This window comes from Salipiger sp. PrR003, assembly GCF_010500785.1.
Taxonomy (GTDB): domain Bacteria; phylum Pseudomonadota; class Alphaproteobacteria; order Rhodobacterales; family Rhodobacteraceae; genus Salipiger; species Salipiger pacificus_A.
In genome coordinates, this window is sequence record NZ_JAAGOV010000024.1 from 56,154 (window position 1) to 167,579 (window position 111,426).

Annotated in this window: 105 protein-coding genes (2 of these 105 running past the window's edge); 52 read left to right on the forward strand and 53 right to left on the reverse strand. The window is 67.2% G+C overall.

The window, feature by feature from the left end:
• The 9 genes from G0D83_RS02370 to G0D83_RS02410 all read right to left on the reverse strand — a co-directional run.
• Window positions 1-878, reverse strand: the 5' portion of a protein-coding gene (locus tag G0D83_RS02370; protein ID WP_164189160.1) for a phenylacetate--CoA ligase family protein. The gene continues 355 nt to the left of window position 1, outside the view; only the first 878 of its 1,233 coding nucleotides appear in the window; its start codon is at window positions 876-878; its stop codon lies beyond the left edge, outside the window.
• A 24-nt stretch (window positions 879-902) separates the two neighbouring features.
• Window positions 903-1,478 (reverse strand): RNA 2',3'-cyclic phosphodiesterase, encoded by a 576-nt coding sequence (gene thpR / locus G0D83_RS02375; RefSeq protein ID WP_164189162.1) that lies wholly within the window; start codon window positions 1,476-1,478, stop codon window positions 903-905.
• Entirely contained in the window at window positions 1,479-2,333 is an 855-nt protein-coding gene (locus tag G0D83_RS02380; RefSeq protein WP_108969896.1) for an ABC transporter ATP-binding protein, read from the reverse strand. It abuts the gene before it with no gap.
• Between the two features lie 65 nt (window positions 2,334-2,398).
• Window positions 2,399-3,691 (reverse strand): ABC transporter substrate-binding protein, encoded by a 1,293-nt coding sequence (locus tag G0D83_RS02385; RefSeq protein WP_164189164.1) that lies wholly within the window; start codon window positions 3,689-3,691, stop codon window positions 2,399-2,401.
• Between the two features lie 53 nt (window positions 3,692-3,744).
• Window positions 3,745-4,821: a branched-chain amino acid ABC transporter permease gene (locus G0D83_RS02390; RefSeq protein ID WP_108969096.1), complete on the reverse strand. Its 1,077-nt coding sequence runs from the start codon at window positions 4,819-4,821 to the stop codon at window positions 3,745-3,747.
• Between the two features lie 108 nt (window positions 4,822-4,929).
• Window positions 4,930-5,163 carry a hypothetical protein gene (locus tag G0D83_RS02395; protein WP_164189166.1) on the reverse strand — a complete coding sequence of 78 codons (234 nt, stop codon included), beginning with the start codon at window positions 5,161-5,163 and terminating at the stop codon, window positions 4,930-4,932.
• Window positions 5,164-5,264: 101 nt separating this feature from the next.
• A complete protein-coding gene (locus G0D83_RS02400) occupies window positions 5,265-6,218 on the reverse strand; it encodes a branched-chain amino acid ABC transporter permease (protein WP_108969094.1) in 954 nt (317 codons plus the stop codon).
• 13 nt (window positions 6,219-6,231) lie between these two features.
• Entirely contained in the window at window positions 6,232-6,987 is a 756-nt protein-coding gene (locus G0D83_RS02405) for an ABC transporter ATP-binding protein (protein ID WP_370457144.1), read from the reverse strand.
• A gap of 116 nt (window positions 6,988-7,103) precedes the next feature.
• On the reverse strand, window positions 7,104-9,068 hold the full coding sequence (locus tag G0D83_RS02410; RefSeq protein WP_164189358.1) for an AMP-binding protein: 1,965 nt from the start codon (window positions 9,066-9,068) through the stop codon (window positions 7,104-7,106).
• 331 nt (window positions 9,069-9,399) lie between these two features.
• Between G0D83_RS02410 and G0D83_RS02415 the strand changes: the two genes are divergently transcribed.
• Window positions 9,400-11,283 (forward strand): PAS-domain containing protein, encoded by a 1,884-nt coding sequence (locus G0D83_RS02415; protein WP_164189168.1) that lies wholly within the window; start codon window positions 9,400-9,402, stop codon window positions 11,281-11,283.
• A complete protein-coding gene (locus G0D83_RS02420; protein WP_108969089.1) occupies window positions 11,280-11,981 on the forward strand; it encodes a response regulator transcription factor in 702 nt (233 codons plus the stop codon). Before G0D83_RS02415 ends, G0D83_RS02420 begins: the two co-directional genes overlap by 4 nt.
• 19 nt (window positions 11,982-12,000) lie before the next feature.
• On the opposite strand, the gene G0D83_RS02425 is transcribed toward G0D83_RS02420, so the two are convergent.
• From G0D83_RS02425 to G0D83_RS02500, 16 genes are all read right to left on the reverse strand, one after another.
• Window positions 12,001-12,489 carry a DUF2383 domain-containing protein gene (locus G0D83_RS02425; protein ID WP_164189170.1) on the reverse strand — a complete coding sequence of 163 codons (489 nt, stop codon included), beginning with the start codon at window positions 12,487-12,489 and terminating at the stop codon, window positions 12,001-12,003.
• Between the two features lie 61 nt (window positions 12,490-12,550).
• Window positions 12,551-13,756 carry a hydantoinase/carbamoylase family amidase gene (locus G0D83_RS02430; protein ID WP_164189172.1) on the reverse strand — a complete coding sequence of 402 codons (1,206 nt, stop codon included), beginning with the start codon at window positions 13,754-13,756 and terminating at the stop codon, window positions 12,551-12,553.
• A gap of 60 nt (window positions 13,757-13,816) precedes the next feature.
• Window positions 13,817-14,254 carry a thioesterase family protein gene (locus tag G0D83_RS02435; RefSeq protein ID WP_164189174.1) on the reverse strand — a complete coding sequence of 146 codons (438 nt, stop codon included), beginning with the start codon at window positions 14,252-14,254 and terminating at the stop codon, window positions 13,817-13,819.
• Window positions 14,251-15,012 carry a TIGR02186 family protein gene (locus G0D83_RS02440; RefSeq protein ID WP_108969082.1) on the reverse strand — a complete coding sequence of 254 codons (762 nt, stop codon included), beginning with the start codon at window positions 15,010-15,012 and terminating at the stop codon, window positions 14,251-14,253. The genes G0D83_RS02435 and G0D83_RS02440 overlap by 4 nt, the downstream gene beginning before the upstream one ends.
• On the reverse strand, window positions 15,009-15,914 hold the full coding sequence (locus tag G0D83_RS02445) for a sulfite exporter TauE/SafE family protein (RefSeq protein ID WP_108969080.1): 906 nt from the start codon (window positions 15,912-15,914) through the stop codon (window positions 15,009-15,011). Before G0D83_RS02445 ends, G0D83_RS02440 begins: the two co-directional genes overlap by 4 nt.
• Before the next feature lie 259 nt (window positions 15,915-16,173).
• Entirely contained in the window at window positions 16,174-17,139 is a 966-nt protein-coding gene (locus G0D83_RS02450) for an ABC transporter permease (protein WP_164189176.1), read from the reverse strand.
• Window positions 17,139-18,233: an ABC transporter permease gene (locus tag G0D83_RS02455; protein WP_164189178.1), complete on the reverse strand. Its 1,095-nt coding sequence runs from the start codon at window positions 18,231-18,233 to the stop codon at window positions 17,139-17,141. The genes G0D83_RS02450 and G0D83_RS02455 overlap by 1 nt, the downstream gene beginning before the upstream one ends.
• An 89-nt stretch (window positions 18,234-18,322) precedes the next feature.
• Complete coding sequence (locus tag G0D83_RS02460) at window positions 18,323-19,924, reverse strand: ABC transporter ATP-binding protein (RefSeq protein ID WP_164189180.1); 1,602 nt, start codon at window positions 19,922-19,924, stop codon at window positions 18,323-18,325.
• Between the two features lie 117 nt (window positions 19,925-20,041).
• A complete protein-coding gene (locus G0D83_RS02465) occupies window positions 20,042-21,046 on the reverse strand; it encodes a BMP family protein (protein WP_108969073.1) in 1,005 nt (334 codons plus the stop codon).
• A 158-nt stretch (window positions 21,047-21,204) separates the two neighbouring features.
• The gene (gene rimI, locus G0D83_RS02470) at window positions 21,205-21,624 is read right to left on the reverse strand and encodes a ribosomal protein S18-alanine N-acetyltransferase (protein ID WP_164189182.1); all 420 of its coding nucleotides are present in this window, start codon (window positions 21,622-21,624) and stop codon (window positions 21,205-21,207) included.
• 4 nt (window positions 21,625-21,628) lie between these two features.
• Entirely contained in the window at window positions 21,629-22,192 is a 564-nt protein-coding gene (tsaB, locus tag G0D83_RS02475) for a tRNA (adenosine(37)-N6)-threonylcarbamoyltransferase complex dimerization subunit type 1 TsaB (protein ID WP_164189184.1), read from the reverse strand.
• 16 nt (window positions 22,193-22,208) lie between these two features.
• Window positions 22,209-22,769, reverse strand: a complete 561-nt coding sequence (locus tag G0D83_RS02480) for a NifU family protein (RefSeq protein WP_164189186.1) — start codon at window positions 22,767-22,769, stop codon at window positions 22,209-22,211.
• Between the two features lie 110 nt (window positions 22,770-22,879).
• Window positions 22,880-23,335 carry a universal stress protein gene (locus tag G0D83_RS02485; protein ID WP_092419857.1) on the reverse strand — a complete coding sequence of 152 codons (456 nt, stop codon included), beginning with the start codon at window positions 23,333-23,335 and terminating at the stop codon, window positions 22,880-22,882.
• Window positions 23,336-23,408: 73 nt separating this feature from the next.
• Window positions 23,409-24,620: a hypothetical protein gene (locus tag G0D83_RS02490; RefSeq protein WP_164189188.1), complete on the reverse strand. Its 1,212-nt coding sequence runs from the start codon at window positions 24,618-24,620 to the stop codon at window positions 23,409-23,411.
• Window positions 24,621-24,623: 3 nt separating this feature from the next.
• Window positions 24,624-25,487, reverse strand: a complete 864-nt coding sequence (locus G0D83_RS02495) for a branched-chain amino acid aminotransferase (RefSeq protein ID WP_164189190.1) — start codon at window positions 25,485-25,487, stop codon at window positions 24,624-24,626.
• A gap of 101 nt (window positions 25,488-25,588) precedes the next feature.
• Window positions 25,589-26,362 carry a ZIP family metal transporter gene (locus tag G0D83_RS02500; protein WP_164189192.1) on the reverse strand — a complete coding sequence of 258 codons (774 nt, stop codon included), beginning with the start codon at window positions 26,360-26,362 and terminating at the stop codon, window positions 25,589-25,591.
• A gap of 124 nt (window positions 26,363-26,486) precedes the next feature.
• Here G0D83_RS02500 and G0D83_RS02505 point away from each other — a divergent pair, with 124 nt between their 5' ends.
• On the forward strand, window positions 26,487-27,650 hold the full coding sequence (locus G0D83_RS02505) for an alpha-hydroxy acid oxidase (RefSeq protein WP_164189194.1): 1,164 nt from the start codon (window positions 26,487-26,489) through the stop codon (window positions 27,648-27,650).
• An 83-nt stretch (window positions 27,651-27,733) separates the two neighbouring features.
• Here G0D83_RS02505 and G0D83_RS02510 read toward each other — a convergent pair whose 3' ends face one another.
• On the reverse strand, window positions 27,734-28,423 hold the full coding sequence (locus G0D83_RS02510) for a fumarylacetoacetate hydrolase family protein (protein ID WP_164189196.1): 690 nt from the start codon (window positions 28,421-28,423) through the stop codon (window positions 27,734-27,736).
• 199 nt (window positions 28,424-28,622) lie between these two features.
• Here G0D83_RS02510 and G0D83_RS02515 point away from each other — a divergent pair, with 199 nt between their 5' ends.
• Both G0D83_RS02515 and G0D83_RS02520 read left to right on the forward strand, forming a co-directional pair.
• Window positions 28,623-29,951 (forward strand): replication-associated recombination protein A, encoded by a 1,329-nt coding sequence (locus G0D83_RS02515; protein ID WP_164189198.1) that lies wholly within the window; start codon window positions 28,623-28,625, stop codon window positions 29,949-29,951.
• Window positions 29,952-30,206: 255 nt separating this feature from the next.
• Window positions 30,207-32,210, forward strand: coding sequence for an acyltransferase family protein (locus G0D83_RS02520; RefSeq protein WP_164189208.1), 2,004 nt, complete (start codon window positions 30,207-30,209; stop codon window positions 32,208-32,210).
• A gap of 124 nt (window positions 32,211-32,334) precedes the next feature.
• Here G0D83_RS02520 and G0D83_RS02525 read toward each other — a convergent pair whose 3' ends face one another.
• The 6 genes from G0D83_RS02525 to G0D83_RS02550 form a co-directional block, all read right to left on the reverse strand.
• Window positions 32,335-33,462 carry a radical SAM protein gene (locus G0D83_RS02525; RefSeq protein WP_108969055.1) on the reverse strand — a complete coding sequence of 376 codons (1,128 nt, stop codon included), beginning with the start codon at window positions 33,460-33,462 and terminating at the stop codon, window positions 32,335-32,337.
• A gap of 42 nt (window positions 33,463-33,504) precedes the next feature.
• A complete protein-coding gene (locus tag G0D83_RS02530) occupies window positions 33,505-34,713 on the reverse strand; it encodes a glycosyltransferase family 4 protein (RefSeq protein ID WP_164189210.1) in 1,209 nt (402 codons plus the stop codon).
• Window positions 34,710-36,491 carry an ABC transporter ATP-binding protein gene (locus G0D83_RS02535; RefSeq protein WP_164189212.1) on the reverse strand — a complete coding sequence of 594 codons (1,782 nt, stop codon included), beginning with the start codon at window positions 36,489-36,491 and terminating at the stop codon, window positions 34,710-34,712. Before G0D83_RS02535 ends, G0D83_RS02530 begins: the two co-directional genes overlap by 4 nt.
• A 398-nt stretch (window positions 36,492-36,889) precedes the next feature.
• A complete protein-coding gene (locus tag G0D83_RS02540) occupies window positions 36,890-39,124 on the reverse strand; it encodes a xanthine dehydrogenase family protein molybdopterin-binding subunit (RefSeq protein WP_203595154.1) in 2,235 nt (744 codons plus the stop codon).
• The gene (locus G0D83_RS02545; protein ID WP_164189216.1) at window positions 39,117-40,142 is read right to left on the reverse strand and encodes a xanthine dehydrogenase family protein subunit M; all 1,026 of its coding nucleotides are present in this window, start codon (window positions 40,140-40,142) and stop codon (window positions 39,117-39,119) included. The genes G0D83_RS02540 and G0D83_RS02545 overlap by 8 nt, the downstream gene beginning before the upstream one ends.
• Window positions 40,139-40,639, reverse strand: coding sequence for a (2Fe-2S)-binding protein (locus tag G0D83_RS02550; protein WP_164189218.1), 501 nt, complete (start codon window positions 40,637-40,639; stop codon window positions 40,139-40,141). Before G0D83_RS02550 ends, G0D83_RS02545 begins: the two co-directional genes overlap by 4 nt.
• Window positions 40,640-40,793: 154 nt before the next feature.
• Between G0D83_RS02550 and G0D83_RS02555 the strand changes: the two genes are divergently transcribed.
• Complete coding sequence (locus tag G0D83_RS02555; protein WP_235940370.1) at window positions 40,794-41,288, forward strand: TetR/AcrR family transcriptional regulator; 495 nt, start codon at window positions 40,794-40,796, stop codon at window positions 41,286-41,288.
• A 118-nt stretch (window positions 41,289-41,406) separates the two neighbouring features.
• On the opposite strand, the gene G0D83_RS02560 is transcribed toward G0D83_RS02555, so the two are convergent.
• Window positions 41,407-44,196, reverse strand: a complete 2,790-nt coding sequence (locus G0D83_RS02560; protein ID WP_164189222.1) for a bifunctional aconitate hydratase 2/2-methylisocitrate dehydratase — start codon at window positions 44,194-44,196, stop codon at window positions 41,407-41,409.
• Window positions 44,197-44,600: 404 nt separating this feature from the next.
• Here G0D83_RS02560 and G0D83_RS02565 point away from each other — a divergent pair, with 404 nt between their 5' ends.
• From G0D83_RS02565 to G0D83_RS02595, 7 genes are all read left to right on the forward strand, one after another.
• Window positions 44,601-45,548 carry a TAXI family TRAP transporter solute-binding subunit gene (locus G0D83_RS02565; RefSeq protein WP_164189224.1) on the forward strand — a complete coding sequence of 316 codons (948 nt, stop codon included), beginning with the start codon at window positions 44,601-44,603 and terminating at the stop codon, window positions 45,546-45,548.
• A 57-nt stretch (window positions 45,549-45,605) separates the two neighbouring features.
• Window positions 45,606-47,702: a TRAP transporter permease gene (locus G0D83_RS02570; RefSeq protein ID WP_164189226.1), complete on the forward strand. Its 2,097-nt coding sequence runs from the start codon at window positions 45,606-45,608 to the stop codon at window positions 47,700-47,702.
• Window positions 47,699-48,070: a DUF1850 domain-containing protein gene (locus G0D83_RS02575; protein WP_164189228.1), complete on the forward strand. Its 372-nt coding sequence runs from the start codon at window positions 47,699-47,701 to the stop codon at window positions 48,068-48,070. The genes G0D83_RS02570 and G0D83_RS02575 overlap by 4 nt, the downstream gene beginning before the upstream one ends.
• Window positions 48,070-49,863: an ATP-binding protein gene (locus G0D83_RS02580; protein ID WP_164189231.1), complete on the forward strand. Its 1,794-nt coding sequence runs from the start codon at window positions 48,070-48,072 to the stop codon at window positions 49,861-49,863. The genes G0D83_RS02575 and G0D83_RS02580 overlap by 1 nt, the downstream gene beginning before the upstream one ends.
• Window positions 49,860-51,164 (forward strand): sigma-54 dependent transcriptional regulator, encoded by a 1,305-nt coding sequence (locus tag G0D83_RS02585; RefSeq protein WP_164189233.1) that lies wholly within the window; start codon window positions 49,860-49,862, stop codon window positions 51,162-51,164. The genes G0D83_RS02580 and G0D83_RS02585 overlap by 4 nt, the downstream gene beginning before the upstream one ends.
• An 89-nt stretch (window positions 51,165-51,253) precedes the next feature.
• A complete protein-coding gene (locus tag G0D83_RS02590) occupies window positions 51,254-52,207 on the forward strand; it encodes a DMT family transporter (protein WP_164189236.1) in 954 nt (317 codons plus the stop codon).
• A gap of 27 nt (window positions 52,208-52,234) precedes the next feature.
• Complete coding sequence (locus tag G0D83_RS02595) at window positions 52,235-52,975, forward strand: class I SAM-dependent methyltransferase (RefSeq protein WP_235957997.1); 741 nt, start codon at window positions 52,235-52,237, stop codon at window positions 52,973-52,975.
• 24 nt (window positions 52,976-52,999) lie between these two features.
• Here the strand turns inward: G0D83_RS02595 and G0D83_RS02600 are convergent, their stop codons facing one another.
• A complete protein-coding gene (locus tag G0D83_RS02600) occupies window positions 53,000-54,181 on the reverse strand; it encodes a M20 aminoacylase family protein (protein ID WP_370457140.1) in 1,182 nt (393 codons plus the stop codon).
• A gap of 107 nt (window positions 54,182-54,288) precedes the next feature.
• A complete protein-coding gene (locus tag G0D83_RS02605) occupies window positions 54,289-55,341 on the reverse strand; it encodes an FAD-binding oxidoreductase (protein ID WP_164189238.1) in 1,053 nt (350 codons plus the stop codon).
• A 51-nt stretch (window positions 55,342-55,392) separates the two neighbouring features.
• Here G0D83_RS02605 and mnmD point away from each other — a divergent pair, with 51 nt between their 5' ends.
• Window positions 55,393-56,061: a tRNA (5-methylaminomethyl-2-thiouridine)(34)-methyltransferase MnmD gene (gene mnmD / locus G0D83_RS02610; RefSeq protein WP_164189240.1), complete on the forward strand. Its 669-nt coding sequence runs from the start codon at window positions 55,393-55,395 to the stop codon at window positions 56,059-56,061.
• A complete protein-coding gene (locus G0D83_RS02615) occupies window positions 56,061-56,933 on the forward strand; it encodes a DMT family transporter (RefSeq protein WP_164189242.1) in 873 nt (290 codons plus the stop codon). Before mnmD ends, G0D83_RS02615 begins: the two co-directional genes overlap by 1 nt.
• A 19-nt stretch (window positions 56,934-56,952) precedes the next feature.
• Here G0D83_RS02615 and G0D83_RS02620 read toward each other — a convergent pair whose 3' ends face one another.
• The 8 genes from G0D83_RS02620 to G0D83_RS02655 form a co-directional block, all read right to left on the reverse strand.
• Window positions 56,953-58,320 (reverse strand): cytosine deaminase, encoded by a 1,368-nt coding sequence (locus G0D83_RS02620; RefSeq protein ID WP_164189244.1) that lies wholly within the window; start codon window positions 58,318-58,320, stop codon window positions 56,953-56,955.
• Window positions 58,321-58,349: 29 nt separating this feature from the next.
• Complete coding sequence (locus tag G0D83_RS02625; RefSeq protein ID WP_164189246.1) at window positions 58,350-59,246, reverse strand: LysR family transcriptional regulator; 897 nt, start codon at window positions 59,244-59,246, stop codon at window positions 58,350-58,352.
• A gap of 85 nt (window positions 59,247-59,331) precedes the next feature.
• On the reverse strand, window positions 59,332-60,333 hold the full coding sequence (locus G0D83_RS02630; protein WP_164189248.1) for an isopenicillin N synthase family oxygenase: 1,002 nt from the start codon (window positions 60,331-60,333) through the stop codon (window positions 59,332-59,334).
• Between the two features lie 134 nt (window positions 60,334-60,467).
• A complete protein-coding gene (locus G0D83_RS02635) occupies window positions 60,468-61,286 on the reverse strand; it encodes an ABC transporter permease (protein ID WP_203595155.1) in 819 nt (272 codons plus the stop codon).
• A complete protein-coding gene (locus G0D83_RS02640; protein WP_108969016.1) occupies window positions 61,286-62,062 on the reverse strand; it encodes an ABC transporter ATP-binding protein in 777 nt (258 codons plus the stop codon). The genes G0D83_RS02635 and G0D83_RS02640 overlap by 1 nt, the downstream gene beginning before the upstream one ends.
• Window positions 62,062-63,057 (reverse strand): ABC transporter substrate-binding protein, encoded by a 996-nt coding sequence (locus G0D83_RS02645; RefSeq protein WP_164189250.1) that lies wholly within the window; start codon window positions 63,055-63,057, stop codon window positions 62,062-62,064. The genes G0D83_RS02640 and G0D83_RS02645 overlap by 1 nt, the downstream gene beginning before the upstream one ends.
• Window positions 63,058-63,071: 14 nt before the next feature.
• A complete protein-coding gene (locus tag G0D83_RS02650; protein WP_164189252.1) occupies window positions 63,072-63,260 on the reverse strand; it encodes a hypothetical protein in 189 nt (62 codons plus the stop codon).
• A gap of 381 nt (window positions 63,261-63,641) precedes the next feature.
• Window positions 63,642-64,550: an AEC family transporter gene (locus tag G0D83_RS02655; RefSeq protein ID WP_164189254.1), complete on the reverse strand. Its 909-nt coding sequence runs from the start codon at window positions 64,548-64,550 to the stop codon at window positions 63,642-63,644.
• Between the two features lie 177 nt (window positions 64,551-64,727).
• On the opposite strand from G0D83_RS02655, the gene G0D83_RS02660 reads away from it, so the two are divergent.
• Window positions 64,728-65,189 (forward strand): Lrp/AsnC family transcriptional regulator, encoded by a 462-nt coding sequence (locus G0D83_RS02660; protein ID WP_108969012.1) that lies wholly within the window; start codon window positions 64,728-64,730, stop codon window positions 65,187-65,189.
• Between the two features lie 9 nt (window positions 65,190-65,198).
• Here G0D83_RS02660 and G0D83_RS02665 read toward each other — a convergent pair whose 3' ends face one another.
• On the reverse strand, window positions 65,199-66,629 hold the full coding sequence (locus G0D83_RS02665; protein ID WP_164189256.1) for an aminotransferase class V-fold PLP-dependent enzyme: 1,431 nt from the start codon (window positions 66,627-66,629) through the stop codon (window positions 65,199-65,201).
• A 306-nt stretch (window positions 66,630-66,935) separates the two neighbouring features.
• Here G0D83_RS02665 and G0D83_RS02670 point away from each other — a divergent pair, with 306 nt between their 5' ends.
• From G0D83_RS02670 to G0D83_RS02695, 6 genes are all read left to right on the forward strand, one after another.
• A complete protein-coding gene (locus G0D83_RS02670; protein ID WP_164189258.1) occupies window positions 66,936-67,850 on the forward strand; it encodes a LysR family transcriptional regulator in 915 nt (304 codons plus the stop codon).
• 247 nt (window positions 67,851-68,097) lie between these two features.
• Window positions 68,098-69,255: an ABC transporter substrate-binding protein gene (locus tag G0D83_RS02675; protein ID WP_164189260.1), complete on the forward strand. Its 1,158-nt coding sequence runs from the start codon at window positions 68,098-68,100 to the stop codon at window positions 69,253-69,255.
• A gap of 65 nt (window positions 69,256-69,320) precedes the next feature.
• Entirely contained in the window at window positions 69,321-70,319 is a 999-nt protein-coding gene (locus G0D83_RS02680; protein ID WP_164189262.1) for an ABC transporter ATP-binding protein, read from the forward strand.
• Between the two features lie 2 nt (window positions 70,320-70,321).
• Window positions 70,322-71,272 carry an ABC transporter permease gene (locus tag G0D83_RS02685; protein WP_164189264.1) on the forward strand — a complete coding sequence of 317 codons (951 nt, stop codon included), beginning with the start codon at window positions 70,322-70,324 and terminating at the stop codon, window positions 71,270-71,272.
• The gene (locus G0D83_RS02690) at window positions 71,262-72,068 is read left to right on the forward strand and encodes an ABC transporter permease (protein ID WP_164189266.1); all 807 of its coding nucleotides are present in this window, start codon (window positions 71,262-71,264) and stop codon (window positions 72,066-72,068) included. The genes G0D83_RS02685 and G0D83_RS02690 overlap by 11 nt, the downstream gene beginning before the upstream one ends.
• Window positions 72,069-72,093: 25 nt before the next feature.
• Window positions 72,094-73,518, forward strand: coding sequence for a gamma-aminobutyraldehyde dehydrogenase (locus G0D83_RS02695; RefSeq protein WP_164189268.1), 1,425 nt, complete (start codon window positions 72,094-72,096; stop codon window positions 73,516-73,518).
• A 33-nt stretch (window positions 73,519-73,551) separates the two neighbouring features.
• On the opposite strand, the gene G0D83_RS02700 is transcribed toward G0D83_RS02695, so the two are convergent.
• From G0D83_RS02700 to G0D83_RS02715, 4 genes are all read right to left on the reverse strand, one after another.
• Window positions 73,552-74,460: an MBL fold metallo-hydrolase gene (locus tag G0D83_RS02700; RefSeq protein ID WP_164189269.1), complete on the reverse strand. Its 909-nt coding sequence runs from the start codon at window positions 74,458-74,460 to the stop codon at window positions 73,552-73,554.
• A 71-nt stretch (window positions 74,461-74,531) separates the two neighbouring features.
• A complete protein-coding gene (locus G0D83_RS02705; RefSeq protein ID WP_164189272.1) occupies window positions 74,532-75,569 on the reverse strand; it encodes a YeeE/YedE family protein in 1,038 nt (345 codons plus the stop codon).
• Window positions 75,570-75,611: 42 nt separating this feature from the next.
• Complete coding sequence (locus G0D83_RS02710; protein ID WP_235940372.1) at window positions 75,612-75,959, reverse strand: helix-turn-helix transcriptional regulator; 348 nt, start codon at window positions 75,957-75,959, stop codon at window positions 75,612-75,614.
• Between the two features lie 5 nt (window positions 75,960-75,964).
• Window positions 75,965-76,270, reverse strand: coding sequence for a thioredoxin family protein (locus G0D83_RS02715; RefSeq protein WP_370457142.1), 306 nt, complete (start codon window positions 76,268-76,270; stop codon window positions 75,965-75,967).
• Window positions 76,271-76,424: 154 nt separating this feature from the next.
• On the opposite strand from G0D83_RS02715, the gene G0D83_RS02720 reads away from it, so the two are divergent.
• From G0D83_RS02720 to G0D83_RS02785, 14 genes are all read left to right on the forward strand, one after another.
• Window positions 76,425-77,159 (forward strand): cytochrome c biogenesis CcdA family protein, encoded by a 735-nt coding sequence (locus G0D83_RS02720; RefSeq protein WP_164189276.1) that lies wholly within the window; start codon window positions 76,425-76,427, stop codon window positions 77,157-77,159.
• Between the two features lie 27 nt (window positions 77,160-77,186).
• Entirely contained in the window at window positions 77,187-77,765 is a 579-nt protein-coding gene (locus G0D83_RS02725; RefSeq protein WP_164189278.1) for a thioredoxin family protein, read from the forward strand.
• A gap of 168 nt (window positions 77,766-77,933) precedes the next feature.
• Window positions 77,934-78,413: a sulfur oxidation c-type cytochrome SoxX gene (gene soxX / locus G0D83_RS02730; RefSeq protein WP_164189280.1), complete on the forward strand. Its 480-nt coding sequence runs from the start codon at window positions 77,934-77,936 to the stop codon at window positions 78,411-78,413.
• 13 nt (window positions 78,414-78,426) lie between these two features.
• Window positions 78,427-78,843 (forward strand): thiosulfate oxidation carrier protein SoxY, encoded by a 417-nt coding sequence (gene soxY, locus G0D83_RS02735; RefSeq protein WP_164189282.1) that lies wholly within the window; start codon window positions 78,427-78,429, stop codon window positions 78,841-78,843.
• Between the two features lie 15 nt (window positions 78,844-78,858).
• Window positions 78,859-79,188, forward strand: a complete 330-nt coding sequence (gene soxZ, locus G0D83_RS02740; protein ID WP_108968982.1) for a thiosulfate oxidation carrier complex protein SoxZ — start codon at window positions 78,859-78,861, stop codon at window positions 79,186-79,188.
• 90 nt (window positions 79,189-79,278) lie between these two features.
• Window positions 79,279-80,133, forward strand: coding sequence for a sulfur oxidation c-type cytochrome SoxA (gene soxA, locus G0D83_RS02745; protein ID WP_164189284.1), 855 nt, complete (start codon window positions 79,279-79,281; stop codon window positions 80,131-80,133).
• Window positions 80,134-80,215: 82 nt separating this feature from the next.
• Complete coding sequence (soxB, locus tag G0D83_RS02750) at window positions 80,216-81,913, forward strand: thiosulfohydrolase SoxB (RefSeq protein WP_164189286.1); 1,698 nt, start codon at window positions 80,216-80,218, stop codon at window positions 81,911-81,913.
• Between the two features lie 32 nt (window positions 81,914-81,945).
• A complete protein-coding gene (gene soxC / locus G0D83_RS02755) occupies window positions 81,946-83,199 on the forward strand; it encodes a sulfite dehydrogenase (protein ID WP_164189289.1) in 1,254 nt (417 codons plus the stop codon).
• A complete protein-coding gene (locus G0D83_RS02760) occupies window positions 83,183-84,409 on the forward strand; it encodes a c-type cytochrome (RefSeq protein ID WP_164189291.1) in 1,227 nt (408 codons plus the stop codon). Before soxC ends, G0D83_RS02760 begins: the two co-directional genes overlap by 17 nt.
• Window positions 84,410-84,464: 55 nt before the next feature.
• On the forward strand, window positions 84,465-84,890 hold the full coding sequence (locus tag G0D83_RS02765; protein ID WP_164189293.1) for a DUF302 domain-containing protein: 426 nt from the start codon (window positions 84,465-84,467) through the stop codon (window positions 84,888-84,890).
• Window positions 84,891-84,892: 2 nt separating this feature from the next.
• Window positions 84,893-86,107, forward strand: a complete 1,215-nt coding sequence (gene hemA / locus G0D83_RS02770) for a 5-aminolevulinate synthase (protein ID WP_164189295.1) — start codon at window positions 84,893-84,895, stop codon at window positions 86,105-86,107.
• 196 nt (window positions 86,108-86,303) lie between these two features.
• Complete coding sequence (locus tag G0D83_RS02775) at window positions 86,304-87,566, forward strand: sorbosone dehydrogenase family protein (RefSeq protein WP_164189297.1); 1,263 nt, start codon at window positions 86,304-86,306, stop codon at window positions 87,564-87,566.
• Complete coding sequence (locus G0D83_RS02780) at window positions 87,563-88,141, forward strand: cytochrome c (RefSeq protein WP_164189299.1); 579 nt, start codon at window positions 87,563-87,565, stop codon at window positions 88,139-88,141. Before G0D83_RS02775 ends, G0D83_RS02780 begins: the two co-directional genes overlap by 4 nt.
• 304 nt (window positions 88,142-88,445) lie before the next feature.
• Window positions 88,446-89,540: an AbrB family transcriptional regulator gene (locus tag G0D83_RS02785; RefSeq protein ID WP_164189301.1), complete on the forward strand. Its 1,095-nt coding sequence runs from the start codon at window positions 88,446-88,448 to the stop codon at window positions 89,538-89,540.
• Here the strand turns inward: G0D83_RS02785 and G0D83_RS02790 are convergent.
• Together G0D83_RS02790 and G0D83_RS02795 are read right to left on the reverse strand one after the other, a co-directional pair.
• A complete protein-coding gene (locus G0D83_RS02790) occupies window positions 89,537-90,676 on the reverse strand; it encodes a hypothetical protein (RefSeq protein ID WP_164189303.1) in 1,140 nt (379 codons plus the stop codon). The genes G0D83_RS02785 and G0D83_RS02790 overlap by 4 nt on opposite strands.
• A 10-nt stretch (window positions 90,677-90,686) precedes the next feature.
• The gene (locus tag G0D83_RS02795) at window positions 90,687-91,466 is read right to left on the reverse strand and encodes an SDR family oxidoreductase (RefSeq protein ID WP_164189304.1); all 780 of its coding nucleotides are present in this window, start codon (window positions 91,464-91,466) and stop codon (window positions 90,687-90,689) included.
• Window positions 91,467-91,654: 188 nt separating this feature from the next.
• On the opposite strand from G0D83_RS02795, the gene G0D83_RS02800 reads away from it, so the two are divergent.
• Window positions 91,655-92,689 (forward strand): Hint domain-containing protein, encoded by a 1,035-nt coding sequence (locus G0D83_RS02800; RefSeq protein ID WP_235940373.1) that lies wholly within the window; start codon window positions 91,655-91,657, stop codon window positions 92,687-92,689.
• A 134-nt stretch (window positions 92,690-92,823) separates the two neighbouring features.
• Here G0D83_RS02800 and G0D83_RS02805 read toward each other — a convergent pair whose 3' ends face one another.
• Window positions 92,824-93,087: a Rho termination factor N-terminal domain-containing protein gene (locus G0D83_RS02805; RefSeq protein WP_164189306.1), complete on the reverse strand. Its 264-nt coding sequence runs from the start codon at window positions 93,085-93,087 to the stop codon at window positions 92,824-92,826.
• An 88-nt stretch (window positions 93,088-93,175) separates the two neighbouring features.
• On the opposite strand from G0D83_RS02805, the gene G0D83_RS02810 reads away from it, so the two are divergent.
• From G0D83_RS02810 to G0D83_RS02830, 5 genes are all read left to right on the forward strand, one after another.
• Window positions 93,176-94,783 carry a peptide chain release factor 3 gene (locus G0D83_RS02810; protein ID WP_164189308.1) on the forward strand — a complete coding sequence of 536 codons (1,608 nt, stop codon included), beginning with the start codon at window positions 93,176-93,178 and terminating at the stop codon, window positions 94,781-94,783.
• A gap of 203 nt (window positions 94,784-94,986) precedes the next feature.
• Entirely contained in the window at window positions 94,987-95,439 is a 453-nt protein-coding gene (locus G0D83_RS02815; RefSeq protein WP_164189310.1) for a GNAT family N-acetyltransferase, read from the forward strand.
• A 3-nt stretch (window positions 95,440-95,442) separates the two neighbouring features.
• Window positions 95,443-96,813 (forward strand): DUF2927 domain-containing protein, encoded by a 1,371-nt coding sequence (locus G0D83_RS02820; protein WP_164189312.1) that lies wholly within the window; start codon window positions 95,443-95,445, stop codon window positions 96,811-96,813.
• Window positions 96,814-96,821: 8 nt separating this feature from the next.
• Window positions 96,822-96,989, forward strand: a complete 168-nt coding sequence (locus G0D83_RS02825) for an apolipoprotein acyltransferase (protein WP_108968953.1) — start codon at window positions 96,822-96,824, stop codon at window positions 96,987-96,989.
• A 109-nt stretch (window positions 96,990-97,098) separates the two neighbouring features.
• Window positions 97,099-98,283 (forward strand): VWA domain-containing protein, encoded by a 1,185-nt coding sequence (locus G0D83_RS02830; protein ID WP_164189314.1) that lies wholly within the window; start codon window positions 97,099-97,101, stop codon window positions 98,281-98,283.
• Here G0D83_RS02830 and G0D83_RS02835 read toward each other — a convergent pair.
• The gene (locus G0D83_RS02835; protein ID WP_164189316.1) at window positions 98,280-98,936 is read right to left on the reverse strand and encodes a glutathione S-transferase family protein; all 657 of its coding nucleotides are present in this window, start codon (window positions 98,934-98,936) and stop codon (window positions 98,280-98,282) included. The genes G0D83_RS02830 and G0D83_RS02835 overlap by 4 nt on opposite strands.
• 104 nt (window positions 98,937-99,040) lie before the next feature.
• Between G0D83_RS02835 and G0D83_RS02840 the strand changes: the two genes are divergently transcribed.
• From G0D83_RS02840 to G0D83_RS02855, 4 genes are all read left to right on the forward strand, one after another.
• Window positions 99,041-100,252 carry a polyhydroxyalkanoate depolymerase gene (locus G0D83_RS02840; RefSeq protein WP_370457143.1) on the forward strand — a complete coding sequence of 404 codons (1,212 nt, stop codon included), beginning with the start codon at window positions 99,041-99,043 and terminating at the stop codon, window positions 100,250-100,252.
• 101 nt (window positions 100,253-100,353) lie between these two features.
• On the forward strand, window positions 100,354-102,093 hold the full coding sequence (locus tag G0D83_RS02845) for a glycosyltransferase family 2 protein (protein ID WP_164189318.1): 1,740 nt from the start codon (window positions 100,354-100,356) through the stop codon (window positions 102,091-102,093).
• Entirely contained in the window at window positions 102,090-103,034 is a 945-nt protein-coding gene (locus G0D83_RS02850; protein ID WP_164189320.1) for a glycosyltransferase family 2 protein, read from the forward strand. Before G0D83_RS02845 ends, G0D83_RS02850 begins: the two co-directional genes overlap by 4 nt.
• Before the next feature lie 60 nt (window positions 103,035-103,094).
• Window positions 103,095-103,997 (forward strand): AEC family transporter, encoded by a 903-nt coding sequence (locus G0D83_RS02855; RefSeq protein ID WP_164189322.1) that lies wholly within the window; start codon window positions 103,095-103,097, stop codon window positions 103,995-103,997.
• Window positions 103,998-104,000: 3 nt separating this feature from the next.
• On the opposite strand, the gene G0D83_RS02860 is transcribed toward G0D83_RS02855, so the two are convergent.
• Window positions 104,001-105,080: an ABC transporter ATP-binding protein gene (locus G0D83_RS02860; protein ID WP_164189324.1), complete on the reverse strand. Its 1,080-nt coding sequence runs from the start codon at window positions 105,078-105,080 to the stop codon at window positions 104,001-104,003.
• Window positions 105,081-105,549: 469 nt separating this feature from the next.
• Between G0D83_RS02860 and G0D83_RS02865 the strand changes: the two genes are divergently transcribed.
• The 6 genes in view from G0D83_RS02865 to G0D83_RS02890 are tightly spaced (at most 3 nt apart) and all read left to right on the forward strand, a layout consistent with a single transcriptional unit that may run on beyond the window.
• Entirely contained in the window at window positions 105,550-108,405 is a 2,856-nt protein-coding gene (locus G0D83_RS02865; RefSeq protein ID WP_164189326.1) for a monovalent cation/H+ antiporter subunit A, read from the forward strand.
• Between the two features lie 3 nt (window positions 108,406-108,408).
• Entirely contained in the window at window positions 108,409-108,804 is a 396-nt protein-coding gene (locus tag G0D83_RS02870; protein WP_164189328.1) for a Na+/H+ antiporter subunit C, read from the forward strand.
• A complete protein-coding gene (locus G0D83_RS02875; protein ID WP_164189331.1) occupies window positions 108,801-110,498 on the forward strand; it encodes a monovalent cation/H+ antiporter subunit D in 1,698 nt (565 codons plus the stop codon). The genes G0D83_RS02870 and G0D83_RS02875 overlap by 4 nt, the downstream gene beginning before the upstream one ends.
• Window positions 110,498-111,001: a Na+/H+ antiporter subunit E gene (locus G0D83_RS02880; RefSeq protein ID WP_164189333.1), complete on the forward strand. Its 504-nt coding sequence runs from the start codon at window positions 110,498-110,500 to the stop codon at window positions 110,999-111,001. Before G0D83_RS02875 ends, G0D83_RS02880 begins: the two co-directional genes overlap by 1 nt.
• Window positions 110,998-111,270 carry a K+/H+ antiporter subunit F gene (locus tag G0D83_RS02885; RefSeq protein WP_203595158.1) on the forward strand — a complete coding sequence of 91 codons (273 nt, stop codon included), beginning with the start codon at window positions 110,998-111,000 and terminating at the stop codon, window positions 111,268-111,270. Before G0D83_RS02880 ends, G0D83_RS02885 begins: the two co-directional genes overlap by 4 nt.
• Window positions 111,267-111,426, forward strand: partial view of a Na+/H+ antiporter subunit G gene (locus G0D83_RS02890; protein WP_108968931.1) — the 5' end (the start) only. The gene runs 236 nt beyond the window's last position; only the first 160 of its 396 coding nucleotides appear in the window; its start codon is at window positions 111,267-111,269; the stop codon falls past the right edge of the window. Before G0D83_RS02885 ends, G0D83_RS02890 begins: the two co-directional genes overlap by 4 nt.

Below are 111,426 nucleotides of genomic sequence, written 5' to 3' on the forward strand. Positions count from 1 at the left end.
ACCGCCGACATGTCGCCGGTGGCGAAGCGGATCAGCGGGTAGTCGGGGTTGAGCGTGGTCACCACCACCTCGCCGACCTCGCCCTCGGCTACGGGATCGCCGGTGCCGGGGGTGACGATCTCGACGATCACCCGCTCGTCGACGATCATCCCCTCCATGCTCGGCGTCTCGTAGGCGATGAGGCCCAGATCGGCCGTGGCATAGCACTGCAGGCAGGCGATACCGCGCGCGGCGTAGAAGTCCCGCAGCGAGGGGAAGAGCGCCCCACCCGAGACCGCCGCCTTGGTGATCCCGAGCTCCACGCCCATGGCCTCAGCCTTGTCGAGGATGATCTTCAGATAGTCCGGCGTGCCCGCGTAGGCGGTGACCCCCACGTCCGCTGCCGCCTGCACCTGCAGCTCGGTCTGGCCGGTGCCGGCGGGCAGCACCGCCGCGCCGACCGCCCGAGCCCCGCTTTCAAAGATCATCCCGGCGGGGGTCAGGTGATAGCCGAAGCAGTTCTGCACGATGTCGCCCGTGCCGATGCCCGCCGCATGCAGGAAGCGCCCGAGCCGCCACCAGTCGTGCGCGATGCCACCCGGCTCGTAGATCGGCCCCGGCGACTGGAAGACATGCGCAAAGCCCGACACGGGCCGCGTGGTGAACCCGCCGAAGGGCGCAGCGCCCTTCTGCGCGCGGCCGAGGTCGGACTTGCGCAGCACCGGCAAGGCCGCGAGCGCCTCGCGGGTGGTGACGCTTGCCGCATCCACCCCCGCCAGCAGCTCCGCATAGCCCGGCAGCGCCTGCGCCCGGGCGATCTGCTCGGGCAGCGCCTCGGCCAGCGCCGCGGCGCGCTCCGCCGCGCTGCGCGTCTCCAGATCGTCGTAGTAACCGCTCATCCGAGCCTCCCTTCCAGCCCAGTCCTAACCTGCCCCGTCGCCGGCAGCACCGGGCGGGAGTGGCAGCGCATAGGCCGCCAATGTCTCGTAGATGGCCCCCTCGGGGGTCAGCGTCGAAGCGACGAGCCGCAGCTCCTCTGCCGCCTCTGCCCCGGTGGCGAGCGCAACCTGCCCCGCCACCGCCCGTTCAAACCGCGCCAGCGCCTCGCCGCGCAGCCCCGCACCGAAGCGCGTCAGTGTCACATGCGGCCGGAACCGCCGCCGCTCGAGTTCGATGCCCGCCGCCCGGCAGGCCCGCACGACGCGCCCTTGCAGGGCGACCAGCCCCGGCTCGCACGCGATCTCCGCTGCCAATAGCCGGGTCGCACGCCCGCCGAAACTCTCGAGCCCGGTCACCCGCAACCAGCACCCCGGCAGCGCCTGCCCCTCCAGCTCGAGGTGCAGCTCCCGCAGCTCCGCCTCCGCCACCTCGCCGAGGAAGGCCAGCGTCACATGCAGGTTCTCCTCGGGCACCGCGCGCCCCACCGGCAGAGCCTCCTGCACCGCCAGCAGCGGCGGGATCAGCGGCTCGGGCAAAGGCAGCGCGAGGAAGGCACGCATTCACGCCAGCCACCGTTTGCGGCGGCGGTAGGAGCGCACGTCGCGGAACGACTTGCGCCCCTCGTCAGACACGCCGAGGTAGAATTCCTTCACGTCCGGGTTCTCGCGCAGCGCCTGCGCCGGCCCGTCCATCACCACCCGGCCGTTCTCGAGGATGTAGCCGTAATGCGCGTAGCGCAGCGCCACGTTGGTGTTCTGCTCGGCCAGCAGGAAGGAGACGCCCTCGCCCTCGTTGACCGCTTTCACGATCTCGAAGATCTGCTCGACCAGCTGCGGCGCCAGCCCCATCGAGGGCTCGTCCAGCAGCACCATCTCTGGGCGCGACATCAGGGCACGGCCGATGGCGCACATCTGCTGCTCGCCTCCCGAGGTGTAGCCGGCCTGCGACTTCCGCCGCTCCTTGAGCCGCGGGAAATAGTCGTAGACCATCTCGAGATCGCGCAACACGGCGGCTTTCCCGTCGCGCCGTGTAAAGGCGCCGGTCATCAGGTTTTCCTCGACCGTCAGGTGCTCGAAGCAATGCCGCCCCTCCATCACCTGGATCACCCCGCGCTTGACCAGCGCCGCCGGGTCGAGGTCCTGCACCCGCTCGCCGCGATAGGAGATCGTGCCCTTGGTCACCTCGCCGCGTTCGGACTGCAGCAGGTTCGAGATCGCCTTCAGCGTGGTGGTCTTCCCCGCGCCGTTGCCGCCCAGAAGCGCGGTGATCCCGCCCTGCGGCACCGAGAGCGACACGCCCTTGAGAACGAGGATCACGTGGTTGTAGATCACCTCGATATTGTTGACCTCGAGCAGCCTGTCGCGCGCCGCGCCGTCGCGGGCCGAGGTCTGATCGCTTCGCACTCCGTCCAGCATCTTCTTCTCTTCCCAAATCCGCGAAATCCGGCGGCGACACCCGCGCCGCCGCCGGAGGTGTCAGCTCAGCCGCCGCACTCTTCGTTCACCGGCCAGGGCTGGTTGGCGTCGGCGTATTCCATTGCCGCCTTTTGCTCAAGCGGGGTGATCATGTCGCTGTCGGGCATGATCAGGTCAGACGCCTTGACGAATTTCTCGCCGTCCCATTCGAGAATCCAGCCACCCGAGTGGCCCGTGTGGTTGTCGCAGGAGGTGCTGAACGGCGGCACCATGCCGGCCATGCCCAGTTCCTCGAGCCGCTCCTCGGTGATGTCGAGGTTCTCGAGCCCCCAGCGCAGGTCCGCCGGCGTGATCTCGGGTTTGCCCGCGTGCTCCTGCGCCACCCGGATGCCCTCGCCGAGGATCATCGAGATGACCAGACCGCGCGAGTAGAAGACGCCCGACATCTCTTCGGCGTTGCTCTGGGTGTTGCCCGGCTCGACCACGTATTTCTGCAGGTCGGCCATGATCGGCGCCTCGGGATTGGGGAACGACCAGCTGACGGACTTGTAGCCCTTGCCGTCCTCGCCGACGATCTTGAGGTCGGCGTCATGCCCGGCCCACCAGACGCCCAGCATGTTCTCCATCGGGAACTTGGTCTTCACGGCCTCGGTGATTGCCCCGGCGTTCATCGCGCCCCAGCCCCACATGATCACGTAGTCCGGGCGCTCGCGGCGGATTTGCAGCCATTGCGCCGACTGGTTCTGCATTTCCTTGAGACCCACGGGGATCGGCACCAGCTCGAAGCCCTGCGCCTCTGCGGCCGCCTCGAGATAGGGCAGCGGCTCCTTGCCGAAGGGGTGATCGAGATGCAGGAAGGCGATCTTCTTGCCGCTGAGGTCGCCCTGCTCGCCCAGGTAGCGGATCAGGATCGAGGCGCCGTCCCAGTAGCTCAGCGGCGTGTTGAAGGCCCATTGGAACACCTTGCCGTCGGCCATCGGCGAGAAGCCGTAGCCCGGGGCGAGGATCGGGATCTCGTCCACGTTGGTCTTGGGCAGCACCTGCAGGGTGATGCCGGTGGACCAGGGCTGGGTCACGATCGCCTTGCCCTTGGTCTTCTCGTAGCACTCGACGCCCTTTTCGGTGGAATAACCGGTCTCGCATTCGTCGAAGTCGATGGCGATGCCGCCGATGCCGCCGTCGCGCGCGTTCATCAGCTCCATGTAGTCCTTCTGCCCGTTCATCAGCGGGATGCCGGTCGCCGCGAAAGGCCCGGTCCGATAGGCGAGGTTCGGCGCGTAAAGCCCCTCGGCCATGGCACTCCCGGCCATCAGGGCACCAAGCGCCGCGGCCCCCGCAAGTCTGGTCAACGTTTTCATCCTGTCTCCTCCCTGAGATCTTCGATGATATGGAAAGCCCGGCCCGCGTCTCCTCAGTGCGGGAAGGGCCAGATGATCAGCTTCTCCCGGATCAGCGCCCAGAGACGCGCGAGCCCGTGCGGCTCGATGATCAGGAAAAAGACGATGAGCGCGCCGACGATCATGATGTTGAGATGCTCGACCGTGGCCGAGCTGATCGGCAGCCCCAGCGCCTGCGGCACCGTGCCGAGCACGACCGGCAGGCCGACGATGAGGATCGCGCCCAGGTAGTTGCCGAGGATCGATCCCAGCCCGCCGATGATGGCGATGAAGAGGATACGGAAGCTCAGCGGAATGTCGAAGAGGTTGGGCTCGGCCGCGCCGCGCCACATGAAGACGAAGAGCGCGCCCGCCACGCCCACCACGTAGGACGAGACCGCAAAGGCTGTCAGCTTCGAACGCATCAGGTTGATGCCGATGAGCTCAGCGGCGATGTCCATGTCGCGCGTCGCCTTCCAGCTGCGCCCCAGCGTGCCGCGGGTGAGGTTGATGCAGAGCACGGTCATCAGCGTGACCACCGCCAGCACCACGTAGTACTGGGTGATCGAGCTGGCTTGCGGGCCGGCGACGTAAAGCCCGAACATGTCGAGGTTCGGCACCTGGATCGCACCCGAGGCGTTGTAGTTGTAGAGCCAGCCCCATTTCTCGAACAGCCAGACCAGGAAGAACTGCGCCGCCAGCGTGGCAATTGCGAGGTAAAACCCCTTGATCCGCAAAGAAGGAATGCCGAAGGCGACGCCCACGCCAGCGCTGAAGAAGCCCGACAGCAGGATGGCGATGATCGGGTTCATCCATGGAAATAGCGTCACCAGCTTGTAGCAGGCATAGGCGCCGACCCCCATGAAGGCCGCGGTGCCCAGCGACAGCTGCCCGGCGTAGCCGGTCAAAATGTTCAGCCCCTGCGCCGCCAGCGCGTAGATCAGGATAGGGATCAGCAATGTCTGGAAGGCGAACTCGCTGGCCGTGAGCGGAAAGACCACCCAGGCAAAGCCGAGGATCACCATCAGCAGCACCGCGTCCTGGCGGACCGGGAACAGCGCCATGTCCGACTTGTAGCTCGTCTTGAATTGCCCCGCCGTGCGATAGAGCATCGGTTTCTCCCTCTCCCGGCGCCGCTGCGCCGCTCCTTCAGGTCCGGCCGCGGGTCCGGGGCTCCTCTTCCCCGATCACGCGGTCCTCGTGTCTCTGCCGGGACGCCCTCAGGCGGGCCCGTGCGTCTCTTCCGGGTAGGCGCGCTTCGGCGGCACGGCGTAGCCGGTCGCCTCCGAGTGACGCACCAGCCAGAACCAGGCTTTGAGCCCCACCCCGGCGCCCGCCGCCGCCAGCAGCAACGCCGGCAGCACGTGCCCCTCGGTGCCGGACAGCGCGAGGTAGCCGAAGGCCCAGAAGCCCGCCCAGGCCACCACGTTCAGGATCGCCACGAGTTTTGCCATTGCGTTCTCCCCTTTGGTTTTGTCGACGCGCACCTGCATCCCACGGGAGCGCATCCGCTTTCAGCTTCTCCCGGCGCTGCGGAGCGCCGCCGGGAGACTGTCTAGACCCTTTCGATGATGCGCTCTCCGAACAGCCCCTGCGGGCGGAACAGCAGCACGATCAGCGCCAGCACAAAGGCGAACCAGGTCTCGGTATTGCCGCCCATCAGCGGCTGGCCCCAGTAGATCTCGAAGAGCTTTTCGAGCATCCCGATCATCAGCCCGCCGATGATTGCCCCGGTGATGCTCTCGAGACCACCCAGCATCAGCACCGGAAGCGCTTTGTAAGCAATGACTTCCAGCGCGAAGCTCACCCCGGCCCGGGCGCCCCAGGCGATGCCGGTGACCAGCGCGATGATGCCCGCGATGAACCAGACCAGCACCCAGATCGTCTGCAGCGAGATGCCCACCGAAAGCGCCGCCTGATGGTCGTCGCCAAGCGCGCGGATGGCGCGGCCCATGCGGGTCTTGCCGAGGAACAGCAGCAGCGCGACCACCAGAAGCCCCGCCACGACGACCGCCGTGATGTCTTTCTGTTCGAGGATCAGCAGCCCGCCCCAGGGTTCCAGCACCACCGAGTCGGTCGGGATGCCCAGCTCCTCGGTGATCATCACCTTGTTCTCTCCGCCGAAGATGATCTCGCCGAAGCCGATCAGAAAGAGCGTGATGCCGATGGTGGCCATGAAGAGGATGATGTCGGGCTGGCCGACCAGCGGCCGCAGCACGACCCGCTCGATGGTGACCGCGAGGACGAACATCACCGCCAGCGTCAGCCCCACGCTGATCCAGGCAGGCACCCCCATCGCGTGCAGCCCGACGAGCGTCAGCGCGGCAAAGACCACCATGATCCCCTGCGCGAAGTTGAAGATCCGGCTCGAGCGGAAGATCAGCACGAAACCAAGTGCGATCAGCGCGTAGAGGATGCCCGAGACGAGCCCCTCCCAGAGCACCTGCAGCAGGAAGTCCGGCGCGGAGAACATATCCACGAAGGGCTGGATGAAGATGTCGTTCAGCATGTCGCCTGCTCCTTCAATGCGCCACGCCGAGATAGGCGTCGATCACGTCCTGGTTTTGCCGCACCTCCTCGGGAGGCCCGTCACCGATCTTCTTGCCGTAGTCCATGACCACCACCCGGTCCGACAGATCCATGACCACGCCCATGTCGTGCTCGATCAGGCAGATGGTGGTGCCGAACTCGTCGTTCACGTCGAGGATGAAACGGCTCATGTCCTCCTTCTCCTCGACGTTCATCCCCGCCATCGGCTCGTCGAGCAGCAGCAGCGACGGCTCTGCGGCCAGCGCCCGCGCCAGTTCCACCCGCTTCTTCAGGCCGTAGGGCAGCCGCCCAACCGGCGTCTTGCGGATGTTCTGGATTTCAAGGAAATCAATGACCTTCTCGACGATCTCGCGGTTGGCGATTTCCTCGTCCCGCGCCTTGCCCCACCAGATCGCCTGACTGGCAATGCCCGCTTTCATGTGGGTCAGCCGTCCGGTCATGACGTTGTCGAGCACCGTCATCCCCTCGAAGAGCGCGATGTTCTGGAACGTCCGCGCCACGCCGAGCCGCGCCACCTCGTAGGGCTTCATCGGCGGGCGTTTCGAACCCTTGTACCACAGCTCGCCCTCCGACGGCGTGTAGAAGCCCGAGATGATGTTGAGCATCGAGGACTTGCCCGCCCCGTTCGGGCCGATGATCGCCCGGATCTCGCCCTCGCGGATGTCGAAGGAGATGTCCTTGATCGCGACGACCCCACCGAACTTGAGCGTGATATTCCGCAGCTCCATCAGCACGCCGCCGATCTGCCGCCCGTCCTCGGTGACATAGCCCCCGTCCTTGCTGGCATCCTTCACGGCATCCTGCCTTTCATTGTTCCCCCAAACACGCTGGTCCGACCCGTCCATCATTCCGCTGCCACCTTGATCGGTGCCACCGGCACCACCTGCGCATCGCGGATCGCCAGCGTCGCCTTGATCCGCCCCTTGCGCCCGTCCTCGTAGGTGACCTCGGTCTCGGTGTAGATGCTCTCCGAGCCGTCATAGAGGGCGGTCAGCAGATCGGCGAATTTCTCGGCGATGATATTGCGGCGCACCTTGCGGGTGCGTGTGAGCTCGCCGTCGTCAGCGTCCAGTTCCTTGTGCAGCACAAGGAAGCGGTGGATCTGGCAGCCCGAGAGCATCTCGTCCTGTGCAATCGAGGCGTTCACCTCCTCGACATGGCGCTGGATCGTGTCGAGCACCTGCGGATGCCCGGCCAGCTCCTGGTAGGAGGCATAGGCGATATTGTTGCGCTCGGCCCAGTTGCCCACCGCGGTGAGGTCGATGTTGATGAAGGCAGTGCAGCGATCGCGGCCATTGCCGAAGACCACAGCCTCGAGGATGTTGGGGTAGAACTTCAGCTTGTTCTCGACGTACTTGGGCGCGAAAAGCGCGCCACCCGCCATTTTGCCCACGTCCTTCGCCCGATCGATGATGCGCAGGTGGCCCGTCGCCTTCTCGATGAAGCCCGCGTCGCCGGTGGCGACCCAGCCCTCGGCGTCCTTGGTGCCCGCGGTACTGTCGGGATTCTGGTAGTATTCGACGAAGACACCGGGCGAGCGGTAGAAGACCTCGCCGCTCTCGGCGATGCGGATCTCGACGCCGGGCGATGGCACGCCGACGGTGTCGGGGCGCACCTCGTTGTCGGGCTGCTGGGTGATGAAGACCGAGGCCTCGGTCTGGCCGTAGAGCTGCTTGAGGTTGATCCCCAGCGCCCGGTAGAAATCGAAGATCTCGGGCCCGATCGCCTCGCCCGCGGTGTAGCCGACGCGGACCCGGCTGAAGCCAAGCGTGTTTTTCAGCGGCCCGTAGACCATGAACTCGCCAAGCGCATACTTCAGACGCTCCATCGGACCCACCGGCTTGCCGTCGAGGATCTTCGGCCCGACCACCTTGGCGTGGCTCAGGAAGTGGTGGAAGAGCTTGCGCTTGATCGAGCCCGCATCCTCCATCCGGATCATGATCTGCGTGAGCTGCGTTTCGAAAACCCTTGGCGGCGCAAAATAATAGCTTGGCGCGATCTCGCGCAGGTCGGTCATCATCGTTTCGGCGGACTCGGGGCAGTTCACGCAGAACCCGTTCCAATAGGCCTGCCCGATCGAGAAGATGAAATCGCCGACCCAGGCCATCGGCAGGTAGGCCAGAACCTCCTCGCCGGGGGTCAGGTGGTCGAATTCGGACGAAGACTTGGCGGTCTCGATGATATTGCGGTTCGACAGCACCACGCCCTTGGGCTTGCCGGTGGTGCCCGAGGTGTACAGCATCACGCAGGTGTCGTCGTAGCCCAAGCCATCGCGGCGGCGCTCGAGCTCGCCGATCAGCTCGTCCCGGGCGGCGCGGCCCTGCGCCTGCACGTGGGCGTAGTCGTGCAGGGCGCGGTGGTCGTATTTCCGCATGCCGCGCGGGTCGACGTAGATCATGTGCTCGAACTGCTTCAGGTCGTCTTGGATCTCGATGACCTTGTCGACCTGTTCCTGGTCGGCGGCGATGACGAACCGCGCGCCGCAGTGCTGCAGCACGTATTCCATCTCTTCGGCGACCGCGTCCTGGTAGAGCGGCACCGGCACGGCCCCGGCCATCTGCGCCGCGACCATCGACCAGTAGAGCGTCGGACGGTTGCGCCCGATGACCGCCACGTGGTCGCCCGGCGCCACGCCGAGGTTCAGCAGACCCAGCGCAAAGGCCTCGATCTCCTCCTGCGTCTCGGCCCAGCTCCAGCTCTGCCAGATACCGAATTCCTTCTCCCGATAGGCGGGCCTGCCTGCGAAGCGCGATGCATTGCGCTGCAACAAGGCCGGAACGGAGCGCAGACCAGCCGCGCCCTCGGACATGTAAGCCAAAGTGTCTCCTCCCTAGGCTCCCGGGATCTTGTCGTCTCCCGGACGTCACAGGCCACCTCCTCCGCGGCCTGTGACGCGCTGTTTCGCGAGTCAGCCCCATTAAGGGGTTCGGCCAGCCTGACGGTCAATGTTTTCGTGATCTTTGCCCGAATCTAACGAATTGTAACGCGCCACAGAGCGCGGAGCTGGACCGCTGCCTTTTGCCTTTCTCCGACGCCCATCGATATTTTCACCCGGAAGAAACGCCGGCGCAGCCTGCGACGTCGCGGCGCGCTTCTCTCGGCGGCGGCAGGGTGCTAGCCCTTGGGTTGGAGGAGATTTCATGGACAAGGACGCGCTCACACAGGCAGGGCTGAACCTGATCCAGCAGGCGCTCTCGATCTATGATCGCGAGCTGAAGCTGGCTGTCTGCAACCGCCCCTTCGCGCAGATGTTCGACCTGCCCGAGCGGCTCACACGGCCCGGCGCCTGCTTCGAGGACACCATCCGCCACCTCGTGAGCGCGGGCGAATATGGCACGGTGGACGATCCCGAGGATTTCATCCGGGCGCGGGTCGAGCAGGCCCGCGCCTTTGCCCCGCACTATATGGAGCGCACGCGCGCGAACGGCCGGACCATCTCGGTCGAAGGGGCACCGCTGCCGCAGGGCGGCTGGGTCACGGTTTATACCGACATCACCGCCGTGAAGGCGCAGGAGGCGCTGCTGCGCACCCGCTCCGAGCTGCTGTCCGAAGAGGTGATCCGCCGCTCCGAGGCGCTGGCGGCCAGCAACCGCCAGCTCGCGGCCACCAATGCGGCACTGGAAGAGGCGCGACGCGAGCTGACCGAGATGGAAGCGCGCACCCGCCTCACCACCGAGATGATGCCCGCCCATATCGCCCGGGTGGATGCCTCGGGGCGCTACACCTATTCCAACCGCCGCTTGTCGCAGGTGATGCCGGGGCGACCCTCGGAGATCACCGGGCTGCATATTTCCGAGGCCCTGGGGCCGGCCTACGCCAAGGTGCGCCCGCATCTCGAGCGCGCGCTCGAGGGTGCGCAGAGCATCTTCGAATTCACCGACGACGGCTCATCGCGACGCATACGCGCTGTCTTCACGCCCGATCCAGCGGAGCGCGGGGTCTATATTCTCTCGCTCGACGTGACCGAAGAGACGCAGGCCCGCGCCGCCCTGCAGCACGCCCGGCGGCGCGAGCTGGCGTCGCAGCTCACCTCGGGGCTGGCGCATGACTTTTCCAACCTTCTGACCATCATCCTCGGCATGCAATCGAAATTGGCGCGCATGGAGCTGCCGCCCGAGGCCGCGGACCTGGCGGCGGGCACGCTGCAGGCGGCGCGGCGCGGCGGCGATCTGCTGGACCGGATCGCCGGGATCACCTCGCACCGCGCCTGGACTCCCGAGCCCGTATCGCCCGCGGACTTCCTGCGCGACCTGCAGGTGCTGACGGGTCCGACCTTGCCAGAGAACGTCACGCTGGAGATCTCGCCCGCACCAGAGGGCGCCTTCCTGCTCGACCTCGGGCTGCTGCAGGATGCCGCGCTGAACCTCGTGCTCAACGCGCGGGACGCCTGCGGCGCGGCGGGCGGGCGGATCCGAATCGAGATGCGCACCGTCAAGGACACCTGGCTGGAACTGGCGGTGAGTGACAGTGGCCCGGGGTTCTCGCCCGAGGCGCTGAAACACGGGCTCGATCCCTTCTTCACCACCAAGGGCGGCTCCGGAACGGGGCTGGGGCTGGCGATGGTCTACGACATGGTCAAGCTGGCAGGCGGGACGATCAAGATCGGCAACACCGGACCAGGCGCCAGGGTCACCCTGCGCCTGCCGCTGCGCCGCGCGCCGCTTGCGCAGGACCGTCCGCGCGGGCTGGCACTGCTGGTCGAGGATGACACCGAGCTGCGCGCCCAGCTCCGCGACATGCTCACCGGCCTCGGTCACGCGGTGGTCGAGGCGAGCTCGGTCGCCGAGGCCTGCGCGCTGGCCGAGGGACTGCCGCTCGAGCTGGTGCTGTCGGACCTGATGCTCGAGGGCGACGCGCCCGGCTCGGCCCTGCCCACCGCCCTCCCCGGGCTCGACGTGCGGTTGATGACCTCGCTGCCGCCAGGCGATCCGCGCCGCGCCGCCGCCGAGGCCGCGGCCCCGGTGATCGCCAAGCCCTTCACCCAAGGCCAGCTCGCCACCTTCCTGAGCGGGGCGGAGACATGAGCGCGCCGCTGATCTCAATCCTCGACGACGAGCCTGCAATCCGCGCGATCCTGTCGGAGGCGCTGACCGAGGCCGGTTTCCGCACCATGGCCTTTGCGCGCGCTACCGAGTTCGAGGCGGCGCTGAAGCGCGCCACGCCCGACGTCTGCCTGGTCGATCTGAGCCTGCCGGATCGCGACGGCCTGAGTCTTGTGCACCGGCTGGCGCTGGAACAGGGGGCGGTGGTGATCATCGTCTCGGGGCGCGCCCAGGTGCAGGATCGGGTGACCGGGCTGGAGCTGGGCGCGGATGACTACATCATCAAACCTTTCGATCCGGCCGAGGTGGTGGCGCGGGTCCGCGCCCGGCTGCGCGGCCCACGCGCCGCGCCCTCGCGCGGCGAGACCGCCCGTTTCGCCGGATGGACCGCGCATTTCGACCGCTACGCGCTGGAAGATGCCGAGGCGCAGGAAACCCCTTTCTCCCATGCAGAGGGAGAAGTGCTCCGGCTATTTCTGGAAAGCCCGAAACGGCTGATCACCCGCGCGCACATGCAAGAGAGCCTCGGCGGCGCGGCGGGCGAGAGTTTCGACCGGGCCATGGATGTGCGCATCTCGCGGCTGCGCACGAAGCTTCGCGAAGATCCGAAGAACCCGCGCCTGATCAAAACTATCTATGGCGCGGGCTATATCTTCCTCGGAGATGTGGAGTGGGTTTGAGCGCGAGCCGAAGCCAGAGTCATTCCTCCTTCGGAGTTTCCGGAAGCGAGCGCTCTTCACCTTGGACCGCCTGCAGCAAATCCTGCAGCTCGGCCTGCATCTGAACCAGCTCGTCGCGGTAGCGCGAAGGCTCCATGGCCTTGATCACCTCTGTAAAGCCGGCGAGCACCTTTGCCTCGGACGCGCGGATCCGGTCCATCATGTCGCCATCGATGTCGCCGAAGACTGCGCGCATCGAAAGGCCTGCACGCTTCAGCGCGGCGCTCATGTTGTCAGAGGGGTCGGCATCGCCGCCGACAGCGGTGATCAGCGAGGTCAGGCGCTGGACCTGCTCGACGTGCAGACCGTGGAAGCGGACGGCAACGAAACGAAACGCGGGGTCGGACTTCTCGACCATTTCCTCGAACCATCCGCGAGCGCCGATGCTGCGGGCCTGCAGGTGGTTCAGCAAATCGAGTTGCTGCGGGCTGGCGGTGATGGCCTTGGGCTCGATAGGGGCATCCTTCATGGCGGGGTCCTCCGGTGTCTGTCACCGAACAAACGCCGCCGCCCCGCCCCGGTTCCCGCCTTCAGCCGAGCGTGCTTGCCGCGCCTGCCAATGCGCGCAGCCCGGTGACGAGGTCGGCCTCCGCCGTGTCCTCGGCGAAATCATGGCTGATCCCGCCGATCGAGGGCACGAAAAGCATCGCCACGGGCATCAGGTTCGACAGGTTCGTGGCATCGTGCAGCGCGCCCGAGGGCATCCTCTGCCAGCCACCCGGCGCCGCCGCTTCGGCACCCTGTTCCAGAGCCTTGCGCAGGCGGGCGTCCATGGTGACCGGCGCGAGCTTCAGCATCGGCGCCACCTCCAGCCCGAGGCCACGCTCGGCGCAGATCTCCTCTACCGTCTCGCGGGCAATGGCCTCCATCCGGTCGAGCCGCTCCGCCGAGCCATCACGCCATTGCAGGGTGAAGCGCACTTCTCCGGGCACGATGGCGTGAGCATTCGGGCGCAGCTCGACATGTCCGATCGTCCAGACCGTCGCCGGGGTCACAACGTTGCGAAAACGCTCGTTGAGCGCGGTGGTAAAGGCTGCGAGCCCTTGGAAGGCATCCTTGCGCAGCCGCATCGGCGTGGTGCCCGCGTGGTTTTGTGCACCCTTCAGAGTCATCGTCAGGTTGCGCAGTCCAACGATCGCCTCGACCACGCCAAGGCGGGCGCCCTCGGTGTCGAGCACCGGTCCCTGCTCGATGTGCATTTCGAGAAAGCCCGTAAAACGGTCGGGATCGAGGAAGGCCCCGGCGCGCGCGCCCAGCCTCTTGCGCGCCTCGGCAAGGGTCGTCCCGTCCGGAGCCTTCAGCGCATCCGCCTCGGCCAGAGAGATGTTGCCGCCCCAGATCGCGCTGCCGGTGGTGACGCCAAAGCGCCCCTCCTCGTCCTGGAACGACACGCAGGACACCGGCGGGCCGCCCGCCTCCTGTGCGGCGCGGGCCACCTCGAGCCCCGCGATCACCCCCAGCGCACCGTCGAGCCATCCACCCTCGACCTGGCTGTCCGAATGCGAGCCGATCAGCAGCGAGGGCCCGTCGACCAGCCCGAAGAGCGAGCCGACCGGGTCGAAATGCGCGCGCAGGCCGGCCTCTTCCATGCGCCCGGCCAGCCAATCGCGCGCCGCAAGATCGGCCTCGGAAAAGGCCGGACGGCAGACGCCCTTGCCGGTGCCGCTGGCGCCGAAGGAGCGCAGCATGTGCAGATCCGCGAGGAAGCGTTCAGGATCGACGGGAAGCGTCGTCATCGGTGTCTCCTTCTTTGTGCCGGGATTGACGCCGGCGCCATTCCGGCCCGAGACCCCGGTTCAGTCGCCGCGCATGATCGCCTCGATCACCGGACGGAAGCGGTCGGGGATCGGTTCGGGTCGGGTGTTTCCGTCCACCGACACATGCACGATGAACCCCTCTGCGCAGGCCAGGTCGTCGTCGTTGCGAAAGAACCCCACCTCGAACCGCGCCGAGCTGCGCCCCAGATGCCCGCAGCGCACCCCGGCGTGGAGCACGTCGGGGAAGCGCGCCTCGGCATGGTAAGTGCAGCCGTTCTGTGCCGCAAGAAAGCGGAGCCCGCCGGGCCGGTAGATCTCCATGCCTGCCCCGAGCTGCCAGAGCGTCACCGCCGTGTCCAGATACGACAGGTAAGCCGCGTTGTTGAGATGCCCGTAGCCGTCCATGTCCTTCCACCGCGTGGCGATGGGAAAGAAGGCACAATAGGCGGCGCGGGTTCCGGGCGGCTGGCGGCTCATCCGGACCGGATCGCCCGGAACAGCGCCGAGGCGCCCCAGCCCGCGAGCGCCGCGATGGCCAGCGACAACAGACCGTAGACCAGCGGCATCTGCCGCGACAGGGTGAAGAGCCAGCGCTCGAGACCCACCTTGCCGACCTGGATCTCGCTCTCGTGCACCGAGACGACCTTGCCCGCGCGGGTCAGGAAGACCCGGGTCAGGTAGCGCCCCTCGGAGATGTTCGCCGGCATCGAGATCGAGGTGTCGAAAAGCGTCGACTCGCGCAGCTCGACGCTCTCCTCCTCGACCCTGTAGAGCCCCTGCCTTTCGCGCACGCGGATCAGCGCCTCGGTGAACGCCTCGCTGTCCATGATGTCCATCGGCGCACCGACCGAGCGGATGGCGCGCGGGATCGAGACCTTGTGGCGCAAATCCTCCACCGCCGAGATGCTCTCGGCCCAGGGTGCCGAGGTGGCGACCGCGTAAAAGCCCGGCGCACTGTCGACGTCGACCGCCTCGGCGTTGACCCAGATGCCGAGCTTGCGCGCCTTGCGCCAGACGGTGACCGGCTCGAGCGGGCCTTCGACGGTGACGATCACCTGCAGCGGAGGGTCGGCCTGGATCGCCACCTCGCGCTTCACCGCGCCGAAAATGAGGATGTCGGAGCCGTCGAAGTCGGTTGTGATCGACACGTTCGACTGGCTCAGCCCCATCACAACCTCCTCGGCACGTGCGGGCAGCGCGGCGAGCAGCAGCAGGAGGGCCACGAGCGCCCTCATCGCGACACCAGCTCGTAGAGCTCGGAGGGGGTGATGAACAGATCGAGCGCCAGCTTGCCGCAGACCAGCAGCACCAGCGAGGCCAGCGCGATGCGCAGCTGCTCGGCCTTCAGCCGGGTGCCGAAGGCGGTGCCGATCTGTGCGCCGATGACCCCGCCGAGGATCAGCACCAGTGCGAGCATGATGTCGACCGTGTAATTGGTGGTGGCATGCAACAGGGTGGTAAAGGCGCTGACGAAGATGATCTGGAACAGCGAGGTGCCCACAACGACCTTAGTCGGCATGCCAAGCAGGTAGATCATCGCCGGCACCATGATGAAGCCGCCGCCCACGCCCATGATCGCCGCGAGCACACCCACCGAGAGCCCCACAAGCACAGGCGGGATCGCCGAAATATAGAGCCCCGAAGTGCGAAAGCGCATCTTGAAGGGCAGCCCGTGCACCCAGCCGTGGTGACGGCGCTTCGGGGCCGCGCCCTTGCGTGACTTGAAGATGGCATTGACGCTCTCGATGAACATCAGCCCGCCGATGATGCCGAGGAAGACCACGTAGCAAAGCCGGACCAGAAGATCGACCTGCCCCAGTTCCTTGAGCAGGTTGAAGATCCAAACCCCCAGCGCCGCACCGACGAGGCCGCCCGCAAGCAGCACCAGCCCCATCCGGAGATCCACCGACTTGCGCTTGAAATGCGCCAGAACGCCCGAGATCGAACTCGCCACGATCTGGTTCGCACCGGTGGCCACGGCGACCGCTGGCGGAATGCCCATGAAGAACAGCAGCGGGGTGATCAGGAAGCCTCCGCCGACCCCGAACATGCCCGACAGGATGCCAACGATCCCGCCCAGACCGAAGAGCAGGAAGACATTGACCGAAACCTCGGCGATGGGGAGGTAGATCTGCATGGCCCGACCTTGCTTGCGCGGGGGTGATTTGGCAACGGGCAGCGATGTGACACCCGCCGCATTATGCCGCGTCGCGGCGGTTTTCCCACAACCCCGGCGCCGCGACGCCGTCTCGGGCAGGGTCTGCATAGGTGTCAACGACAAGAGAGGCACCGGAACGGTGATCCGGACCGGCGGCGTTCCGGCCTTCCAGCTTCATCGCTTGCAGAAACCGCATGGCCGGGCGCCGCCGCATCGCGCGGCGCCCAGCCTGAGCGCCTCAGCGCTCCTTGACGTAGGGCTCGCCACCGGCGCGCGGCGGGATCGCCTTGCCGACGAAACCGGCCAGGATCACCACGGTCAGGATATAGGGCAGCGCGTCCATGACCTGCACCGGGATGATGAAGCCGCCGAGATCGATGTTCTGGTAACGCAGCGCCACCGCCTGCAGCAGGCCGAAGAGCAGGCAGGCGTAAAGCGCGTACCACGGCCGCCACTTGGCGAAGATCAGCGCGGCCAGCGCGATGTACCCGCGGCCCGCGGTCATCTCGCGCACGAAGCCCGCCTGCAGGCCAGTGGCGAGATAGGCGCCCGCAAGGCCGGTCAGCAGCCCACAGATGGCGATCGCGGTAAAGCGCAGCCCGACCACCGAGACGCCCGCGGTATCCACCGCCTCGGGGGCCTCCCCGACCGCGCGCAGGCGCAGACCGAACCGGGTGCGGAAGAGGATCCACCAGGTCAGCGGCACCATCAGGAAGGCGACGTAGACGAGGATCGAATGGCCCGAGATCAGCTCGTAGTAGAGCGGACCGATGACCGGCACGCCGCGCAGCGCCTCGGCGAAGGGCAACGTGATGCTCTCGAAGCGCCCGCCGCCCATCAAAGACGGCGTGCGGCCCCCCTGGCTGAACCAGTCCTGCGCGATCAGCACGGTGATGCCGGAGGCGAGGAAGTTGATCGCCACCCCCGAGATCAGCTGGTTGCCACGGAAGGTGATCGAGGCCAGCCCGTGGATGCCCGACATGACCATCGAGGCGGCGATGCCGGCCAGCAGGCCAAGCCAGACCGAGCCGGTGACCGCGGCGATGGCCGCCGAGAAGAAGGCGGCGGCGAGCATCTTGCCCTCGAGCCCGATGTCGACGATGCCCGCGCGTTCCGAGAAAAGACCCGCGAGGCAGGCCAGCAGCAGCGGCGTGGCAAGGCGCACGGTCGAGTCGAGCACCTGCAGAAGCGTCGCGTAATCCATCACGAGGACCTCCGGCGCGTGGCGAGGAAGAGTTTTTCGAGCGGCAGGCGCACCATGTTGTCGAGCGCCCCGGTGAAGAGGATCACCAGCGCCTGGATCACGGTGATCAGCTCGCGCGGGATATTGGTCCAGAGCGCCAGCTCCGCGCCGCCCTGATAGAGGAAGCCGAAGAGCAGCGCCGCGAGGAAGACCCCGACCGGGTGCGAGCGGCCCATCAGCGCCACGGCGATGCCGATGAAGCCCGCGCCCTCGGTGGCGTTGAGCACCAGCCGTTCGGCCTCGCCCATGGTGGTGTTGAGCGCCATCATCCCCGCGAGCCCGCCGGAGATCAGCATGGCGATGACGGTGATGCGGACCGGGGAAATACCGGCATAGCGCGCAGCGCTCTCGGAATGACCAAAGGCGCGAATTTCATAACCCAGCTTGGTACGCCAGATCAGGTACCAGAAGGCGACGCAGGCGAGAACGGCGAGGAAGAAGGTCACGTTGGCCGGCGAGCCCCGGAACAGCGGGTTGCCCTCGGAGGCGAACATGTCCTGGAAGGTTGGCAGGTGGGTCGCGGCGGGGAAGTTGGCCGTCGCAGGCTCCATCGCGCCGACGGGGCGCAGCAGGTTGACCAGCACATAGTTCAGCAGTGCCGCGGCGATGAAGTTGAACATGATCGTGGTGATCACGATGTGGCTGCCGCGCTTGGCCTGCAGCCAGGCCGGGATGAAGGCCCAGGCCGTGCCGAAGGCGGCCGCCGCCAGCGTTGCCACGATCAGCGCTACCGACCAGTGCGGGAACGGGATGAAGAGGCAAGCCAGCGCCACGCCAAGACCGCCGACCATCGCCTGCCCCTCGCCGCCGATGTTGAACATCTTGGCGTGGAAGGCAACGGCGACGCAGAGGCCGGTGAAGATGAAATTGGTGGTGTAATAAAGCGTGTAGCCCCAGCCGGTGCTGCGCATCAGCGCGCCGTCGACCATAAGCTTGAAGGCCTCGATCGGGTTCTCGCCGATGGCGAGGATCACCAGCGCCGACAGGATCGCCGCCAGCAGGATCGAGATCAGGGGCACGAGCACCGCGTCGGCCCAGGCGGGCATCTTATCCATTCGGAACCTCGTTCATGCTCGCCAGAGGCGCGCCCTTCGGGTGCGTCTGTCTCTGGCGATAGTATTTTCGGAAAGATGTAAGGGGGCGGTCAGTCATGCTGCTGGGCCTCGCGGGCTTCCTTTTCGTGCAGCGAGGCGTCGACCGCGTCGATCACCCGGCCCTCGGGCTTTTCGGTGACACCGGCCATCAGCAGGCCAAGCTCGGTCTGATCGGTCTGGTCCGGCAGGCGCTCGCCCATGATCTGCCCGTCGAACATCACCGCGATGCGATCCGAGAGCGAGAAGATCTCGTCAAGCTCCACCGAGACCAGCAGGATCGCCTTGCCCTTGTCGCGCAGGCGGATGATTTCCTGGTGAATGAACTCGATGGCGCCGATGTCGACGCCGCGCGTGGGCTGGCCGATCAGCAGCACGTCGGGATCGCGCTCGATCTCGCGCGCCAGCACGATCTTCTGCTGGTTGCCGCCCGAGAAGTTGCGCGCCGCGAGGTTGGGATTGGGCGGACGGACGTCGTAGCGCTGCATCTTGTCCGCCGCCTCTTCCTTGATGCGCGCGTTGTTCATCAGCATTCCCGCCTGGTAGTGCGGGTCGCGATGGTAGCCGAAGACGGTGTTCTCCCACGCGGTGTAGGGCATGATCAGCCCCTCTTCCTGGCGGTCCTCCGGCACGTGGCCGATGCCAGCCTTGCGGCGGGCACTGCCATCGGCGCCAGTCCCCGAGAGCGGCAGCGAGACGCCCTTCATGGTGACCGTACCGGTGGCATCGGCGTAGCCACCCAGCACCTCGAGCAGCTCCGACTGGCCGTTGCCGGCAACCCCGGCGATGCCCAGGACTTCGCCGGCGCGCAGCTGCAGCGACACGCCCTTGAGCCGCTCCACTCCGGCGTCGTCCACATGGCGCAGGTTCTGCACGTCAAGCAGCACCTCGCCCGGCTGCGCCGCGGTCTTGTCGACACGCAGCAGCACCTTGCGCCCGACCATCAACTCGGCGAGCTGCTCGGGCGAGGTCTCGGCGGTCTTCACCGTCGCGGTCATCTCGCCGCGCCGCATCACCGAAACCGTGTCGGTGATCTCCATGATCTCGCGCAGCTTGTGGGTGATGAGGATCACCGTCTTGCCCTCGGCCCGCAGGTGGTCAAGGATCCGGAACAGGTGGTCGGCCTCGGCCGGGGTCAGCACCCCGGTGGGCTCGTCCAGAATGAGGATGTCGGCCTGCCGGTAGAGCGCCTTCAGGATCTCGACCCGCTGCTGGTGGCCGACCGAGAGGTTCTCGACCAGCTCGTCGGGATCGACCGAAAGCTCGTATTCCTCGGCCAGTTGCTTGAGAACGCCGCGGGCGCGCGCCAGCGAGGGGCGCAGCATCGGTCCATCCTCAGCGCCGAGGATGATGTTCTCCAGCACGGTGAAGTTCTGCACCAGCTTGAAGTGCTGAAACACCATGCCGATGCCCGCCGAGATCGCGGCCTGACTGTCGGTGATGTCTTTCTTGGCGCCGTTGACCCAGATCTCACCGGCGTCGGCCTTGTAGAAGCCGTAGAGGATCGACATGAGCGTCGATTTCCCTGCGCCGTTCTCGCCGATGATGCCGTGGATGGTGCCGGGCATCACGCGGATCGAGATGTCCTTGTTGGCCTGGACGGGACCGAAGGCCTTGGAAATGCCCTTCAGCTCGATGGCGGGGGTGTCGTTCATGCGAAGCCTCGCGGCATTGGAAAGTACGGCCCGGCCTCCTGTAACCGAAGAACCGGGCCACACGAAAGAGAAAACGGGGACACGGCAGCAGCCGCCCCCCCGCTCGTCAAGTCCGGATCAGAAGTTCAGAGCCGGGCAGCTGTCATCCGCCGAGTAGTCGTGAACCTCGATCTCGCCGGCGACGATCTTCTCGCGCGCCTCGTCGACTGCGGCCTTCATCTCTTCGGTCACCAGCTCGGCATTGTTCTCGTCGAGCGCGTAACCCACGCCGTTCTCGGCAAGGCCCAGCACCTGTACGCCGGTCTCGAGATCGGGGCCGGCGGTCATCGCCTCGGCCACGGCCACGTCGACGCGCTTGAGCATCGAGGTCAGCACCTTGCCCGGGTGCAGGTAGTTCTGGTTGCTGTCGACGCCGACCGAGAGGATGCCCTCGTCCGCGGCGGTCTGCAGCACGCCGATACCGGTGCCGCCGGCGGCGGCGAAGATCACGTCGGCGCCCTGGCTGATCTGCGCCTTGGTCAGCTCCGAGCCCTTCACCGGGTCGTTCCAGGCGGCGGGGGTGGTGCCGGTCATGTTCGAGATCACGGTGACGTCTTCGCTGACGGCCTTGGCCCCCTGGGCGTAACCGCAGGCGAACTTGCGGATCAGCGGAATGTCCATGCCGCCGACGAAGCCGACGGTGCCGGACTCGGAGGCCATCGCCGCCAGCATGCCGACAAGGTACGAGCCCTCGTGTTCGGAGAAGAGGATCGACAGCACGTTCGGGTGCTCCGCCGGATCCACATAGCCGTCGATGGTGACGAACTTGGTGTCCGGGTAGTCCGCGGCGACCGAGGCGATCGGCGAGGACATCGAGAAGCCGGTGGTCACCACCGGGTTGAACCCGGCCTCGGCGAAGCGCCGGAGCGCCTGCTCGCGCTGTGCCTCGGACTGCAGTTCGATGTCCTTGTAGGAGCCGCCGGTTTCCTTGGCGTAGATCTCGGCGCCATTGTAGGCCGCCTCGTTGAAGGACTTGTCGAACTTCCCGCCGAGATCGTAGATCAGCGCCGGATCCGCCAGCGCGGCGCCGGCGGTCAGGGCCAGCGTCGCGGCGGTGCCGAGGATGGATTTCATGAACGTCATGTCTTGCTCCCGGGTCTGGAATTGCGGGCGTCTTTAAGCTGTCCCGCGAATTGGACTGCACTGTGGCAGATCATGCCCGATTAATCCCGCGCCCTACCGGAGGGTCAACAGGTTTTTGCAAGTCTGCGCACAGGGTTGGCGCATCGTGTCTTGTAACCTCAGGTCAGCGCCCGGCGCATGAGCAGTGCGTCGTCACGGGTGCCATCCGCATGACGATAATAGCCTTTCCGCCTCCCGGTCAGCGTGTAGCCGCATGCAGAATAGAACCGCTGCGCGGGAGAATTGGCCGCTGCGACCTCAAGGAACACCGTTTTCGCCCCTCTCGTGCTGGCCTCGGCCTCGAAAGCCTCCAGCAGCCGCCGTCCGACACCCTGCCGCTGCAGCGATGGGTCGGTGGCCAGAGCGAGAATCTCTGCCTCGTCCAGCACCACGAGGCCCAGAACAAAGCCACCCGGCTCGCTCACGAGCAGCGACGCGGGCTGCTCCAGCGTGCCCGCGAAGGCAGGCGCGTTCCACGGCTTCATATGGATGTAGGCGCGCGCCGAAAGCGCGGCGAGCTCTTCGGCCGAAAGGCGCATCGGCTTAGTCCAGCAGCCGCGGCGCCGCATCGCGCGACGGCGCGGCGTCGGCGGGGCGGATGTAGAGCGGCGCAGGGCGCTGGCCCGGCTCCTTTACCGCGGCGGCGCGGGCGATGCGGATCGCCAGTTCGCGCGGCTCGGGCGGCAGCACCGCCTCGGTGCCCTCGGCGGGCACCAGTTCGGGCGTCCCCCAATGGCGCTGCACGTAGATCTGCCCGCGCGGCGCGGGCACGCCGGCCAGCGCGTCGGGGGCATCGAGGTGGATCGCCTCAAAGGTGCTGATCCCCATGGCGGGCTTGCCCAGCCCCAGCGCCAGACCGCGCGCGGTCGAGACGGAAATGCGGATGCCGGTGAAATTGCCCGGCCCGATGCCCACGGCGATGCGGTCGAGATCGCCCCAGGTGGCACCGCCCTCGCCCAGCATTTCCTCGAGCAATGGCATCAGGCGTTCAGCCTGCCCCCGACCCATCTCCTCGGCGCGGGCGGCAAGCACCGCATCGCCACGCAGCAAAGCGGCCGCGCAATGCGCGGCCGATGTGTCGAAGGCAAGGATCAAAAGATCACTCATCGAGGGAGCCGATCGCTCAGACGGCGACCGGGCGCACCTCGGTGACCTCGGGAATGTAGTGGCGCAGCAGGTTCTCGATGCCCATCTTCAGGGTGAGCGTCGAGGAGGGGCAGCCCGCGCAGGCGCCCTGCATATGCAGGTAGACTACGCCGCGGTCGAAGCCGTGGAAGGTGATGTCGCCGCCATCCTGCGCCACGGCCGGGCGCACGCGGCTGTCGAGCAGTTCCTTGATCTGGCCGACGATCTCGGCATCCTCGCCGGTGAACTCCTTGTGGCCCGAGGACCGCGCCTCGCCTGCCATCACCGGCTCGCCGGACTGGAAGTGCTCCATGATCGCGCCAAGGACGGCGGGCTTCACGTGGTCCCAGTCAGCCGCCTCGTCCTTCGTCACCGTGACGAAGTCGTTGCCGAAGAACACGCCGGTGACGCCGTTCACGCCGAAAAGGCGCTTGGCGAGCGGCGAGGTTTCGGCACCCTCGGGGCTGGGGAAATCCGCGGTGCCGGCGTCGAGCACGGTCTGGCCCGGCAGGAACTTCAGCGTCGCGGGGTTCGGGGTGGATTCTGTCTGGATGAACATCTGCGAGATACCTTTCTCCGGGCTGACACCTATATGCGCCCCCACCGCCCGAACGTCAAGTTTTGGAATGGTTCTAAATTGGCGGCTCAGGCGGCGCCGAGCCCCTGCCCTCAGGTGATCGCCTCGAGGCGCTCCTTGGACATGTCTCCGGGCACAATGGTCAGCGGGATCGGCAGGCTGCCCGAACTGCGGGTCATCGAGCTGACCAGCGGCCCCGGCCCCTTCTTGTCGGCGGCCGCGCCCAGCACCAGGACGCCGATGGAGGGGTCGTCATTGACCTGCCCGAGGATCTCGGTCACCGGGTCGCCCTCGCGGATCACCAGCTCGGGATCGACTCCCTGCCGATCGCGCATCCACTTGGCAAAGACCTCGTAGTGCGCCTCGATCCGTTCACGGGCCTCTTCGCGCATGATGTCGCCGACCCCGATCCAATGGTTGAATTCATCCGGCGCGATCACCGACAGGATCGCCACCCCTCCTCCGGTCTTGGCCGCCCGCATGGCGGCGAACCGCATGGCGTTGAGGCATTCGCGGCTGTCATCCAGCACGACGAGAAACTTGCGCATCCCTTGGTCTCCTTCGTGGCGATCATGGCGCAGGGGCAGGATGCAGGCAACGCCCTTTTGGAACCGTCGGAATTCAGCGCTCGAGATGCGCCGCCACGCCGCGCGCCGCCGGGCGCAGCATCCGCGTGCCGAGCCAGCCGCCAAGCGCCGTCAGGGCCTGCGCAAAGGCCAGCCAGAGCAGCGCCGCCGCGGCAAAGGCATGGTCCGAAAGCCGCACCAGCGTGCGGAAGGTCCGCGATTTGCCCAACACCTCCATCACCCCGCGCGTTTCCGAACCCGCGACGTCCGACACCCGCGCCAGCCGCGCCGCATCCTCGGCGCTGTCGACGTGGCGCAGGAGCAGCACACCGTCGGTCATCGAGCTGTTGCGCACCACCCGGCTCACGTCGCCCGCCACCGTCTCGGCCCGCGCCAGCCGCGCGGTGTCGGCGGCCTCCCCGGCGCCCGAGACCAGCCGCCGCAGCATCGCGGGATCGGCCAGCCGCGCCAACTCGTCGAGGAAGGAGGGCGTCAGCGTGCGCAGCCTCCGGCCCATGCGCAGCGCCGTGGCCCCGGCCTTCACCGTGGCCGAGGTGCCCCCCGTCAGCGCCAGCGTGCCGGTTGCGGCGAGGCCGACCGCGGCAAGCGTCACCTCGACCTCATCCACATCGGCGCCGCTGAAATAGTTGCCCCCGGCGCGGCGCAGCGCGTTGAGATCCCCGATCGGGGTCAGCTCCAGCGGGATGCCGCAATAGGCCAGCATCTGCAGCGACGGGCAATTGGCGATGTCGGCAGCGCAGATGCCGCAGGCCTCGACCTTGCCCCAGACGCTGTCCTTTTCGTCGCGCAGCGCGGCGATCAGTTCGGCCTGCTCCACATCGGGCGAGACGCCGACCCGCGCCGCCACCGGCAGCAGCATATCGATGCGGTCGAGATCCTCTGCCTCCAGCGCGGCGCCGATCTCCTGCGCGAGCCGATCCGGCGTCAGCGTCTGCGCCAGCGCCATATCGAGCGCGCGGCGCACCTCGGCCTCGCTGGCCGAAAGGAAAGGCTGCGCAAAGGGGTTGGTGGTCAGCGCCCAGATCCCGAGCGCGAGGCTCAGCAGCAGCGGCAGGGCGCGGATGCCTCGCGCCAGCCGCCGCCGGGTCCCACGCGGCGCGGCGATGTTGTCCGCCGCCCGCCCCTGCCCAGTCTCGACGCGCGGCGCGCGCGTGCCAACCGCCGGGTCAAAATGCCGCTCGGCGCGCAGCACGGGCCGCTGCGGCGCGTCGGGACGTGTCGCGCGAAGCGGCGGCTCGCGGCGCAACGCTCAGCCTTCGGTCAGCGCCCAGTCCCAGTAGAGTTCGCGCACGCGGCGCGTCACGGGACCGATCTGGTAGCTGGTGTCCTCGAAGCCCGAGACCGGCGTCACCTTCTGAAGGTTGCCCGACAAGAAGACCTCGTCGGCGCCCTCGAAATCCTCGAAGGACAGCACGGCCTCATGCACTTCCATGCCATCGGCGCGCATGTTCTTGATGTGGCGCGCGCGGGTGATGCCCGACAGGAAGGTGCCATTGGCGACGGGGGTGAAGACCGTACCGTCCTTGACCATGAAGACATTGGCCGTGGCGCTCTCGGCCACATTGCCGAGCGCGTCGGCCACCAGCGCGTTGCCGAAGCCGCGCGCGCGCACGTCACGCAGCATGCGGGCGTTGTTGGGATAGAGGCAGCCCGCCTTTGCATTGCAAACCGAGCTCTCGAGCACCGGGCGGCGGAACTTGGTGCGTCCGAGGTGGGTCGCCGCGCCTTCGGGCGCCATGGGGATTTCCTCGAGCGAGATGGCAAAGGCGGTTCCCTCCTCACCCGGCACGATGGCTGTGGCGTCGCCCTGCGTTGCCCAGTACATCGGGCGGATGTAGATGGCCGCCTCCTTGGGATAGGCGGAGAGCCCTTCCCAGACGATCTGAACCATCTCCTCGGTGGATATGAAAGGCGTCAGCATCAGCGATGTGGCCGAGCGGTTCACCCGGGCGCAATGGGCGTAAAGGTCGGGCGCGATGCCGTTCACGTAGCGCGCGCCGTCGAAGACCGAGCTGCCGAGCCAGGCCGCGTGGTCGGCGCCGCGCATGATCATCACGTCGCCGTCGTGCCAGGTGCCCTGGAAATAGGTGCGGATGTTCTTGCCCGTTGCCATCGTCGTGTCTCCTGCGAAAGTTGCGCGGACCCTATTCCCGCCGGCGCGCGAGGTCCAGTGGCACGGCGCGCCCTTTCACGCAAGAGCGAGCGCCGGGCCAGTCACCCCAGCGTCACGTCGAGGAACATCATCAGGATAAGCCCAAAGATCAGCCCCGTCGTCGCGCGCTTCTGATGGCCATTGCGATGCGTCTCGGGGACGATCTCGTGGCTGATGATGTAGAGCATCGCGCCGGCGGCAAAGGTCAGCCCCCAGGGCAGCAGCACCGAACTGACCGACACCGCGACCACCCCCAGCAACGCCCCGACCGGTTCGACCATGCCGGTAAGTGCCGTGTAGAAGAGCGCCCGCCTCCGCGAGTACCCGAGACCCACCAGCGCGACGGCGACGGCCAGCCCCTCGGGCATGTCCTGCAACGAGATGCCGGTCATCACCGAAAGCCCGTTGGCCCGGTCCAGCCCGTAGGCGACGCCGATCGACAGTCCCTCGGGAAAGTTGTGGATCGAGATCGCCAGCACGAAGAGCCAGATCCGTGCAAAAGTCGCCTGATCCGCCCCGCCCTCCGGGCCGGTCTTGAAGTGCTCGTGCGGGATCGCGTGGTTGAGCCAGGCGACGAAGCCCGAGCCAAAAGCGATGCCAAAGGCGGCAATGGCGGCGGCGATCCAGACCGAGCCGGTCTGCTCCTGCCCCACCTCGATGCCCGGAATGATCAGCGAGAAATACGAAGCCGAGAGCATCACCCCCGCGGCGAAGCCCAGCATCATGTCCGACGTGGCCTGGGTCATCTTCCGCCCGATCAGCGCCGGGATCGCGCCGACCGTGGTCGCCAGCGCCGCGACCATGCCGCCGCCGACGCCCCAGAGAATGTCTTGCATGGTACCTCCGAACTGCTCGCGCGCACTAGACTGTCTGGGCAGACGAGATTCAAGCGCGGATTATTGCGCGAACACCCCGGAAGCGGTAAGGAAACCTGACCAGTCCAAGGAGGAACTCCGGCCCATGCCCGTGATCACCGAGATCGAAGACCTCAAGCGCCTCTACAAGCGCCGGGTGCCGAAGATGTTCTACGACTACTGCGAGTCGGGCAGCTGGACCGAGCAGACCTTCCGCGAGAACAGCTCGGATTTCGACAAGCTCTACCTGCGCCAGCGCGTCGCCATCGACATGACCGGGCGCAGCACCGCGACGCAGATGATCGGCCAGGACGTGGCGATGCCGGTGGCGCTCGCGCCGGTGGGCATGACCGGGATGCAGAACGCCGACGGCGAGATCAAGGCGGCAAAGGCGGCCGAGAAGTTCGGCGTGCCTTATTGCCTGTCGACCATGTCGATCTGCTCGATCGAGGATGTGGCCGAGAACACCTCGAAGCCGTTCTGGATGCAGGTCTACACGCTCAAGGACGACGACTACATGAAGCGGCTCTTCGACCGGGCCAAGGACGCCAAGTGCTCGGCGGCGGTGATCACGGTCGATCTGCAGATGCTCGGACAGCGTCACAAGGATCTGAAGAACGGCCTTTCGGCCCCGCCCAAGCTGACCCCGACATCGGTCGCCAACATGATGACCAAAGTGCCGTGGGGCCTCGAGATGCTGCAGACAAAGCGGCGGTTCTTCGGCAATATCGTCGGCCATGCCAAGGGCGTCACGGATCCCTCCTCGCTGACCACATGGACCGCGCAGAGCTTCGACCAGGCGCTCGACTGGGACCGCATCCGCGAGTTCCGCAAGATGTGGGACGGCCCGCTGATCATCAAGGGCATCATCGACCCGCGCGACGCTTTGGAGGCCTGCAACGTCGGCGCCGATGCCATCGTGGTGTCGAACCACGGCGGGCGGCAGCTCGACGGCGCGCTGAGCTCGATCCGCGCGCTGGCGCCGATCATGGACGCGGTGGGTGACAAGATCGAGGTCCATCTCGACAGCGGCGTGCGCTCGGGCCAGGACGTGCTGAAGGCCGTTGCCATGGGCGCGAAGGGCTGCTGGATCGGCCGCGCCTATATCTACGGGCTCGGTGCCATGGGCGAGGCGGGCGTGACCCGCGCGCTCGAGGTGATCCACAAGGAGCTCGACGTGTCGATGGCGCTCTGCGGGCGCACTGACATCAACACGGTGGACCGCGATATCCTCATGATCCCCAAGGGGTTTTCCGGCGACTGGGAATAGTGATTCCGAAGTCCTTGTGCTGAAAAGAAAAAGTCCAAAAACGACAAAGGCGCGGCCATGAGCCGCGCCTCTGCACGTCCAGCTCAGCCGATGCTGATGCTCAGCGGCGCGAGGCCGTCGATCTCGACCAGACAGGTGTCACCGCGCTCCAGCGCACTGACCCCGGCGGGCGTGCCGGTGTAGATCAAATCGCCGGCCTTCAGCTCGACCAGCCCGGACAGGTAGGAAATCACCTCGGGCACCGACCAGATCATGTCCGCAAGATCGCCGTTCTGCCGCTCTCCGCCGTTCACGCTCAGCCGCAAGCCGCCCTTATCGAGATGACCCGTTTCGGCCACCGGATGCACCGGGCCGCAGACCGCCGAGAAATCGAAGCCCTTCGCCATGGTCCAGGGCCGCCCCTTCTTCTTGGCGTCGGCCTGTACGTCGCGGCGCGTCAGGTCGATCCCGGCAGCATAGCCCCAGACACAGTCCAGCGCCGCATCCTCGGGAATATCGACGCCGCCCTTGCCGAGCGCCACCACCAGCTCACCCTCGTGGTGCAGGTCGGCGGTTGCGGGCGGGTACGGGATCGCATCGCCTTCCTCGGCGATGGTGTCGATCGGTTTGTCGAAGAAGAACGGTGGCTCGCGGTCGGGATCGTGGCCCATCTCGCGCGCGTGCTCGGCATAGTTGCGACCGACGCAGAAGATGCGGCGCAGCGGGAAGCGGGCCTCGCTGCCGGCGACGGCAACCGAGGGCTGGGGCTGCGGGGGAAAGACGTACTCACTCATGCGGGGCTCCTACCTGTGGTCTTGCCGCTGCACCCTCGGCAGGCGGTCAAGTTGCGGAAATGTCTAGCAGGCCCTGCGGCCGTGACCAGCCGGTAGAAGAAAGATTGATGTACCGATCAGCGCGCTTGCCGTCAGGGATTTGCCCGCCCCCCTGCGATCTGCTAGCGCATTGGGCAACGCCAAAACCACAGGCCCCCTCATGAGCGATCTCTTCGACGCCGCGCCCCTCAAGGGCCACGTGCCCCTCGCCGCCGCGCTGCGGCCCGAGACGTTGGACGACGTGATCGGCCAACAGGCGATCACCGCCCCGGGCTCCATCCTGCGCCGGCGGATCGCCGCAAAGGCGCTGGGGAGCATCATCCTCTACGGCCCGCCGGGCATCGGCAAGACCACCATTGCCCGCGCCGTGGGCAACATGCTGGGCAAGGAGTTCCGCCCGCTGCACGCCACCCGCGACGGCGTCAAGGAACTGCGCAAGATCGCTGACGAGGCCCGCATCCGCCCGCTGCTGATCTTCGTCGACGAGGTGCACCGCTTCTCGGCCACGCAGGCCGACGACCTCTTGTCGATCTGCGAGGAAGGCACCGCCGATTTCGTCGGCGCCACCACCGGCAACCCCTACCACGCGCTGCCGCCCGCGCTGGTCTCGCGCTCGACCATCCTCAAGCTCGAGCCGATGAGCATTGAGGACATGGAGGTGGTCGTGCGCCGCGGCATCGCGCATCTGGCGGCACAGGGTCTCGAGGTGACCATGACCCCCGAGCAGGTCCGGCTGATCGCCGGCCGCTCGGGCGGCGACGCGCGCCGCGCGCTGACCACGCTGGAAAGCCTTGCCATCGGCCATGGCGTCGGACAGGACGGCAACGCGATCGCCATCACCGAGGCGATGCTCGAAGAAGCCTATGCCTCGGCGGCGATCAACCACGACCGCTCCGGGGACCAGCATTACGACGTTGTCTCGGCCTTCGTGAAATCCATGCGCGGCTCGGATCCGGACGCGACGCTCTACTGGCTCGCCCGGCTGATCCACGCTGGCGAAGACCCGCGCTATATCGCGCGGCGCATCATGATCCACGCCTCCGAGGACGTAGGGCTGGCCGACAACACCGCCCTGCAGACCGCCGTCGCCGCCTCGCAGGCGGTCGAGAAGATCGGCTACCCGGAAAGCCAGATCATCCTCGCCCATGCGGCGCTGCACGTGGCGCGGGCGCCGAAGTCGGGATCGGTCACCCGAGGCATCGGCGCGGCGCTCGGCCATGTCGCCAGCCAGCCGCCCGCCCCGGTGCCGCTGCACCTGCGCGACGCGCACTACAAGGGCGCCGAGAAGCTGGGTCACGTCGGCTATCTCTTCCCGCACGACGACCCGCGCGGTTGGGTTGAACAGGTCTATGCCCCCGGCATCCACCGCGGCGCGTTCTACCAGAGCGACGCGCGCGAGGCAGCCACCTTCGAAAAGCGCGCCGATGCCTTCTGGGAGGGGGTCACCGGCGCCGCGCAACCGCGACGCCCCCAGCGGCAAGACAAGTAGCGCCCGTAAAACTTGCAAGCCTGGAAAGAATGCCGCGACTTTGGTCGCGCATGAGCCATTCTTGGCCGAAAAGGCCGACCTAAACCCGGGATTGCATCTCTGCGCCTAGGTAATCGTTTTGGTTGCGGTCTATTAGCGGTAAATTGACAGATGTGAGCGGCTCGGCGATTTGCCGAATTGATCCTTTTTCCAGCGTTTTACCGGCTATTATTTCGCAACTTCTTCATTTTTCTGACGTCGATCGGATTGCTCCGGATGAAGTACCGCGCCGAAATCGATGGGCTGCGCACGGTCGCGGTCCTCCCCGTCATTCTCTTCCATGCCGGATCGAAGCTGTTTGGTGGCGGCTTTGTGGGGGTCGACATCTTCTTCGTGATCAGCGGCTACCTGATCACCACCATCATCGTCGACGAGTTGAGCCGGGGCACATTCAGCCTGCTGCGCTTCTACGAGCGCCGTGCCAAGCGCATCCTCCCCGCGCTCTGCCTCGTCAGCCTCACCGCGCTCGGACTGGGCTGGCTCGTCCTGCAGGGACGCGATTTCGTCGAGTTTGTCCGCAGCCTTCTCGGGGTCGCGACCTTTTCGTCGAACATCCTTTTCTGGATGGAGGCGGATTACTTCGACACAGCCGCCGAGCTGAAACCGATGCTCCATACCTGGAGCCTCGCGGTCGAGGAACAGTTCTACATCCTCTTCCCGCTGCTGCTGATGCTGCTCTGGCGCTTCGGGCAGAAGGCGGTGCTGCCGACGCTGGTCGGCATCTTCGTGTTCAGCCTCGGGCTGGCACAATGGCAGGTGCGCACCGACCCGATGTCAGCCTTCTTCCTGCTGCCCGCCCGCGCCTGGGAACTGTGCCTCGGCGCGTTCTGCGCCGTCTACCTGCGCGCGGGTCATCCGCCGCTGGCTGGCGGCCTGCGCAACGCCCTCTCGGCGCTCGGGTTGGCGCTGGTCTGCGCGGCCGTCTTCGGCTTCGACGCCGAGACGCCCACACCAAGCCTGATCACCCTGATGCCAACGGTCGGCGCCGCGCTGATCATCCTCTTCGCCACCGGCGGCACGCTGGTGCAGCGCCTGCTCAGCACCCGGGGGATGGTCGGCATCGGGCTCATCTCATACAGCGCCTACCTCTGGCATCAACCGCTGATGGCCTTCGCCCGGCACAACTCGCTGGAGGAGCCGTCCTGGGTCATCATGGCCGGGCTGATCGCGCTGACCCTCGGACTCGCCTGGCTGAGCTGGACATACGTCGAGATCCCGGTGCGCAAGGGCCAGTACGGGCGGCTCAGGCTCTTCGGCATCAGCGCCACCGGCCTCGCCACCTTTGCCGCGCTGGGGTTCTTCATCCACACCTACGACGCGCTCGATTACCGCAGCGGCCAGTTCAATGTTCTGGGCACGCAGATCAGCCTGCTGGACTACGAGAACGACAATATGGCGCTGCTCGAAGCCAGCGCGATGCCGTTCAGCGGCTATGCCCACGACCTCGCCTGTCTCGGGAGTTGCGACAACGGCCACCAGGAGCGCGACTGGTTCGGCGCCGACACCGGGAAGCTGAAGCTCCTGCTCGTCGGCAACTCGCACTCCAAGGATGTCTTCAACATGCTCCTCTTCAGCAAGGAGGCCATGCAATGGATTCAACCCGGCCGCTATACCGCGCAAATCGGAGAGCTCGGGCCGCATAGCAAGTTCTTCGGCGCGCGGAGTTATGCGCAGGCGGATGCGGTCATGATCGTCAGCCGGTTCAAGGACTCGCGCAACGATCTTCAGGTGCTGGACGGGCTGGTGAAACACGCGCTCGACGACGGCAAGCGGGTGATCGTGGTGAAGAACATCTTCGAGTTCCCGAGATATCTCGGCGGCAAGTGGACGGTCTTCGACAAGAACGTGCACACCGCGCTCGCCGAGGGTATCAGCGACCCCGCGACCATCGTCGCACGCTCGAACCGGGAGCATTACCAGCTCTACAAGAGCGGCGCGACCGAGCCGCGGGTGATCGAAGCCAATGCCGAGATCGACCGGCTCAAGGCCAGGTATCCCGGCCTGATCGTGCTCGACCGGATGGACTATGTCTGCTCGGAAACCGAGGAGATCTGTTATTCGGCCAGCGCCACGCTGAAGAAGTATTTCCCCGACTACGGCCACCACACCCAGGCCGGGGCGGAGTTCTTCAGCAGCCGCATGGACGAGGTGGGATGGCTCGCGCCGGTGCTGGAAATGGCGCAGCACAAGCACACGGCGCAGATCACCGCGACCAAGTGAGGCGGCCCTGAGCGCCGCGCGCCGTTTCCGCGCTCGGTGTCCTCTCCCAGTGTCCGCGCCGGCCCGCGTCTCGTCGGCCCGCGGACGCGCCCGGGCCCGCCGCAAGTCCGGAGGTCCCCCTGTTCTAGCTCGGCGTGTAGAGCGCCCGCGATGGCCGGTGCAGGTTGACCCGCTTGTCGTAGCCGCAGTTGCAGTTCGGACAGTTGAGATTGAAGGCATCGCGGGAAAATCGCTTGTGTTTCTCGGTAAAGAGCATCTCGGTGAGCCGCTGCTTGTGCAAATCGCCCATCTTGAAGGTCACGAAGCAAAGCTGCACCGTGCCGTCGGGACCAATCCAGAGCATGTCGTAACTGGTGCAGGGCAGACGCATCTTCTCCTTGCGGATCAGCCAGTCGGGGATCGAGCGGATGCCGCGCTCGGTGTTGCGGATGAGGTCCGGCTCCTTCTTCTTGGCTTCGAGCAGGATGCCGCAAAGCTCGTCGAGCAGCGGGCGGTCCTCCTCCTCGAACCAGAAGGGCTGGTTGTCGCCCGCCTCATCCTTTTTCACGAAGTACGGCAGCGAGTAGTGGATCAGGTTGATGTAGACCTGCATGTCGAGATCGCGGGCGAACTGCAGCGTGTCGCGCACCGTCTCCGGCTTGCCGGTGCCGCGCATGAGCAGCCAGTCGAGACTCATCGGCAGCTTGTCGGCGCCATAGCGGCGGCGTGTCTCGGTCAGCGATGTCTTGACCAGCTCGAAAGAGCCACGGCGCTGCACGTAGTCGTCGTAGTCCTGTCCCAGACCGTAGAGCCCGACCGAGACCTTGCGCAGGCCCGCGTCGACCAGCTTGTCGATCTTCTTGTCGAGCAGCAGCCCATTGGTGGTGACATACATGTTGAGGCCGCGATCGCGGATACGGGCGACGAACTTGTCGAGGTCGCGGTGCAGCAGCGGCTCGCCGCCATAGAGCCGGATATTGCCGATGCCAAGCTCCTTGCAATCGTCGATGAGCTGCGCGCCGATCTCCCAGGGCAGCTGCGTTCCGTGCATGAAGTCCCTTCCGTAACAGCATGCGCCACAACGAAGATTGCAGTTAGACGTCAAGCTCAGGAAGACCTCGTGCGGGGCCGGGCGCACCAGCTTGTCGCTGACCTGCGCCATGGAGAAATGGGCCCGGCGCAGGCTCTCCTTGACCACCTTGGCGGGCGCGTAGAGCGGCGAGCCCTGCAGCGCCGACTTGACGCGCCTGTCGATCTTGTTGCCGTTCGGCATGGTGTCCTCTCCTCCGTGTTGGGTCTTTTTCGCGAGTCGTGTTCAATCCTCACCGGCGGGGGCAGCCGCGCGGTGCGGCGCCGGGCGGGTCTCGCCGGGGAAGTCGCCTTCGAGGGTCTTGCTGTAGAGACGGCGCAGCGCAGCGCTCCAATCCTCGACCCGGTAGCTGCGCAGCACCCGGGCCCGCCCCGCCCGCCCGAGCTTGGCGCGCAGCACCGGGTCGCCGGCAAGCTCGGTCATGGCGCGGGCCAGAGCCTCGGGATCGCCCTGCAGCACCCGCCGCCCGACGCTGCCGTCAACCACCGCAAAGGCGCTGCCCGCCGGGGTCGCGATGACCGGCAAGGCGTGGCTCATGGCCTCCAGAAGCGCAATCGACAGGCCCTCGGCGCGCGAGGCGCTGACGTAGACATCGTGGCGGCTCAGCAGCTCGGGCACATCGGCGCGGGCGCCGAGAAAGCGTACGTGATCACGCAGCGCAAGCGCCTGCGCGCAGTGCTCCAGCGCGGCGCGGCAAGCGCCCTCGCCGGCGATCGCCAGCTCGAAGGGCACGCCGCGCTGAGCAAGTCGGGCGGCGGCCCGGAGCACGGTGTCGACGTCCTTTTCCGGCGACAGCCGGCCGACGACGAGAAAGCGCGCGGGATCGCCGGGCGCGCGGCCCGAGCCGCGACGGCGCTCGATCTCGGATAGATCCGGCAGCGGCGGCGCGGGATTGGGCAGCGTCGCAAGAGGGAGCCCGCCGAGCCGCGCGCGGTTGCTGCTGGCCACGCTCTCGGAACAGGCGATGACCCCGATGGCGGCGCGGCGCAGCGCCTGCGCCTCGGCCAGCCCACGCAGCCGCGCCCGGCGACCGGGCCCCGGCGGCGGCAGGTGCAGCCCGCCCAGCACCGGCACCCCGGCCAACCGGCCGGCGGGGGGCGCCACGGTATTGGCTAGCCGCAGGTGGGCATGGGCCAGCTGCACGCCGCAGCGGCGGAACTCGGTGGCAAGGCGGTGCACCAGCCCCGGCAGCCCCCCGGCGCCGCGCCGCAGATGGGTGACCGGCACGCCGACGCGCTCCAGCCGCGCGGCATAAGGGGTGTCGACGGGCTCCGACAGCACAAAGACCCGCAGCTCCAGCCCCTCGATCCGCTGGCGCTCGGCGAGGTAGACCAGCAGCTCCTGCGTGCCGCCCCATTCGAGGTTGCCGATGACCAGCGCCACCCGCAGCGGTGTCCGCGATTGACTGGCCCCGAGACCCAGCGCGGCGCTCATGTGCCGGCCCGGTGGAAGGCGTGGAATTTCGAGTCGCGCCCGGTCAGCTCGTCGTAACGGCCCTGTTCAAGCACCCTTCCCGCCCCGATCAGGTAGATGAGGTCGCAATGGCGCACCGAGCTGAGCCGATGCGCCACGATGACCACCGTGGTGCGCCCGCGCAGCGCCTGCACGGCGGCGGTCAGCTCGGCCTCGCTGATGGTGTCCAGCGCGGAGGTCGACTCGTCGAGCACAAGCAAGGCCGGGTCGCGGTAGATCGCCCGGGCGATGCCGATGCGCTGACGCTGGCCGACCGACAGGCTCTGGCCCCGCTCTCCGAGCGGGGTGTCGTAGCCCCGCGGCAGCTCGGCAATCAGACCGTCCAGCCCGGCGAAGCACCCGGCCCGGCGCAGCGCCTCGGCAGCGTCAGTCCCGGGAGCGAAGCCAAAGCGGATGTTGTCGCCGATGCTGCCCTCGATCATGCAACTGTCCTGCGGCACATAGGCCACCGAGCGGCGCCAGCGGGCAAGGTTTTCGGGGGTGATCCTCGTGCCATCCACGTAGAGCCCGCCGCTGTCGGGACGGATCAGCCCGGTCAGCATGTCGAGGATGGTGCTCTTGCCCGCTCCGGTGGCCCCGACGAGGCCGACGATGCGCTTCGCCGGCACCCTGAGATCGAGGTCGCGGATAAGCTGGCGCTGCCCGTCGGGATAATCGTAGCCGACGCCGCGCAGCTCAAGCGCCTCTTCGAGCGGCAGTCCCTCGACCGCAAGTGCATCCGACAGGTCCACCCCCTCGACCGCCGCGAGATCGGCATGCAGCTCGTCCACCGCCGGCAGATCGCCCCTCAGCGCTGCCGCCGAGGCGTAGATGCGCTGGAGCGCCGGGAAAAGCCGTGCCGCGGCAAAGGCATAAAGCGCGACGACCGGAAGGGCGCTGCTGCCCTCACCCTGCTCGGCGAGGGTCCAGATCACGATGAGGATCATCGTGCCGAAGGTCAGCACCTCGAGCACCGACTTGGGGATATCGCGCAAGAGATCGGCGGTGGTGGTGGCCTCGGCGCGGCGGCGGAAGGCCTCTTCGAAGCGTTCGAGATAGCTCCGCTCCATGCCATAGAGCTTTACCTCTCGCGAGCCCGAGAGCGCCTCGCTGAGCAGCCGCGCGGTCTCGCGCGTGGCGCCCATGCGGGCGTCGCCGACCCGGCGCATCGGCCCGCGCACGGCGGCGAAGATCGCGCCGTAGCCGAGCCCCAGCAACAGCCCCATGGTCAGCGCGGCGCGCGGCTCGACCACCACCAGCATCACGGCCAGCGACAGCGCGGTGCTGAGCGCGGTAAGCAGTCGGACCGCGTTCATCATCACGCCGTTGACCACCCGCTCGACCTCGGACTGGATGTTGCTGACCAGTTCCGCCGAATGCCGCCGAAGCCGGGTGTCGAGCGGCGCGCGCATGTAGCGTGAGACCAGACGCGAGGCGAGGCTGACGCTCTGCCCACGCACGAAACCGCGCAGGTAGGTGAAGCCCCAGATGCGAAAGACGATGGCCGCGGTCAGCATCCCCAGCGAGGCGAGCGCCAGCAGCACCAGGAAACCGGTCTCTCCGCCAATGCCGAGCGCGTCGCGCAGCCCGGCGAGCATGGGATTTCCGAGCGCGTTCTGCGGGCTCGCCGCGACCATCAGGAAGGGCGCGATCGAAAGCACCGCGGCCATGTCGGCAAGGCCCATGCCGATGCTCACGGCAAGCACCCGCCAGAGCCGCTGGCGGGCCTGCGTGTCGAGCAGAAACAGGATGCGAGCCATCGTACCGCCCAAGACAATCCTCCATGGGCTTCGCGTCTGAAATGCAATGTCGCGCCGCACGGGGTCGGTGACCGGCGCGCGAGGCATAAAAATATCTTCTGAAAATCAGGTCTCAGGATCGCCGATCGCCCGAGAAGAGCAAGAGTTTCCTGAGCCGCCCCCATAGCGGCGCAAGAAGAGCGGCAAGAACCCGCCGATCCGCCGCACCGAGGCCGAATTCTGCTTCGGCGATAAGTCCCCAAGTTCCATTCTCGCCCGGGGGTGGCGGCGCGGCCGTGCTTTGCAAGGCGAGACGTCTTTTGGCCGCCGCCTCGTTTTTCGCTCTCGCTGCGACCCCACTGCCGGTCCTTGGCCCGGGTAGCCCCGGCGCGCGGCAAGGGCGCGCCGGGGGTGCCTTTTCAGATCAGGCTTTCGGGATGGATCGGGAAGCGCCTCGGCTGCACCCCGGTGGCGTGCCAAACCGCGTTGCCGATGGCCCCCACCGTGCCGGTGACGCCGATCTCGCCCACGCCCTTGATCCCGAGCGCGTTCACGTAGGGATCGTCCTCGTGCACGGTCATGGCCCCGATCATCGGCACGTCGGCATTGACCGGCACGTGGTAGCCTCCAAGGTCGGCATTGGTCAGCCGGCCCGTGCGCGGGTCGTGCACGGCCTCTTCCTGCAGTGCCATGCCGATGCCCCAGATCATCCCGCCCACAAGCTGGCTGCGCGCCAGCCGCGGGTTGATGATCCGCCCGGCGGCGAAGGCACCGATGAGGCGGCTGACCCGCACCTGACCGAGGTCGGGATCCACCAGCACTTCGGCAAAAACCGCCCCATGCGAGAACATTGCCCGCTCGGGCTCGCCCTCGCGCGCACCTTTGCCTTCGCCCCGGACCAACTCGAGCCCGGCTCGGGCGAGGATGTCCTCATAGGACTCCGAGCGCTCGTCATCGTTACGCCAGAGCCGCCCGGCGCGCGCCGTGACCCCGGCGTTGCCAGCCCCGAAAAGCGGCGAGGCAGGATCGGTCGTGGCCAGCTCTGCCAACTGCCGCACCGCATCCGCCCCGGCGTTGAAGAGCGCGGTCCCGGCGGTTGCGGTATGACCCGACCCCCCGGCGACCCCCGCATCGGGCAGGTCCGAATGGCCCGAGCGGAACTCGACCTTGTCGAGGTCGATCCCCAGACCATCGGCGGCGATCTGCGCCAGCGCGGTCCAGGCGCCCTGCCCCATGTCGGCGGCCGACGTCTCGATCACCGCGGTGCCGTCGGCGCGGAGTGTGGCATGGGCAGTGGCCTGGAACATCGGGCAGGGAAACTGCGCCGTGCCCATGCCCCATCCCTTCAGGAGCCGCCCCTCGCACAGGCTGCGTGGTGCGCTGGGACGCCCGGACCAGCCAAAGCGTTTCGCCGCCTCGGCATAGCATTCGCGCAGGGCCTTCGAGGAGAACTCCAGCCCGGTCGAGGGGTCACTCTCGGCGTAGTTCTTCAGGCGGAATTCCAGCGGGTCCATGCCAGCCGCCTGCGCCGCGGCGTCCATGGCGATCTCGAGCGCCGCCGAGCCCGGTGCCTCGCCCGGCGCGCGCATCGGCCCCGGGGTACCCACGTCCGCGCGCCGGCCGTGGTGCGCGGTGCGCAGGTTGGGCGCGGCGTAAAGGCTGTGCGAGGCGTTGGATGCAGCTTCGAGGAACTGGTCGAAGGTCGAGGTCAGCGTGACCGTGTCGTGCTCCAGCGCCGCGATAGCGCCGGTCTCGTCGAGGTCGATCCACAGCGACTGACGGGTGGGCGCGCGATGCCCCACCGGCCCGTACATCTGGTCGCGCCGCAGCACCAGCTTCACCGGTCGGTCCAGGTCGCGCGCCGCGAGCACCGCCAGAAGCTGCCCCCCATAGAGGATCGCCTTCGAACCGAAGCCGCCGCCGATGAAGGGGCTGCGCAGCAAGATCTGCGACGGATCGATCCCGAGGAAGGCCGCGAAGGTCTGCTTCGACAGGCCGATCGCCTGGTTGGGGGTGTCGATCTCGAGCCGCGCGCCCTCCCAGCGGGCGGTGATGGCATGGGGCTCGAGGGCGTTGTGGTATTGCGGCGCTGTCTCGACGGTGGTCTGCACATGGAGCGCCGCGCCCTCGCGGGCCGCATCGACGTCGCCCGAGCTATGCGCCGCGGGGCGACCAAAGGCGGTGGTGTCGGTGTCGAAGGGCTCTGCGTCATCCAGCGTGACCCTGTGCGGCTCGGCCCCGTAGCGCGGGGCAAGCAGCCGTGCGCCCTCGGTCGCGGCCTCGAGCGTCTCGGCCAGCACCAGCGCGATCGGCTGGCCGGCGTAGCGCACGCGATCGTCTGTCAGCGTCTCCATGCGCCAGACGAACGGGTGGATCTTCTCGTCCGGGCTGATCGCCAGCTTGGGCGCATTGCCCGGCGTGTAGACCTTCACCACCCCCGAATGCGCTTCGGCGGCGGCGACGTCGAGATGGGCGACGCACCCCTTGGCGATGCCGGCGGTGGCGAGCACCGCATGCAGCAGCCCGTGCGGGCGGTTGTCGGCGGCATAGGTGGCGGCGCCGGTGACCTTGAGCCTGCCCTCGCGCCGGGTCAGCGCCTGCCCGGCGCTGGAGCCGAGGCGGACGTGGCCCTGCATGTTCATCAGGTCATCCATTGTCATCTCCTTCAAAGACGGAGGCGGGAAGCGCGGGCAAGCGGCGGGGTGTTCCCGCCGCGGCCCGCTCCAGCGCGCGCAAGGCAATGCGCTGCGCGAGGGGAATTTTCGCGGCGTTGTCCCCCGAGGGCCGGGCGCCTTGGGTGGCGAGCTCCGCAGCCCGGGCGAAACTCTCGGCAGTCGCGGGTTGCCCCTTCAACGCCTCTTCCGCCTCGCGGCAGCGCCACGGACGGGCGGCGACGCCGCCAAGGGCCAGCCGCGCCTCGGTGATCACCCCCTGCTCGATCGCCAATGCTGCGGCGGCGGAAACGATGGCAAAGGCAAAGGAGGTCCGCTCGCGCAGCTTCACGTAGCGGGCATGGCGGGCCAGCGCACCGGGATCGGGAAGGCGGATGTGCGTGATGATCTCGCCCTGTGCCAGCGGCGCGGGACCAGCCCCTTTCGCATCCGGCAGGGGGTGGAAGTGCTCCATCGCCACCTCGCGCAGACCCTGCGGCCCGGAGATCTCGACCACCGCGTCATAGGCGGCAAGCGCCACGCACATGTCCGAGGGATGCACGGCGATACAGCCTTCGGTCCAGCCGAGCACCGCGTGGCCTCGGCTCACCCCACCAAGCGCCCCGCAGCCGCTGCCGGGTGCGCGCCGGTTGCAGGGCGAGAGCGGGTCCTGGAAGTAGCTGCATCGGGTGGACTGCATGACGTTGCCGCCGGTCGAGGCCGCGTTGCGCAGCTGCGCCGAGGCCCCCGAGAGCAGCGCCTCGGCCAGCGCCGGGTAGCGCGCCAGCACCTGCGGATCGCGGGCGATCTCCGAATTGCGCACCATGGCGCCGATGCGCAGGCCACCAGCACTTTCCTCGATCCGGTCCAGCGGCAAGCGAGAGATATCCACCAGCCGCTCCGGAGCGGCGGCGCCGATCTTCATCAGGTCGAGAAGATTGGTGCCCCCGGCGAGAAGCGCCCCCTCTGCCCCGACGGCGGCGCCGATCGTTTCAGCCCGGGTGTACTCGAAGCGGTTCATGCGGTTTTCCTTTCCTCGGTCCCCGCGCTCATCTCGCGGGTGGCCTCGAGCACGGCCTCGGTGATCCCGGCGTAGGCGGCGCAGCGGCAGAGGTTGCCGCTCATCCCCTCGCGCACCCGCTCGGGGTCGAGCCCGGCCTCACCCTCGGCGATGAGCCCGACGGCGGACATGATCTGGCCCGGTGTACAATACCCGCACTGAAAGCCGTCATGGGCGATGAAGGCGGCCTGCACCGGGTGCAGCGTCTCGCCGTCTGCCAACCCCTCGATGGTAGTGACCTCGGCGCCGTCATGCGAGAGCGCCAGCGCCAGGCAGGCATTCATCCTGCGCCCGTCGATCAGCACCGTGCAGGCGCCGCACTGGCCGCGGTCGCAGCCCTTCTTGGTTCCAGTCAGGCCGATCCGCTCGCGCAGCAGATCGAGCAGCGTGGCGCGCGGATCGTCGAGGGCGATCTGCTGCGGCACTCCATTGATTGTCAGATTGAGTGTCGGTGTCATCTTTCCCTCTCTTGCCATAAGCTGGTGGGAAGGCCGGGGCATCCGGCCATGGATGATTAAATACGGAGGCACCCTCCGTTTTCAAGTGGGTTAACCTATGGGAAGCGAAATAGGCCAAGAAAAGCCTAGACCGAGGAAGCCGCGTGCTGATCAATTGCGCAATCGCGAACGGCTGCTGGATGCCGCGCGCGAGGTTTTTGGCAAGGAAGGCGGCAGCCTCGAGGCGGTCGCCCGCGAGGCCGGGGTCGGAATCGGCACGCTTTATCGGCACTTCCCATCGCGCGAGGCGCTGTTCCAGGCGGTCTATGCGCGCGAGGTCGAGACGCTCGAGCGGCGCGCCGCCGAGGATGAGCTCGAGGACTGGATGCGCGGCGCGCTGCAACTGATGGCCACGAAAAGGGGAATGATCGCCGCGCTCGCGCCGGTCTTCGAGCCCGACTCGACCTTCTTCGGCGAGCAGTCCGAGCGCCTGCGCGGTGCCATTGCCGCGTTGCACGCCCGCGCGCTCGCCGACGGTCGGCTGCGCGGCGACGTGACCAGCGAGGATCTGCTGCGGGTGCTGATCGGGCTGAACTACGGTCCCGGCGCAGATCCGGCGCGCTCAGAGGTGCTGCTGAACGTCTTCCTCGACGGGTTGCGGGCGACATAGCCCCGCCCAACCTGTCCCCGCGGGGACAGCAATCTTTGCCATTGAAACGAAAGCGGCGGCGGGGACATCGGTCCCCGCCGCCGCGATCTTGCGCTGCCCCTCAGCGGGGCAGCCACTTTCAGAAGTGCGCGGAGCGCGAGGTCGCGGGCACCTGAACCGGCGGCGCGAACTTGGTCAGGTCGATGCCTTCCACCGCGGACTTGTACTCATCGGCGCTCGGCGTGCGGCCGAGAATGGCCGACAGCACAACCACCGGGGTCGAGGCGAGCAGCGACTCGCCCTTCTTGTCGGCGGCGTCCTCAACGACACGGCCCTGGAACAGGCGGGTCGAGGTGGCCAGGACGGTGTCGCCCTTGGCGGCCTTTTCCTGGTTGCCCATGCACAGGTTACAGCCCGGACGCTCGAGATAGAGGATGTTCTCGTACTCGGTGCGGTTCTGGGTCTTCGGGAAGAGGTCGTCGAACTCGAAGCCCGAGTACTTCTGCAGGATTTCCCAGTCGCCCTCTGCCTTCAGTTCGTCGATGATGTTGTAGGTCGGCGCGGCCACGACGAGTGGTGCCTTGAACTCAACCTTGCCCTGAGATTTCTCAATGTTTTTGAGCATCTGCGCGACGATCTTCATGTCGCCCTTGTGCACCATGCACGAGCCCACGAAACCAAGGTCCACCTTCTTTTCCGCACCGTAGTAAGAGATCGGGCGGATGGTGTCATGGGTGTAGCGGCGCGACGGGTCGGCGTTGTTGACATCCGGATCGGCGATCATCGGCTCGACGATCTGGTCGAGGTCGACGACGACTTCGGCGACATACTTGGCGTTGTCATCCGGGGTCAGCGCGGGCTTCTCGCCCGAACGGATCTCGGCGATGCGCTTGTCGGCCTTGGCGATGAGACCCGCCAGCGTGTCCGCGGCGTTGTCCATACCCTTGTCGATCATCACCTGGATGCGGTGCTTGGCCAGCTCAAGCGAGCCGATCAGCGTCTCGTCGTTGGAGATGCAGATCGAGGCCTTGGCCTTCATCTCGGCGGTCCAGTCGGTGAAGGTGAAGGCCTGGTCGGCGAGCAGCGTGCCGATGTGCACCTCGATGACGCGGCCCTGGAAGACGTTGTCGCCGTGCTGTTGCAGCATCTGCGCCTGGGTCGCGTGCACCACGTCGCGGAAGTCCATGTGATCGGCCATCTTGCCCTTGAAGGTGACCTTCACGGACTCGGGGATCGGCATGGTCGCCTCGCCGGTCGCCAGCGCCAGCGCCACGGTGCCCGAGTCTGCGCCGAAGGCGACGCCCTTGGACATGCGGGTGTGGCTGTCGCCCCCGATGATGATGTCCCAGTCATCCACGGTGATGTCGTTTAGCACCTTGTGGATCACGTCGGTCATCGCGTGGTATTCGCCCTTGGGATCGCGCGCGGTGATCAGGCCAAAGTTGTTCATGAACTTCATCAGGCGCGGGATGTTCGCCTGGGCCTTCTTGTCCCAGACCGAGGCGGTGTGGCAGCCGGACTGGTAGGCGCCGTCGACCGACGGCGAGATCACCGTTGCGGCCATCGCCTCGAGTTCCTGGCTGGTCATCAGGCCGGTGGTGTCCTGCGAACCCACGATGTTGACCTTGACGCGCACGTCCGAACCGGCGTGCAGGGTCTTGCCCGGCGTGGTGCCGCGGGCGTTGCGGTTGAAGATCTTCTCGACCGCGGTCAGGCCCTGGCCCTCGTGGCTGACTTCCTTGTTCGGTGCGAAGACCAGCGGCGCCTTCACGCCCAGGGTTTCGGCAGCGAACGTCTGCAGCATCTTGCCGAAGACCACGGCGTAGGAGCCGCCGGCCTTCATGAACTCGACCTTCTGCGGTGTGAAGGCCGAGGAGACGTCGGCCAGCTCTTCGCCGTCCTCGCTGGTCAGCTTCTTGGCCTTTGTGTCGATCTTCAGCACGGTGCCGGTCTCGACCGAATACTTCTGATCGAGGATCGGGTTGCCCTCGTTGTTGAGGATCGGCTTGCCGTTCTCGTCGAGCTTCTTGACCCAGTTCTTCAGGTCAAGGCCGATGCCGCCGGTCACGCCCACGGTGGTCAGGAAGATCGGCGAGATGCCGTTGGTGCCCGCGACGACCGGGGCGATGTTGACGAAGGGCACATAGGGGCTGGCTTGCTTGCCGGTCCAGAGCGCCACGTTGTTGACGCCCGACATCCGCGACGAGCCCACGCCCATGGTGCCCTTCTCGGCGATCAGCATCACGCGCTTGCCCGGGTGCTGCAGCTTGAGCGCCTCGATTTCCTTCTGCGCGGTCTCCGAGATCATGCACTTGCCGTGCAGTTCGCGGTCCGAGCGCGAGTGCGCCTGGTTGCCCGGCGACAGCAGGTCGGTCGAGATGTCGCCTTCGGCGGCGACGTAAGTCACCACTTCGACCACGTCGTCGAGTTCCGGCAGCTTGGTGAAGAACTCGGCCTGGACGTAGCTCTCGAGGATCTCCTTGGCCACGGCGTTGCCGGCCTTATAGGCATCGGCCAGACGGGCGGTGTCGGCCTCGTAGAGGAACACCTGGGTCTTCAGCACCTCTGCGGCCTGGGCGGCAATCACCGCGTCATCGCCAAGCGCGAGGTCGAGAAGGACCGCGACCGAGGGGCCGCCCTTCATGTGCGACAGCAGCTCGAAGGCGAAGGCGGGCGGGATTTCCGCGACCACGGCCTCGCCGAGGATGATCTTCTTGAGGAATTCTGCCTTCACGCCGGCGGCGCTGGTGGTGCCGGGCAGCGTGTTATAGATGAAGAACTCGAGCGAGTCCTTGCGGTAAGCGTTGTCCGCGTCCTCGATCTGCGCGATCAGCTCTGCGACCAGAGCGCCATCGTCGATCGGCTTCGGATGCAGACCTTCGGCTTTCCGCGTTTCGATTTCTGCCAAGTAATCGGTGTACAAGCTCATGGCGATCCCTACGGTTCAATGTTGGATTAAGCTGGAGCACCGGGCGGCGAGAGACGTCCGGCGAACGGCGGTCGGCTTATTGTATGCGGCAGTATACCAGTGACGTTTTGCTGGCAAGGGCCAATACCACATGGCTTGGCGGAGGCTGGCCGCCCGGCCTGCGCGCGCTGTTTCGGCAATCTCGAAGGGCCGCGGCATGGCAAGACGATCGCCCAGCCAAGATCTGCCCGGCCGCGGGGTGCGAGGCGGGAAACTGCCCCACCCGGGGCAGATTCCCGCGAAGAAAATTCGCGACCTGGCCTCTTCCCCGCTTGCCCGAGGCGCGCGGCTTGCTCATGGTTCCGGCACCGCGCGGCAGAAACGAAAGCTTTCCTGCCGCGAACGTATGTTTCGGGAGGACCAACATGATCAGAACTTTCGGGCTCGGCGCATTGATCGCCGGCAGCCTTGCCGTCACCGCGCCCGCCGCGATGGCAACGGAATTCGTCAACGTGCTGACCGGCGGCACCTCGGGTGTCTATTACCCGCTCGGCGTCGCGATGGCGGACATCTATGCCAAGAACATCCCCGACGCGCGCGCCCAGGTGCAGTCCACCAAGGCCTCGGTCGAGAACCTGAACCTGCTGCAGCAGGGCCGCGGCGAAATCGGCTTCGCACTCGGCGACTCCGTCAAGGACGCCTTCGAGGGCAACGCCGACGTCGGCTTCTCGAAGCCGCTCGACAAGCTGCGCGCCATTGCCGCGATTTATCCCAACTACATCCAGATCGCCGCTTCGGCAGATGCCGGCGTGACCACCGCGACCGAACTGGCGGGCAAGTCCGTCTCGGTCGGCGCAGCCAAATCCGGCACCGAGGTGAACGCCCGCAAGATCCTCGGCGCGCTCGGCATGACCTACGACGATCTGGGCAAGGTCGAGTACCTGCCCTTCGCGGAATCGGTCGAACTGATGAAGAACCGCCAACTCGACGCGACCCTGCAGAGCTCGGGCCTCGGCTCGGCTGCGCTGAAGGATCTGTCGTCGACGCAGGACGTGACCTATGTATCGATCCCCGCAGAGGTGGCAGGCACCCTTGGCGCGCCCTACGCCGCGGGCGTGATCCCGGCGGGTACCTACCCGGGCCAGGACGCGGACATCCCGACGCTGGCGATCACCAACATCCTCGTCACCAGCACCGACGTCTCGGACGAGCTGGCGTACCAGATGACCAAACTGCTGTTCGAGAACCTCGACCAGCTCAAGGCCGCGCATGCGGCAGCCGGCGCCATCGACATCAAGGACGCGATCAAGAACTCGCCGATCCCGATGCACCCGGGCGCCGAGAAGTACTACAAGGAACAGGGTCTGATGTAATCAGACTTGTGCGGCGGCCCGGCCAAGCCCGGGCTGCCTGCACGACGGGAGGACCACATGACCGGACAAACTGCGGCCGAGCACGGCCGGGCCGAGGAACTGGCCGAACTGCACGACCCGCTGGCCTCGAGCTTTCCGCCGAGCCTGACCGGGCGTTTCCTTTTCTGGCTGGCGGTGGCCTTCTCGCTCTACCAGATTTCCATTGCCGCCCATGTCATCGACCTGCCGAGCCAGGTGATGCGCGCGGTGCACGTCGGCTTCCTGATGGCGCTCGGCTTCCCGCTGCTGGCGCTCGGGCGCGGCTTCGGGGCACCGCTGCGGACCCTTTGCACGCTGTTTGCCGTCGCCGGCGTGGCCGTCGCGGCCTACCAGTGGATCGAATACACGCCGCTGCTGATGCGCGCCGGCGCTCCGACGCTGACCGATCTGGTCTTCGGCTGCATCGCCATCGTCACAGTCTTTGTCGCCGCCTGGATGCTCATGGGCCCGGCGCTGCCGATCATCTGCGGGCTCTTCCTGTGCTATGCGCTCTTCGGGCAGCACCTGCCCTCGCCGTTCAACCACCGCGGCTACGCGTTTGAACAGGTGGTCGAGCAGATCGCCTATGGCACCGAGGGGATCTACGGCATCCCCACCTATGTGTCGGCGACCTACATCTTCCTCTTCATCCTGTTCGGCTCGTTCCTCGAAAAGGCCGGGATGATCAAGCTCTTCACCGATGTCTCGCTGGGCCTCGTCGGGCACCGCATGGGCGGCGCCGCCAAGGTCTCGGTGCTGTCGTCGGGGCTGATGGGCACAATCTCGGGCTCGGGCGTGGCCAACGTCGTCACCACCGGCCAATTCACCATCCCGCTGATGAAGCGCTTTGGCTACCGCTCGGCCTTTGCCGGCGGCGTCGAGGCGACCGCCTCGATGGGCGGGCAGATCATGCCCCCCGTCATGGGCGCCGTCGCCTTCATCATGGCCGAGACCCTCGGCGTGCAATACGTCGAGGTGGTCAAGGCCGCGCTGGTGCCCGCCATCCTTTACTTCGCCGGGGCGTTCTGGATGGTCCACCTCGAGGCCGGCAAGCGCGACCTGCGCGGGCTCTCGGCCGACGAGATGCCCTCGGCCCGCAAGGCGCTGAAAGAGGGCTGGTACCTGATCCTGCCGCTGGCGGTGCTGGTCTGGCTGCTGTTCTCGGGCTACACGCCGCTGTTCGCCGGGACCATCGGGCTTGCGCTGACGGGTATGCTGATCCTCGGCGCGGCCATCGCCATGGGGTTCTCGTCGACGGCGGTGCGGGTCATCTTCTGGATCGTGCTGGGCCTCTGCGCCTCGGCCTTCTTCAAGTTCGGCATCCACGCGCTGCTGCTGGTTCTGGCGGTGCTCATCGCCGCCTGCGCCGCCTTCAAGGGCGGACGCGAGACGTTGGCGGTCTGCCGTGACAGCCTTGCCGATGGCGCCAAGACCGCGCTGCCGGTCGGCATCGCCTGCGCCCTCGTCGGGGTGATCATCGGCGTCATGACCCTGACCGGCGCGGCCAACACCTTTGGCCAGTTCATCGTCTCGGTGGGGCAGAACAGCCTGTTCCTGAGCCTCGTGCTGACGATGATCACCTGCATCATCCTCGGCATGGGTATCCCGACGATTCCCAACTACATCATCACCTCGTCCATCGCCGGCCCGGCGCTGCTCGATCTCGGGGTGCCGCTGATCGTCAGCCACATGTTCGTCTTCTACTTCGGCATTCTCGCGGACCTGACGCCCCCCGTGGCGCTGGCCTGTTTCGCCGCCGCGCCGATCGCCAAGGAAAGCGGGCTGAAGATCAGCTTCGAGGCGATCAAGGTTGCCGCAGCGGGCTTCGTCGTGCCCTTCATGGCGGTCTATACCCCGGCGCTGATGTTGCAAGACGGCGGCGCTTTGGCGGGCGCCATCGGCTACTGGCCTGCGGTCGCCTACATCGTGCTCAAGGCGCTCATCGCCCTCGCACTCTGGGGCGCCAGCGTCATCGGCTGGCTCGGCCGCCCGTTGGCAATCTGGGAGCGGCTGATCGCCGTCGCCGCCGCCTTCACCCTCGTCGCGGCGCTGCCGATCACCGACGAGATCGGCTTTGCCCTCGCCGTGGTCTTCGGACTGCTGGTCTGGCGGCGCAAGGCCCCGGTGTCGGCATGACCGGCTGCCTGATGGCGGGGGCGATGGTGATCGCCCTCGCCGAGGGCGGCAGCTTCACGCTGGAGTGGACCCATTCGGTCGAACGCGAGGACTGGCGCGAGACCTGGGAAGTCACCGAGGATCACCGCCTCCACCTGACGCAGGCGGCGGTCAAGGGCTCTGGCGCGGGCATGGAGCCCGGCGAGGGCGGCCATTTCGAAGACGGCTGGTGGGTCTGGGCGCCGGACCTGCCGCCTGTGCCCGCGCTGAGCCTCGCTGCCTCGGGCAAGACGCCCTCGGCCTGGACGCTCTGCGGCGCGGACTGCACCGAACTCGGCGCCAGCTCCGGCAAGCCGGTGCAGCTCGCCCCCTGCCCCGACGCGGACTGATGACCCGTCGCGGCGCCCTTCTGCCCCGCCTCCGCTCGGCCTGGCGGCTGCGGCTGATGCTGGTGACAATCGGTGCGCTGCTCTGCGGCGCGCTGGCCTGGCAGCTGGTCATCGCCGAATTGCGTCAGGGGCTCGAGCAAGAGCTGCTGGTCAGCCACCGCGCCCTGCAGACCGAGATCGACCGGTTCCGCTACCTGCCGCGCGTCACCGGCGAAGACGCCCGGATCCACGCCGCGCTGAATGAACCTTCCGATGCCGCCACCATCGACGCCGCCAACCGCTACTTGCAGAAGATTGCCGCGCAGACCGGCTCGGGGCGTCTCTACCTGCTGAACGCGGCGGGGGTGACCATCGCCGCCTCGAACTGGAGCGAGCCCGACAGCTACGTCGGCCACGACTATAGCTTCCGCCCCTATTTCACCGATGCACGCGCCACCGGCAACGGCGCGGTCTATGCCATCGGCGTGACCACCGGCGAGCCCGGCTACTTCATCTCGGCCCGCGTCGACGATCCCGGTCTCGGGGTGCATGGCGTCATGGTGGTGAAGATCGACCTGCGTCCGCTCGAGCAGGCCTGGGCCGAGACCGGCCAGCACATCGCCGTCACCGACAAGGACGACGTCGTCTTCCTCTCGTCGGTGCCGGCCTGGCGCTATCGCCCCCTGACCCGCCTGCCAGGCGCCACGCTCGACCGGCTCGACACCTCGCGCCTCTACGAGCGCACCGACCTTGGAAGCTCGGCACCGCTTCTGCCCAATGGCAGCGCGCTGCGGATCGAGGGTGAGGGCCGCGCCATGACCCTTCGAGGCACGCCGTTCGAGACCGGCTGGCGGCTGCTGGCGGCCAGCCCGACCTGGCCCGCCCGCGCCGCCGCTGCCGGCACCGCCGCGCTGGTTCTGCTGGCCGCGCTCCTGGGGCTCGGGCTCGCCGACATGCGGCGCCACCGCCAGCGGTTCATCGCGCTGCGGCTGCGCCAGACCGAGGTGATGGAGCGCAAGGTCCGCCAGCGCACCGCCGAGCTGGCGCGCGAGGTCGAGGCCCGCCGCCAGGTCGAGGCCGACCTGCGCGCGACGCAGGCGACGCTTGTGCAATCGGAGAAGATGGCCGCGCTTGGCCGCATGTCCGCGGCCATCGTGCACGAGGTCAGCCAGCCGCTCGCCGCGATGGAGGCGACGCTGACCGCCGCCGAGTTCGGCCTCTCGCGGGCGCCGGAGCAGACCGCCGCCCGGCTGCAGTCGGCACGCGGGCTGATCCGGCGGATGCAGCGGATGACCAAGCACCTCAAGAATTTCTCGCGCCGTGAGGCGGCCCCGCTCTCGCCCGTCTGCGCCGTCGACGTGGCGCGCTCGGCGCTGGCGCTGGCCCAGCCCCGCGCCGACGCCGCCGGGGTCCAGCTCCAGTTCGACGCCCCTGCCGATGCCCCCATGGTCGAGGCCGGCCACGCCCGGCTCGAGCAGGTCTTGATGAACCTCTTGCACAATGCCATCGAGGCCGTCGAGCCGGGCCAAGGCGAGGTGACGCTGTCGATCGAGCGTGGCGCGCAGGACGTGACCCTTCTGGTGACCGACAATGGCCCCGGCATCGCCCCCGACGTGCTGCCGCGGGTCACCGAGCCCTTTTTCTCGACCAAGATCGGCGGCGAGGGTCTGGGGCTCGGGCTTGCGATCTGCTTCGAGGTGGTCCAGCAATTCGGCGGACGGCTCGACATCCGCTCGGCCCCCGGCCGGGGCGCCGAGGCCGCGGTGATCCTGCCGTTGCTGGAAAGTGACGACGAACGAGAGGCCGCCGAATGAGCCCGCTGATCCATGTGGTCGAGGATGACCGCGACCACCGTCTCGCGCTCTGCGATCTGATCGAGGCCGCAGGCTACCGCGCCGAAGCCTTTGCCGGCGGCGCCGAGGCGCTTGCCGCCGGCAGCCGCCCCGACCTGATCCTGACCGACCTGCGGATGCCCGGCATGGACGGGCAGCAGCTGCTCGAGGCCGCCCGCGCGCGCGATCCCGACTGCCCGGTGGTGCTGATCACCGGCCATGGCGATCTGGCGCAGGCAGTTCAGGCGATGCGCGCCGGGGCCGAGGACTTCCTCGAGAAGCCTTATGACGGAATGCATCTTCTGTCGGTGATCGAGCGCGGCCTGCGCGGCCGCGCCGCGCGCGCCGAGATCGGCCGGCTGCAGGAGCGCATCACCCGCCGCGACGAGGGCGGGCTGCTCGGTCAGTCGGCGGCCATGTCCAGACTCCGCGCGCGCATCGCGGCGATCGGCCCGACCGATCTCGATGTGGTCATCACCGGCGAGACCGGCACCGGCAAGGAACTGGTCGCCCGCGCCCTGCATGAGGCCAGCGCCCGCGCCGCCGGACCCCTGGTCGCGGTGAATTGCGCCGCCCTGCCCGAGAGCCTCTTCGAGATCGAGATCTTCGGGCATGTGGCCGGTGCCTTCCCCGGGGCCCAGGACAAGCCCGGTAAGCTCGAGACCGCCTCGGGCGGCACGCTGATGCTCGACGAGATCGAGGCGATGCCCGCGGCGATACAACCCAAACTGCTGCGCGCCCTGCAGGAACGCGCCGTCGAACGGCTGGGCGAGAACCGCCTGCGGCCGCTTGACCTGCGGATCATCGCCACCTCCAAGACCGACCTGCGGCCACTGACGCTCGACGGCAGCTTCCGCGCCGACCTCTTCTACCGGCTCGCCGGGGCCGAGATCACCGTCGATCCGCTGCGTGTGCTTGGCGACGACATCGCGCTGCTGTTCAGCCATTACGCCAACCTGGCGGCGGCGCGCTACGGACAGGAGATGCCGGCGGTCGATTACACGCTGAGGCAACGGCTGTTGCGCCGGCCCTGGCCCGGCAACGTGCGCGAATTGAAGGCAATGGCGGAACGCTACGCCCTCGGGCTCGACCTGCCCGAGGAGGCCGCGGCGCCGATCGCCGAGCCCGAGAGCCTTGCCGCTCGTGTCGCCGCCTTCGAGGCCCGCGAGATCAGCCTCGCGCTCGAACGTTGCCGAGGCAATACCGAGCGCGCCGCCAAGGCGCTGGGGATGGCGCGGCGGACCCTCAACGACAAGATCAGCCGCTACGGCATCCGGGTCTGAGACCGGCACGGCACGCTCCGCTCGACCACCGTCGCGTGGCATGCACATGCCCTCTTGCCAAATCGCGGTGGCCTGCGCATGGCATGCGGATGCAAACGACAAACGCCCCCCACGCCGCGCCGACGGCCGCCCTGCACGTCGACCGCCCCCTGCTCGGGGCGCTGCTCATGCTCGGCTTCTGCGCCACGGCGCCGCTGATCGACGTCGGCTCGAAGCTCGCCACCCGCAGCCTGCCCGTTGCCGAGATCACCGTAGCGCGGTTCGTCGTACAGGGCGCGCTCATGCTGGCGCTGGCGCTGGTCCTGCGCATCCGCCTGCGGCTGACCCGGCGCGAACTGCTGCTCACGATTGCCCGCGCAGCGCTGTCGCTGGTCGCCACCATCGCCTTTGTCGGTGCGATGGTGCGCATGCCCATCGCCGATGCGCTGGCGATCGGCCAGATTGAGCCCTTCGTGCTGATGTTCCTCGGCTGGGCGCTGCTGGGAGAGAGCGTCGGGCCGCGCCGGATCCTCGCCTCCATCGTCGGCTTCGGCGGCGCGCTTCTGGTGGTCCAGCCCGGGCTGGCGAACCATGGCCTGTCGGCCATCCTGCCGCTCATCACCGCGGTGTCCTTCGCCGGCTACATGCTGGTCACGCGGCAGCTGCGGAGCCTGGCGCCGGTGGCGCAGCAGGCCACCACGGCGATTGCCGCGGTGATCCTTGGCGCGCCCTTCATGTGGCTGCTGCCCGAGAGCCTCGGCGGCGGCGCGGTCTGGCCGCAGGGCGCGGCCTGGGGCTTTCTTGGCGGCATGGGCCTTGCGGCGACCCTGGCGCATATCTTCCTGACCTACGCGCTGCGGCTCGCCCCCTCGGCGCTGATCGCGCCCTTGGGCTATCTCGAGCTGGCCTCGGCGACGCTGCTGGGATGGCTGGTGTTCGGCGACTTCCCCGCTGCTATGGTCTGGGCGGGCATCGCGCTGATCGTCGGCTCGGGGCTCTACCTGATCCACCGCGAGCGGCTGGCTCACCGGCGCCCGCAGACCCCGGCGGTGCCGCCGGCCTGACGGGCCGGGGCTGCGTGGCGGCTTGACTTGCGCCGAATTTTGGACGCAAGGGAGGCGCAGGGCGCCCTGCGCGCCGCCCCTGCTGGAACCCATCAGACCGTGTCCACCAACCCCTATGAACTGGCCGGGTTTTACGACTCCGCCATCGCCGCAGGCCGGCACCGCGCCATCGTCGGCGGCCGCTGGGATGAGACCGGGCGGATCGAGATGTCGATCCTCCAAAATGCCGGCCTGCTGCCGCATCACCACCTGCTCGATATCGGCGCCGGGGCGCTGCGGCTCGGCTGCAAGGCCGTGCCCTATCTCGAGCCCGGCCACTACTGGGCCACGGATGCCTCTCGCGAGATCCTGCTGGCGGGGCACAGGGCCGAGCTCGAGGTTCCGGCGCGGCTCGATCCGGCGCAGCTGATCGAGGATGCGCGCTTCGACTTTCCGGGGGTGCCGAGCAGCATCACCCATGCCATCGCCTTCGCGGTCTTCCCGCATCTGCCCATGGCCTATGTGCGGCGCGCGCTGACCAACTTGCGCCGGTTCGAGCGGCTTGAGAGCTTTCTCTTCACTGTCTTTCTCGCGCCGGACCCGGTGAGCGCGATGCAGCCCTACCGCCAGCCCGACGGGGTGGTGACCCATGACATCCGCGCGCCCTACCACGTCCTCGCCGAGGACGTGGAGCACCTGGCGCAGGGCAGCGGATGGAGGGTCACGCGCAGCGCGGTCATGCTGCCGCGCGGACAGGTGCTCTTCACCGCGCGCCCCCTCGGGGGCTGATGCGGCGAAGGCGCGGCGCGTCTTTCAGGCGGCCAGTTCGCGGGCGACCAGTTCAACCCAGTAGCGCATCCCCGGAAGGATCGCGTCATCGTTGAAGTCGTAGGCAGCGTTGTGCAACTCGGCGCTGTCGCCGTTGCCGTAGAGGACCATGGCCCCGGGGCGCGCCTCGAGCATGTAGGAGAAGTCCTCCGAGCCCATCGCCTGCGCGCAGTCGCCGTCGACATTCTCGGCGCCTGCGACCGCCGCCGCGGCGGCCAGCGCCACCGCCGTTTTCGCCGCGTCATTCGCTGTCACCGGGTAGCCCGGCCGCCAGTCGAGCGTGGCCTCGCAGCCGAACTGCTCGGCGCCGGACGTCAGCATGCGGCGCAGACGCGCCTCGATCTCGGCGCGGGTTGTCGAGTTCATCGTGCGGATCGTACCGCCAAAGACCGCCGTGTCGGGGATCACGTTGAGCGCGCCGGCCGAGCCCGCGTCGAGATAGGTGATCGACACCACCACCTGGTCGAAAGGATCGGAAAAGCGCGACACCAGCGTTTGTGCCGAGGCAATGAGATGCGCCGCCGCCACCACCGGGTCGATCGACTTGGTCGGCGCCGAGGCATGGCCGCCGCGCCCGGTGACGGTGACGACGAAGCGGTCGGCCCCTGCCATCATCGGGCCGGGCCGCGTGGCGAACTGGCCGACCGGCAGACCCGGATCGTTGTGCATGGCGTAGACCGCGCCGATCCCGAACCGATCAATCAGACCCTCCTCGATCATCGCGCGCGCCCCCGCGCCGCCCTCTTCGGCGGGCTGGAAGATCAGCGCGACGGTGCCGGCGAAGTCGCGTGTCTGGCAGAGGTACTGCGCAGCGGCGAGCAGCGTCGCCGTATGCCCGTCGTGGCCGCAAGCGTGCATCATGCCGGGCACCTTCGAGGCGTAGGGAAGGTTGGTCTTCTCGTCCATCGGCAGCGCATCCATGTCGGCGCGCAGACCGATCACCGGGCCGTCGCCCTTGGCGCCCTTGATCAGCGCCACGATGCCGGTCTTGGCGATGCCGGTCTCGATCTCGTCGACGCCGAAGCCCATCAGCTTCTCTTCCACGAAAGCGGCGGTCTTGTGCAGCTCGTAGAGCAGTTCCGGCTGCTGGTGGAGGTGTTGTCGCCAGTCTTTCGCGTCTCTTGCGATGCGGGCCATGTCTTCGGGCATGTCTGGTGCGTGACTCACGCGGGTCTCTCCTGTTGTGCCGATCCGGCGGCGCCCTGCGCGCTTGGCCTAGGGGAATGCCGGAGTCCGCGCCAAGCTTGCAGACGCGCGCGGCGAGTCCAAGCTGTTCAGAGCGAATCTTCGACCCGGAACCCCTCGGGGATGGCATCATGCCCGTCGAGCAGCAGATCGGCCATGACCTGCGCCACCTTGGGACCCATGCCGAAGCCGATCTTGAAGCCGCCGTTGGCGATAAAATGCCCCTCGCGCCCCGGCCAGGCACCGAGCATCGGCGCGCGGCTGCGCGCACGCGGGCGTACCCCGGCCCAGCGTTCTATCACCTCGGCGCCCTGCAGCGCGGGCACCGCCAGCGCCGCCCGGGCAATGAGCGCCTCGCATTGATCGTCCGTGGCGCTGGGATCGTCGAAGTCCCGCTCCGAGGTCGAGCCGACCGCCACGGTGCCATCCGCGTGCGGCACGACATGCAGCCCCTCGGCGTAGATCTGCGGCACCTCTCCCGCATCATAGCGCAGGCTCACCGACTGGCCCTTCACGCCGGTACCGACGTTCTTTCCGAGCGCCTCCGACAGCTCTTTCAAACCGCGCCAGCCGGTGGCCCAGAGCACCTGCCCCGCGTCCTCGGCCTCGGGCTGCACCTCGACCCCGCGCGCCGCGAGCGCCGCGACCAGCGCGGCGCAGGCCCGGCGCGGGTTCATCCGCGCGGTCAGCGTGTCGCGCACCAGCAGGCCCGAGGCGCTGACCGGCGCCCAACTTCCGGCCTCTGCCGCGGGGATCACCTCCCAGACGGCGTTGTCCTCCCAGAGCGCGCGCGCGGTGCCCTCGCGCCCGTGCGCCAGCGCCACCGCCTTGTCGTCTGCCAGCGGCTGCAGCCGCCCAAGCCGCCCGTACCCCGAGGAGACACCGCCCGCCGCCTCGACTCCGGACCAGAACTCTCCGGCCATCAGCAGGCTGTCGAACTGGAAAGCCTTCTTCGGGTTCCAGGTCTCGGGCACATGCGGGGCCAGAGCGCCGACCTGCCCTCCGCTCGATCCCGAGCCAGCGCCAAAGGGGTCCACGACCTGCACCGCCGCGCCGCGCAGCGCGCAGGCCCAGGCAATCGACAGGCCAAAAATGCCCGCCCCGCGCACCGTCACATCCACGCTCTTCTGGCTGCTTGCCATTCCGCCGACTCCGCTTCATGTAGGATCACAGTTCTAGGACAGGACCGCAGGATGAGCCAGCCCGACACCCCGGAGTGGCGCGACGGAGACGTGCCTGTCTCGCCGCGCTTCGACGATCCCTATTATTCGCTGGAAAACGGCCTGTCGGAGACCCGGCACACCTTCCACGCGGGCAACGATCTGCCGGCGCGGCTGCGGGACGGGTTCCACGTGGCCGAACTCGGCTTCGGCACAGGGCTGAACCTGCTGGCCACGCTGGCGCTCTGGCGCGCCGAGGGCATCGACGGGCAGCTTCATTTCACCACCTTCGAGGCCTTTCCGCTTGCCGCCGAGGACATGCTGCGGGCGCAGGCGGCCTTTCCCGAGCTGTCAGGGATCGCCGCCGAGCTGGCACCTTTCTGGCAACGCGATGCGCGCGAGATCACCCTGCCCGACCTGCAATTCACCATGATCGTGGGGGACGCAAGAGAAACCCTGCCCGCGTGGCAGGAGCTGGCCGACGCCTGGTTCCTCGACGGTTTCTCCCCGGCCAAGAACCCGGAGCTCTGGGGGCCCGAGCTGATGGCAGAGGTTGCTCGCCACACCGCCCCCGGCGGCAGCGCCGCCACCTATACCGCCGCGGGTCACGTGCGGCGGGCGCTGGCCGAGGCGGGCTTCGAGGTCGAGCGTCGCCCGGGCCACGGGCGCAAACGCCACATGACCGTCGCAAGGAAACCCTGATGGCCCAGCAGAACACGCGCCTCGGCATCTGGCTGATGGTGCTCACCACCTTCATCTTCGCCATGCAGGACGGGCTGTCGCGGCACCTGTCGGAGGCCACCAATGTCTACATGGTCACGATGGTGCGCTACTGGTTCTTCGCCGTCTTCGTTCTGACGCTGGCGGCGCGCAGCAAGGGCGGGCTCAAAGCCGCGGCGAAGAGCGGCCAGCCCTTCGTGCAGGCCTTCCGCGGCGTGCTGCTGGTGGTCGAGATCTGCGTCATGGTCTCGGCCTTCGTCCACCTCGGCCTGGTCGAGAGCCATGCGGTCTTCGCCTGTTACCCGCTGCTCATCGCCGCCCTTTCCGGACCGGTGCTGGGTGAGCGGGTCGGCTGGCGGCGCTGGACCGCGATCGGCATCGGCTTTGTCGGCATCCTCATCATCCTGCAACCCTCGGGCGGGGTGTTCTCGCCGCTGGCGGCAATCCCGCTGGTGGCGGCGCTGATGTTCGCCCTCTACGGGCTGCTCACCCGCCGCGTCGCCCGCAGCGACAGCGCCGCGACCTCCTTCTTCTGGACCGGTGTCGTTGGGGTGGCAACGGCGACGCTGATCGGCATGTGGTTCTGGGAGCCGATGAGCCTGCCCGACTGGGGAATGATGGCGCTGCTCTGCCTGACCGGGGCGACTGGCCATTACACATTGATCAAATGCTACGAGGTGGCCGAGGCCTCGGCGGTTCAGCCCTTCGCCTATCTTCAGCTGGTCTTCGCGGCGGCGCTGGGGATCGTGGTCTTCGGAGAGACGCTGCGGCCGAACGTGGCGCTCGGCACGGCGATCATCGTCTGCGCCGGGATCTTCACGCTGATCCGGGCGCGCAGGGCCGAGCAGCGCTGAGCCACCCGGCCCGCGCAAGTCAGGCCGGCTCTGGCTCCGCCTCGGAACGGGCCAGGTGCAGCGCTTCGTAGGATGGCGGGCGGATATCCAACACCCGCCCCTCACGCACCAGCAGCCGGTCGGACTGAGGCCGGGCGATGATCTGGTCGAGGCTCCAGGCATCAAGCACCATGAAATCGGCCCGGCGCCCGGCGCCGAGGCTGCCCGCCTCGAACCCGCAGATCGCCGCCGGAGCCCTCCCCGCCAGACCCGCACTGTCCCCGAACGGATGGTCGAGATGGCAGATCCGCACCGCCTCGCGCCAGGTGTCGAGCATGTCGTGATCGCCGTAGGCGTAGAAGGGATCGCGGCAATTGTCTCCGGCCACCGCCACCGGCACCCCGGCGGCACGCAGCTCGTGGATCGGCATCACCCCGCGCCAGCGCGGCGTGCGGCCCGGCACGCGGTCCTGAAGGTACATGTTGACCGTCGGCAGGGTGATCAGCGAGAGCCCCGCCGCCTTCACCAGCGCGATGGTGGCGTGCATCTCGGGCTCGGGCAGACGCGCGAGCGAGCAGCAATGGCCGCAGGTCACCCGCCCCTCGTAGCCATGGCGGATCGCGGCGCGGGCCACGTGCGGGAGGGCATCCGCTTCGGCGGCCTCGTCGACGTGCAGGTCAAGGTCGAGGTCGCGCTCCTTGGCCAGGGTGAAGACCCGGTCGAGAAGAGCCTCGATGTCATCAAGCGCACCATGGGTGCCGCCGGACGGGCGGGTCACCCCGCCGAGCAGCCCGCCGTGCTCGGCCACGATGTCGGCAAGGCGCACCGCGTAGTCCGTGCCCCAGGCATCGAAGGGCACCAGCGCCGAGGCTTGCAGCGCGACCCGCCCCTTCCAGGCCTCGCGGATTTCGGCAAAGGCGCCCCAGACGGTTTCGCCCTGCCCCTCGTGGCTGTCGAGATGGGTGCGGATCGCGGCGACGCCATGCGCCTCTGCGCAGGAGAGCCCGAAGTCCATGCGGTGGATCAGGTCGTCGTGCCGCCAATGGGCGATGCGGTCACGGGTCGTGGCCTCGCGCGCGCCGGGATGGGTGCCGCCGGAGCTGGGCGCGCGGCCCATCACGTGACCCTTGTCGAGATGGGTGTGGGCGTCGACCAGCATCGGCCAGACGTGCCGTCCTTCAAGGCTCAGGCGCGGCGCATCCGCAGCGATCCCGCCCGGCGCCGCGACAGCAGCGATGCGCCCGGCGCGGATCAGCAGATCGACACGCGCGGTGCCGTCGGCGTCCACCGGGGCCCCGACGGGCGCACCCTCGGTCAACAGCGCGGCGGGGCAGCGCAACTGGGTGAGCAGCAGGTCTCCGCCTGCCGCGAACGCCTCTTCGAGGCGGCGGTGCATCTTGGTGGTCATCTCAGGTCTTTCCGTAGCTTGTCGGGGGCTCAGCTTTCGCCCTGCCCGAAGTGGTCCTTGATCGCCTGCATGAAGCCGTCCGCCGCCGAGCTGACCGCCCCGCGGCTGCGGTGCACGAGGCTGAGCCGCTGCCGTCCGGCGGCGGCCATCAGCGGCAGGAAGGCAAGATCGCCGTCGCGCAACTCCTGGTCGACGTCGACGCGGTTGAGAAAGGTCACATGCGGCGGGCGGCGCACGAGGCGCTTCATCATCTCGGTCGAGTTGGTTTCCACCACCGGCCGAAGATCGGCATTGGCCGGGGCGAGGTTCTCGATCAGCGGCCGCAGCGACAGCTGCTGCGAGGCCAGCACCAGCGGGTAGATCAGGCAGTCGGCGACGCGCACGTTCGGCTTGGCCGTGAGCGGGTGACCCGGCGCCACCACCGCGCCAAGCCGGTGCTGGAAGACGGCCGAGAGCTGCATGCGGTTGTCCTCGGGCAGGTTGTAGCCAAGGCCGATCTCGGCCTCGCCCGAAGCCACCATCTCCATCAGCTCGGAACGGTTGCAGACGGTGACCTTCAGCTCGACCCGCGGATGACGCTCGCAATACTCGGCCACCACGTCGCCAAGCCGACCGGCGGCGAGCGTCGCCATGGTGGCGACGGTAACCTCGCCGTGCGACAGGCCCTTCAACGCATGGATGCGCGCCTGCAGGCGGTCGTGGCCCTTCAGCGTCTCGCGGATATGGGCAATGAGCAGCTCGCCCGGGGCGGTCAGCTTCAACCCGCGAGGCAGGCGCTCGAAGATCGGTACGCCGAAGTCGGCCTCGACCTCGAGGACCTGCCGGTTGACCGCGGAGGCGGCGACATTCAACTCGCGCGCCGCCTTGCGGATGGAGCCCTGACGGGCGACCTCGTCGATGTAGCGCAGAGCGCGTCCGTGCAGCATGGACCTTCCAAAGCTGGGTCTGGCAGGGTTCTGCGCCCTGCCCTTTGTCGTGATGGTGTCACCCGAACGGCCCATGCTCAACGCCTTACTTCTTGGCGGCCTGGCTGGCGGCGAAGTTGGCATTGATGCGCATGGTCAGGTAGTCGCCCGCGGTGATCGGCTCGTACTTGCCCAAGGGACCCTGCATGACCGCGTCGCGGTTGGCCTGGCAGAAGAACGGCAGCGACAGGCGGCGGCCCTTGTACTCGCCCTCATAGGGCATGCGCACCCGGTGCAGCGTCGACTGCAGCTGATCGTCCGACCAGCGCATCAGCATGTCGCCGATATTGCAGGTGATGTAGCCGCGGCGCGGCGGCACGTCGGTCCAGGCATTGGAGCCCGCGTCCTTGCCCGGGCAGACCTGCAGCCCGCCCTCGCCTTCCTTCTGGTGCAGGATGGTGAGGCAGTCGAAGTCCGAATGCGCCCCGGCGCGCCAGGCCTTGAAGTCCTCTGGCTTGGCGTCTTCCATCGACATGTAGTGGATGAGCCGCAGCGTCGACTGGTACTGGTCCGACTCAGGGTCATGCGCATGGGTGAAGAAATCTTCGGCAAAGCCCATCTTAAGCGCAAAGCACGACAGGATCCGCATGCCCAGCTCCCAGTTCTGGCGCTCGAACTTCAGCGCGCGTTCCTTGAATCGGGGAAGCTCTTCCTCGGTCGGCCACTTGCCCTGCATCAGCGGGCGGGTGACCTGATAGCTTTCCTTGTTGTCGGGCGTGCCGGTGGAGGGGCGCACCTGCGCCTTGAATTCCCAACCGGCGTTGGTGCCCTTCGGCATCGGGTATTGCGCCTTCACCTCGGTCGGCAGCTCGAAGAACTCCCAGGCGGTGTCGAAGGCGGCGTCGATGTCTTGCTCGGGGATGCCGTGGTTGTAGACCTGGAAGAAGCCGATGCCCGTGGCGGCGTCCCAGAGGGCGTCGGCGATCTCGTGCTTGCGGGTGTCGAAGTCGGACAGATCGATGGCAGGGACGTCACGCTCGATGGTGCTGCCCATGCCGCCGATGGTGGTTTCCTTGTTCAGCTCGGCAAGATCGTAGTTGGTGCTCATTGCGGTCTCCAAAGTAGGGTGCCGGAAGGTCCGGCAGGGTGGGGAGCAATGTCCGGGCCGTGGCCTGACTGCTTCTACTCCGGGGGAAGGCACCGGGCGGCGGGCCGCCCAATGCGAAAGAGGTGCGCGAGGTCTCAACGCTTGCGCGGCAGGCTCCAGGGGAAGAGCAGCTTCTGCGCCCAGCTCACCGCCTGGAACAAGGCCAGTGACATGGCGGCGAGGACGAAGAGCCCGGCCCAGGCCTGCGGCAGCTTGAACATCGAGGTCGAGAACTGGATGAAGTAGCCGACGCCTGCGTCCGAGGCGCAGAACTCGGCCACAACCGCGCCGATCACCGCCAGCGTCACCGAGATCTTCAGCGCCGAGAAGATGTAGGGCACGGCGAAAGGCAGCCGGATCTGGGTGATTTCTCGAAAGACCGGGGCGCGCAGGCTCCGCGACAGCTCGATGAGTTCAGGCGGCGTGGCGGCAAGCCCGGTGGCGGTGGAGACCACCATCGGGAAGAAGCAGATCAGCGTGGTGATGACGATGCGCGGCGCATCCCCGGCCCCCAGAACCACGATGATGATCGGCGCGATGGCGACGACCGGCGTGGATTGCACGATAACCAACAGCGGGTAGAGCGTGCGGTTCAGCGCCGGCGAGCGCACCAGCGCGATAGCCAGAGGAATGGCGATGGCGATGGCCAGCGCGAAGCCCAGCAGCGCGACCCGCAGCGTTGCCCAGACGTGGCCGGCCCAGCGTTCCGCGCCGATGCTGGGGAAGGTCGAGAAGATCGAGCTCGGAGCCGGCAGCAGGTAGCTGGGGATATTCAGCGAGCGCGCGGCAAGCTCCCAGAGCGCGACTGTGCCGAGGATGGTGAGGATCGCGGCGACGCCCGGCGCGGCGAGGATGCGCCGTAGATCGGGGCGTTTGCTTTCGGGCTTGGAAAAATCTGGCATCGAAAGGCTCATCAGGCGGCATCCCTTTGCAGCAGCAGGTCGCGCAGGTGGGCGGCAATCTCGGTGACCGCCGGATCCTTGATCGTCTCGCGGCCACGCGGGCGGGCAACCGGCACCGGCAGCTCGGTCAGCACCGAACCGGGGCGACCGGTCATGACCAACACGCGGTCGGCGAGGAGCGCCGCCTCGCTGACGGAATGGGTGATGAAGACCACGGTCTTCGGGCGCTCGCCGAAGATGCGCAGCAGGTCGAAGCCCATTTCCTCGCGGGTCAGCGCATCGAGCGCCGAGAAGGGCTCGTCCATCAGCAGGATATCGGGGTCCATGTGCAGCGCGCGGGCGATCCCGACGCGCTGCTGCATGCCGCCGGACAGCTCGTCTGGCAGGCGCTTGCCAAATCCCTCGAGCCCGACCATGCGCAGCAGGTCCTGCGCCCGGTCGCGGTCGTGGCGGCCCACCCGTCCACGCTTGTGGCGGACGGGGAACAGCACGTTGTCTTCAATCGTGGCCCAGGGCAGCAGCGTCGGCTTCTGGAAGACGATGCCGATGTCCTCGCGCGGGCCGGTGACCCGCCGCCCGAACACCTCGACCGTGCCCGAAGTCGGTTCGAGCAACCCGGCGATCATGCGCAGCAAGGTGGACTTGCCGCAGCCCGAGGGGCCAAGCACGGCGAGAAACTCATGCCGGGCGACCTCGAAGCTGACGTTGCGCAGGGCCTCCACCCGGCCGGAGCCGGTCTCGAAGACCTGGCCCAGCCGGTCGAAACGAATGGCGGCGGGGGTTTCCATCAGCCTTCCCCGCCGGGCAGGAAATCGCGGGTCACGAAGACCTCGGGGTTCTGTGCCGCCCCGTCCAGTCCCTGCGCCTGCGACACGCGGTTCCATGTGGCGGCAAGCCGTCCCGGCTCGAAGACGCCGAGCCCGTCGGCCTCGGTCACCTCGTTGTACACCAGCGCCAGCATGTCGTTGAGCGAGCCGAGCACGTCGCCATGCTCCAGCTCCGGCACCATGTTGACCACGGATTGCGCGGCGTCTTCCGGGTTGGTCCTGCAGAACTCGATCGACTTCTTGAAGGCGGCGACGAAGCGCGCGGCGACGTCGGGACGTTCGGCGAGGAAGGCATCGTTGGCATTCAGCGACGCGGAGTAGAGTTCCAGGCCAGCAGCCGACCAGGGCAGCGCGATGATCTCCTTGCCCGCGTCCTTGCCCTGGCCCTGATAGCGCGAGAGGTCGGTCATCCAGGCGACGATGCCGTCGACCTGCCCGGTCATCAGCATCGGCCCGAGCGCGCCGGCGTCGGCTTTGGTCAGCTCGAAGTCGGCCTCGCTCAGGCCCACGTCCTTCAGCACCAGCGGGAGGTAGACGTTGGAAGAGGTGAAGGGCGACGTGGCGATCTTCTTACCTTTTGCGTCGGCGACGCTGTCGAAGCCGCTGTCCTTGACCGTGTAGAAGGCATGCGGTCCCTTGTTGAACACCGACATCACCGAGGTCACCCCGACGCCTTCCTGTGCCTTGGCGGCCATCAGCGCGCCGATGTCGGCCATGCCGATGTCGGACGAACCCGCCGCAAGGCGCGAGATCGCATCCGACGAGCCTCGGCCCGAGGCGATGGTGACGTCGAGGCCCGCATCCGCGCAGAAGCCCTGGTCGACGCAGACGTATATGGGCGCCTTGTCGCCCCCCGGAAGCCAGTCGAGCTGGTACGTGACCGGGTCCCCGGCAAGCGCGGTGGTCGCGCTGAGCGCGAGCCCGAGGGCCGTGAGCGTGGTGGACTTGGACAACATGTGGAGGTCTCTCCCTAGTGTGCTGATTTGTTGGACAGTTGCAGGTGGTCGATCTCGGCCTTGCCGATGCCCTCGGCGCGCATCCGGTCGCGGGCACAGCGCCGCCGTTCCGGATCCGCGCACATCAGGCAGGCCCGGCATTGGTGCGTCGCGAGATCCTTTGTTTCTATTTTATCTTTTTTAGCCCGGTAGTTGCTGGTCATATCTGGCCTCGTCAGAGTCGGAACTTCTGGCGAGCAATGTCCAGGATTTGGTCCAGACCGCTTCTACTCGTGGCCTCATTTATGGAACGCGCAAACCGGGCCGATCAACGGAAATTTCGCAGTTCTCAGGCCGCATGTTTTTTGAACAATTCCTGAGGGCGCGATGCGCCACTTCCGGTGGGTCGCCGAATCTCGGAGAAAACAAGTGATTTTCCGGCAATCTCTGCATGGCGCCCGGTTCTGCCGTCTCGGAGTAAGTGCACAAATTTAGAGCGTACGCATTTTCAGAACGCTTTTGGCGACAAATTCTCCCGCCGCGGGCCAGGCGCGGCGGCCTCCCTGCGTGGGCTTGAACCTATGCACGCGGCCCGCAGGCCCGCCCTAGCCCAGGCCCAGCACCAGCAACACGAGGGGAATCGTCAGCACGCCGAGCAGGGTCTGCGCCGTCACCAGCCCGGCCATGAGCGTGCCGTCCCCGCCCATCTGCCGGGTCAGCACGTAGGCCGTCGGCGCGGTCGGGATTGCCGAGAAGACCACCAGCACCAAGGCTTCCACCGGGCCGAGGCCGACGGCCGCCGCCACCAGCGCCGCGATGCCCGGAACAAGCACCAGACGCAGCGCCGCGTTGCCCGCGAGCGCCGGCAGATCCCCGCGCAGCGATCCCGGCCGGAGGGCCGCGCCGACGCACAAGAGGCCAAGCGGCAGACTGCCGCGCGCGAGCAACTCGAGGAAGCGGTCTGCGCCGAAGGGCAGCCCCGCGCCGACAAGCGCAAGCGCGATCCCGGCAAGGCAGGCAAGGATCAGCGGATTGCGCAGCATGGTCTTCAGCAGCACCCCGGGACGGCGCAGCACCTCAGCCTCGCTCAGCGCCACGATCGACAGCACGTTGACCAGGGGAACGGCGATGGCGAGATAAACCGCCGCGCGCGAGACGCCTTCGGGGCCGGCAAGGCTCGCGGTGATCGCCAGCCCCAGGTAGGTGTTGAAGCGCACCGCCCCCTGCAGCGCGGGGCCGAAGCGCGCCGCGGGTGTCGGCCAGAGGCGGCGTGCCAGCGCCATGCCAAGCGCCACGAGGCAGATCGTGGCGACGGTCGCCCCGCCGAGCTTCAGCAATTGCGGATCATCCAGCGGCGCGCGAAGCAGGCTCGACACGAGCAGGGCCGGGAACAGGAGGAAGTAGTTCAGGCGCTCCGCGGCGGGCCAGAAGCCCGCGTCGGGAAACCCCTTGCGGGACAGGAAAAACCCCAGGCAGATGAGCCCGAACAAGGGCCAAATGGTGATGAACAGCACGCCGCGACTCCAAGTATGCCGCCGTGGCACCCGGGCCGGACGGCGCCTCTCCCCTATAGCGCGGCCGTGGTGCGAGGTCAGCGGCCTTCTGCCCCTGGTCGCCTCAGCCTTCGCGGACCTACCATTGCCCGACTTCTTAGGATAGATTTCCCCAACTTCAGCCTTGGGAAGAAATCAATGCTCGACACCTACGATCGGAAGATCCTCGCACTGCTCCAGCGCAACGCCGAGATGCCGGTCACCGAGATCGCCGCCGAGATCGGCCTCACCACCACGCCCTGCTGGCGCCGCATTCGCAAGCTCGAGGAGCGCGGCTATTTCAAGCGCCGCGTGGCGCTGCTCGACGAGGAGAAGCTCAACGTCGGGGTTTCGGTTTTCATGGCGATCCGCACCAACCAGCACAGCCGCGATTGGGCGCGCGCCTTCGTCAAGGCGGCCGAGGAGATCCCCGAGATCGTCGACATTTTCCGTCTGGCGGGCGAGGTCGACTACATGCTGCGCGTCGTGGTTCCGGATATCGCGACCTTCGACAAGGTCTACCAGCGACTGATCCAGAAGGTCGAGATCCACGACGTCTCGTCGATGTTCGCGATGGAGACCATCAAGTCGAGCACCGAGCTGCCGCTCGACTACGTCTGAAGCCCGGCTTCAGGCCGCGCTGGCCGAGAAGATCGCCCGGGCGCCGTCCACCTCGTAGCTGCCCACGTGGGCCACCGCGTCGCGCGAGAGCGTGGCGACGCTCTGCAATATGAAATCCACCTCTGCCTCGCTCATCAGCACCGACAGGTTGAGCCGTACGAAGCCGGGTTTCTCCAGTTCCTGGCCCGACAGGATCGCCGCGCGGATCCGCGCCGCGGCCTCGGTGTCAAAGCCCAGCAGGCGCAGCACGTAGGGGCCGGCGCAGGCGCAGCCGCCGCGGGCCTGGATGCCGAACCGGTCGCTCAGCATCTTCGTGGCCAGCTGCTGGTGGATGTACCCGCCACGCGGGTCGCGCAGGCGAAAAGAGAGGACGGGGAGGCGCGCGGCCCCGGTGTTGCCGAGCAGCTCGATGCCGGGCTCGGCCTGCCATGCGACGATGGCGCGCGCGGCCAGTTCGGCGTTGCGCTGCGCCATGTGATCCGCACCGATTTCTTCCTTAACGATCACCGCCAGGGCCGCGCGGATGTCGCCGACGACATTGGGCGTACCCGCCTCCTCGCGCGCCTCCAGCGCGCCGGAATAGTCATGCCCGTCGGAGGACACGAAGCGCACGGTGCCGCCGCCGACCCATGTCGGATGCTCGGCGACCACAGCATCGCGGCGCAGCACCATCACGCCCGAGGCGCCCGGCCCGCCGATGAACTTGTGCGGCGAGAAGACCAGCGCGTCGATGCCTGCGCCCTGCTGGTCCATGGCCATCGGCAGGTAGGGCCCTCCCCCGGCATAATCCCAGACCATCAGCGCACCCGCTTCCTTTGCCCGGCGGGTGAGGCCCGCGACGTCGGCGATGATCCCCGAGACGTTCGAGGCCGCCGAGAAGGCGCAGATCACCCGGTCGTAGTCCGCCTTGTCGGCGAGCGCCGCATCGAGCGCGGCAAGCTCCGGCCCGCCGCCGCCCGCCTCGGGCAATTCGACCACCTCGGCACCGCTCTCGCGCCACGGCAGAATGTTGGAGTGATGCTCGTAGGGGCCGAGGATGACTTTCACCTTGCCATGGTCCGCGCCCAGCAGATGCACCAGCCGGTTGATCCCCGCCGTCGCCCCGCTCCCCGCGAAGATCACCGCGTGTTCGGGACCGGCGCCGCAATGGTCGGCAATGGTGGCGCGCGCGGCGGCCCGCAGCCGGGTCATGAATCCGCCGCAGAAGGACGCCTCGGTGTGGCTGTTGGCATAATAGGGCAACACGCTCTCGAGCAGGAACATCTCGAGCGTCTTCAGCGCCCGGCCCGAGGCGACGTAATCGGCGTAGACCAGCGGCTTGGGCCCGAAAGGTCCATCCACCATCGCGCCCTTGCCCACGAGGTCTTCGCCCATCCGTGCCACAGGCGGCAGGGCCTGACGGAAGGAGGTCAGCAGGGCGGTGGGATCTGTGCAGGACATGGGATGCTCTTCTGGCTCGATGGGGCAGCTTTGCGCGTTCAGCGCGGTTGAAAGCAGCCTAGCATCGGCAGAGGCGCAAGAGTTTCCAAATGCGCTCTCCTGGACCGCCGAACACAGCAATCTCATTCCAAGATTATGTCCGATATGAGCATAATATATCCCTCATGCGCCTCGCCGCGCCACCTCTGCCCTCATTGTCCGCGCTCCAGCCCACCTTGGCGGCGCGTTGCCCCTTCCCCGAGGAACAGGCTTGCGCGGTGCGCGCAAAGCGCCCTTCAATGCGCCTGACACCCGGGGGAGCGCGCCATGTCCTTTACCTTGAAACAACTCCGCTATTTCGTCGCCGTGGCCGAGAAGGGCTCGGTCATCGGCGCGGCGCAGATACTGTCGATCTCCCAATCGGCGGTGACGGAGGCACTGAAGAACCTCGAGGCCGATCTTGGCGTCACCCTTTTCGAGCGCCACGCGCGCGGCCTCGACATCACCCACAGCGGCCACCAGTTCCTGCGCCACGCGACGAAGATCCTGTCGGACGTGTCGGGCGCGCGGCGGGCCTTTCAGCGCGCACCGGGCACCACGCAGGGGCGGCTCAACATCGGGGTGACCTCACTGATGGCGGGCTACGTCATGTCCGACCTGCTGTCGCGTTACCGGCGGATGAACCCTGCGGTGGAGGTCTCGGCTCTGGAGGATCAGGGCGAATACCTCGAGCACCTGCTGATCGGGGGCGAGCTCGACGTGGCGGTCATGGTGATCTCCAACCTGCGCGACCGCATGGCGCTGCAATCCGAGATCCTCGACGTGTCCTCCTTCCGGCTCTGGCTGCCGCTGGGCCACAAGCTGACGGCCCGAGAGAGCATCGGCCTCGACGACGTGGCGCGCGAACAGCTCATCATGCTCAACGTCGACGAGATGGAGGAGGAGGCGGTGAAGTTGCTCTCGGCCTTCGGACGCAAGCCGCAGATTGCCTTTCGCACGCGGTCGGTGGAGGCGGTGCGCAGCCTCGTCGCCACCGGCGCGGGCGTGGCGCTGCTGCCGGACCTCGTCTATCGGCCGTGGTCGCTCGACGGCGACCGGATCGAGAGCCGCGACGTCTCGGGCAGCCTGCCGATCGTGCAGGTGGGCATGGTCTGGCGCAAGGGGTTGCCACTCTCGGAAGCGGTGCAGGATTTCCTGTCGCTGGCGCGGATGGGACAGGCGGAAAGACCGGGGCGTTTCTGAAGGGGCGAGCTATCGGTTTTTCCGAATGCTCATTTCTGATTTATGAATTTGCGAACGCAGCGACGGCGTCACATGATTTTCGTGCGGGAGAATGGCGCGTGGCCGAACGGCCGAAAGACGCCCCCGTGCCGCGGCGCAGGTCGCCACCGGCTCTGACACCAACAGCGAATTTCGGGCCGTCGCCCGAGCCGGGGACGTGTCTCGCACGGCCACCCGTCTCCTGCGGCCTGCCCACAGGGAGAGTGCAATGACCAACCGTTTCATCACCGCCGCAGTGAGCGCGATCACCGCCGCTTCGCTGGCGACGAGCGCCGTCGCGCAGATGACCGAGATCGGCGAGGGCGAAGGTGAGCTGTCGATCGTCGCCTGGGCCGGCTACATCGAGCGCGGCGAGACCGATGCCGCCTTTGACTGGGTGACCAAGTTCGAGGAAGAAACCTCCTGCAAGGTCTCCGTGAAAACCGCCAACACCTCGGACGAGATGGTGGCGCTGATGAACGAGGGCGGGTTTGACCTCGTCACCGCCTCGGGCGACGCCTCGCTGCGGATGATCGCCGGCAAGCGGGTGCAGCCGATCAACGTGGACCTCATCCCCTCGTGGAGCAAGGTGGACGACCGCCTGAAGGACGCGCCTTGGCATACGGTAGACGGCGAGCATTACGGCACCCCCTACATGTGGGGCCCGAACGTGCTGATGTACAACACCGAGGCCTTCCCCGAGGCGCCGACCTCGTGGAACGTCGTGTTCGAGGAAACAACCCTCGCCGACGGATCGAGCAACAAGGGACGGGTGCAGGCCTATGACGGGCCGATCCACATCGCAGACGCAGCCAATTACCTGATGGCGCACCAGCCCGAACTCGGGATCACCGACCCCTATGAGTTGAACGCCGACCAATATGCCGCCGCGCTCGATCTGCTGCGCGGCCAGCGCGAGCTGGTGAGCCGCTACTGGCACGACGCCTTCATCCAGATCGACGACTTCAAGAACGAAGGCATGGTCGCCTCGGGCTCCTGGCCGTTCCAGGTCAACCTGCTGCAGGCCGACGGCGTGCCCGTCGCCTCGGTGATCCCCGAGGAAGGCGCGACCGGTTGGGCCGACACCACCATGCTGCATGCCGAGGCCGAGCATCCAAACTGCGCCTACATGTGGATGGAGCACACGCTCTCGTCCAACCTGCAGTCCGATCTCTCGGTCTGGTTCGGCGCCGTGCCTTCGGTGCCCTCCGCCTGTTCGGACGGGTCGGGCATGCAGACCCAGGAAGGCTGCGACGCCAACGGCCTCGCGCAGTTCGACAAGATCAAGTTCTGGAAGACCCCGGTGGCCAAGTGCGAAAGCCAGGACGAATGCGTGCCCTACTACCGCTGGGTGTCCGACTACATCGGCGTGATCGGCGGCCGCTGATCGCCTTCCCTGACCTTCCCCGCGCCGCCACCCTGCGGCGCGGGCACAAGAACCGGAACACTCCCATGCCAGCCGTGAGCTTCGACCACGTCTCCCGCCACTTCGGGGCGGTGAAGGCGGTGGATGACGTCATCCTCGACATTGCCGAAGGCGAGTTCTTCGCCATGCTGGGGCCCTCGGGCTCGGGCAAGACCACCTGCCTGCGCCTGATCGCCGGCTTCGAGCGCCCGACGGCGGGCGACATCCGCATCTTCGGCGCCCCCGTTGCCGATCTGCCGCCCTACAAGCGGCAGGTGAACACGGTGTTCCAGGATTACGCGCTGTTCCCGCATCTCAACGTTCGCGACAACGTCGCCTACGGGCTGATGATCGCCGGGCGTGGCAAACGCGAACGCCACGCCGAGGCCGAGGCGGCGCTCGAGATGGTGCGGCTCGGCGGCTACGGCAGCCGCAAACCGTCCGAGCTGTCGGGCGGCCAGCGCCAGCGCGTCGCTCTGGCTCGCGCGCTGGTCAACAAGCCGCGCGTGCTGCTGCTCGACGAGCCGCTCGGCGCGCTCGATCTGAAGCTGCGCGAGCAGATGCAGGAAGAGCTGAAGACCCTGCAGCGCCAGCTTGGCATCACCTTTGTCTTCGTCACCCACGACCAGGGCGAGGCGCTGTCGATGGCCGACCGCGTGGCGGTGTTCAACGACGGCAAGATCATCCAGGTCGGCAGCCCCGAGGACATCTACTTCCGACCCGAGGTGCCCTTTGTCGCTGATTTCGTCGGCTCGTCGAACGTGCTGCCCGAGGCGCTGGTCGCCCGGCTGACCGGCGAGACCTGCCCGGCCGCGATCCGCCCCGAGCGTCTGCGGCTGACCTCCGAGGGGCCGCTGAAGGCGCGTGTCACCGGGCTCAGCTTCCTCGGCCTCAGCACGCGGGTCAGCTTCGACGCGGACGGCACCCGGCTCACCGCGCTCTTGCCGCAGGACGCGCTGCGCCCCCGCGAGGGCGACGAGGTGGCGTTGAGCTGGGCACCCGAGGATCTGCACCTGATGCGGGCCAGCCAGCGGGCCGGGGCATGAGCATGGTGGATACGAGCCCAACCGCGCAGGCTGGCCCTTCCGAAGGGCTTCTGACCCGGGTCTCCGACACGCTTTGGCGGCGTCCGACGCTGCTCTTGCTGATCCTGCTGACGCCGCCGGCGCTGTGGCTCGGCATCATTTACCTCGGCTCGCTCTTCGCGCTGCTGCTGCAGAGCTTCTTCTCGATCGACCACTTCACCGGGCTGATCAACCACGAGTTCACGCTGGCGACCTACGCCGAGCTCTTCACCCCGGCCAACTTCGACATCATCCGCCGCACGGTGGGCATGGCGGCGCTGGTCACGGTGGCCTCCGCCGCGGTCGCCTTTCCCATCGCCTACTATGCCGCGCGCTACGCCAGGGGCGCGTGGCGGGCGCTCTTCTACCTCGGCATCATGATGCCGCTGTGGTCGAGCTATCTGGTGAAGGTCTACGCCTGGAAGCTGATCCTCGCCAAGGAAGGCATCCTGACCTGGATCTTCGACGGGCTCCACCTGACATGGCTGCTCGACGCCTATCTCGCGCTGCCGGTCATCGGGGGCAACTCGCTCTCGGTCAGCCCCACCGGCACCTTCCTTGTCTTCGTCTACGTCTGGCTGCCCTACATGGTGCTGCCGATCCAGGCCGCGCTGGAGCGGGTGCCGACCTCGATGCTCGAGGCCAGCGGCGATCTCGGCGCGACACCCTCGCAGACCTTCCGCCACGTGCTGCTGCCGCTGGCGCTGCCGGGGGTGGTCGCGGGCTCGATCTTCACCTTCTCGCTGACGCTCGGAGATTACATCATCCCGCAGATCATCGGCACCTCGCGGCTCTTCATCGGCCAGGCGGTCTACCAGCATCAGGGCATCGCCGGGAACATCCCGCTGGCCGCCGCCTTCGCCGTGGTGCCGATCGTGATCATGGGCGTCTACCTCTGGATCGCCAAGCGCATGGGGGCCTTCGATGCACTCTGAGCGCGCCTCTCTGAAGCTCAAGATCGCCGCTGCCGCGGGCCTGCTGTTCCTACATCTGCCGATCCTGCTCATCTTCGTCTACGCCTTCACCACGGAAGAGAAATCCTTCCAGTGGCCGCCGCCCGGCTACACGCTGAAGTGGTTCGCGGCCACCTGGGACCGGCCCGACGTCTGGGAGGCGATGGCGCTCAGCCTCAAGGTCGCGGCGATTTCGACGCTGCTCGCGATGATCCTCGGCACGCTCTGCGCCGCCGCGGTGAGCCGCACGAAGTTCTTCGGTCGCGAGAGCATCTCGCTCTTGGTGATCCTGCCCATCGCCCTGCCGGGCGTTGTGACGGGCATCGCCCTGCGCTCGGCCTTTTCCATCGCCGAGGTGCCGTTCAGCACCTGGACCATCGTGCTCGGCCACGCGACCTTCTGCGTGGTGATCGTCTACAACAACGCCGTCGCCCGATTCCGCCGCACCAGCGGCAGCCTCATCGAGGCCTCGATGGATCTGGGCGCCAACCTCTTTCAGACGCTGCGGTACGTCATCCTGCCCAATATCGCCACCGCGCTGGTGGTCGGCGGCATGCTGGCCTTCGCGCTCAGCTTCGACGAGGTCATCGTCACCACCTTCACCGCCGGGCAGCAGCAGACGCTGCCGATCTGGATGCTCGAGGAACTGGTGCGCCCGCGCGAACGCCCGGTGACCAACGTGGTCGCCATGGTGGTGGTGCTGGTCACCCTGCTGCCCATCCTGGGCGCCTATTATCTCACCCGCGGGACCGAAGCGGTCGCCGGTCAGGGCAAATAAAGAACGGAAAGTAACGGAGGACATCATGCAGACCAAGATGCTGATCGGCGGCGCTCAGGAAGCCGGGAAAGAGACCGAAGAAGCGGTGCTCAACCCGCGCACCGGCGAGCTGATCGTGAAGATGCCCGAGGCGGACATGGATCAGGTGAACCGCGCCGTGGGCGCTGCCCGCGCCGCCTTCCCCGGTTGGGCGCGCACCACCGCGGCGCACCGCTCCGGCCTCTTGCTGGCGCTGGCCGACGCCATCGAGGCGCGGGCCGAGGAGTTCGTGGCGCTGGAATCGCTCAACTGCGGCAAACCGATCGACTGCGTGCGCGGCGACGAGGTGCCTGCGGTGGCCGACTGCTTCCGTTTCTTCGCCGGCGCCGTGCGCAACATGCACGGGCCCTTGGCGGGTGAATACATGGAGGGCCACACCTCGATGATCCGCCGCGATCCCATCGGCGTCGTCGCCTCGATCGCGCCTTGGAACTACCCGATGATGATGATGGCCTGGAAGCTGGCCCCGGCGCTCGCGGGCGGCAACACGGTGGTGATGAAGCCCTCGGAGCAGACGCCGCTGACCGCGCTTCTGATGGCCGAGATCATCGCCGGGATCTTCCCCGCAGGCGTGGTCAACGTGATCGTCGGCCAAGGCGCCACGGTCGGTAACGCGCTGATCAACCACCCGCAGGTCGACATGGTCTCGATCACCGGCGATGTGGCGACCGGGCGCAAAGTCCTGCAGGCGGCCTCGAAGTCGGTCAAGCGGACGCATCTGGAGCTGGGCGGCAAGGCCCCGGTCATCGTCATGGACGACGCCGATCTCGGTCGCGTCGTCGAGGGGCTGCGCGCCTTCGGCTATTACAACGCCGGGCAGGATTGCACCGCCGCCTGCCGCATCTACGCAGGCGCGAAGGTCTATGACAATCTGGTGGCGGATCTCTCCTCGGCCGTGTCCTCGATCACCTTCGACGATGCCGACGACACCAAGAACGAGATCCCGCCGCTCATCTCCCTGCGCCAGCGCGACCGGGTGGCAAGCTTCGTGCAGCGCGCCTCGGAGCTCAAACACATCGAGGTGACCACCGGCGGCGCCCTGCACGAGGGCTCGGGCTTCTACTACCGCCCCACGGTCATCGCGGGCGCCCTGCAGGAGGACGAGATCGTCCAGCGCGAGGTCTTCGGCCCCGTCGTCTCGATCACCCGCTTCGACGATGCCGACACCGCCGTGGCCTGGGCCAACGACAGCCAGTACGGGCTTGCCTCGTCGGTCTGGACCGAGAACATCGGCCGGGCGCTCGATATGTCGGCACGGCTGCAATACGGCTGCACCTGGGTGAACACCCACTTCATGCTGGTCAACGAAATGCCGCACGGCGGGCTCAAGCAGTCGGGCTACGGCAAGGACATGTCGATGTATGCGCTCGAGGATTACACCGTGGCGCGGCACGTGATGATTGCCCACTAGACATGCGCTGGGGCGGCCCCGCCGCCCCACGCCTCAGAGCGGGACGAAGCGGTATCCATCCTCCGCCCGCTCCACGTGGCCCATGCCGCCTTGCGACAGGTGGAAGCCGATGACCGGCATCTGTTCCTGCACCAGCCGGTCCATCAGCGCCACGCGGGTCTTCGCGCCCAGCTCCGGGTCCTGGTCAGAGTTCGCCTCCCATCCCGGTCGGGCAAACGCCACGTGGTCGTTGCCGATGGCATCACCAACGATCAGCGCCGCCGCCTGTCCTTGCCGCAGTTCGAACGCCATATGGCCGGGCGTGTGCCCCGGCGTGAGGATCGCCGCGAGGCCGGGCAGGATTTCATCGCCATCCTCGAAGCGCTCGATCCGATCCTCGATCACCTCCATCCTCCGCCGCGCGCCGATAGCGAAGATTTGGCGTTCGGCGCCGATGGACTCCACGGTCGCCGGATCCCACCAGTAGTCCCATTCCGCGCGGCCCATGAGGTAGCGGGCCTCTGGAAACGCGGGCTCGTCGAATTCGTCGAGAAGCCCCCAGATGTGGTCGGGATGCGCATGGGTGAACACCACTGCCGTCACCTGCTCGGGGGTGATCCCGGTGGCCTCGAGGTTGCCTTGCAGCGCCCCGGCGCTCTGCATGAAATCAGGCCCCGCGCCGACGTCGAAGAGCACGGTCTGCTCGCCATCCTGCCAGAGGGTCACGTTGCATTCGGGTGTCAGTCGCTGGCGGTCGATGTGCCGCGCGGCAAGGATCGACGCCAGCTCGGGCTCGGGCATGCCGTCGAAGACGAAGTCGCCGGGCAGCACGAGGTTGCCGTCGCTTACGGTGAGCAGCCGGCCCGTGCCGAGCTGGGTCTCGGCGATCAGCCTACGGGGCAGCAGCGGCGCGAGGCCGGCGGCCGCGGCGGTTTGCAGCAGGTGTCTGCGGGTAAGTGGCATGGTCTCTCCTCCCATTCACACATTCGCATTCTATGATGCAAATCGTGGGACGGGAAGAGCTGAATGCGTCGCTACTCTGCGGGCGCGAAACCGACGATAAGCTGGCGTAGCCCGATCGCCGCCCCCGCGAAGATCGACAGCAGCGCGACGGGGGCGCTGAACGACAGCAGGGAGAAAGCGCTCAGCCCCTGCCCGACGCTGCAGCCCGCGGCCAGAACCGCCCCCGGGCCCATCAGCGCCGCGCCGAGGATCTGCCGTTTCAACTCGCGCGGGTCCTCGCAGGCCTCCCACCGGAAGTGCCCCTTGCGCAGCGAGCCGAGGAAGGCGCCGATCAGAACGCCACCCACTGAGCCCACGGCAAAGCCGGGCGCCGCCGCCGAGGCCGTCATCAGCCACAGAAGGGTCTCGCCAAGCGGGCGCGCGAAGGAATGGCTCTCGACCGAGGTTGCGCCGAAGCTCTGCGTCGCGGCCATCTGCGTGCCGACCCAGCCCGAGGTTACCGCGAGTCCAACCACCACGCCCCAGAAGATGTGCCGCCCGGCGCGCGCCATGCCGCCGCCCGACAGCGAGAGTGCGACCAGCGCCCCGCCCACCACCAGCCCGGTCAGCAGCGGTGCGCCGGTGACCTGCGACAACGCTTGCGGCGACGTGGCCGGTGCGTCGGGAAAGACGGTGATCCGCAGCAGCGCCAGCGGGCCGGAGAGGGTGACATAGGCGGTCAGCCCCATAACGACGACGATCACCAGCGAGCGCAGGTCTCCGCCGCCAAGACGCGCCAAAGCGCCGTAGCCGCAGTTGCCCGAGAGCGCCATGCCGTAGCCGAAGAGCAGCCCGCCGAGCGCGGTGCCGGGCAGCGACCATTGCCGCGAGAGATAGAAAGTCTCGCCGGCGTCGAGCCATCCCGCGGAAATCGCGGCCTGCGTGGCGATCACCGCCGTGCCGATCGCAAGCCCCCACATCCTCAGACGCCGGGTGTCCGAGGAATAGAGCGCGTCCTCGATCGCGCCGAGCGTGCAGAAACGCCCGAGCCGGGCGGCAAGGCCAAGTGCGATGCCTCCAAGAAATCCCACGAGCGCCGCCAGCGCGGCGCCGTCACCAAAATCGAACATTCCGACTGTCGCTCCCTTCCGACCGCCAGCATGCGCCGCCGGTCACTCCTCCCGACAGAACAGGTCGTAGATGACTTCCATGATCTTCTTCGGACGGTCATCCGTCAACGAGTAGTAGATCGTCTTGCCGTCCCGCCGCGGGGTGACCAGCCCCTCGAGCCGCAGCCGAGAGAGCTGCTGCGAGACCGCCGACTGCCGCGCCGAGAGCAGATCCTCGAGTTCGGTGACCGATTTTTCGCCCGAGGCAAGGTGGCACAGGATCATCATCCGCCCGCCGTGGCTCATCGCCTTGAGCAGGTTCGACGCCTCTTCGGCTTTTTCCATGAACCGGTCCATTTCCGGCTCGCTCATACCCTCGTCAAAGACGGGGAGGTGGGCTGCGTTCGACATCGGCGTCATCCGTTTATCTGCGCGGGAGGTGGCGCGGGCGAGGCGGAAACCTCTTCGATCAGGCGGGCAAGCAGTGCCCAGAAAAAGTCTTGTCCAGGATAGCCTTCGATTCGTCCGGTTTCCATCCCGTCCGTCACCAGAATGAACGTTGGCGTAAAGGCAACGGGCCGCGCGAGGTCAATATCTTGCGGCAAGTCACGAATGTCGGCCCGGCGCAGCGGCGCGGCCTGCCCCTCTGCGGTCTTGGGATAGATCGGCGCGATTTCTTTGTCCCAGGCCTCGCAATAGCGGCAACCAGCCTGCTCGGCCATGAGCAGCAGGGTCTCGGCCCGCAGAGGCAGGGGCAGGATCAGAAGGAAGAGGAGAAGAAGTCGCATCTAGGGTGTTCCACAGTGGATTGACCAAGAGCCTATCACATACGTAACGTTATATGCGAATATGTATTGAAGTAGGAGCGTCGCAAGCATGTTTGATGTCACTTTCTTAGGCGCTTTCCTTGCCGGACTGCTGTCTTTCCTGTCACCCTGCATTCTGCCGATCGTGCCCTTCTACCTGTCCTATCTTGCCGGACAGGGGGTGCATGTGGTCGCCGAGACCGGCGTCGTGCCGCCCGGGCTGCGCCGCCGCGCGGTGACCGGAGCGGTGCTTTTCGCGCTCGGGGTGATCACCGTCTTCATCGGACTGGGCGCCACGGCCACCGTTTTCGGCCAGATGGTCCGCGAATGGTTCGGTGTGCTTCGTTGGTTTGCTGCTGCAATCATCATTTTGATGGGGCTGCATTTTCTCGGCGTGCTGCGCATTCCCCTGCTCTACCGGCAAGTCCGATCCGAGGCCCGGGGCGCAACCGGTTTCGTAGGCGCCTACGTCATCGGGCTGGCCTTTGCCTTCGGCTGGACCCCCTGCGTAGGTCCGGTGCTGGCGGCAATTCTCTTCACCGCCGCCGGGCAGGACACCGCGCAGCACGGCGCGCTGCTGCTGCTCACCTATGGCATCGGGATGACCCTGCCCTTCGTGCTGGCTGCCGCCTTCATCGGCCCTTTCCTGCGCTTCATGGCCCGCTTCCGCCGCCACCTCGGGCGGGTGGAAAAGGCGATGGGAGTGCTGCTCATCCTGTTCGGCGCTCTGATCGCGACCAACAGCGTCAACCTGATCGCCGCCTGGCTCATCGACACCATCCCATGGTTCAGCCGCATCGGCTGACCTTGCCCACTCCAAAGGAGGAGAGTGATGACACGACTGTTCCCCGCGCTGGCCTCGGCGGCGTTGATCGCGCTGGCCACCGCCCTGCCCGCGCCCGCCGCCCAACTCGGCGACGACGGGCTGCACAAGGCGCCCTGGATGCACGACACCTTCAAGGATCTTCGCGAGGACCTGGCCGAGGCCAATGCTGCCGGTCAGCGCCTGCTGATTCTCATCGAGCAGCGCGGCTGCATCTACTGCACCAAGATGCACGAGGAGGTGTACCCGCAGCCGGACATCGAGAGGATGCTCTCCGAAGATTTCTTCGTCATCCAGATCAACATGTTCGGCGATGTGGAGGTCACCGACCTCGATGGCACGGTGCTGCCCGAGAAGGACATGGTGCGGCGCTGGGGAATGCTTTTCACCCCCACGATGATCTTCCTGCCAGAGGAGCTGAAGGAGGTGCCCGCGCCGCAGGCTGCGGTGGCCGTCATGCCCGGCGCCTTCGAGAAGAGCACCACCCGCCACATGCTGCAATGGGTGCTGGAGAAGGGCTACGATGGCGACGAGCCGTTCCAGAAGTACCACGCTCGGAAACTTGAAGAGGGCCGCGCAAAGAACTGACAACGCTCGACAGTTACAGGCCAAAGCACAGGCGGCGCCTTGGTTGAGAGGTCCCGAAGGACGGCGCTGTCGGATGGCGTACATATCTTTAAATTCACGGCTATGAATTTGTTGTTGCAAAAACCTTGATGTGTGCCGTAGCATTCAAGTCATGGAAGGGGAGGAGACATGAAAACAACGGTCGCACTTGCGTCCGTCATCGGGATCGTTGCGTCTGCCGTGCTGGCAGACACGACAGCTCCAGATGACGTCAGCTTCACCGAATACGGCGAGGTAGAGGCCTCGCTGTCCGGCACCGCGGGCGATCCCGCGAAGGGTGCCGAAATCATGACCACCAGGTCGAAGGGCAACTGCGTGGCCTGCCATGCGGTCACCGCGCTGGCCGACGCGCCGTTCCACGGCGAGGTAGGCCCAACGCTCGACGACGTCGGCGGATATCGCTCCGAGGCCGAGCTGCGCGGCATCGTCGCCAACGCCAAGAAGATGTTCGACGGCACGGTGATGCCCGCCTTCTACAAGACCAGCGGCTTCATCCGGCCCGGCGACGGCTACACCGGAAAAGCCGCGCCCGATGACCTGCCGCCGATCCTCTCCGCCCAAGAGGTGGAGGACGTGGTGGCCTTCCTGATGACCCTTCAGGACAGCTGAGAGAGGAGACGGCATGAGCCTGACCAGACGAGATACCTTTGGGCTTGCCCTTGGCGCCATGGCGCTGACGGTCCTGCCCTTCCGCGCCAACGCCTCGGTCGACGACCTGATCTCCGAGTTCACCGGCGGTGCCGACATCGGCGACAGCGGCGTCGAGCTGACCGCGCCGGAGATCGCCGAGAATGGCAACACCGTGCCGATCAGCGTGGATGCGCCCGGCGCGTCCGAGATCCTGGTGCTTGCCGCTGGCAACCCAACCCCCGCCGTCGCCACTTTTTCCTTCGGCCCGCTGGCCGGCTCGCGCATGGCCTCGACCCGCATCAGGCTTGCCGGCACGCAGGACGTGATCGCGGTGGCGAAGCTCGAGGACGGCAGTTTCGCGCGCACCGCCAAGACCGTGAAGGTCACCATCGGCGGCTGCGGCGGCTAAGAGGAGACAAGACAGATGGCATCCGGAGTGAAACCCCGCGTCAAGGTTCCCAAGTCCGCGTCCGCGGGCGAGGTGATCACCCTCAAGACACTGATCAGCCACCCGATGGAAAGCGGCCAGCGCAAGGACAAGGAGGGAAACCTTATCCCGCGCTCGATCATCAACCGCTTCACCTGCGACTTCAACGGCCAGAACGTCATCGACGTGAAGATGGAGCCGGCGATTTCGACCAATCCCTACTTCGAGTTCGAGGCGCTGGTGCCCGAGGCCGGGGAATTCACCTTCACTTGGTACGACGACGACGGCTCGACCTACACGGACACCAAGCCGATCGAGATCGCCTGATACACGGCGGGACGCCCGGAGAGGAGCCGGGCGCCCGATACCGTCTTGCCCGTCCCCATGCCGGCCGGGCCAACTTGAGGGAGGAGACACATGACACGCAAGGCGATTGCGCTCACCGCGCTCGCCCTGCTGGCCGCACCGCTGGTGGTGCAGGCTGGCGGGCCGGATGACGACGAGCTCGTCATCAACGGCGAGATCGAGATCACCACAAAGGCCCCCGCCCCGGCGTTCCTGTCGGAGGTGATGGACGAGGTCATCTCGGGCTGGCACTTCCGCTCGGACGAGACCCAGGAACTGGAGCTCGACGACTTCGACAACCCCGGAATGATCTTCGTCGATCAGGCCCGCGAGCAATGGGATATGGTCGACGGTACCGAGGGCGAGAGCTGCGCCTCCTGCCACGGCGCACCCGAGGAGATGGCCGGGGTCAAGGCCAGCTATCCCAAGTGGAACGACGCGGCCGAGGAAGTCCGAACCCTGCAGATGCAGGTCAACGGCTGCCGCACCGAGCGCATGGGGGCCGAGCCCTGGAAATACGACAGCGCCGACGCGATCAACATGGAGGCGCTCTTGGCCTCGGTGTCGCGCGGGATGCCGGTCGACGTGGCCATCGACGGCCCGGTCGAGGCGGTCTGGGAGCAGGGCAAGGAACTCTACTACACCCGCACCGGCCAGCTCGAGCTTTCCTGCGCCAACTGCCACGAGCAGAACTACGGAAACTACATCCGCGCAGACCATCTCAGCCAGGGCCAGATCAATGGATTCCCGACCTACCGGCTGAAGAACGCGGCCCTCAACGGGGTGCAGTCGCGCTTCAAGGGCTGCGTGCGCGACACCCGCGCCGAGACCTATTCGCCGGGCAGCCCCGAGTTCATCGCGCTCGAACTCTACGTCGCCTCTCGCGGCAACGGCCTGTCGGTCGAAGGCCCCTCCGTCCGCAACTGAAGCCAGCCCCGCGCGAGCTGCTCGCGCGGGGTTTCTCTTCCCAAACGAATTCACGCATTTGAATGCGTACGAGGATACCCCGATGATCTCCCGACGTGATTTCCTCCAGGTCTCCATGGCTGCCGCGGCGGCCTATGGCGGCTCCGGCTTCGGCAACTGGGCACGGCTCGCGGCGCAACAGCGCCTGACGCAGGACGACCTGCTGGCCATGCCAGCCTTCGGGAATGTCTCGCTGATCCACATCACCGACATCCACGCGCAGCTGAAGCCGATCTATTTCCGCGAGCCTTCCGTCAACATCGGCGTCGGCGGCAACCACGGCGAGGTCCCCCACCTCACCGGTGCCGAGTTCCGCAAGATGTACGGCATCGAGGACGGTTCCCCCTCCCACTACGCCCTCTCCTCGGGAGATTTTACCGCCCTCGCCCGCGGCTATGGCCGTGTCGGCGGCATGGACCGGGTGGCGACCGTGGTGAAACAGATCCGCTCCGAGCGCCCGGACGCGCTGCTGCTCGATGGCGGCGACACCTGGCACGGCAGCTATACCTGCTACCAGACCGCCGGGCAGGACTGCGTCAACGTGATGAACCTGCTGAAGCCCGACGCGATGACCTTCCACTGGGAGTTCACCCTCGGCTCGGACCGCGTGCGCGAGATCGTCGAGGGGCTGCCCTTCGCCGCGCTCGGCCAGAACATCTTTGATGCCGAGTGGGACGAGCCCGCCGAGCTGTTCCAGCCCTACAAGTTTTTCGACCGTGGCGGCGTGAAGATCGCCGTCATCGGCCAGGCGTTCCCCTACCTGCCGATCGCCAACCCATCTTGGATGTTCCCCGAGTATTCCTTCGGCATCCGCGACGCGCGCATGCAGGAGATGGTCGACGAGGTCCGCGCGGCCGGCGCCGAGCTGGTCGTGGTGCTCAGCCACAACGGCTTCGACGTCGACAAGAAGATGGCCGAGAGGGTCACCGGCATAGACGTGCTGCTCTCGGGCCATACGCACGACGCGTTGCCCGAGCCGGTGCTCGTGGGCGAGACGATCCTGATCGCCTCGGGCTCCAACGGCAAGTTCGTCTCCCGCGTCGATCTCGACGTGCGCGATGGCCGGATGATGGGGTTCCGCCACAAGCTGATCCCGATTTTCTCGGATGTGATTGCCGCCGACCCCGAGATGACTGCGCTCATCGACGCGCAGCGCGCGCCCTATGCCGAGCAGCTGTCCGAGGTCATCGGCCATACCGACACCACGCTCTACCGCCGGGGCAATTTCAACGGCACCTGGGACGACCTGATCTGTGACGCGTTGCTGACCCAGCGCGACGCGCAGATCGCCCTTTCTCCCGGCGTGCGCTGGGGACCATCGCTGCTCGAGGGCGACCCGATCACCCGCGAGGACCTGTGGAACGTCACCTCGATGAGCTACCCCGAGGCCTACCGCTCTGAGATGACCGGCGCGTTCCTGAAGACCGTGCTGGAAGACGTCGCCGACAACATTTTCAACCCCGATCCCTACTACCAGCAGGGCGGCGACATGGTCCGCGTCGGCGGGCTCGGCTACCGCATCGACGTGAGCGCCCCGGTAGGACAGCGCATCTCGGACATGACGCTGCTGGGGACCGGCGAGGCAATCGACCCCGCGAAGAGCTACACCGTCGCCGGCTGGGCCAGCGTCAACGAGGGCACCGAGGGCCCGCCGATCTGGGACGTCGTGGAAAGCCACATCCGCAGTTTGGGCCGCGTGCAGCTGGACGAGAACACCTCGGTCGAGGTGGTTGGCGCATGACGCAGGACCCCAAAAGAACAAAGGAGGACAGAATGAGCGAGCCGAAGACATCGCGCCGTGCCTTCCTGCAGGGGGCCGCCACCGTGGCCGTGACCGCAGGGGCCGCGCGGGCCGCAGAACCCGATCCGCTGATCACCGAGGTGCAGCCCTGGGCGCAGGGCCTCGGCGACGGCGTCGATGCCACCCCCTACGGGCTGCCGATCCGCTTCGAGGACGACGTGGTGCGCCGCAACGTCCCCTGGCTGACTGCCGACCCGATCAGCTCGATCAACTTCACCCCGATCCACGCGCTCGATGGCACGATCACACCGCAGGGCTGCGCCTTCGAGCGGCACCACTCGGGCGCGATCGAGCTCAGCAAGAGCGATTACCGCCTGATGATCAACGGGCTGGTCGATAGACCGCTCATCTTCACCTACGAAGATCTCGAGCGCTTCCCGCGCGAGAACCACGTCTACTTCTGCGAGTGCGCCGCGAACACCGGCATGGAATGGGCGGGCGCGCAGCTCAACGGCGCGCAGTTCACACACGGCATGATCCACAACATGGAATACACCGGTGTGCCGCTGCGCACCCTGCTGCGCGAGGCAGGCCTGCCCGCGACCACCGACAAATGGGTCTATGTCGAGGGCGCAGATGCGTCCTCCAACGGCCGCTCGATCCCGATGGACAAGGCGCTCGACGACGTGCTCGTCGCCTTCAAGGCCAACGGCGAGGCCCTGCGCAAGGAACACGGCTACCCGGTGCGCCTCGTGGTGCCCGGCTGGGAAGGCAACATGTGGGTGAAATGGCTGCGCCGCATCGAGGTACTGGACGGCCCCGTCGAGAGCCGCGAGGAGACCTCCAAGTACACGGACACGCTGGCTGACGGCACCTCGCGCAAGTGGACCTGGGTGATGGACGCGAAATCCGTGGTCACTTCGCCCAGTCCGCAGGCGCCCATCAAGCACGGCCACGGCCCGCTGGTGATCACCGGCCTCGCCTGGTCCGGCCACGGCAGGATCACCCGCGTCGACGTCTCGATCGATGGCGGCAAGAGCTGGCAGACCGCGCGGCTCGCCCGCGAGGGTGAGACCAAGGCGCTCACCCGCTTCTATCTCGACACCGAGTGGAATGGCGAAGAGATGTTCCTGCAGTCCCGCGCCATGGACGAGACCGGCTACGTGCAGCCCACCAAGACGCAGCTGCGCGAGGTGCGCGGCGAGAACTCGGTCTATCACAACAACTGCATACAGACCTGGTGGGTCAAACCAAACGGGGAGGCCGAAAATGTCGAAGTCTCTTAAACTCTACGCCAGCGTCTTCGGCGGCATCGCGGTCACCCTGACCCTCGCGGTCAACTTGGCCGACCGTTTCGTGGCTCAGGCGCCAGCAGACCTGCGGAGCCTGACCCCGCTTGAGTTCGCCGCGCCCGCTGTCCCAGCGGGCGGCCTCGTCGCCGCCGCCGAGGCAGGCGAAGCGCCCAAAGACGGCCCGCTCGGCATCGGCCGCGAAGCCCTGCCCGAAGAGATCGCCGCCTGGAACCTCGACGTCTCGCCCGACGGCACCGGCCTGCCGCCCGGCAGCGGCTCGGTCGAGGATGGCGAGATGCTCTTTTCCGAGAACTGCGCCTCCTGCCACGGCGAGTTCGCCGAAGGGTCCGGCAACTGGCCGAAGTTGGCAGGTGGCGAGGACACGCTGGCCAACAAGGACCCGGTGAAGACCGTGGGCAGCTACTGGCCACACCTGTCGACCGCCTGGGACTACGTGCACCGCTCGATGCCCTTCGGCAACGCGCAGTCGCTGGAGCCGGACGAGGTCTATGCCATCGTCGCCTACATCCTCTATTCGAACTTCATCGTCGACGAGGATTTCACCCTCTCGAACGAGACCTTCTCCGAGGTGGTCATGCCCAACGCGGGCGGCTTCATCATCGATGACCGGCCCGAGACCGAATACCCGCAATGGACCGGCGAGCCCTGCATGACGGATTGCAAGGACAGCGTCGAGATCACCATGCGCGCCACGGTGCTCGACGTGACCCCGGACCATGGCAACGACGAGGCCGCGGCTGAACCTTCTGCAGAGGCCCCCGGCGAAGAAGTTGAACTGGCCTCTGCCGACATTGGCACCGAGGCCACGGGGATCGCAACGGATGCCGCAGCCGAGCCCGCGCCCCCCCCTGCTGCCGCCGACCCCGAGTTGATCGCCGCCGGAGAGAAGGTGTTCAAGAAGTGCATGTCCTGCCACGCTGTGGGCGACGGGGCGAGGAACAAGTCTGGCCCCGAGCTCAACGGCATCGTCGGGCGCGGCATCGGCTCGATCGAGGGCTTCCGCTACTCCAAGCCCTTTGAGGAGGCGCACGGCGCCGGCGAGACCTGGACCCTCGAGCGGCTGCACGCCTTCCTCGAAAAGCCAAAGGAAGCGATGAAGGGCACCAAGATGTCTTTCCCCGGACTGCGCAAGCCCGAGGATATCGACGCGGTCATCGCCTATCTCTCGACCTTCGCCGAATGACAGACAGCCCGGCCGCGGAACTCCGCGGCCGGGTCTTTCACCACGGAGACCCGCCATGCTCAGAACGCTTGCCCTGCTGATCACCCTGCCGGCCGCCGCCACGGCGCAGGAGGTCATCACCCACGCCTATGACGGCAGCTTCGAGGAAGCGACTTTCGCGCTCGAGAATGCGATCATCGGCGAGGGGCTGGTGGTCGATCACATCAGCCATGTCGGCGAGATGCTGGCCCGGACCGGCGCCGACATCGGCGCCGAGACCCATCTTTTCGATGCCGCCGACGTGTATCTCTTTTGCTCCGCCACCACCTCGCGCGAGGTGATGCAGGCGGATCCGAAAAACCTTGCGTTCTGCCCCTATGCGATGTTCGTCGAGAGCCGGGGCGCCGAGACCAAGATCGGCTACCGCAGCTTTGCACGCGAAAGCATGGCGCCGGTCAACGCGCTGCTCGCCCGCATTGCCGCCGCCGCCACGGAGTTCTGAGCATGTATGATGCATTGTTCCGCACCCAGCTCGACAGGCTCAAGGCCGACGGCAACTACCGCCATTTTGCCGAACTGCAACGTCTACGGGGGGCCTTTCCCGCTGCCACCCACCACGGCGCGCACCGCGAGGTGACCATCTGGTGCTCGAACGACTATCTCGGCATGGGCCAGCACCCGGCGGTGCTTGAGGCGATGCACACCGCGCTCGACACTTGCGGCGCTGGCGCGGGCGGCACCCGAAACATCTCTGGCACCACCCACGAGCACGTGCTGCTCGAGGCGGACCTGGCCGAGCTGCACGGCAAGCAGGCGGCGCTGCTCTTCACTTCCGGCTATGTGTCGAACTGGGCCAGCCTCGGTACGCTCGGCGCGCGCATTCCGGGTCTGGTTATCCTGTCTGACGCGCTCAACCATGCCTCGATGATCGAGGGCATCCGGCAGTCCAAGGCAGAGCGGATCATATGGAGGCACAACGATCTGGCCGATCTGGAACGCCACCTCGCCACCCTGCCTCTCGACCGGCCCAAGCTGATCGCCTTCGAAAGCGTGTACTCGATGGATGGCGACATCGCTCCGATCGCTGGGATCTGCGCGCTGGCCGAGCGCTACAACGCGATGACCTATCTCGACGAGGTCCATGCCGTCGGCCTTTACGGACCGCGCGGCGGCGGCATCGCCGAGCGCGAAGGCCTGATGGACCGCATCGACGTGATCCAGGGCACGCTGGGCAAGGCCTATGGTGTGGCCGGTGGTTATATCGCCGCGTCGGCGACGCTCTGCGACTTCATCCGCAGCTTCGCCTCTGGCTTCATCTTCACCACCGCGCTGCCGCCCGCCGTCGCCGCAGGAGCCCGCGCCGCCGTGGCGCACCTGAAGCGCTCGCAGCGCGAGCGCGCCGCGCAGCGCCGGGCGGTGGCCAGCGTGCGCGAGGGGCTCGACCGGATCGGCGTGCCGCATCTGCCGAACCCCAGCCACATCATCCCGGTGATGGTCGGCTGCCCGCAGAAATGTCGCTACATCTCGGACCGGCTGCTCGACGAGCACGGCATCTACATCCAGCCGATCAACCATCCCACGGTGCCGCGCGGCACCGAGCGGCTGCGCATCACCCCCGCGCCGGTCCATTCCGCCGAAGACATCCGGCGGCTTCTTTTGGCGCTGGAGTCGCTTTGGGCCGAATGCCAGCTGGCGCGGAGACCTATTGCGGCGCAGTAAGGCCGAACGGTTTCCGACAAGAGCGCCGCGTGCCGCGCAGCGCTCTATTTTGACATGAATGCTTCACTTTAAATGCACTTTAGAATTGCGGGAATTCGTTGACGAATCGCACATTGGGCCCGCAGCTTTCCTGAGGTCCACCCGGAGGAACTCCGTCAGCAGGCGGAGTGTGGAGGGCTGATTTAGGGAGAAAACTATGAAAGCCAATCATTTCGTTTCAAGTCTTCTATTTTCCACCATCCTGACGACGCCGGTCCTTGCGCAGGACAATATGGACAAGCTGTCCAACATGCAGCGGACCGATGCCGCCTTCACCTTCATCGACCAGGAGGGCGAACGCGCCGACGCGCTGAAGGAAATCCTGCCGCATATCAACGTCCCCGACGGCTTCGAGGTCAGCCTCTATGCCGTGGTGCCGGATGCCCGCTCGATGGCTGTCGCGCCGCAGGGCACCGTCGTTTTTGCAGGGACCCGCAAGGACAAGGTCTGGTCGATCGTCGACCGCGACCGCAACCGCGTGGCGGATGAGGTGAAGGACTTCGCGCCCTCGGTCACCTTCGACGTGCCGAACGGGCCGTGTTTCTCGCCCGACGGTTTCCTCTATATCGCCGAGCGCAACCGGGTGCTGACCTTCCCGGCGGCGGAGTTCTTCTTCGAGGGGCCGGACCCCGCGGTGGGCGAAGTGATCGCCAAGGGCGAGCTGATCCCCGCCGAGGAAGAGAGCTTCAACCACACCGCCCGCGTTTGCCGCGTCGGACCGGATGGCAAGCTCTACATCTCGCTCGGCCAGCCGCACAACATCCAGCCCAAGGACAAGCTGGAGATGTACGACAAGATGGGCATCGGCGGCATCATCCGGGTCAACACGGACGGTACCGGGCGCGAGGTCTATACCCGCGGGATCCGCAACTCGGTCGGCCATGACTTCAACCCTGCCGACGGCTCGCTGTGGTTCACCGACAACCAGGTGGATGGCATGGGCGACGATATCCCGCCGGGCGAGCTGAACCGCCAGACCGAAGCCGGGCAACACTTCGGCTTCCCCTGGACCAACGGCGGCACCGAGATCCCCGACTACAAGGACGTGGAGCGTCCCGAGGGCGTCGAATTCGTCGAGCCGCAGGTCAACATGCAAGCGCATGCGGCCGATCTGGGAATGCGCTTCTACACCGGTGGCTCGTTCCCCGACAAATACAAGGGCGGGATCTTCTCGGCACAGCACGGCTCGTGGAACCGCACCGAGCCGGTCGGCGCGCGGGTGATGTTCACTTCGCTCGACGAGGAGGGCAACGCCGCCAACACCGAGGTCTTCGCCGACGGCTGGCTCGACGAAGAGACCGGTGAATATCGCGGACGCCCGATGGACATCGCCTTCCTGCGCGATGGCTCGATGCTGGTGTCGGACGATTTCGCCGGGGCCATCTGGCGCATCGCCTTCGCTCCCAAGGCGGCCGAATGAGGGCTGTCGCCTCGATGATCCTCGGCGGGCTGATGCTCGCCGGGGGCACCCCGCTCTCTGCCGGTGATCCGGCGGCGGGCCGGAAGGTCGCCAACATGTGCCGCACCTGCCACGGCATTGATGGCATGGCACAAATCCCCATCGCGCCGAACATCGGCTGCGAGCCCGAGACCTATCTCGAGAGCCAGCTCATGGCGTTCAAGAGCGGCGCGCGCGAGCACGAGATGATGTCGGTCGTCGCGGCGGGCCTCACGGCGCAGCAGATCGCCGATGTGGCCGCTTGGTACGGATCGCATAGCGCCAGCGCCAGCCTGCCCGAGGGGGTGAGCGAGGCAGATGCACCCGAGGCCTGCATCTCGTGTCATGGGGCAGACGGCATCGCCCTGCTGCCCGAGGCGCCGAACCTCGCGGGCGAGGTCAACATCTACATCGACACCCAGCTCAAGGCGTTCAGGACCGGCAAGCGCAAGCATGACATCATGTCCTCCATCGCCGCCGAGATGACCGACGAGGACATCCGCGCAGTGGCCGACTGGTACGCGGCGGTGAAGCTGGAGATCGACGGGCCGGAGTGATCCGCTGCAAGACCCGGTCGCTCGGGAGGGCCGCGGCCGGTGCCTGCGCGGCACCGACGCGGCCCCGGAAAGCCCCTTGCCTCAAGGCGCCGCCAATACGCCTTGAGGCACCGCAATCGCATGCCTCTCGCTATCCCCTCTGGACATTCGGCGCCCGATCCGTTTCCTGAAGGGCGCAGATCGGCTCCGCGCGCCCTGACCCAAGCGCAGGACGTGCCCCGCCTCCGCGCCCCGAGCCTCCGGGCTCTCCCCGGCCTCGACCGCTCCGGCGGGCGCGCCCATCCTTGTTCCGAGCGGAGGCCGCATGGCCCGTCCCACCCACTCCCGCCTGCTGGCGTGGCTCGCAGTCTTCCTGCTCTCGGCGGTCCTGGGCGCCGGGCTCGAGCTGCTGCATGTCCCCGCGGCGCTGCTTCTTGGACCAATGATCGCCGCCATCGCGCTGGCCGCGAGCGGGCTGGCGTCGGGCCCGCGCGCGATCGCAACGCCGCGCCCGCTCTTCGAACTGGCTCAGGCAGCCGTGGGCACGATGATCGCCGGGCAAATCCCCGCCTCAGTGCTGCCGGAGATTGCGCAGGACTGGCCGATCTTCGCGCTCGGGGTGGTTTTCGTGATCGCGGCAGCGGCGCTTCTTGGCTACGTGCTGGCGCTCAAGCAGGTGCTGCCGGGCAACACCGCGGTCTGGGGCGCGTCGCCCGGCGCGGCACAGGCGATGGTCTTCCTCGCCGAGGCGCATGGCGCCGACATTCGGCTTGTCGCCGTGATGCAATACCTGCGGGTGGTCATGGTCGCCGCGGGCGCATCGCTGGTGGCGCGTGTCTTCGTCGGCGCGCCGGAGATGGCCAGCGACCCGGCCCCCTTGTTCGCGGTCCCGGACCGCGGCCTGCGCGACGCGCTGATCGTCATGGCGCTTGGCATCGTGCTGACCCGGATCACCCGCATGCCGGCAGGCACCTTCCTGATCCCGCTGCTTCTGGGCGCGGCGGCGAACGGGCTCGGGTGGCTCGCGCCGGTGACGCCGGGCTGGATGATGGCGCTGGCCTACGCGGTTGTCGGCTGGACGATCGGGCTGCGCTTCAGCCGTGACATCCTCCGCCATACCGCGCGCGCCCTGCCGAGGCTGGTGATCTCGGTGCTGTTGCTGATGGCACTCTGCGGGCTGATGGCGGCGGCACTGGTGGTCTTCGCCGGGGTGGACCCGTTGACCGCCTACCTCGCGACCAGCCCCGGCGGCGCCGATTCCGTTGCCGTGATCGCCGCCGCCAGCAACGTCGACATGGCCTTTGTCATGGCCATGCAGACGCTGCGCTTCATCATCGTGCTCGCCACCGGGCCGATGATCGCGCGCTTCGTCGCCGCGCGGGTCGAAGCCAGGCTCCCTGCCCTGAGGCGAGACGCCTAGGCGCTCAATGCGAAAGTCGCCTCCGCGACGTCGCGGCCGTTGACCTGCACGATCACCGCATGGGGACCGGGATGCAGCCGAAAGGTGGTGGCATCGCCCTTCATCCGGTGGTGCTTGTCCAGCCGCAGCGGTGTGCCGGGCACGAGCCTGGCCGACTTCAGCTTGAACACTTTCTCGGCGCTGCCGCCCGGACGGTGGAAGCGCAGGCGGTAGTCCACCAGCACAGGCCCGCCCTCGGGCGAAACCAACTCGACCGCAAAGCCCAGCCTGTCGCCAATCTTCACATCCGTGGAGGAAAGCGTCACCCGCGCCGCCACCGGCAGATCCGGGCGATAGCCGAGCAATGCCAGCGCCTCGGGCTCGCCACGCTTCACCGCGGTGCGCAGGGCGTGGCGGGTGATCCAGTCCATCTCCCTGGGTGCCTGCCGCGCCTCCTCCTGCCAACGCCCGAGGCGGGTGAGCACCTCGCCTGGTGCAATCTTCGACAGATCGTTGAGGTGGTTGGCCACCGAGCGCGTGACAAAGCGCGTCTTGTCCGCATGCAGCGCGTCGAGGTAGCGCAGCGGCACCAGCGGATCGAGGCTGATCCCCATGCCCCAGGGCAGCTTGGGCCGGGTGCCCTCGGAGACCAGCCTCCGCACGTGGTAATTCGGATCCGCGACCCAGTTGTCGAGCCGCGCCAGCACGTCGGCCGGCCAGCGGTTGAGGAAGGGTCGCAGCGCAAATTCCATCGAAAAGCGCTGCGTGGCCGCATGGATCAGGTCCAGCGCCCGCTCGGGATGCGCCATGCCATGCTTGACCGCCAGAACGCCCGGCACCGCATGGATGAACCGCCCGAAATCATCGTCGCCGAGCGTGGGATCGAGCGGCTCCGGCAGGGCTGCCTCGACCTGCTCCGCCATTTCGGGAAATCCCGAAGGAAGCTGCGCGGCCAGCGCCTCGGCCAGCACCTCGAGCCGTGCGTGCACCCCGAGGCCGGCGAGCCGGGACAAGGCGGTCTCGACGAAACGTTCCGCGTCGAAGCCGGGCAGCACCGAGAAATCGCGCCCCAGATCGGTCAGAGACTGGCGGTTAAACAACTGGTCGGCGAGCGAGAATCCCGCTCCGCCGCCCTGCCCGTCGGGTCCTCGTGCCATGGCTCTTCGCTCAGATCGTCGCCAGGGTCTCGCCGCCGTCGAGCACGATGTTCTGCCCGACGATGAACCGTGCATGGACCGAGCAGAGATAGGCGCACATACGCCCGAAATCCGCGGCCTGCCCGTATTCCCGCGTGGGGATGCCCGCCGCCCGCTCGGCGCTGATCTCGGCGATGGGGCGGCCGGTTTTCTCGGCGTCGTGCTTGTCCATCTGCACGATGCGCGCGGTCTCATGCACGCCCGGCAGCAGATTGTTGATCGTCACGCCCTTTTCGGCCACCTGGCGCGAGGTGCCGGCCACAAAGCCCGTGAGCCCCGCCCGCGCCGAGTTCGACAGGCCGAGCTGCAGGATCGGCGCCTTGACCGAGCGCGAGGTGATGTTGACGACCCGGCCCCAGCCGCGCTCCATCATCCCCGGCAGCAGCGACTGCATCAGGGCGATCGGGGTGAGCATGTTGCCGTCAAGCGCCTTGAGAAAATCGGTGCGGTCCCAGTCGCTCCATATGCCCGGAGGCGGACCGCCCGCGTTGGTCACCAGGATGTCGGCGCCGCGCGCCACCTCGAGCACCTGCGCCCGTCCATCCTCCGAGACGATGTCGGCCGCTACGGTGGCCACCTCGACCCCATAGGTGGCGCGGATCTCGGCGGCAGTGGCCTCGAGCGTCTCGGCGCCACGCGCGTTCATGACAAGGTTGCAGCCAGCTTCGGCCAGCGCCTCGGCACAGCCACGCCCCAGCCCCTTCGACGAGGCGCAGACCAGCGCCGTTTTCCCCGCGATCCCGAGATCCATCTTCTTCTCCCTGTGCACTCCGCCGGCAAAACGCCGGGTCCGGGGCCATATGATGACACATTCCCCTGAGAGACAATGGCGTGTAGGCTGAGAGCGCCTCGGGGGACCGCATCGCCCGGGGCAATGTAGGAGTGGGCGGAGGCATTTCGGGAAACCCCGAAAGACCCGCGCGCAGGTAGAGACGAGTGATGGCAGAGGCCCTTTCCAGTGTGATGCCCGGCGCCGCCCGCCCGGCGCACAGCGTGACGGTATACCGCGGCAGAGATCTGCGCGTGGTCAGCGGCGCCAACCTCGGCGATGCGCTGAGCTTTGCCGAAGAGCTGCAACCCGACGATGTCTACGCGCTCTCGCCCCTTGCCCGCCCGGCGCGGCTGACCCTCTTGCCCGCCGCCGCCTCACCCTTCGAGATCGCCCTCGGCAGCGAACTGGGTCGGCGCGGCGCCGATCTGCACCTCGACGCCTGCCTAACCTTCATGAGCCGCGACGGCGCCATCACCGAGGCGCTGGCACTGGTCGAAACCTGCGCCGACGGGCTGGTGACCGAAGTCTACCTGATGCCCCTCGCGGGGATGCAGCCGCGCAAGGATTACGCGCTGATCGGGGTCAACCGCGACACGGCGCTGGCCCGCTTCGCCCAGCTTGCCTGCGTGTCTTTCACCGCCGGCACGTTGATCACCCTCGCGTCCGGCGCGCAGTGCGCCGTGGAGGACCTCCGGGTCGGCGACCGGGTGCTGACCCGCGACGACGGCGCGCAGGAGATCCGCTGGATCGGCCAGCAGACGCTGCGTGCGGTCGGTGCCTTCGCGCCAATCCTGATCCGCGCCGGCACGCTCAACGCCGCCCGAGACCTATTGGTCAGCCCCGACCACCGGCTTTTTGTCTACCAGCGCCGCGACCGGCTCGGCGCCGGCCGTTCCGAGCTGCTGCTGCGCGCCCGCCACCTGATCAACGGCGAGACAATCCTGCGCCGGGAAGGCGGCTTCGTGGACTACTACCAGATGCTCTTCGACCATCACCAGATCATCTACGCCGAGGGCATCGCGGCGGAATCCATGCTGGTCGACACCCGCACGCGCGCCGTGCTGCCAGCCGAGCTGTCGGAGCAGGTGAGCGCGCTGCTGCCGCGGCACAGCGCCTCGGATCAGCCGGAGCTGGAGGTGCAGGAAACGCTCCTGCAGCGGCCCGACGCGGCGGAGATCCTGCGGCAATCGTCGGCGGGGTGAGCTGACCCATCTGCCCCGTCGCGCGGCGGGGGGCTCCCCGGAGCTATCTTTGCCCAGAAGGCTGCGCGCCGGGCCGCCGTCGGACTTTTGCTCTTAGCAAATGCACCCGCCTAAGCGGCCTACATGCTCAGATCCTAGTGGGAACGCAGGGCGTCGATCAGTTCGGCCTTTGTCATCTTCGAGCGCCCGTCTATGCCGATCTCCTGAGCGCGCTCGTAAAGCTCCGCCTTGGTCCAGTCCTCGTAGGGGGGCGCCTTGCCGCCCTTTTCGGACGGGTGCATGTCGGGATTGGCCTTGGCGTTGGAAATGCGCGCCGCTTTCTCCTCCGAGTAGCCCTTGTCGCGCAGCGTCTCATAGAGGTCGGGGTCCTTGATCGACGGGGCGTGGTCCTTGGTCATCCGGGGTCTCCTTTTGAAGCCTCAACCGCCATCGGCGCGACGCGGTTCCCCATAGACAAAACCCCCGCCCACACCTATACGCGCGCTCATGCTGGACACCGCTTCGAACCGCCCCACCCTGCCGCCCGAGATAGCGCGGCGCCGCACCTTCGCGATCATCTCGCACCCGGATGCGGGCAAGACCACGCTGACCGAAAAGTTCCTGCTTTTCGGCGGGGCGATTCAGATGGCCGGACAGGTCCGCGCCAAGGGCGAAGCGCGGCGCACGCGCTCGGACTTCATGAAGATGGAGCAGGAGCGCGGCATCTCGGTTTCCGCCTCGGCAATGTCCTTCGAGTATGGCAACTTCCGCTACAACCTCGTCGACACGCCCGGCCACTCGGACTTCTCGGAAGACACCTACCGCACGCTGACGGCGGTGGATGCGGCGATCATGGTCATCGACGGCGCCAAGGGCGTGGAAAGTCAGACCCGCAAGCTCTTCGAGGTCTGCCGCCTGCGCGACCTGCCGATCCTGACCTTCTGCAACAAGATGGACCGCGAGGCGCGGGATACCTTCGAGATCATCGACGAGATCCAGGAAAACCTTGCCATCGACGTGACGCCCGCCAGCTGGCCGATCGGCATGGGCCGCGATTTCGTCGGCTGCTACGACATGATCCACGACCGTCTTGAACTGATGGATCCCGCCGACCGCAACCGGGTGGCGGAATCGATCAAGATCAGCGGCCTCGACGACCCGAAGCTCGCCGAACATGTGCCTGCCGACCTGCTCGAGCAGCTGCGCGAAGAGGTCGAAATGGCGCGCGAACTGCTGCCCGCGCTCGACCCGCAATCGGTGCTCGAGGGGCATATGACCCCGATCTGGTTCGGCTCGGCGATCAACTCCTTCGGCGTCAAGGAATTGATGGACGGCATCGGCGAGCTCGCCCCCGAGCCGCAGCCGACCTCGGCCGATCCGCGGCAGATTGCCCCCGACGAGAAGAAGGTCGCCGGTTTCGTCTTCAAGGTGCAGGCCAACATGGACCCCAAGCACCGCGACCGCGTCGCCTTCGTGCGCCTGTCGTCGGGCCATTTCGAGCGCGGCATGAAGCTGACCCATGTGCGCACCAAGAAGCCGATGGCGATCTCCAACCCGGTGCTCTTCCTCGCCGCCGACCGCGAGTTGGCGGACGAAGCTTGGGCGGGCGACATCATCGGCATTCCCAACCATGGACAGCTGCGCATCGGTGACACGTTGACCGAGGGCGAGACGCTGAAAGTCACCGGCATTCCGTCGTTTGCTCCGGAACTGCTGCAAAGCGTGCGCGCGGGCGATCCGATGAAGGCCAAGCATCTGGAAAAGGCGCTCTACCAGTTCGCCGAGGAAGGCGCCGCCAAGGTCTTCAAGCCGTCGATCGGTTCGGGCTACATCGTCGGCGTCGTCGGCGCGCTGCAATTCGAGGTGCTGGGCGCGCGGATCGAGCAGGAATACTCGCTTCCGGTGCGCTTCGAGCCCTCGCAGTTCACCTCGGCGCGCTGGGTGCACGGCGAGAAGGCGTCGGTCGAGAAGTTCGTCAACGCCAACAAGCAGCACATCGCCCACGACAACGACGGCGATATCGTCTACCTCACGCGCATGCAGTGGGACATCGACCGGGTCGAGCGCGACTATCCGGGTGTCACCCTCTCGGCCACCAAGGAGATGATGGTCTGAGCCGGCTGTTGCAGCGCTGCACAGGTTAAGCTGCTGACCCAAGGTCACTTTCCATTTTCTGACGCCGCGAAATCAGAATTTCGCGGCGTCTTTCTCTTTCGCGGGACAAACCCGGGGCCGCTCCGGCTATACTGGCGCAGCAGAGGGCGCGAAGCCCCGGGCAGTTCACGATAAATAAACCAAAAGAAACGCATAGAGGCAGCATGTCCCAAGACTCCCTGACCATCCGGCCGCTCGAGGCCGGGGACGAGGCCGCGTGGCGCGCGCTCTGGACCGGCTATCTCACCTTCTACGAGTCCTCCGTGCCCGAGGAAGTCTATGCCAGCACCTTCGCGCGGCTCTTGGGGGACGATCCGCAGGATTTCCACGGGCTGCTCGCGCTGGTGGACTGCGTGCCTGTTGGGTTGGTGCATTACGTCTTTCATCGCCATTGCTGGCGGATCGAGAATGTCTGCTACCTGCAGGACCTCTACGCCGCGCCCGAGGCGCGCGGGATGGGCGTCGGCAGGGCGCTGATCGAGGCGGTCTATGCCGCCGCCGATGCGGAAGGCGCACCTTCCGTCTACTGGATGACGCAGGAATTCAACGCCACCGCACGGCAGCTCTACGACCGGATCGGCACCGTCACCCCCTTCGTCAAATACCAGCGGCGCTGAGCGATGCGGCGGCTGGTTCTCTTCCTCGGCCTGCTGATCGGTGCCTGCGCGCCGATGGCGCCCGAGAGCGTCAGCCGTGCCGCTGGCCCTGCCACCGTGGCACCCGAGGTGAGCCCGCCGCTCGCCAGCCGCTTCGGCGCGCCCAACCCGGTGCCCCCGCAGGCCGGCAACACGCAGATCGCGCGGGACATCCTCGATCTCGCCTTCTCGCTGGAATCGGGGCGCGCGCTGCCGGTCTTCAGCCGCTTCGAGGGACCGGTGACCCTGCGGGTGGCAGGCACGGCGCCGGCAAGCCTTGCGCCCGATCTCGACCGGCTGCTGCGCCGACTGCGCGAGGAGGCCGGGATCGACATCACCGAGGTGAAGCGCGGAGAGGCCAACATCACGCTGGTCCCGGTGCCGCGCGAGAAGATCCGCAAGCAGCTGCCGCAGGCAGCCTGTTTCGTCATTCCCGGTGTCAGCTCCTGGAGCGAGTATCGCCGCGCGCAGAACGCCGGCGAGGCGAGCTGGACCGAGGTGCGCGAACGCGAGACCGCCGCCGTCTTCCTGCCCTCCGACGCCGCGCCGCAGGAAATCCGCGACTGCCTGCACGAGGAAATCGCGCAGGCGCTCGGCCCGCTCAATGACCTCTACCGGCTCGGCGAGAGCGTCTTCAACGATGACAACGTGCATACCGTGCTCTCGGGCTACGACATGCTGGTGCTGCGCGCCTTCTACGACCCGGCGCTGCGCTCGGGGATGGCGCGCGCCGAGGTGGCCGCCGCCCTGCCCGCGATCCTCGCAAGGCTCAACCCGGCGGGGCAGGACGTGCCCGACCGTCGCCTCGCGCCCACGCCGCGCGCCTGGGTCGAGGCGATCCAGACCACGCTCGGGACCTCCGAACCGCTGCCGCGGCGCCGCGCCGCCGCCGAGCAGGCGCTGCGCCTCGCCCGCGCCGAGGGCTGGACCGATCACCGTCTCGGCTTCACGCATTTCGCCCTCGGCCGGCTGCTGGTCAGCGACGAACCGGCGCAGGCCGAAACGCAGTTCCGCGCCGCGCTGCGCATCTTCTCGACCCTGCCTGACGCCCGGCTTCACGAGGCCTATGCCGCCGCCCAATTGGCCGCGCTGGCGCTCAGGAGCGGCCGCCCCGAGGAAGCACTGACGCTGACCGCCCCGCAGGAAGCCGTGGCCCGCCGGCACGAGAACGCCGCGCTTCTGGCCAGCCTTATGACCCTGCGCGCCGAGGCGCTTGATGGGCTTGGGCGCAGCGCCGAGGCCGCCGCGCTGCGGCTGGACTCTCTGGGGTGGGCGCGCTACGGCTTCGGCCCGGATTGGGACGGCGGTGCGCAGGTGCGCAGGCGGGCCGCCCTCGACCCGGTGCAAGGGAGCTGAGGAACCACATGATCGTCATCGCGGGAGCCATTCTTGGCGCCATCATCGGCGGGATGACCGCCGCGCGCCGCAAGGGCAACAAGGCGGACATCGCGCAATTCGTCGCGGTCTATGGCATCGCCTTCTCGCTGGTCGCGCTGATCCTGACGATCTTCGTGGAAAAGCTGGCGTTCTAAGCCCGGCGACTGGTCTTTGGGGCTCATCTCTCGACGTATTTTGCAAGAGAAGAAGACCCGGGTTGAGGCTCCCTGCAACGCGCGGCATCATCCCGCGCGGAGGTGGCCGATGTTCCTGCGATTTTTCGAAACCCTGAGAGCGGCGCAGGTGCCGGTCTCCTTGCGCGAGTTCCTGAGCTTCCTCGAGGCGCTGAAGGCCGGACTGGCGCTGTACGACGTGACCGGCTTCTACTACCTCGCGCGCAGCGTGCTGGTGAAGGACGAGCGCCATCTCGACCGTTTTGACCGCGCCTTTGCCGAGGCCTTCCGGGGGCTCGAGGCGGTATCGCTCGATGACATGCTCGAGGCGCTCGACCTGCCCGACGATTGGCTGCGCAAGATGGCCGAGAAACACCTCACGCCCGAGGAGCGCGCCGAGATAGAGGCCCTGGGCGGCTTCGACAAGCTTATGGAAACCCTCAAGGAGCGGCTGCGCGACCAGCAGGGTCGGCACCAGGGCGGCAACAAGTGGATCGGCACCGCCGGCACCTCGCCCTTTGGGGCCCATGGCTACAATCCCGAAGGCGTGCGCATCGGCCAGGAAGAAAGCCGCCACCAGCGGGCCGTGAAGGTCTGGGACAAGCGGGAGTTCCGCAATCTCGACGACCAGGTCGAGCTGGGCACGCGCAACATCAAGGTGGCGCTAAAGCGGCTGCGGGCTTGGGCGCGGGACGGGGCGGCCGAGGAGCTCGACCTCGACGGCACCATCCGTGCCACCGCCGAGCACGGCTATCTCGACGTGAAGACCCGCCCCGAGCGACGCAACGCGGTGAAGGTGCTGCTGTTTCTCGACGTTGGCGGCTCGATGGATCCGCACGTGAAGGTGGTCGAGGAACTCTTCTCGGCGGCGCGGGCGGAGTTCAAGCACCTCGAGCAGTACTACTTCCACAACTGCCTCTATGAGGGCCTCTGGCGCGACAACCGACGGCGCTGGGATGCCCAGATACCAACCTGGGAGGTGCTGAACACCTACGGCCCGGATTACAAGTGCATCTTCGTCGGCGACGCCTCGATGAGCCCCTACGAGATCGCCGTGCCGGGCGGGGCCAACGAGCATTGGAACAAGGAGGCGGGCGAGGTCTGGCTGCGCCGGGCGCGAGCGCAATGGCCCGATCACCTGTGGATAAACCCGGTGCCCGAGAAACACTGGGGCTACACTCGGTCCATCGACATGATCCGCGAGATCTTCGAGGAGCGCATGGTGCCCATGACGCTGGAGGGGATCGCGCGCGGAATCCGCAAACTCGCGCGCTAGAATTCGACCTCGAGTTCGACGATCTCGTCAGGCTCGGCCAGCGCGCCTTCGGTCCATTCCTTCATCGGCGCCCAGTCGAGAATTGTCTCCATGTAGGGCTGGAGACGATCCTCAAGCTGCACCGCGTAGGTCCGGAAGCGGGTGCAGACGGGCGCGTACATCGCATCGGCCACCGAGGGCTTCGCGCCGAAGAGGAACGGTCCGCCATAGGCATCGAGGCATTCGTGCCAGATCACCTTGATCCGCTCGACGTCGGGCCGCGCGCCAGAGAAGATCTTGAAGCTCTGGTGCCGTGCCTTGAGGTTCATCGGCAGCGCCGAGCGCAGGTTGTAAAAGCCCGAGTGCATCTCGCCCGAGATCGAGCGGCAATGCGAGCGCGCAGCGATATCCTCGGGGTAGAGACCGGCATCGGGAAAAATCTCGTTCAGGTACTGAGCAATGGCCAGCGTGTCCCAGACTTGCACCCGCCCGTGGATCAGCCGCGGCACCCGCACCGTAGGCGAAAGCAGCAGCAGTTCCTGCCGGGCGGTGGCGTCGGAGGTATCGACCATCTCCTCGGTGAAATCGAGCCTCGCCATGCGGCAGAGCAGCCAGCCGCGCAGCGACCAGGACGAGTAATTCTTCGATGAAATGGTGAGCGTTGCTTCCGCCATGACTGCCCCTCGGTGCTGCCTCTCGACGCGAGACCTCATTTTCTTGTCGCATCGGGCGCATCGAACTGGCTAGCCTTTTCGCGAGGCAGGGAAGGGAAAACGACGTGCTCTACGCCGGATACCAGGGACTTGATGATTTTATCGCCCCTTTCCGCATGGCGGCGATGCAGGGCCTCAATTTCATGCCGCGCCTCAACGGCCCTTTTGCCCAACTGACCCGCCACAACGCCGCGGCGCTGGAGATGATCTCGCGATTCCGGCTGAGCCACGACCGCCCGGCCTTCGGCCTCTCAACAGTGAGGGTCGACAATCGCGATGTGCCGGTGGTCGAGGAGGTCGCGCTCGACCTGCCCTTTGGCACACTGCTGCATTTCCGCAAGGACATGGACACGCCGCAGCCGAAGGTGCTGGTGACCGCGCCGCTCTCGGGCCATTTCGCCACGCTGCTGGCGGGCACGGTGAAGGTGTTGCTGCGTGACCATGACGTCTTTATCACCGACTGGAAGAACGCCCGAGATGTGCCTCTTTCCGAAGGGGATTTCGGTGTCGAGGATTATATCTCCTACGTTATCCGTTTTCTCGAGGAGATCGGCCCCGGGGCGCATATCCTCGCGGTCTGCCAACCTTGCGTGCAGGCGCTGGCGGCGGTCGCCGTCATGTCCGAGGACCGCAACCCGGCAACGCCGCTCTCGATGACGCTGATGGCCGGGCCGGTGGACGTGCGCGAGAGCCCCACGACGGTCAACGATCTGGCCAACCAGAGACCCATCGAGTGGTTCGAGCGCAATGTGATCGCCCGGGTGCCCTGGCGCTATGCCGGCGCCGGGCGCAAGGTCTACCCGGGCTTCGTACAGCTCACGGCTTTCATGTCGATGAACATGGACCGGCACCGCGCGACGCATCGGAAGCTTTACGATCACATCCTTGCCGGGGAGACCGAGAAGGCACACAAGATCAAGGAGTTCTACGACGAGTATTTCGCCGTGCTCGACCTGACCGAGGCGTTCTACATCGAGACCATCGAGCGCATCTTCCAGAGGGCCGAACTGGCCACGGGCGCGCTGAGCTACCGCGGCCGCAAGGTCGACCCTGGCAAGATCCGCCACACCGCGCTGCTCACCGTCGAGGGCGGCCGCGACGACATCTGCGGGCTCGGACAGACCGCGGCCGCGCATGACCTCTGCGCGTCGCTGCGCCCGCATCTCAAGCGCCATCACCTGCAGGCCAACGTCGGACACTACGGCGTGTTCAACGGCCGCAGGTGGGAGACCGAGATCTACCCGGTGGTGCGCAACATGATCCTCGCCATGGAGTGACCCCGCCGGGCCGTGGCGGAAAGGCGACGCTGGCCATCCATGCGCCGGCGCGCGGCTGCGGGAGATTGCCTGTGCCGTAAGATGGCGCCAGTCTCCGCGCCATGAGCGGAGAGAAGTCACCCCCCTATCCCGGCGGCATCGAGGCCATTCTCACCCAGATGGAGGGGCGCCGGGACGCGCTCGATTTCGCGCCGGGCGAAGCGCTGCCACCGATGGACACGCCGCTCGCCGGGCTTGCTGCGCAGATCGTCCCCGAGCCAGATGCAGATCCCGCCGAGGCGCCGCCCTTCCGTTCGAACCATCACCGGAAGCGCCACGCGCTGCGGCGCGAGCTGACCGGGCGGTCGGAGCTGGTATTTCTCAACGCGCTGCTCATCGCGCACCTGCGCAAGCGCGTGTTCCCCGCCCACGCCCCGGGGCTTTTCCAGCGGCTCTGGGCCGAAGAGGCCCCGGCGCTTTTGCAGCAGCTCGACCCGCGCTGGCTGGTGTCCTCGGTGACCACCTTCGGCGATCATGGGCTGAGCGCCGTGCAGCGCTCCGTGGGGCTGGCGCTGAGCACGCTTTTCGGCACGATGAAGCTCTACGAGAGCGAACGGCTTTATTCGGGGCATATGGCCCACCGCCCCTTTGCGCTCGACGGCAAGGCACAGGGCCCGTTGCCGCTTGAGATGGACGGCTACGCGCTGCCGAGCGGCGGGCTCGACGTCAACATGATCGGGCGGCTCTGGCGTGAGGCCGAGGGCGACCGGGTGATCCAGCCGCTCGCCCATCGCTTGCTCGAGATGCTAATCGCCGACGACCGGACGGTGTTCTCCCGGCTGAAGACCATGCGCCAACGGCAGGCCCGGCGCGATGGGGCAAAGACAGGCGGCGCGCCCGCTCCAGTGCCTGCCAGCCATCGGGGAGTCACGTCAGAGACGCTGCGCTGGGGGCTGACCTCGACCATCCGCGCGCCGCTGCCCGAGATCGCCCGCTTTGCCGCGCATCACCTCGAACTGGGGGCCGCGGCGCTGCACATCCACCTCGATGCGCCCGATCCCGAGGCCGCGGCCTTCCTCACGCGCCACCCCGCGATCCGCGTCACCCAGTGCGATGCGATCTACTGGCAGGCCAGCGGCCGCGCCCGACCCGAAGCGCATCAGGTCCGGCAGGCCTATAATGCGACGCAAAGCCTGCGGGACGGGCTGGGGGTGCATTGGCTTGGTCACATCGACGTCGATGAGGTCCTGCTGCCGCAGCGGCCGCTGGCCGAGCTGCTCTGCGAAGTCCCGCTTTCCGCCGCCGTCGCGCGCGTCGCTCCCGCCGAGGCGCTGGCAAGCGAGGATGGCCTGCCGCATCGCTTCAAGCTCACCCACAAGCACGCCGGCAAGCCCAAGGCGGTGCTGCAAGAGATCTACCCGACATTCGGCGCACATCTCTACGGCGGATTCCTCAGCCATACCTCGGGCAAGGTCTTTGCCCGCACCGGCATAGAGGACACGAGGCTCGGCATCCACACGCTGAAATACCGCGGCACCGAGGCCAGCAACCGCCACCGGCTGGACGAGGTCTGGCTGGGCCACCTGCACGCGCGCAGCTGGGCGCAGTTCCGCGCCGACTTGGGCTTTCGCCGCACCCTCGGCTCCTACCGGAAAAGCTCGGAGCGTCCGGAGATGGGACATGCCGAGCTGATCGGCTATCTCATGGAGGAAGAGGGCGAAGCCGGGCTGCGGGCACTCTTCGACGAAGTCTGCGCCGACACGCCCGCGCTGCGCGACCGGCTTGCTGCGCATGGCATGCTGCTGGAGCACCCCTTCGACCCCGATGCCGCCGTGATCCGCATCTTCGGAGCCCTGCCGTGATCCGCTGGGGCACCGTCACCACCACGAATGCGCCCCTGCCCCGCATCCTCGATTTCGCCGCCTGGCACCTCGAGCAGGGCGCGCAGCGGCTCTATATCTACCTCGATGACGCCGACCCCGCGGCGGCGGCGGCGCTGTCGGCCCACCCCAAGGTGCGCGTCGTCACCACCGATGCCGCCTGGTGGGCCAAGCGCGGCAAGCGCCCCGAGACGCACCAGGTCCGGCAGACCCGAAACGCGCGGCACGCGAACAACCGCAAGCCCGAGCTGGACTGGCTGGCGCATGTCGACGTCGACGAATTCCTTTTGCCCGCCCGCCCCCTGGCCGAGCAACTGGCGGATCTGCCCCGCGACTGCCTCTGCGCCCGCGTCCGCCCGGTCGAAGCCCTCGCCGCCGCGCCGGACCAGGCCGAGACCCTGTTCAAGGCCTTCCCCTTAGACCAGGCGGCCCGCCAGCGCGCTGCCGAAGCGTGCTTTCCCACCTGGGGTCGACATCTCTCGGGCGGCTTCCTGAGCCATGTGGCGGGCAAGCTCTTCTTCCGGCCCGGCACCGAGGGGCTCGACATCCGCATCCACAACGTGAGGCTCGGCGATCAGCTGAATCCCGGCGAGCACCCGCTGCCAGACACCGAACTCGGGCACTTCCACGCGGCGGACTGGGCGCATTTCCTCTCGGCCTACCGCTTCCGGCTGGACAGGGGCTCCTACCGCGCCGAGCTGAAGCCGCAGGCGCGCGGCGAGGGTGCGGTCAGCCTCAACACGCTCTTTGCAACGATCGAGAAGGAAGGCGGCGAAACGGCCCTGCGCAGCTTCTACAACGAGGTCTGCACAGCCACGCCCGAGCTCATCAAGAGGCTCTCGGACCACGGCCTTCTGCGCCGCCGCACCCTGAACCTGCCCGCCTTGCGCGCCAGCCATTTTCCCGGCGCCCCCCAGATCTGATGCCCGCCTGACCCACGGCGCCGCAGCCCCCCAACGCGGGCGCCCCGAACGAGACCTCCCATGCTCACCATCCTCACCCATGATATCCTGCCGGTTTTCGCGCTGCTGGCGCTCGGCTTCCTCCTCGGACGCCGCGGGGTCTTCGGTCGGCAGGATGCAGCCTCGGCCAACCGCGTGGCGCTGATGGTGATGCAGCCGGGGCTGATCTTCTTGGTGATCGCGACGGTGCCCTTCGCCGACTTCGAGCTGCGCACGCTGCTGACTTACGGCGCCTGCGAGGCGCTGGCCTTCGGCGCCTCCTACGCGCTCGCCCGTCGCGCCTTTGGCTGCGAGACGCTCGAGGCCTGGCTGCTGGCGATGAGCGTGGTCTTCGTCAACTCGCTGCTCTACATCCGGCCGATCGCGCTGCTGCTTTACGGCGAGGACGGAGCGCTGCCAGTGACCGCCGTGGTCGCCTGGGACACGGCCGTCGCCTTTGCCTTCTTCATCATCAGCGCGGACCTCATCGCCCGCCCCTCGGCCGGGCCGCTGCCGGCGCTGAGGCGGCTCGCGGTGAACCCCACGCTGAGCGCCATCCTGCTCGGCGTCGCGGTCAACCTCGCAGGCCTGACGCTGCCCGAGCCGATCCTCACCGCCTGCCGCTTCGCCGGGGCGGCGACCGCGCCGCTGGTGCTCTTTGCGCTCGGCGTGCTGCTGTCAGGGCAGAGTCTGCGGCCCTCGGCGGTGGTGACAACTTACGCGGCCTTGAAGCTGGTCGGCTTCCCTCTGCTGGTTGCGCTGGCGGTCTGGCTCGCCGGGGCGAGCGATCCGTGGCAGGCGCAGGTGTCGCTGCTGGCAGCCGGGCCGTCGGGTGCCATGGCCTTTGCGCTGGCGCTGCTGCACAGCATCCGCACCGACCGGATCGCGGCGGTCACGATCTGGACAAGCGCGCTGTCGCTGCTCTCGCTGGCGGCGCTGGCCTGAGGGTCAGTCCCGGGCCGGGAAGACGAAGCAGCGGTCGCGGCGCACGGTCAGCCAGAGTGGCGTGCCGGGTTTCGGCAGGAAGACATTGGGCACCGTCGCGCGGATCGTGCCGCCGTCGAAATCCATACGGAATTCAACGAGGCTCTCCGAGCCCATGAAGCGCGCCCGCTCCACCACGCCGCGCGCCGGGGTGCCGGCCATCTGCGTCGGATTGGGGCCGCGCCCTCCGCGGTCGAAGTCGATGCCGACGTGCTGCGGGCGGAAAACGATGTCGACCTCGCCCCCGTCGGGCACGCCGGGCGCGAGGAAGGGACCAAAGGGCGTCTCCGCCAGCGCCCCCTGAACCTTTCCACGCAGAGAGTTGATATCACTGAAGAATGCCACAGAGGCCTTGTCGGCCGGGGCGTTATATATATTGTAGGGCGCGCCGCGCTGGACGATCTTGCCGTCGCGCATCAAGGCAATCTCGTCGGCCATGCGCATGGCTTCTTCGGGCTCGTGGGTGACAAGCAGGACCGAGGTGCCCTCTTCCTTCAGCACCGCCAGCGTCTCGTCGCGGATACCGTCACGCAGGCGGTTGTCGAGGCCGGAGAAGGGCTCGTCCATCAGCATGATGCGTGGCTTGGGCGCCAGCGCGCGGGCCAACGCCACGCGCTGCTGCTCGCCGCCCGAGAGCTGGTGCGGGTATTCGTCGACGAAATGCGCCAGCCCCACCCGATCGAGCAGTTCCACCGCGCGGCCCTTCTTGGCGCTGGCGGCGCCCTTGAGACCGAAGGCGACATTCTCGCCCACCGAAAGGTGCGGAAAGAGCGCGAAATCCTGGAACATCAGGCCGATGGCGCGGCGCTCGGGGGGGACGCGGAACACCGTGTCGCAGATCAGCTTGCCGTCGACGAAGATCGCGCCGCTGTCCTGCATGTCGACCCCGGCGATCATCCGCAGCGTCGTCGACTTGCCGCAGCCCGAGGGTCCCAGAAGGCAGGTCACATGTCCCGGCTCGATGGTCAGCGAGACGTCATCGACGACGGCGCGCCCCTCGAACCGCCGCACGAGGTTCCGGATCTCCAAACGGGGGTGCGCCACTGCTGCCTGCCTCGCGTTGTTCCCGAAGTAAAAGCGTCGGGGATTGAGCTTACACGTCCGACTAGCAGCCCGAAAAGCGCCAGACAAGGAGAAGGGCCCCGAGGACCGGGCCGGGTGACGGTCTCAGCCGATGCCGCGCAGGGCACATGCGGCTCGGCGGCAGGGTCCAAGGCAGAAAACCGGCCCGGAAACCACCGGAGTGGGCGCGCGCCCGGCTGCGTCAAATACGCACATAGCCTAATATACCCTAGGTTGTTCGCGCACCCGCCGATCTACCTAAAGGACTTCACGCCTATAGTAACCCCAAGTAACAATCGCAATACTTGGCTCGAATATTTCGACCTGACATTACCGTTAGAATTCGGCTAACTTTCCTGAAATTAACGTCAGAATGGCTGTTTTCGGGTTGTGATATGGTGTGAAATCGGCTGCCTTCTCTCGACGCCGCCAACGACGATCAGGGAGTTCCATGTCACTTTTCATCATTGCGCTCCTTCCCTTCCTCGGAGCCCTGCTGCCCGGCCTGATGATTCAGGCCGGTCGACGCGCCTGCGGGATGACGACTCTCTTCGTCACCCTCGCCGCGCTGCTGGGGCTGGTCACCCACCTGCCCGCGATCTGGGCCGGCGAGACGGTCACCGCCTCGGTGGACTGGCTGCCCGCGATCGGGCTGAACGTGACGCTCTTCCTCGACGGGTTGGGGATGATGTTCGCCGCGCTGATCCTCGGGATCGGGGCGCTGGTGATCATCTACGCGCGCTATTACCTGACGCGCGATGACAACATGGGCGAGTTTTACACCTACCTGCTGCTCTTCCAGGGCGCGATGGTTGGCATCGTCCTGTCGAACAACATCCTCCTGCTGCTGATCTTCTGGGAGCTGACCTCGCTGTCGTCCTTCCTGCTGATTGGCTTCTGGAAGCACCTGCCCGAGGGCCGCCAGGGCGCGCGCATGGCGCTCACCGTGACCGGCATGGGCGGTCTGGCGCTGATCGGGGGCATGCTGCTGCTGGGCTCCGCGGCCGGCACCTACGAGATCACCGAGATCCTCGCGCGGCGCGACGTGATCCAGGCCTCGCCCTATTATGTCCCGGCGTTGCTGCTGATCCTGCTCGGCTGCTTCACCAAGTCGGCGCAGTTCCCCTTCCACTTCTGGTTGCCGCACGCCATGGCGGCCCCCACGCCCGTCTCGTCCTACCTGCACTCGGCAACCATGGTGAAGGCGGGCATCTTCCTGATGGCGCGGCTCTGGCCGGCGCTCTCGGGCACGCAGGAGTGGTTCTGGATCGTCACCTCGGCGGGTCTGATCACCATGGTCCTTGGCGCCGTGATCGGTCTTTTCAAGCATGACCTCAAGGCTTTGCTGGCCTTCTCGACGGTCTCGCACCTAGGCCTCATCACCATGCTTCTCGGCACAGGCACGGCCTACGGCGCAATGGCAGCGGTGTTCCACATCCTCAACCATGCGGCCTTCAAATGCTCGCTCTTCATGAGCGCGGGCATTGTCGACCACGAGGCGCACACCCGAGACATCCGCCGCCTAGGCGGGCTGCGCCACCTGATGCCGATGACCGCGACCATCGCCATCGTCGGCGCATTGGCCATGGCGGGCATCCCTCTGTTCAATGGCTTCCTGTCCAAGGAGATGTTCCTCGAGGAAGCCTCGCACACCGTTCTTTTCGGCTCGCACTGGCTGGTGCCTGTGCTGGCGACCCTTGGGGCGATCTTCTCGGCCGCCTACAGCTTCCGCTTCATCGCGCATGCCTTCCTCGGCAAGACCCGTGACGACTATCCGCACACGCCGCACGACCCGAACTTCGGCATGTGGGGGCCGCCTGCCTTTCTCGGGCTGATCGTGGTCGTCGTGGGCTGTCTGCCCTTCCTCGCGGAACCGGTGGTCAAATTGGTGACCGCCGCGGTGATCGGAGACGTCGCCGAGGTTCCCGGCGCGCATCTCGCGCTCTGGCACGGCGTCACCCCGGCGCTGATCATGTCGATCATCGCCACCGTCGGCGGCCTGATCCTGCTTGCGCTCTTCACCCCGCTGCTCAGGGGCTGGGACGCCGCGCCGCGCCCCGAGGCAAAGCAGATCTTCGACGCCCTCATTGGCCTCTGTGCCCGCGGCGCGGAGCGCCTCACGGGCGGGCTGAACAACGGCAGCTTCTCGCGCTACGCATCGGTCTTCACCGTGACCGTGCTGGTGGTGGCCGCCCACGCCTGGTTCACCGGCACGCTGGGGCCGGTAACGCGCGAGATGCTGCCGATCCAGCCGCTGCCGCTGGCGGGCTGGATCCTCATCGTCAGCGCCACCGGGCTCATCGTGGTCTTCCACCGCAACCGCCTTACGGCGCTGATCCTGATGGGAGTCATCGGCACCATGGTGTCGATCGCCTTCAACTACCTTTCCGCGCCGGATCTTGCGCTGACGCAGATCTCGGTCGAGGTGGTGACGATCATCCTGCTTTTGCTGGCGCTGAACTTCCTGCCCAACACCACGCCCATCGAGTCTCCGGTCTCGCGCCGGATGCGCGATGGGATCCTCGCCGCCGTGGCCGGCCTCGGCACCGCGGGGCTCACCTACGCCATCCTGCGCCGCGATTTTGCGATGGGGACGATCTCGGACTACATGCTCGACAACTCCTACGACGGCGGCGGCGGGACCAACGTGGTCAACGTGATCCTCGTGGACTTCCGGGGCTATGACACCTTCGGCGAAATCATCGTGCTCGGCATCGCCGCGCTGGTGATCTACGCGGTGACCGAAGCGCTGCTGACCGGGCCGGTGCGCGCGCGCCTGCTCAACCGCGTGCCGGACCAAGAACAGGCCGGAGACGCCCACCCGCTGATGATGGTGGTGGTCACCCGGCTGATCCTGCCCGTGGTGCTGATGGTCGGCGCCTATATCTTCCTGCGCGGTCACAACGAACCGGGCGGCGGCTTCGTCGCGGGTCTCGTGGTGTCGATCGCCGTGGTCATGCAGTACATGGCCTCGGGCTTCGCATGGGCCAACGAGCGCCAGCGCTACCCCTACCACGGGGTGATCGGCGCGGGCGTGCTGATCGCCGGGCTCACCGGCATCGGCGCGTGGCTCTTCGGAAAACCCTTCCTGACTTCGACCTTCGGCTACGTGACGCTGCCGGGGCTGGAGAAGTTCGAGCTTGCCTCGGCCATGGCCTTCGATCTCGGGGTCTTCCTCGCGGTGGTCGGCGCCGTACTGCTGTCGCTCGAGAGCTTCTCGCGGATGGCACGTCGCTCCGGCGACGAGCCCAGCGAGCATGCGATGGACATCGACCCCTCGCGCGATATCGAAAACGAGGGGGCCTGATCCATGGAATTTCTCATCGCGACCACCATCGGCGTGCTGACCGCCGCGGGCATCTACATGGTGATGCGGCTGCGCACCTTCCCCGTGATCATCGGCACCTCGCTGCTGACCTACGCCGTGAACCTCTTCCTCTTCGCCTCTGGCCGGTTGGTGATCAACCAGCCGCCGATCCTGCGCGACGACGTGACGAGCTACACCGACCCGCTGCCGCAGGCGCTGGTGCTGACGGCCATCGTGATCTCCTTCGGCATGACCGCCGTGGTGGTGATGATCGCGCTGGCCTCCTACCTCAACGCCAATGATGACCACGTGGACGAGGCGCGGGAGCTTGCCCGCGAGCGCCGCGCCGGAGAAGACCCTGACGCAAGACAGGGCGACGAGAAGGAGTCCCGCGCATGATGCACTGGATTATCGCCCCCGTGCTGCTGCCGGCCATGATGGCCGCCATCATCGTGCTTGCCGCGCGCTTCCACGAAACCCTGCAGCGGATCTTCTCGGTCGCCTCACTGGTGGCCACGCTTGCCATCGCCATCGGTCTTTACATACAGGCCAGCGATGGCACGGTGACGATCTACCAGCTCGGCAACTGGCAGGCGCCCTTTGGCATCGTGCTGGTGGCGGACCGGCTGGCGACGACCATGGTGCTGCTGACGGCGGTGCTGGCGCTGCCGGTGCTGATCTATGCGATCGGCTCGGGGTGGGACCGCCGCGGACAGCATTTTCACGCGCTCTTCCAGTTCCAGATCATGGGCATCATGGGCGCCTTCCTCACCGGCGATGCCTTCAACCTCTTTGTCTTTTTCGAGGTGCTGCTGATTGCCTCCTACGGGCTCATGGTCCATTCGGGCGGCGCGACGCGGACCCGGGCGGGCGTGCAGTACATGCTCTACAACCTGCTGGGCTCGACGCTCTTCCTCTTCGCGCTCGGCACGCTCTACGCGCAGGCCGGCACGCTCAACATGGCGGATTTGGCGCAGCGCGTGGCGGCGGCGGACGTGGAGAACTCTGCCGGGCTGCGCGTCGCAGCCGTGCTGCTGCTGCTGGTCTTCGCGATCAAGGCGGCGCTTCTGCCGCTGCACTTCTGGCTGCCCTCGAGCTATGCCGAGGCCCCGGCCCCCGTCGCCGCGCTCTTTGCCATCATGACCAAGGTGGGTGCCTATGGCATCATCCGCGTCTACACGATGATCTTCCCGCCCTCGTTGCCTCTTATGTCGGGCGCACACGAGGAATGGCTGCTGCCGCTGGCGCTGATCACCCTCGCGATTGGCATGATCGGGGTGCTCGGCACGCGCGAGATCGGGCGGCTCGTCGCCTTTTCGGTGATCGGCTCGATGGGGATGCTGCTGGCCTCGGTGGCGCAGTTCACCCCGGCGGGTATCTCGGCGGCGCTTTACTACGCGTTGCATTCGACGCTGGCGACGGCGGCGCTCTTTCTCGTCGTCGATGTGATCCGCGAGCGCCGCGGCAGCGTCGCAGGAGAGCTCACCGCAGCGCTGCCCATGGCTGGGGGCGCATTGGTGGCGGGGCTCTTCTTCATCGCCTCCATCGCCATGACGGGCCTGCCGCCGCTCTCGGGCTTCCTCGGCAAGCTGCTGATCCTCGAGGCGGCCGAGGGCGGCGCGCTGATGGGCTGGGTCTGGGCGGTGGTGCTGGGCTCGTCGCTGGTGGCCGTGGTGGGCTTTTCCCGCGCGGGCTCGACGATCTTCTGGAAGCCGCACCAGCTCGCGGTCGAGCAATGCGGCTCGGTGGACGATCCCGAGGACGCACAGGGCGCGCGTGAGATCCACGATCCCACGGGCGGCAACCAGCCGCTGCCGATGCTGGCCATCGGACTGCTGGTGAGCCTGCTGGTGGCGCTGACCGTCTTCGCCGGTCCGGTGACCCGGCAACTCGACGCCACCGCCGCGCAACTCTTTGCGCCGCAGCCCTATATCTCCACCGTGCTCGAGACGCCGGGCAAGGCGATCGAGAAGCACGGCGACGACCACGCCGATCCCCATGAGACCAACGCCGGCGGCCACGAACTGCCCGCCGACGAGTCCCATGAGCCCGGCACCGAGGCAACCACCGACGACGCATTGGGAGGACAGTGATGGCCGCGCGTTTCATGCAAAGGCTCTTTCCGCACCCGCTGCTGTCGGTTGCGCTGGTGATCATCTGGCAGTTGCTGGCGAACGAGCCCTCGATCAACAGCCTTGTATTCGGGGTCATCCTCGGCGTGCTGCTGCCCTTCGCCACAGCCGCGTACTGGCCGAACCGGCCGCAGGTGACCCGGCCGTGGAGGCTCATCCCCTATGGGCTGATCGTCGCCTGGGACATCATCACGGCCAATGTCACCGTGGCGCTGATCGTGCTCTTCAAACCCAATCGCAACATCCGCTCGGCCTGGGTGAACATCCCGCTCGACATCCGCACCCCCGAGGCGATCACCGCGCTCGCGGGGACCATCACCCTGACGCCAGGCACGGTCTCGGTCGACCTCTCGGACGAGGGCCACGCGCTGCTGGTGCACGCCCTGCATGCCGAGGACCCCGAGAAGGTCGCCCGCAAGATCAAATCCCGCTACGAACGCCGCCTGAAGGAGATTTTCGAATGATTGTCACCTATGCGCTCATCTTCGCCTTTGCCGCCGTGAGCCTGTCGTTGCTGCTGACGATGATCCGGCTGGTGAAAGGCCCCCGGAGCGGCGACCGCATCCTCGCGCTCGACACGCTGTCGATCAACGCCGTGGCGCTGATCATCCTCGTGGGCATCGCCGGGGCAACGCAGATCTACTTCGAGGCCGCTATGATCATCGCCATGCTCGGCTTCATTTCGACCGTCGCCGTGGCGCGCTTCGTGCTGAGAGGAGACATCATCGAATGAGCCACGACATCCTCGATATCGTCATTGCCGCGGCGCTGGTCATCGGCGGGCTGTTCACCTTGGTGGGCTCGATCGGCCTGCTGAAACTGCAGGCGCCCATGGCCCGGCTGCATGCGCCGACCAAGGCTTCGACGCTGGGAGTGGGTTCGATCCTAC

What these genes read in the sequence shown, in the direction of transcription:
- thpR (WP_164189162.1), bottom strand. Translation starts at nt 1,478, where the DNA reads ATGCGTGCCTTCCTCGCGCTGCCTTTGCCCGAGCCGCTGATCCCGCCG.
- G0D83_RS02380 (WP_108969896.1), bottom strand. Translation starts at nt 2,333, where the DNA reads ATGCTGGACGGAGTGCGAAGCGATCAGACCTCGGCCCGCGACGGCGCG.
- G0D83_RS02385 (WP_164189164.1), bottom strand. Translation starts at nt 3,691, where the DNA reads ATGAAAACGTTGACCAGACTTGCGGGGGCCGCGGCGCTTGGTGCCCTG.
- G0D83_RS02390 (WP_108969096.1), bottom strand. Translation starts at nt 4,821, where the DNA reads ATGCTCTATCGCACGGCGGGGCAATTCAAGACGAGCTACAAGTCGGAC.
- G0D83_RS02395 (WP_164189166.1), bottom strand. Translation starts at nt 5,163, where the DNA reads ATGGCAAAACTCGTGGCGATCCTGAACGTGGTGGCCTGGGCGGGCTTC.
- G0D83_RS02400 (WP_108969094.1), bottom strand. Translation starts at nt 6,218, where the DNA reads ATGCTGAACGACATCTTCATCCAGCCCTTCGTGGATATGTTCTCCGCG.
- G0D83_RS02405 (WP_370457144.1), bottom strand. Translation starts at nt 6,987, where the DNA reads ATGGAGCTGCGGAATATCACGCTCAAGTTCGGTGGGGTCGTCGCGATC.
- G0D83_RS02410 (WP_164189358.1), bottom strand. Translation starts at nt 9,068, where the DNA reads ATGTCCGAGGGCGCGGCTGGTCTGCGCTCCGTTCCGGCCTTGTTGCAG.
- G0D83_RS02415 (WP_164189168.1), top strand. Translation starts at nt 9,400, where the DNA reads ATGGACAAGGACGCGCTCACACAGGCAGGGCTGAACCTGATCCAGCAG.
- G0D83_RS02420 (WP_108969089.1), top strand. Translation starts at nt 11,280, where the DNA reads ATGAGCGCGCCGCTGATCTCAATCCTCGACGACGAGCCTGCAATCCGC.
- G0D83_RS02425 (WP_164189170.1), bottom strand. Translation starts at nt 12,489, where the DNA reads ATGAAGGATGCCCCTATCGAGCCCAAGGCCATCACCGCCAGCCCGCAG.
- G0D83_RS02430 (WP_164189172.1), bottom strand. Translation starts at nt 13,756, where the DNA reads ATGACGACGCTTCCCGTCGATCCTGAACGCTTCCTCGCGGATCTGCAC.
- G0D83_RS02435 (WP_164189174.1), bottom strand. Translation starts at nt 14,254, where the DNA reads ATGAGCCGCCAGCCGCCCGGAACCCGCGCCGCCTATTGTGCCTTCTTT.
- G0D83_RS02440 (WP_108969082.1), bottom strand. Translation starts at nt 15,012, where the DNA reads ATGAGGGCGCTCGTGGCCCTCCTGCTGCTGCTCGCCGCGCTGCCCGCA.
- G0D83_RS02445 (WP_108969080.1), bottom strand. Translation starts at nt 15,914, where the DNA reads ATGCAGATCTACCTCCCCATCGCCGAGGTTTCGGTCAATGTCTTCCTG.
- G0D83_RS02450 (WP_164189176.1), bottom strand. Translation starts at nt 17,139, where the DNA reads ATGGATTACGCGACGCTTCTGCAGGTGCTCGACTCGACCGTGCGCCTT.
- G0D83_RS02455 (WP_164189178.1), bottom strand. Translation starts at nt 18,233, where the DNA reads ATGGATAAGATGCCCGCCTGGGCCGACGCGGTGCTCGTGCCCCTGATC.
- G0D83_RS02460 (WP_164189180.1), bottom strand. Translation starts at nt 19,924, where the DNA reads ATGAACGACACCCCCGCCATCGAGCTGAAGGGCATTTCCAAGGCCTTC.
- G0D83_RS02465 (WP_108969073.1), bottom strand. Translation starts at nt 21,046, where the DNA reads ATGACGTTCATGAAATCCATCCTCGGCACCGCCGCGACGCTGGCCCTG.
- rimI (WP_164189182.1), bottom strand. Translation starts at nt 21,624, where the DNA reads ATGCGCCTTTCGGCCGAAGAGCTCGCCGCGCTTTCGGCGCGCGCCTAC.
- tsaB (WP_164189184.1), bottom strand. Translation starts at nt 22,192, where the DNA reads ATGAGTGATCTTTTGATCCTTGCCTTCGACACATCGGCCGCGCATTGC.
- G0D83_RS02480 (WP_164189186.1), bottom strand. Translation starts at nt 22,769, where the DNA reads ATGTTCATCCAGACAGAATCCACCCCGAACCCCGCGACGCTGAAGTTC.
- G0D83_RS02485 (WP_092419857.1), bottom strand. Translation starts at nt 23,335, where the DNA reads ATGCGCAAGTTTCTCGTCGTGCTGGATGACAGCCGCGAATGCCTCAAC.
- G0D83_RS02495 (WP_164189190.1), bottom strand. Translation starts at nt 25,487, where the DNA reads ATGGCAACGGGCAAGAACATCCGCACCTATTTCCAGGGCACCTGGCAC.
- G0D83_RS02500 (WP_164189192.1), bottom strand. Translation starts at nt 26,362, where the DNA reads ATGCAAGACATTCTCTGGGGCGTCGGCGGCGGCATGGTCGCGGCGCTG.
- G0D83_RS02505 (WP_164189194.1), top strand. Translation starts at nt 26,487, where the DNA reads ATGCCCGTGATCACCGAGATCGAAGACCTCAAGCGCCTCTACAAGCGC.
- G0D83_RS02510 (WP_164189196.1), bottom strand. Translation starts at nt 28,423, where the DNA reads ATGAGTGAGTACGTCTTTCCCCCGCAGCCCCAGCCCTCGGTTGCCGTC.
- G0D83_RS02515 (WP_164189198.1), top strand. Translation starts at nt 28,623, where the DNA reads ATGAGCGATCTCTTCGACGCCGCGCCCCTCAAGGGCCACGTGCCCCTC.
- G0D83_RS02520 (WP_164189208.1), top strand. Translation starts at nt 30,207, where the DNA reads ATGAAGTACCGCGCCGAAATCGATGGGCTGCGCACGGTCGCGGTCCTC.
- G0D83_RS02525 (WP_108969055.1), bottom strand. Translation starts at nt 33,462, where the DNA reads ATGCCGAACGGCAACAAGATCGACAGGCGCGTCAAGTCGGCGCTGCAG.
- G0D83_RS02530 (WP_164189210.1), bottom strand. Translation starts at nt 34,713, where the DNA reads ATGAGCGCCGCGCTGGGTCTCGGGGCCAGTCAATCGCGGACACCGCTG.
- G0D83_RS02535 (WP_164189212.1), bottom strand. Translation starts at nt 36,491, where the DNA reads ATGGCTCGCATCCTGTTTCTGCTCGACACGCAGGCCCGCCAGCGGCTC.
- G0D83_RS02540 (WP_203595154.1), bottom strand. Translation starts at nt 39,124, where the DNA reads ATGGATGACCTGATGAACATGCAGGGCCACGTCCGCCTCGGCTCCAGC.
- G0D83_RS02545 (WP_164189216.1), bottom strand. Translation starts at nt 40,142, where the DNA reads ATGAACCGCTTCGAGTACACCCGGGCTGAAACGATCGGCGCCGCCGTC.
- G0D83_RS02550 (WP_164189218.1), bottom strand. Translation starts at nt 40,639, where the DNA reads ATGACACCGACACTCAATCTGACAATCAATGGAGTGCCGCAGCAGATC.
- G0D83_RS02560 (WP_164189222.1), bottom strand. Translation starts at nt 44,196, where the DNA reads ATGAGCTTGTACACCGATTACTTGGCAGAAATCGAAACGCGGAAAGCC.
- G0D83_RS02565 (WP_164189224.1), top strand. Translation starts at nt 44,601, where the DNA reads ATGATCAGAACTTTCGGGCTCGGCGCATTGATCGCCGGCAGCCTTGCC.
- G0D83_RS02570 (WP_164189226.1), top strand. Translation starts at nt 45,606, where the DNA reads ATGACCGGACAAACTGCGGCCGAGCACGGCCGGGCCGAGGAACTGGCC.
- G0D83_RS02575 (WP_164189228.1), top strand. Translation starts at nt 47,699, where the DNA reads ATGACCGGCTGCCTGATGGCGGGGGCGATGGTGATCGCCCTCGCCGAG.
- G0D83_RS02580 (WP_164189231.1), top strand. Translation starts at nt 48,070, where the DNA reads ATGACCCGTCGCGGCGCCCTTCTGCCCCGCCTCCGCTCGGCCTGGCGG.
- G0D83_RS02585 (WP_164189233.1), top strand. Translation starts at nt 49,860, where the DNA reads ATGAGCCCGCTGATCCATGTGGTCGAGGATGACCGCGACCACCGTCTC.
- G0D83_RS02590 (WP_164189236.1), top strand. Translation starts at nt 51,254, where the DNA reads ATGCAAACGACAAACGCCCCCCACGCCGCGCCGACGGCCGCCCTGCAC.
- G0D83_RS02605 (WP_164189238.1), bottom strand. Translation starts at nt 55,341, where the DNA reads ATGGCAAGCAGCCAGAAGAGCGTGGATGTGACGGTGCGCGGGGCGGGC.
- mnmD (WP_164189240.1), top strand. Translation starts at nt 55,393, where the DNA reads ATGAGCCAGCCCGACACCCCGGAGTGGCGCGACGGAGACGTGCCTGTC.
- G0D83_RS02615 (WP_164189242.1), top strand. Translation starts at nt 56,061, where the DNA reads ATGGCCCAGCAGAACACGCGCCTCGGCATCTGGCTGATGGTGCTCACC.
- G0D83_RS02620 (WP_164189244.1), bottom strand. Translation starts at nt 58,320, where the DNA reads ATGACCACCAAGATGCACCGCCGCCTCGAAGAGGCGTTCGCGGCAGGC.
- G0D83_RS02625 (WP_164189246.1), bottom strand. Translation starts at nt 59,246, where the DNA reads ATGCTGCACGGACGCGCTCTGCGCTACATCGACGAGGTCGCCCGTCAG.
- G0D83_RS02630 (WP_164189248.1), bottom strand. Translation starts at nt 60,333, where the DNA reads ATGAGCACCAACTACGATCTTGCCGAGCTGAACAAGGAAACCACCATC.
- G0D83_RS02635 (WP_203595155.1), bottom strand. Translation starts at nt 61,286, where the DNA reads ATGAGCCTTTCGATGCCAGATTTTTCCAAGCCCGAAAGCAAACGCCCC.
- G0D83_RS02640 (WP_108969016.1), bottom strand. Translation starts at nt 62,062, where the DNA reads ATGGAAACCCCCGCCGCCATTCGTTTCGACCGGCTGGGCCAGGTCTTC.
- G0D83_RS02645 (WP_164189250.1), bottom strand. Translation starts at nt 63,057, where the DNA reads ATGTTGTCCAAGTCCACCACGCTCACGGCCCTCGGGCTCGCGCTCAGC.
- G0D83_RS02650 (WP_164189252.1), bottom strand. Translation starts at nt 63,260, where the DNA reads ATGACCAGCAACTACCGGGCTAAAAAAGATAAAATAGAAACAAAGGAT.
- G0D83_RS02660 (WP_108969012.1), top strand. Translation starts at nt 64,728, where the DNA reads ATGCTCGACACCTACGATCGGAAGATCCTCGCACTGCTCCAGCGCAAC.
- G0D83_RS02665 (WP_164189256.1), bottom strand. Translation starts at nt 66,629, where the DNA reads ATGTCCTGCACAGATCCCACCGCCCTGCTGACCTCCTTCCGTCAGGCC.
- G0D83_RS02670 (WP_164189258.1), top strand. Translation starts at nt 66,936, where the DNA reads ATGTCCTTTACCTTGAAACAACTCCGCTATTTCGTCGCCGTGGCCGAG.
- G0D83_RS02675 (WP_164189260.1), top strand. Translation starts at nt 68,098, where the DNA reads ATGACCAACCGTTTCATCACCGCCGCAGTGAGCGCGATCACCGCCGCT.
- G0D83_RS02680 (WP_164189262.1), top strand. Translation starts at nt 69,321, where the DNA reads ATGCCAGCCGTGAGCTTCGACCACGTCTCCCGCCACTTCGGGGCGGTG.
- G0D83_RS02685 (WP_164189264.1), top strand. Translation starts at nt 70,322, where the DNA reads ATGGTGGATACGAGCCCAACCGCGCAGGCTGGCCCTTCCGAAGGGCTT.
- G0D83_RS02690 (WP_164189266.1), top strand. Translation starts at nt 71,262, where the DNA reads ATGCACTCTGAGCGCGCCTCTCTGAAGCTCAAGATCGCCGCTGCCGCG.
- G0D83_RS02695 (WP_164189268.1), top strand. Translation starts at nt 72,094, where the DNA reads ATGCAGACCAAGATGCTGATCGGCGGCGCTCAGGAAGCCGGGAAAGAG.
- G0D83_RS02700 (WP_164189269.1), bottom strand. Translation starts at nt 74,460, where the DNA reads ATGCCACTTACCCGCAGACACCTGCTGCAAACCGCCGCGGCCGCCGGC.
- G0D83_RS02705 (WP_164189272.1), bottom strand. Translation starts at nt 75,569, where the DNA reads ATGTTCGATTTTGGTGACGGCGCCGCGCTGGCGGCGCTCGTGGGATTT.
- G0D83_RS02710 (WP_235940372.1), bottom strand. Translation starts at nt 75,959, where the DNA reads ATGTCGAACGCAGCCCACCTCCCCGTCTTTGACGAGGGTATGAGCGAG.
- G0D83_RS02715 (WP_370457142.1), bottom strand. Translation starts at nt 76,270, where the DNA reads ATGGCCGAGCAGGCTGGTTGCCGCTATTGCGAGGCCTGGGACAAAGAA.
- G0D83_RS02720 (WP_164189276.1), top strand. Translation starts at nt 76,425, where the DNA reads ATGTTTGATGTCACTTTCTTAGGCGCTTTCCTTGCCGGACTGCTGTCT.
- G0D83_RS02725 (WP_164189278.1), top strand. Translation starts at nt 77,187, where the DNA reads ATGACACGACTGTTCCCCGCGCTGGCCTCGGCGGCGTTGATCGCGCTG.
- soxX (WP_164189280.1), top strand. Translation starts at nt 77,934, where the DNA reads ATGAAAACAACGGTCGCACTTGCGTCCGTCATCGGGATCGTTGCGTCT.
- soxY (WP_164189282.1), top strand. Translation starts at nt 78,427, where the DNA reads ATGAGCCTGACCAGACGAGATACCTTTGGGCTTGCCCTTGGCGCCATG.
- soxZ (WP_108968982.1), top strand. Translation starts at nt 78,859, where the DNA reads ATGGCATCCGGAGTGAAACCCCGCGTCAAGGTTCCCAAGTCCGCGTCC.
- soxA (WP_164189284.1), top strand. Translation starts at nt 79,279, where the DNA reads ATGACACGCAAGGCGATTGCGCTCACCGCGCTCGCCCTGCTGGCCGCA.
- soxB (WP_164189286.1), top strand. Translation starts at nt 80,216, where the DNA reads ATGATCTCCCGACGTGATTTCCTCCAGGTCTCCATGGCTGCCGCGGCG.
- soxC (WP_164189289.1), top strand. Translation starts at nt 81,946, where the DNA reads ATGAGCGAGCCGAAGACATCGCGCCGTGCCTTCCTGCAGGGGGCCGCC.
- G0D83_RS02760 (WP_164189291.1), top strand. Translation starts at nt 83,183, where the DNA reads ATGTCGAAGTCTCTTAAACTCTACGCCAGCGTCTTCGGCGGCATCGCG.
- G0D83_RS02765 (WP_164189293.1), top strand. Translation starts at nt 84,465, where the DNA reads ATGCTCAGAACGCTTGCCCTGCTGATCACCCTGCCGGCCGCCGCCACG.
- hemA (WP_164189295.1), top strand. Translation starts at nt 84,893, where the DNA reads ATGTATGATGCATTGTTCCGCACCCAGCTCGACAGGCTCAAGGCCGAC.
- G0D83_RS02775 (WP_164189297.1), top strand. Translation starts at nt 86,304, where the DNA reads ATGAAAGCCAATCATTTCGTTTCAAGTCTTCTATTTTCCACCATCCTG.
- G0D83_RS02780 (WP_164189299.1), top strand. Translation starts at nt 87,563, where the DNA reads ATGAGGGCTGTCGCCTCGATGATCCTCGGCGGGCTGATGCTCGCCGGG.
- G0D83_RS02785 (WP_164189301.1), top strand. Translation starts at nt 88,446, where the DNA reads ATGGCCCGTCCCACCCACTCCCGCCTGCTGGCGTGGCTCGCAGTCTTC.
- G0D83_RS02790 (WP_164189303.1), bottom strand. Translation starts at nt 90,676, where the DNA reads ATGGCACGAGGACCCGACGGGCAGGGCGGCGGAGCGGGATTCTCGCTC.
- G0D83_RS02795 (WP_164189304.1), bottom strand. Translation starts at nt 91,466, where the DNA reads ATGGATCTCGGGATCGCGGGGAAAACGGCGCTGGTCTGCGCCTCGTCG.
- G0D83_RS02800 (WP_235940373.1), top strand. Translation starts at nt 91,655, where the DNA reads ATGGCAGAGGCCCTTTCCAGTGTGATGCCCGGCGCCGCCCGCCCGGCG.
- G0D83_RS02805 (WP_164189306.1), bottom strand. Translation starts at nt 93,087, where the DNA reads ATGACCAAGGACCACGCCCCGTCGATCAAGGACCCCGACCTCTATGAG.
- G0D83_RS02810 (WP_164189308.1), top strand. Translation starts at nt 93,176, where the DNA reads ATGCTGGACACCGCTTCGAACCGCCCCACCCTGCCGCCCGAGATAGCG.
- G0D83_RS02815 (WP_164189310.1), top strand. Translation starts at nt 94,987, where the DNA reads ATGTCCCAAGACTCCCTGACCATCCGGCCGCTCGAGGCCGGGGACGAG.
- G0D83_RS02820 (WP_164189312.1), top strand. Translation starts at nt 95,443, where the DNA reads ATGCGGCGGCTGGTTCTCTTCCTCGGCCTGCTGATCGGTGCCTGCGCG.
- G0D83_RS02825 (WP_108968953.1), top strand. Translation starts at nt 96,822, where the DNA reads ATGATCGTCATCGCGGGAGCCATTCTTGGCGCCATCATCGGCGGGATG.
- G0D83_RS02830 (WP_164189314.1), top strand. Translation starts at nt 97,099, where the DNA reads ATGTTCCTGCGATTTTTCGAAACCCTGAGAGCGGCGCAGGTGCCGGTC.
- G0D83_RS02835 (WP_164189316.1), bottom strand. Translation starts at nt 98,936, where the DNA reads ATGGCGGAAGCAACGCTCACCATTTCATCGAAGAATTACTCGTCCTGG.
- G0D83_RS02845 (WP_164189318.1), top strand. Translation starts at nt 100,354, where the DNA reads ATGAGCGGAGAGAAGTCACCCCCCTATCCCGGCGGCATCGAGGCCATT.
- G0D83_RS02855 (WP_164189322.1), top strand. Translation starts at nt 103,095, where the DNA reads ATGCTCACCATCCTCACCCATGATATCCTGCCGGTTTTCGCGCTGCTG.
- G0D83_RS02865 (WP_164189326.1), top strand. Translation starts at nt 105,550, where the DNA reads ATGTCACTTTTCATCATTGCGCTCCTTCCCTTCCTCGGAGCCCTGCTG.
- G0D83_RS02870 (WP_164189328.1), top strand. Translation starts at nt 108,409, where the DNA reads ATGGAATTTCTCATCGCGACCACCATCGGCGTGCTGACCGCCGCGGGC.
- G0D83_RS02875 (WP_164189331.1), top strand. Translation starts at nt 108,801, where the DNA reads ATGATGCACTGGATTATCGCCCCCGTGCTGCTGCCGGCCATGATGGCC.
- G0D83_RS02880 (WP_164189333.1), top strand. Translation starts at nt 110,498, where the DNA reads ATGGCCGCGCGTTTCATGCAAAGGCTCTTTCCGCACCCGCTGCTGTCG.
- G0D83_RS02885 (WP_203595158.1), top strand. Translation starts at nt 110,998, where the DNA reads ATGATTGTCACCTATGCGCTCATCTTCGCCTTTGCCGCCGTGAGCCTG.